This is a genomic window from Sedimentibacter saalensis (genome assembly GCF_007830175.1).
Taxonomy (GTDB): Bacteria; Bacillota; Clostridia; order Tissierellales; family Sedimentibacteraceae; genus Sedimentibacter; species Sedimentibacter saalensis.
Genome location: NZ_VLKH01000001.1, coordinates 403,700 through 519,042 on the forward strand (window position 1 = coordinate 403,700; position 115,343 = coordinate 519,042).

Here is a 115,343-nt window from a genome sequence, read left to right on the forward strand (position 1 = left end):
TTGACATTAGGAGCTCATGTCAACGAATCCTTGTTAATAATGCTAAAATTTACAAGTAATTATTCCCGCTTATCATTAAAATAAAAAAATAACCGCATCAGATTCCGGAGCCCTTTGCAGTCTGACACAGTTATTTAATATTATATCTATCACTTGATGGTTATTCCATCTGCTTTCAGATAGTAATATGTATTTCCTGATTCTTCATAAGAACTAAATACACCTGTTATTTCTATTACAGTATTATCCTTTGGATACTCATCCGGATAAACATGGCTGTTGTCATCCCATATGAATTCTATACCATTTTGGCAGCATGCTGTAGCATCACTGATAACGACAAAATGATAATACTTTTCTGTCCCATATACTAATTGGCCTGCATAATATGGCCCGATAACCTTTATGGTCTTTCCCAAATATACATCTGGATTGACCATCATATTATATACTTCCGAATAAACCATGGTGCTGCTTAACACAGTCAAATCAACGTCAACATCATTTATATCTTTTGTTTCTTCTATATCTGTTTCATTCTTTTCATCATTGTCTTGCAATTTACTTTCCACTTCAGCTGTGCCCTGTATAGTGCCATCTTGTTTATTTGCTATCTCTTCCACCATACTTGTATCTTTTCCGCATGCGGACATAACCATAGTCAAAATCAATATTATGCATGATGCTATTGTTTTTTTCACTATTATTGACATTGTATCATTCCTCCTGCTAACTTTTCTATTGTGCAAAATATAAAAAACACTAAAATATCAATTGCAACAATTGTGGAACCTACGGGTGTAGAAGCTAGAATTGATATAATAATTCCACTACCAGCGGCAATTACAGAAATAACCGCTGAACACAATATGACTGCACTGAAATTTTTAAATACTCTCATGGCGGATAATGCCGGAAAAATAATAAGTGCAGATATTAGCAAGGAACCCACCAGATTCATTGCAAGCACAATGATAATTGCTGTAATAACAGCAATTATGAGATTATAAAAACCTGTATTCGTACCGGTTGCCTGGGAAAATGTCTCATCAAATGTAATTGCTAAAATTTTATTGTAAAACAAAAGGAAGGAAATCACCACAACAATGGACATAATAACACATAGCCATACTTCAGCCATAGTTAAAGTTAGTATGGATGTTGACCCAAAAAGAGTGCTGCAAACATCGCCCGATATGTTAGAAGACTTTGAAAAAAGATTCATGAGTAGGTAACCAATTGCTAATGTACCCACTGATATCATGGCAAGTGAGGCATCTCCATTAATTTTTTTATTCTGTCCGCTTTTTAGCAATAGCACGGCTGATATGATAGTCACAGGCATTACAATAACAGCATCATTTGTAAGTCCGAATACAGAGGCAACAGCCATTCCCCCGAAAGCCACGTGAGAAAGCCCATCTCCAATGAAAGAAAACCTCTTCAATACCAATGTTACTCCAAGCAATGAAGAACAAAGCGCTATCAATACACCTACAATCATCGCATACCTAACAAATGGAAATGTAAAATAATGCAATAAAGTACCTGTAATTCCATTCATTTGCTTATTCCTCCCTGAATATTTGTTTGAAACCCCTTACCGCTTATCACATATTCTTCTTTCTTTCCAAAAAACAGAGGAATATTGCTAACATGCAGAATATGTGTTGCATACTTCACTGTTGCTTCTATATCATGTGATACCATAACAACTGTAATGCCATCCTTTTTATTCAATCTATAGATCAATTCATACATTTCATTGGTTACTTTAGGATCAAGTCCAGCCACTGGCTCATCCAAAAGAAGCATCTTCTTTGTTGCACACAATGCCCTTGCAAGTAAAACTCTTTGCTGCTGACCTCCTGACAGTTCCCTATAACATTTTTTCGACAGATTGCTGATTCCAAGTCTTTCCATATTTTCCACTGCCAACTGTTTCTCTTCTCTGGTATAAAACGGTCTCAGGCCGCATCTGTTCAAGCAGCCTGACAATACAATCTCCCATACAGATGCAGGAAAATCCTTCTGAACCACCGTCTGTTGTGGAAGATATCCTATTTCTGTTGGTTTCAGTCCATCACCTACAGTAATTTGCCCGGAGACAGGCGATTTCAGGTTAAGAAGTGCCTTTATGAGAGTACTTTTTCCTGCACCATTCTCACCAATAATACATAAATAATCTCCCTCATTTATTTCAAAATTCAAATGTTCTGTTACAATACTACCTTCATATCCCAGCGAAACATCATTACAGATAATCTGAGCCATAATAAAACCTCTTTTCTTGTTGTCTATATTAATTATAATGCTTTAAAATCAATAATTCTAATTCAATGCTTCTTTTAGTATCGCTAAATTACTTTCCATAATGGAAATATAATTTGTACCATTTACTACATCTTGTGATGTAACAGATTGCATAGAATTCATAACAAGAATTTTCTGGTTTTTACTCTTTGTATTATTGACAACAGTCTGTGCTATTGATTTGTCTGAACTTTCAATTACGCAAATTGACGAAAGATCAAGTTCATCCATTTTTTCTGATAGAAATAAGATAGTTCCAAAGCTTGCCTCTGTTTCAGCAGAGCAACCTAAAAAAGCAGCATAATAATCAAGTCCGTAATCATCAACCATGTAACGAAATGGGAACCTGTCTCCAAACAATACAGTTGAACGCACTGAATTATCCACTGTTTTTTTGTAGTCCGAATCAAGTGCTGACAGTCTATCTATGTAAGTCTCTAAGTTTTTCTTATAATACTCACTATTATCTGCATCAAGTGTTGAAATAGAAGTACAGATTGAATTACATATCAACTGTGCATTTTTAAGAGAAAGCCATACATGCTCGTCATACTCAATCTCTTCACCATGACCTTCTTCAGCTTCTTCAACTTCCATTCCTTCAGTTACTTCTTCTTCTTTAGCAGAATCCCCAATTACCTCAATTAAGTTAATTACCTGCATTTCTTTGTTCGTTGCTTCTGCCAGAGCATCTTCTACCCACCCATCTGACTCACCGCCAACATAGATGAATACATCACAACCTGCAATTTTTGAAATATCTTCCGCTGTAGGCTGATAGCTGTGAAGATCCATACCATCATCCAATAAAAGTGTAAGATTAATGTGGTCTGCCTTATCTCCAATTATCTCTCTCACCCAGTCATATTGCGGAAAAGTAGTACATACAACACTTAACTTGTCAGAATTGTCACCTTTTGATGAACCACTTCCAGATGCTTTACTGCATCCAAACAAAGTGCACATGCAAACGCAAAGCACCAGTACAATTATTAAATTCTTCTTCATTTTTAATACCTCCTGAATTAACAACATTAAAATATCTAAAACCAATTTTTGAGTACATAAACATCACCAGATATATACCTGGTGTAAACAGTCATTCCTCGTAAGTTAATTCAGAAGTTCTACTTTCAATGATATTAAAGTTATGCCTGAATGGCAAATGACATCCTCAGAGGGACAAATAGATAATGCTGTAACAAAGACTATTAATGCATATAATGCTGCAATAATAAAAATTTTAGAAATGTTTATATTATGAATTGAAAACCCAATTTGTGCGCAAATATGGCAATCCACTCCGATACATTCATGATTCATATGACCTGCTATGTAAAAAAAGGAAGTAACCGGTACGAATAATAAGGCAATACATAAAATAAGTAATAATATTTTTTTACTTCTTTTCATACCACCACTCCTTTCTGCTATATAAGAATATGTCTCATTAAAGAAACATATTACTCTGAAAGATATGAATTTTAAATGCAGATTTACTGTATATTATAATGTTATATTAAATACTTGTCAAACAGTAGATATCATCTTCCCCTGCGTAATGAGCATATGACATATATTAAATATAAAGACTAAGCAAATTAGTTTGCTTTGTCTTTATATTTTGGAGGATTACTTGTTATTTCTTTATATTTTTAATTACTTATAAAAGCTCCACTTCATTTATGACTAGTTTAAATCTCAGTTTTAAATAGTCCGCAGCCTTTCTGCAAAGCAGCATTCTTCCTAAAAATATTTCAAAATAGTCCATAACTGCGCATATTTTTGTATCTATCGTCAAGTTCAGCACTATTTCATTATTTTCTACATTTAATATAAGGTTTGATTTTTCCACAGAATAATTGACTCTGTCATGTATGTCAAAAGTTGAAAAATCTCTGTTCCTTACTCTTGAACGGCGCACATCACTTTTATCTGCCAATATTAATGCTGAGGCAACTTCATTTACAGGAACTGCCGTAGACTCATCATGATTGCCTACAGCTGAAATAATTGTTGCAATTTCAGCCACATCCATACCCATATTATCCAATATTCGAAATGCCATTATTGCTCCTGTCTGAGCATGATCTATTCTGTTCACAACATTGCCAATATCATGCATGTAGCCGGCAATGCTTGCAAGTTCCGTGGTTCTTTCATCATACCCAAGTTTTTCAAGTATGTCCTTTGCCTCACTTGCTGTCTTAGTAACATGAGCTAATGAATGCTCTGTATATCCTAAAGCAGCAAGTGAATCATCCGCTTTTTTAATATATGTGTTTATTTCTTTGCTGTTTTTTATGTCTTCAAAATTAATCATAATTTAATCCTTTCAACTAATATTTTATAAATTTAATATAAAGTTGAATTGTATAAACAAATCCAGCTTATGGTAAAAACAAAGTAAAATTGCTTATTTTCATAGTCTTTCTGCAAAAATCAAAAAAATTCAATTAACATAAGCATCCTTTACCAATAAAAAACATATTTTTTACAGCCATGCCTAAGTCATTTTACAAACTGCCTATATAATTGCATTAATTACAATATTAGGAGGAAATTATGAAGTTAAACAGAATTATAAGCGGGTTGCTGGCAGCGGCAATGACATTTACAATGACAGAAAGCGTACTGGCGGCAGGTATAAATGATGTACATGTTCAAAATGAAGTAAAAAATGTTATTTTGCTCATACCTGACGGAATGAGTACCGGCGCACTGACATTGTCAAGATGGTACAATGGAGGAAATGAACTTAATTTGGACAGTATGGCATCAGGTCTGGTCAGAACTTATTCTTCCGATGCTCCCATAGCAGATTCAGCACCTGCAGGAACAGCAATGGCAACAGGATATAAATCACATACAGGGTTTGTTGGAGTATTGCCTGATGTAAATTCAATGCCCGGTCTTGAGCAACTAAATCCAGATGATAAAAGAAAACCTGTGGCAACAATACTTGAAGCAGCGCAGCTTGACGGGAAGGCAACAGGAATAATAGCAACAAGCGAAATAATGCATGCAACACCTGCTGATTTTACAGCACATGACCCAAGCAGAAAAAACTATGATTCAATTTCTGAACAGCAGGTTTATCAGGAACTTAATGTAGTAATTGGTTCAGGTTCAAAATTTTTCGCTGAAGAAAACAGAAAAGACAATGAAGATCTTATTGCTGAAATAAAGAAAAATTATCAGTACGTTACTTCTCCAGCTGAACTGAGAAATATAACTAAAGGAAATCTTTGGGCAATGTTTGCTCCTTCAGCATTAGCTTATGATTTTGACCGCGACCCAGCAAAAGAACCTTCCATTGAAGAAATGACTAAAAAAGCAATTGAACTTTTGTCTCAGGATGAAGATGGATTCTTTCTGATGGTTGAAGGAAGCAAGGTTGACTGGGCAGCCCATGCAAATGACCCTATAGGCGTAATTTCTGATGTACTGGCATTTGACAAGGCCGTGGGTGCAGCACTGGATTTTGCAAAGGCTGACGGAAATACACTTGTAATTGCAGCAACTGACCATGGAAACAGCGGAATATCAATAGGAAACAGTTCAACTGACAACAGCTATGACAAAACACCTCTCTCAGCATTCATCAATCCTTTAAAACGCGCTTCATTAACCGGTGAAGGAATTGCTTCAAAGCTTAATGCTGATCGTTCAAATGTAGCAGAAGTTATGTCACAATACTACGGAATTAATGATTTGACAGCTGAAGAAATTGAAGCAATAAAAAATACCGAGGACGGAGATATGAATTATTCTGTAGGTCCTATGATCGGCAAAAGAGCAAATATAGGATTTACAACAAAAGGCCATACCGGAGAAGATGTGACTCTTTATGTATATGCACCTGCAAACATAAGCCAACTGACAGGTACAGTTGAGAACACTGATATCGCAGTATATATGGAAAAAGCAATGGGTTTGGACTTAGATCAGGCAACTGACAGGCTCTTTGTGAAAGCAAGAGATGTTTTCGAATCAAAAGGAGCAAAGGTTGAATTTAATAATTCAGATGTTAACAATCCCGTGTTTATAGTTGAAAAAGACAACATTAAAATTGAAATGCCGATAAACAAAAACATAGCATATGTTAATGGAAAAGCAGTTAAACTCGATGGTGTGGTAGTTTTTAACGGAATAAACGTATATGTGCCTCAAAGTGCTGCAGACTTAATAAAATAACAAAATATCTTAGATATCAGCAATTACAATAATAAAATATGGAGGATAATATGGGCATGACACATGATGAATTTAAAACTGCTTTTATGAAAGATCTGGCAGATAGAAAAAAGCAGCAGGACAAGGAGTATGACAACTACTACTCAATTGTGATGTACAGAGTTAAAAAAAGCAAAAATACTTTTAAAAAAACAAGGATTTCAACAATGTACCAGGCCGAAAACTTCTGATAAAATTAAACTCTTTAAATGTTGATACCTCAAATATAAAATCCGCTTTCAGATATGTCTGAAGCGGATTTTTATGTATTTACCATTATTTATCTTCAATAATAAAGTCTTAGCATGTGCATGTTAAAATTTAGTAAAAACATAAACATCCGGTCCATTAAATTCGTATAGTCGGCTGTTTATATAGAAATTATGGTTCAGTTTTAAAAAACCTTTTAAATAGCTTATTATACAAAAACCTTGCTAAATTTTTTATGTAAATACTAGATGTAACTCCATTGGTTATGTGGTTCTTTTTTGAATTTATTTCTATGATGGACTTCAATACAGATTCGTCAATATCTCTAATATTTTCTTCAGGTCTTTGAAAGTAATACCCTTGTCCATATTGAACACCCAAATTTATAATTGTTTCAAGTTCATCGTATGTTTCAATTCCTTCGGCTATAATTGATATGTTTGATACCTTTGAAAATTCAACCATACCCTTGACCAATGAATATTTCAATCTGTCCTTGTTTATTCCCCTGATCAAATTCATATCCAGTTTAATGAAGTGGGGATTTACATCACTTATGAGATTTAATCCTGAATAACCGGATCCGGCATCATCAATAGCTATGCTGTAATCCTGATTTTTGTAATAAGATATAGTTGATTTAAAGCTGCTGATATCTGTTATTACATTCTTTTCTGTTATTTCAAAAATAATACTCTTGGGATCGATGTTGTATTGTCTTAAGAAATCTTTGGTAAATCCCCTTTTAAATGTTTCATCATGCATTATGCTTGGATTTACATTTATAAAAAGCTTCTTGCTGTACGGCGGAATCATGAATATGAACGCAGCTTCCAGTGCTTTAGTCCTGCATAAAAGCTCTAATTGCCACAGGCAGTTATACTTTATTGCAGCGTTAAACAACATATCCGGATTCTTTATTTCGCTTTCGCAAGTTATTCTGCTAAGAGCTTCATGACCATATACGCTTCCATTTCTTAAACATATAATCGGTTGAAAAACGGTCTTTATTTTCTTGTTATCAATTACATAATCCAATGCTTCTTTTATTTTATCTGACATATCTCTTCTCCGTATGCAATAATATTTTAAATTTTATCATACGTAAAATAATTTAATATTCAATAAGATGTAATTTTTTCGTAAATTGCTTGTAAAAGTGCAATTAAAACGCTCCGACTTAAAAAATCATGCTTCTTAAATCAAATAATACACAATTTTTACATTTTTTATCACATGTATTTACCTTTCCTGTTTATATTGAATCAATGAGACAATACAATGCATATTCGAGAGGAGACAAGTATGTACAAAAAAGTTCAACAACTGAAAATAAGAAAAGCAGTCAATTTTAAATCTATAAATACATTCATCAAAAGCCTGAAAATATTACACCATGCTAAAACTAAGACAAAAGATGCTAAAGTTTCAGAAAAAAACATATTCAATGACCTTAAATTAGGTACAAAGCTAACTATTTCATTTGCTGCATTAATATTACTTTTTATTGTTCCTATTTCCATAAGCCTCTACAACTTTAACGAAACCGCTGAGTTACTCAGCAAAACAAATGAAGTAACAATACCTGAAATATATCTGGCCTCTTCAGTGTCAAAAGGCCTGAAAAACATTGAAAAGAATCTGTATGCATCAACATTGACAGACAATATTACAAAAAAGGAAGAATATCGTTCTATAAGCAATGATTTATATAATCAAATGACATATAACATGAAAGAATTAGAAAGGCTCCTTGTGACTGATACAGATAGAGTTAAAGATACTGTACAACTTCTGGAAAAAGAAGCAGCAATCAGGGATGAGGTTATGAATCTCAAGTATAAAAGCGATGCCACAAGACTTATTTTTAATTCCTATGAACCTGTTATAAATGATATCAATAGAAATTTAAATGAAATAACAGACGGCATAAACCTTATATCGCAGGAAGCCGCGAATAAATCAAATGTAAGTGTTAGATTTTCATTTTTATTAACTGTTTTGATGACCCTGGCTGCAGTTTTATTAGGTTTTATTATTACCAAAATGATTTCAGGCAGCATAGTAGCGCCAGTCAGTGAAATTGAGGCTTTGGCTAAAGCCTTGTCAGACGGCAATTTAAATTACAAAATAACATATACATCAAAGAATGAACTGGGAAAATTAGCTGAAAGCATGAAAAAATCCATGAATACATTAACATTATACATAAAGGAAATAGATGAAGTTATGAATGAGTTATCTAAAGGAAATTTGAACATAAAAATACGCCAGAGTTTTACGGGAGACTTTGAAAGAATAGAGTATTCTATTACAGAATCCGTACAGATGCTTTCAAAAACAATAAAAAGCATAAATGAATTATCCTCAGAAGTATCAAAAAGATCGGAAAATATATCATTAAGTTCGCAAAAAATTGCCGAAGGCGCCACTGAACAGGCAGGTTCAATAGAAGAGTCGTCAGCAGCAATAGAAGAAATTTTTGTTCATGTTAGAGATAATGCTAAAAACACTTCCATTGCAAGCAATAAATTAATTACTATGGGCAATGAAATCTCTGATTGCAATAAAAGAATGGAAGAAATGGTTGCTGCAATGACAGAAATCAAAAATAAATCAAATGAAGTAGGAAAAATAGTTAAACTCATTGATGACATAGCCTTTCAAACTAACATTCTTGCATTGAATGCAGCTGTTGAAGCAGCACATGCAGGTACAGCAGGCAAGGGATTTTCCGTAGTTGCAGAAGAAGTTAGAAACCTTGCAGTCAGAAGCTCAGAAGCTGCTAAAAACACCTCCGTTCTTATAGAGGAAACAATAAAAGCTGTAGTAAATGGAAATGAAATTGCTGACAAAACTGCTGCAACCCTTAATAATATTGTAGAAAGTTCAAAACATGTGGCTGATAAAGTAAAAGAAATTTCAAAAGCATCAGAAGAGCAATCTGTCAGCATTGAACAAATTAAAGTTGGAGTAGAACAAATCGCCGCAGTTGTACAAGTAAATTCTGCCGCTGCAGATAAAGCCTCAGAAGCATGTGATGATTTGTTTTCTCAGGCAAATACGCTTAATGATTTGGTGTGCGGGTTTAGCTTTTGACTAAACCCATACTCCCCTACAGAATCTCTGCATAGCCATCTGTTTCATTAACCCTGATTCTCTGTCCATCTTTTATAATTTTTGTTGCATTTTCCAATCCAACAGCTGCCGGAAGACCATATTTCCTTGTAATTACAGCCCCATGAGTCATGAGCCCGCCTATTTCCGTAACCAAGCCCTTACTGAGATAAACAAAGGTGTCCAGCTTTAATTATATTTACTATTTGTTTATAATCTTCTCTTTATATTGCTGCCCCCATAAAAACATGGAATCAAGTATGGGTTTTAAGCTGTTTCCTATTTCCGTCAGCGAATACTCCACCCTTGGAGGTATTTCTGCATATGCTTTTCTGTTAACAAGCCCATCTTCCTCCATATCCCTCAGTTGTTGTGTAAGAACCTTCTGACTTATTGAACCGATGGATTTTTTTAATTCTCCAAAGCGCTTGGTTCCGTCTATTAAGTCTCTCAGTATAAGTATCTTCCACTTATCGCCTATGATGTTCAGGGTTGCTTCAACCGGGCAAAGCGGCATTTCTTTTTTCATTTTTCCTCCATTAGTTACCTTGAGGTACCTACAGCACTTCAAGGTGCTTACTTGCGTTTATATACCAATGGCATTATTATATACAGGTAGCCGCAAATTATCAAACAAAAAATATTATTTATCTGGTTATAATATTGATTGTACAAAGTAAAAAACTTAATAATTGTCAACGTAAAGGAGAAAAGAAATGAACGAAGCAATAAAATTTATTAAAGAAAACCCGGTGATGTACTTTTCCACAGTTGGGCTGGACAGCAATCCAAAGGTTCGACCATTCCAATTTATGCTTGAAAAGGAAGGAAAACCCTACTTCTGCACCAGCAATCAAAAGGATGTATATGCTGAAATAAAAAATCACCCTGTTGTTGAACTGACAACCTGCAATTCAAATTTCGCATGGATCAGATTAAGCGGTAAAGTCGCTTTCGTATCAGATGCCGTAATAAAAAAAGATGTTCTTGAAAGCAGCGAACTGGTAAAATCAATATACAAGACACCTGATAATCCAATTTTCGAAGTATTTTACCTGGAAAGTGCAAAAGCAACAATTGCAGATTTTTCAGGCAATCCTCCCAAGGAATATTCTCTTTAAACATAAAACCTCACTTGCCCTATGTCAAGGGAAAGTGAGGTTTTTGTTTATCTCATTAATTAAAATATCTGACAAAAAAATGCATGTCTTCGGATTTATATCCCAATTTAGTGTAGAAAGCATATGCATCCGGGTTGCTGAACTCTGACTGGAACTGCAATCTTTTATAGCCATTATCCTCAGCAAAATTTTCAATGTATTTTAAAGCTTCCCTGCCCAACCCTTTTCCACGACAACATTCCAAAAGAAACAAGTCATCAAGTACTAAGGCTTTACCGTGAGCCCATACGCTGAATATGGTCATAAGATTGGCAAAACCAACTGTTTCATTGTCCTGTTCTATCATCATCATGGTAATTAATTCAGGATTGTTGAGAGCCTCTTCAAAAACAATTCCAAACTGTTCATCAGAAATCGTGTCAGCATTATTCCAAAACCCTTCATCAGATAACTCATATGCCATAAATGCCCTATTCAGCCTGATCCAATTTTCCTTGTCATTAATGTTGCATAATCTGATTTTCATTTCACTTCTGTTCCTCCCCATTCAACTGCGGCAAAACCGTTTCTCTTAAATGTGCTGAGTCTTTGTTCCGGAACTTCAATATAATCATCCAACGCCTTGTATGCCATAAACACTCTGAGCACGCTGTCAGGTTTAGGTGTAATATATAGTCTTGCATTTTCTTCATAAGCTGCTGTCTGGAAAGTTATGAGATTATATTTATTATCCTTCATCAACGGAAGCCAATACACGATAAACTCATTCAACTCCCTTGCAGTCAAGCCAAGATACTCCAACTTATCCTGTAAAAACCTGGCGGTATCAGATCCCTTAACAACAAAACCCTGTGACATATCCCAATCAGCAGCACCCTTGCCTTCCCAATATAAATAAGAGTATTCACGACCATCTGATTTGTTAATAAGAGTGCCGTCCGGATAAGCCGTTACATTCCATCCGTCATTATATTCTGGATATGAACAAGTCAACATTCCCTTAAGATCAATTTTAACGGATACATCTTCTTGTTTTGTGGGATAAAGGTATATGACCGGTTTTGCATAGTCTCCCAGAAACCTGTACTCAAAATACTGTTTGTTTGCATCATAGGAACCTAAATAATAAGAATCTACCAGGTATGCTACATTGTAGCTTAACATACGTTCAGTCAATTGAAGCTTGTAGGATTTATTGTTTGGATCCGTATGAGAAAGCCAGTCACTGTACAGATTAAATGAAGAATCTTTCATGTCTTCACAATAGCCTTGCTTTATTTTTCCGATTAGCTCCCATGTACCAAATCTTGATTTATAATTCCCCCAACTGTACATAGTGCTGGTGGTTTCCTGGCCATAAATCTCATCAGTAAAAGTACTTTCTTCAAAAACCATGGGTTCTCCAAAGTAATAATAGTTTCCTTCTTTATCTTTGCTGAACACTTCTTGAAACTTCAGTTCATTTCCTTCCAATGTAAAAATGTAGTCCGTGTCAGAAACTTCTCCTGTGTTTCTGTTCCTGTATGACATATTAAACCAGGCTTTGCTGCCATCTTCAAGGGTTTTCAACCCTAAGACGTTACCTAACTCGTATATTACTGTGTGATAATTATAAAGTGTTCCAATGTAAATGAGATTTTCATTTTCAATACGGTAAACATCAACATCTGCAGCTTCAGTATCAGAACCTTTGTATAAAGGGTCAGAAATATCAGAATATCTTGTTGCCAGAACTTCAGGTATATTGTCAAAATCCAAATCCAGCAATGTTATGCCCAAAGTCGATTCCGTGTTCAAAACATCCATATTTGACATGATAGTGTTGTAAACGCGAAGCATTTCAGGGTTCTTACCCTCTGTGTTTTCAAACATGAATGACTTTGTAAGGACCCTTTCTGTATCTGTTGTAATCAATTTATAATCATCAATAGAAGCTGTGATGTTGTAGCCGGATTTAACACCATAGCTGCAGTCAATTTCACCAAATGTAAGCTGAGCATATACATAGGATGAACTTGATCTCATCAGTGTATCTTTCAATGCACCGTCAACATCAGCAACATTCAAAAAAAGTGTGTCTGCTTTAATATTAAGACCATTGACGGTATAATCACAACAAGCAGCATCCGAATGATATACAGGCAAGCCATACATGTAAGCAGGATCTATAATAACATCGAAAGTATCGCTTGTATTCCTTTTTATAAAGCAATTTAACGTTATGTTATCAACACAGTATCCATAAACAATATCCTTAACATTAACTTCTGAACTTTCATCTGTACCTTCTAAAACTAAAACCGTATTTTTCTTGGTTAAATTATAAGGACTTTCAAAGTTTGAAAATGTGTTCGTACCACTGCTGTCAAAGTGCACAAACTTCATGTTCGAAATATTGGTATCTATCATATCATTGTCAAAATCTTCATCAAAACCTTCGCAGTATAATGCCTGACTTGAATTACGTACAGTATCATAATATTCATCTGAAAAAACAGCTTCTGTTTCAGATACTATTTCTGTTGAGGATAAATAATCATCAAATAAGATTCTGTTTCCATCCTCTTCAGTTATCCTAATTTCATTTAACCGGTTTATATCAATTTCTTTTAGAGAAAATGTATTATTTTCTGCCGGCAAAACGTTATCCACATCACTGTTATTAGTTATTTCTTCAACTTCGCTCATATTATCTTTATCAGCAGCATCATGAACTTTTTCTGTATTGCTGCAAGCCGTCAATAAAATCAAAATGCCGATCACAATCATTTTTCTGCTCATATTCATCACCCCTAATAAGCAAAAGTATTATAGAATATTATTGTCCTTTAATTCCTTTATTGCATGTTTTATAGCCAGCTTAATGACAAAATACAAAACAATCGCCGGTACAATTATAAATATTGGAAACATAAAAACACCCAGTAGTCTTGACATGTATCTTCCTCCTCTCACTTTCATGTTGATCTTTTTCTTTCAAACTGCTCTATTTTCTTTTCCAGTTCCTCTACGTCTTCAGTTACATGGTTGTTTAGCCAATTTTAAACGCTGCAAACATAAGAAAAGCTAAGATTGTAGAAGGAACTATAAATACTTTGGTATAATAGACCACATAATCCTTGGCAGAGTATTTATCTCTATTGTCATCCAGGTAATCGCCGATCATTGACAAGCATTCTTTTATTTGTGATGCACTTACCCTTTCAAATATGATATTGTTAGATCCCAGTGATATGTCAGATTTGCCTTGTAGATTATGAAGCTTATATTCCTGTATTATCTTTGATATTTCATCTCTGTTTTTTCTTACGAATTTTTTGTCTATGCCCTTGAAACAATAAAATTTTGACTTAATCACAAATGTGTAAGTTACAATTAAAGCTGCGGGAACAATTAATAAGCTTAAGGACTCATATGCTTTGGGAGAAAAGCCAGTTCCGGCCCACCTAACAGTAAAAATAACAACATACATTGCAATTATGAGAATATTGGAGTATTTCTCCGGTACAAAGTTTTTAAGTTTTAAGTCCATTGTCACCATAATAGCCATGAAAATCAAATAAATGATTAAAATCTCAATAATTATACCTTCCATAATCCCCTCCCGAACTTCTGGCAATAATTAATCTTTTAAAAATGGACAAAATTTAATTGATTTATTTAAACTTCATTGTCTATCAGCTTTCGTGCGAATGACCTGGCGTGTTCAGCTTTATCATCAGACATGAACTCGGTCTTATATCCTAAGTCTCTTTCAGACAACATACCAAGATAATTAAGTTGTGAATGAGCACAATATCTCTTTATGCCTTCCTCAAACAAATCTGCCCCTTTTTCAGTCCTGTATCCGCAGGTTGTAATGACAGCCAGCTTCTTGCCTTTCCATATGGAAGGACCCTTCTCATCTCCATAATACTTATTCATTCCATAAACCAAACGGTCCAGCAAAGACTTCATAGGAGGCGTGCAATACCATGAATAAATTGGTGTTGCCAAAACAATCACATCGCTGTCCAGCACTTTATCAAAAATTTCCTGCATATCATCATTGTAACGACACCCGAAAACAGTCCAGTCCTTTTGACATCTGCGACAGGCAGTGCAAGGCTCAATATGTTTGTCATAAAGCCAAACAAAATCATACTTGACCTGGTTAAGATCAAGTTCTTCAACAAAAGGCGTCAACAGCTGATATGTATTTCCGCTTTTCCTGGGGCTACCCATAAGAATGCAACACTTCATTTTACGTCTCCTTAAGATAAATATTAGATGTACTATTTAAATTAAAATATATCTTCTAAATTGCTATATGTCAATTGAATTGAATTAAATACTAATTAACTATGGTTTTTGGATACTCAAACACTCTATAGTCTGATACTTTCCATTCATTGTCTTCTCGTTCAAGTCTTAATTGGCCTTTAGCGGAATCATCCTGCAACACACTTCCGTCATTGGAAATAAATTGAATTTTAACTTCAAAATTGTAATCTGCCTTATTTTCTTCTGCTCCAGATTCTTTTCCGGACAAATCTACATCCACCACCTGAATTGTACAATTATTTAAGGCACAATGCTGCGTAAACATGAAGTTTTGCCTGTTTTTCAAGAGTACATTGTATGCTCTGTTTGTCATTAAGGATTTGATGACTTCGTCATTTGCTTCTATAGCTTCTGCAAACTCCTTTTCATCTGCAGGTCTTAAATCCAGGAAATTATTATACTTTTCAACTTCTTCTTTATCCACCGTATACATTTCCATAAAAAACTTTTCTGCAACAGCTTGACTGTCATTGTCAACAGATTTGTCACATCCCGCCATAATGAATAGACTTAAACATAAGGTAAATAAAATCACTGTTTTTTTCATAATACCTCCCTAAAATTTGCACAACAATATATGGTAAATTAATCCTATATAATAGGACGAAAATTTTTAATAATTGTTCACTTAAATTTTTAAACAAGCATTGACAAAAATTCTTTTTTGCCATATAATGAACAATGTTCAGTTTGAAAGGAGAAAGTATGAATACAGTAGTTACTTCTAAAGAAGCTATTTTAAAGGCAAGCAAAGAAATTGCAACTGCAAAAGGGCTTCAAGCTCTCAACATGCGTGACGTTGCAAAGCACTGTAATGTTGCAGTAGGTTCGGTTTACAATTACTTTCCTTCTAAGGCAGACCTTGCAGCTGAAACAGTGGAAGATATCTGGAAAGATATATTTCATAAATTAAGCAATACTCATAATGAAAATAACTTTATAGAACGTGTAACATGGTTATTTGAAACTGTAAATAGCGGAGTAAAAGAATATCCGGCTTTCTTTACCATACATTCTGTTAATTTTGCTAATGAAGATAAAGCAAAGGGTCGCAAAGTCATGAATGAGTATTTCACTCATATGAAGAAAGGCCTGCTTCAATCATTGCAAAACGATAATAATGTAAAAAAGAATACATTTAATGAAACATTTACACAGGAGCATTTTATTGATTTTGTATTTTCAAACATAATTACATTGTTGATTAATAACCAACAGTCCTGTTATGTGTTGAATGAAATCATTAAGCGCACAATTTATTAAATAAAGATAAAGATCCCAACGGTTGTTGGGTTTTTATAAAAATCAAAATGAACAACGTTCAATTTAAGGAGGATTTTATGCAAGCTATATTTGAAACAATATTCGATGCTGTGTACCTGATTATGGTTATTACCATAGGCATCACAATAATTTTAAAAAGTAAAGGAAACAAACAATATTTGCTGTTCGGTATCATGGCTGTGACTCTTGGAGCAGGAGATTCGTTCCATCTGATTCCTCGGGCATATGCTCTTAGCACCACTGGCCTTGATAATTTCGTCATCGCCCTTGGTATAGGAAAGTTCATCACTTCAATAACAATGACTGTATTTTATGTATTGTTATATTATGTATGGCGCTTGCGCTACAATGTAAAAGATAAAAACGGACTTACCATAACCATGTATGCACTGGCAGCATTAAGAATTTTTCTTTGCCTTTTCCCTCAGAATGCATGGACAAGTGCCACTGCTCCATTATCATGGGCAATATATCGCAACCTGCCATTTGCTGCAATGGGAATTATTATAATATTCTTGTTCTACAGCAAGTCCAGGAATACATCTGATCATGATTTTAGGTTCATGTGGCTGACAATTGTTCTCAGTTTTGCATTCTATATACCGGTAGTATTGTTTGCAGACATTATTCCGGTTATTGGAATTTTAATGATACCCAAGACATGTGCCTATGTCTGCACTGTGCTCATTGGATATAATGAAATGAAAAAGATGTCTGCAGTTGCAGCATAGTTATTAAATAAGTTGTCATATAGATAGAGTACGCCCCTAATGAGGTGTGCTCCATTTTTTCACAACATATTATTAATATTCCTTCTTAATCACAATCAATCCTATCCACTCTGTATATATTATTACACAAAAACAAAAGACACATAATTTCACCATAGAAAATATTTCACATATAATGTAAGAAATATTGACAATGGAGGTTTATATGAGTACTAATTTTGAAGAACATATTATTCCAGGATGTATTACTATAGGAAGAATTGCTCCGGATTTTACTACTTTATCAACAGAAGGGACAATTACATTATCACAATACAGAGGAAAATGGGTGGTACTTGTTAGTGAACCCGGAGATTTCGCCGCTACATCGACTACATCTCTTTTAGCCTTTACAAACCATTATGAAGAATTCGTTAAAAGAAACGTTCAAGTATTAGCTGTAACAATAGATAACAATTTTGCTAATATTGAATGGAAAAAAAATATTGTTGATACTTATGGAATTATAATTCCATTTCCTTTATTAGAAGATAGAGATGCTGAAATAGCACGTAAATACGGAATGGTTAATCCTGACAAAATTTACGAGGAAAGTGTAAGAGATCTGTTCATAATAAGCCCCGAAGGAAGAATACGTGCAATTTTGACTTATCCATCCTCCTGTGGCAGAAATACTTATGAAGTTTTAAGGATTATAGATTCACTTCAACTAACACAAGCATACAATGTTTATACCCCATCTAATTGGATGCCGGGAGATCCTGTTATGCTCCCAACAACCAATGACTTTAACGAGGCCATGAGAAGACTCCAAGAAGAGGGCTTATATTGTACAAATTGGTATAACTGTTTTGTGGATTATTACTCACTTGGAAACACTACAAGTGATTCCACAATAAATTTATGAACACAAAGCTGAGTTGTAAACAGTAAATTATAAAAAAATTTTCTTATTCCTCTGAATACAATGAACCCGGACGAACAACGTATATGACCTCGTTATTATATAACATCACAACATTGTGACTACGTTTTATATTTAATTCTTTATTTTCAAGTGAAGTCATTTCAACAAATACATCAATGCTGCCTGTTTCATCAACCAGTCTGGCATTCATATATTTATCTTTGTTTGGCTTTAAATAATTGGATTTAACATTGATTAATGGTTCAGGCACTTTTTTATTCTCTTTAATATCTTCTAACCTTCCAGATACAACAAAGTGTTTTGAAAAAGTATCCATATCATTTACAGGAACAGCATATTCTTTTGCTGTTTCATTTATTTCAGCTACAGTGCTTTCGATTATTTCTAAATTTTCGCCGGAAGCTGCTTCTTTCCAAAAATTATCTGATGTCTTTAAATAATTTTCATACTCCTCATCAGGAATTACTAGCAATGATATAACATGATTTTGATAGTTATTGGTACTAATTTTAATTCTTAAATGATCATTACCTACTCTCTTATCCCAATATACACCATTTTCATAATTGTTTTCATTTAGACTGTAACTTAGCACTTCGTTTAGTTCTTTATCTAATTTTCTTTTATTGCCATAAAATATTCCTGGCAGTTCTAAATGTTTCGACAACTCATTACTAAAAAAATCATTCACTTGATCATTTGTCAAATTAGATGGCAAAAACCAAGACATGCTAAAAATTTTATGATTATCTTTAACCCACGCATCAATACCCATGGTTATGTTTTCATTATTTTTTAATGTGTAAATATTTCTTGATTCATCAACAACACCTTTATCTGTAATGTACCATTCAATACTTTGTTCCGTTAATACACTTTCTACATCCTCAGTTTGTAATGGAAACTGGTACTCCTTAACGGGTTCCTGATTGTTGAAAATAAATAATACAATGCAAATTAGAAAAACACATGCAGCAAAAAATATCCAATACGTTTTCTTGTTTAATCTTGATAAATACTTACCCAATTTTAGCCCCCCTGCTTAATTTTATTCACCTCATTATACCACACAAACATTTCACTTTTTTATTCACTCTATAATATAGACAATTTTAGAGTACATTTTGTAACATTATTTTTATATTTTACAAAATTTTACTTATTCATATTTTATGACTCACGCTAATGTTTCTACATCAGCATATACAGTCAATGCAGCTACAGCAATCTGTATTGTATTACCAGCCCCAAATGCGGGAACCTCTAAACCTTGCACTCCTAATCCGCCCTTTACTACTTCTATTTCTCCCTTGCCTACCGGAATTGCCTTCATAACTGTTTCCTTATCCACCATATCTGGATTAGTACATCCTATTTTTACATGAACATGCATCTTCAAGGGATCTATATTTAGAATATCCTCCAATCCGCACAAACAACTTCTGGATGTTGCATCCTTTACAGCTTTAACTGCAGCCTTAGTAACATCACCGCCATGAAGATCTGCTCCCATGCCAAATTCCACAATATATCTCTTTAACATAATAACCCCTTTCTACTATTTTTTATTATCTTAACATAATATCTGTGAATTTTCTAGTATATCACTATAATAACATTTCGGCATAACAATCAATAATTTACAAACAAAAAAGACACCAACCTAGTGCAGTCAGTGTCTCTCTTCATTGTAATCTAAAAACTAGGCATTAGCCTTTTTATTGTTTTTATAATTTCTCAACAATGGCGCTGCCATAGATGCAACCCCTACAGCTATAAAAAAGAAACTTATGGGCCTTGTGAACAATATTAATGGATTGCCGTTTGACATGAGCAGCGACTGTCTCAGGCCTGTTTCTGCCATAGGCCCGAGAATTATTCCCAAAACAGCAGGCGAAGCAGGTATCTTAAGAAGCTTGAACAATAGTCCCGCAAGACCGAATAAAAACATTACACCCACATCAAACATATTGTTGTTTATGGCGAAAGATCCGCTTACACACAACACGAGGATGTATGTTGCCAGGATTGGCTGAGGCAAAAACAACACCTTTGCAAACAATCCTGCTCCCGCCAAACCGAGAATCAGCATTAATACATTTGCTATAAACAATCCAAAGAAAAATACAGTCATAATTTTTTCATTTGCACCTGAGAACAAATCTGGTCCCGGCTTTAGTCCATGTATGAGTAAAGCTCCAATAAACAGTGCAGAAACTGCATTTCCCGGTATTCCTAATGTTAATAGAGGTACAAGGGACCCGCCTACGCATGCGTTGTTTGATGTTTCACTTGCTACGATGCCGTCAACTATGCCTGTTCCGAATTCATGGCTTCTTTTTGACATTCTCTTGGCTTCATTGTACGCCACAAATGAAGCAACGCTTGCTCCTGCCCCAGGCAGAATGCCGACAATTGTTCCGATTATGGAAGATACCGTGAAGTTCCCCATGTTTCTCTTAATTTCTTCCCTGTTAGGAAGCAGCCTGCCTTTTATCTCAGCGAGACTTCCTTTAGATACCTTTGTTGTTCCCAGCATAAATGCTTCACAAATTGAAAACAAACCAATCAGAAGCGGAACCAGTGCAATTCCGGAAATCAGATTAATATTGCCATATGTAAATCTCATGGCCCCCTCAACAGGATCCATGCCTATGGTTGCCAATAGCAGTCCGAACACACCTGAAATAAGTCCTTTGATCATGTTGTTCTCTGACAAACTTACAATGATAGTAAGTCCGAAAAAGGCCAGTGCGAAATATTCGGGCGGTCCGAACCTCAGTGCCTGCTTCGCTAAAAATGGTGCAAACAGTGCCAGCACGATTACGCTGAATATCCCACCAATGGCTGATGATAAGGTAGCCGTTCCAAGGGCAAGCCTGGCTTCACCTTTCTGTGCCATGGGATAACCATCAAATGTAGTAGCTGCAGCCGAAGGCGTCCCCGGAGCATTTATGAGTATAGCCGCTATGGAACCTCCGTAGATGGCTCCTACATAAATTCCTCCCAGCATTATAAGTCCGGTTTCCGGTTCCATTACAAAAGTAAATGGTACTAAAAGGGCAACCCCCATGTTTGCAGAAAGCCCTGGTATGGCGCCGATTATTATTCCGCCGGCAGTACCCAAAAGAGCCATTAACAGATTAGAAGGCGATAAGGCTGCAAGCAGTGCTTGTAATATACTTTCCATTTAAATTCCTCCTAAAAAGATTCCTACCGGCAGCGGAACATTCAGTAAACTGCTGAACGAAAAATAAACAATCAATGTAAATACTGCCGAATTTATAAACAATACAGATTTTTTTCTATATCCCAACAAGTATTGCACTATAACCAAAAATATAAAGCAGGCCGGTGCAAAACCTATAAACGTCAATCCTGCAATAAAAAGTATGTAACCTACAATCAATATTGTAAAATGCTTATGTTCCTTAATGAGTATAGCCAGCGGATTCGGTGAGTTGTCAGTCTTACTTTTTTTATGTGATGTTATAAACAGCAAGACACCTAAAAATGCCAGCAAAATAGATAAAATCATCGGATACAGCCTTGCTCCAAACGATAGTCTTAATCCTGAAGCAATAAATCCGAATGCTATTAAGATGAACACTATGGCAGTAATCTTATTAGCCTTTGACATGTAATCCTCCTTGTATGTTAGCAGCGGGATACGCGCAATGAATTGTTCAATGGTTATCCCGCTTCATTTATTTCTGTTTTAGCTATTTTCCGATAGCTTCCTTGTACATCTCATATGTGTTTATTATTTTGTTGCTGAAATCTTCATTGCTCAGATAATTTACACTGAGCTGAGAATTAGTCATCTGCTCGATGTATTCAGGATCTTCCATTGCTTTTTTAAATGCTTCATGAAGAACCTGCACCACTTCATCAGGAGTATCATCCGGTGCTGCTATGCCTCTCCATGCCCCCGAATAAACATCATATCCAAGTTCCTTGATTGTAGGAACATCTGGAAACATTTGATTTCTCTCTTCTGTAAGAGAAGCTATCGGTATGAGTGTGCCTTCTTTGATATGATTGTCAAATGAAGAAGGTCCTCCGATTATTGCATCCACATGACCTCCAAGAATGGCTGTTATAGCCAAACCAGATCCGTCAAAGGGAATATTGCTGGCGCTTATTCCTGTAGCCTTTATCATTGCTTCATTGGCCAGGTCATCTGTTGTTCCTTTTCCTGAACATCCGAATTTTATGGTGTTCGGATTTTTCTTAGCATATGCAATGAATTCTTCAAAATTTGTGTATTCTTTTCCACTTTGCACTACCAGAAAATCTGTCTCTTCCGTCAGCTGTATAATACCCCTGAAATCCTCCACAGAAAATGGCGCTTCATTCAACAATGGATTGATTGTTACAGAAGTAGTTACTGTAGTCAGTGTGTAGCCATCAGGTTTTGCCTGGGCACCCTTGTTTTGACCAACCATTCCTCCGCCGCCTGGTGCATTTTCAACGATGATAGTCTGTCCCAAATATTCCTCTGCATTGGAAGCCAGTATTCTAGTAGTTAAATCAGCAGAACCACCTGCTGAAAATGGAACGATAATTGTTACAGGTTTCTTTGGAAAATCTACGCTTTTTTGTTCTTTAGCTGTTTCTGTACCGTTTGTACTGCCAGAAGTATTTGAACTTCCTGAACCTGAAGCTGAACATGCTGTAAGTGAAGCAACAGCCATTATTAATGCAAGTATTAGTGATACAACCTTTCTACCTTTGGACATAAACATAATATACCTCCCATAATCTATTATTATAATATCCTAAAAAAGGAATACGTTATTTGAAATAACAAGAACTCTCAATCTCCATGGTACTAACGCGCCAAGTCAGTGGCTGGCATCTCTTATTCCTTGCAGACTGTGAATTACACTATTTCCTTTTTTGACAGCTGTGTTAATTAGCATTCTCCCTTATCTAGCTTAATCTCTCAACTATTATATAGATTGTGCCTTGAAATTTAAATAGTAACTTACAAATTATTTCTAATACTCAAAACATCCGTCAATTATATCGGTATTCTTTGCCTTTAAAGATTCATCAACCCAATTTCTGTTTGCTGTTCCGTTTATAACCGCTTCTAACTTTGCAGCATCTTTTTTGGCATATTCAATTGAAGCTTCTAATATTTCTTTTGCATATTTTTTAGGAATAACTATTACTCCATCAGTATCTCCTAAAATTATATCTCCCGGCATAACAGGTACGTTGCCGATTGAAATGGGTACATTTATTTCTCCGGGTCCTTCCTTAAATGGCCCGCCGGGTGTTGAGCCTGTACCATATATGTAAAAGTCCATCTTTGAAATCTGATCGAAATCTCTGATTGGTCCGTCGAGTACTATACCGGCTACCTTTTTTGTGGATTTTGCATATGTCACCATTATTTCGCCCATAAGGGATTGGGATCTGTCACCCTCATTTGAAACAATTATTACGTCACCTTCCTGCGCCATATTTAAAGCCTTATGCAGCATCAGGTTGTCTCCTGGTCTTACTTTTACAGTTAGTGCCACTCCAACCATCGTAGGGGCAGCAGGAGATCCAATCAGTTTAATCTCTGAACTTAATGCACATAATCTTGACATTGTATCGGCAACATTTGCAGCAGGAAGATTCTTAAAACCTTCAATAACATTGCTTTCAGGTAAATCTCTTTTTAAAAAAACTCTGTTTCCTACACTCATTATGATAACTCCTTAAAAAATCAAATATTTATTAACATTTCTCTCATTTCCGGCACTATATACTTAGGAACTCTACCGTTTAAATAATCATCAATTCCCATAGCGCAAAACAGCGAGGACCTGGAAGAGGCTTCTTCTGTTGCTGCTCCTATATGAGGTGCGGTTAAAACATTGTCCAGCGCAAGCAACGGATTATCCTTATTTACAGGCTCTTCTTTCATAACATCCAAAGCTGCTCCTGCGATTTGTTTATTGATCAATGCTTTATACAAAGCATCTTCATCGACAATTGTCCCTCGTGCTGTATTGATTAAAAAGGAAGTATCTTTCATCAATTCAAATTCCCTGGTGCTCACACTGTTGATAGTATCCTTGGTAGCTGGAACATGCAGCGATAAATAGTCGCTGTCTGTAAATATTTTATCCCTGTCGTCCAGCAGTTTAATATAATCAGGTAAATTATCTCTTTTTGCAAAGGGATCAAAGGCTATTACATTCATTCCGAGTCCCAAGCTTGCCTTTTCCGCAACCAGGGAACCTATATTTCCTATGCCTATTAATCCAAGAGTTTTTCCGTACAACTCATTCTTTTTGGTCTTCAACTTAGCATAAAAATAATCATCAATGTATGTTTTTTGCACCATTTTAAAATTTCTTGAACAATAAAGCATATAAAATATGACAAGTTCGGCAACAGAAACGCTGTTAGCACCAGGCGCATATACAACCAGTACATTATGTTTTCTGGCAGACTCTAAATCTACACCGTCATAACCAGCTCCATGCCTTGCAATAATTTTTAATTTCGGAGCGGCATCAATTATTTTTTCTGTTATCTTAGGCGTCCTTACTATAATTGCATCACAATCATGTATGTCATTTATTATATCCTGTTCAGACATGCCGCGTCCATCGACTATCTCATAACCTTTTGATAAAAGGTAATCTCTCCCTTCTTTCATTATCGGCTGTGGTAATAAAACTTTATACGTCATAGTAACCCTCCTTAGCATCAATAAAGCAATTTATGTGCCAAACAAGAAAATATCTCAGAAAAGAAATAAGTGTTGTAAAAATTCGTTTGTCTGAGTTGATGAAATCGTTGGCAACATTGAGTTCTTATAACTCTAAAACTTTACCCTCATTCAAATAATTATAATTTGACAACATCCTAAAACATATGATATCTTACTGATATGAAATCAGATGAAATGAAATGAATTTCATTTGTGAAATCAAGCGAGGCGATTATGAATGAATTTAAGAATATAATTATTTTTTCTGCATCTGAAGCATTTACTAAAGTTTCAGATAATGTAATTAAAAAGAACAACCTTAGTGAATTAATAGAAACAATTGAAATGACCGGAGAAGGCATTATCGATGTTGCACAAATGGCTGTACAACATGGAACGAAGGCATTCATTGCCAGAGGAAGAAATGTTAATTTGCTCAGGGAAAACATACCGGCACCTGTTATCAATGTTCAATACACATATGAAGATATTTATTACTCCATTCAAAAATCAAAGTATAAATGTGAGAATATAGCTTTGATTGGTTTTGACGAAGCGTTTGAAGCCATGAAAAACTTCAAGGTAGTATCCGGATGTAATGCTCAGATAATTCAGCCCAAAACAGTTGACAGCATGGAAAACGATATATTAAGTGCTTTAAGTTCAGATATAAAATCGTTGATTGGCGGCATATCCGTAAAAAAGGTTGCAGCACTTCATAATCTTGAACATGTCATGCTTGATGTCAATGAAAGCTCCATTGAAATGGCTGTAAACAGCGCTTTGAACATATTAGAATCCCAAGATGAGAAGGATCAGTATCTTCAAACTATATTGACTACAATAAACGGAACTTCCGAAGCAATAATCAACATCAACAAAGACGGGGAAACAATTTTTTTAAACAATAAGGCTAAAAAAATATTTAATAACAGTACAGACAGCGAAACAAACAAAATATTATTTTCAACAATAGACAAGGATATAATTTTCAAAAGCAAAAACCCAATATTTGATAAGGTATTGACTATTAAAAATAAGAACTACATCGCAAATTTCAAACCTGTAATAGTTAACAGCAAGGTGCAGAGCGTAGTAGTTATTATTCTTGATGCAAACTTTATTCAATCAAGCGAAAAGCAATTGAGATTAACTTTTAATACTAAAGGACGTACAGCAAAAAACACATTTGACAATGTTATTGGAAAAAGCAGTGAGTTAGCAAACACCATATACAAGGCGAAAAAGTATTCAAAATCAAATTGTGCAGTATTGATAACCGGTGAAACCGGAACCGGAAAGGAAATATTTGCTCAAAGCATGCACAATTACAGTGACAGAGCCAACGAACCTTTTGTTGCCATCAACTGTGCAGCTTTGCCAAGTTCAATTTTGGAAAGTGAGCTGTTTGGGTATGTCAAAGGTGCCTTTACGGGTGCAAAGGACGAAGGCAAAATAGGAATATTTGAACTGGCACATAACGGTACTGTATTTCTGGACGAAATAGGTGAAATGGATATTAATATACAAGCTAAAATTTTAAGAGTCCTTCAGGAAAAGGAAGTAAGCAGGCTTGGCGATAATAAAATCATTCCAATTGATGTAAGAATAATAAGTGCAACCAACAAAGATTTACACGAACTCATAAAAGAAAAAAAATTCAGGGAAGACTTGTATTACAGGCTTGGGGTTCTTGAACTGACTTTACCTCCTCTAAATGAGAGGTTGGATGATATACCTTACTTGGTTGATTACTATTTAAAGAAGAACAGCTATGATGTTTCTTTTTCAAATAACGCGATCGAACTGTTATGCTCTGGTTCATACCCCGGAAATGTAAGACAGCTGTTTAATATTCTGGAGCGAGCCATTGTATTAGCCGACAGCCGACACATTTCCTCAGAGGACTTTAAGAACATTATCGATATGAACAATTTTGAAGCCATAAACGTTATAAACAATAATTCTTTAAAAAATTCAAATAAGAATCACGAAAGCAGTAAAATTATTAGAACATTGGAAAAATACAACGGAGACAGAAAAAAAACATCCAAGGATTTAAATATAAGCCTAACCACCCTTTGGAGAAAAATGAAAAAATACGATATTATTTACGATAATGAAGTTGAAGATAATTTTGTTGGTTAACAGATTGTTTTTATATGGTCTGTAAGAGTGTCAAGGTGACGGGGTTGTTGTCATCCCTAATGATGACAATAACCCCGTCCCACTGTCATCAGGCAAGACTTGCATTGTTGATGTGATTTACAAATATCTTCACAAGACTTGGATCAAATTGAGAACCTGAATTATCTCTTAGCTCTTGTATAGCCATTTCTTTTGTGAAAATTGGTTTATAAGATCTTTCATGAGTCATCACATCATATGCTTCCACTATGGAAAATAATCTTGCAATAAAAGGTATCTCCTCACCTTTTAAACCTTGTGGGTACCCGCTTCCATCCCAGCGCTCATGATGGGCAAAAATACCTTTACCGATGTAAGAAAGCTTCGTAGATGCACTAACTATCTTAAATCCAAGCTCTGGATGCCTTTTTAATTTTTGCCACTCCTCTGTAGTCAACGCACCCTCTTTAAGGAAAAGTTCTTTTTCGATTCCAACCTTTCCTATGTCATGAAGTTCTGCTAACAAAGCAAGACTTTCAATGTCATTCTTTTCTAAATTTAAAATTTCTCCCATTTGTCTGCACATGTCGACTAGTCTTTTACAATGTTCCTTGCTTTCATTTTTATTTTCATATAGGTTTTTCTTTATAGAATTTATGATCCTATCATAGTTTTTATCGCTTTCAGCCATTTTATTAGCATACATCCTGTCTTCTGCCAACTTAAACAGGCTGCTAAAGCTATTATTTACTTCACCATGAATTGTTGCACATCCCAGAGCTATAAGGGGTTTAATGGGATCCTCTTTTGCAGCAAGGACAGCTTTTTGAATTTTTCCAACAATATCATTAGCCTCTCGTTCATCCGTTGATGGCATAAGCACAACTATTTCATCTCCTCCAATCCTGCAGGCAACATGATTTTCGTTGATATTTTCATTAATTATTTCAGACACCCTAATTAACATCTGATCTCCGGTTTCATGACCAAATGTATCATTTGTAATTTTTAATGCATTTAAATCTGCAACAATTATTGAAAATGGTAAAGAATTTTCTTGTTTTAACTGTTTTAGCATTTCAGCCATATACGCCCTGTTATATAGTCCTGTGAGCTCATCATGATATGTTTTAAACATCAGTTCTTTTTTAGACTCTTCAATGGCTTGAGTCTTTTCTTTTACCGCAGCTTGAAGACTTGAGTTCCATACTAAAATAACAATTATAATAATTATTAACAACAAAACAAAGCTCACTACACCTATCCAAAAATATGTGTTCTCAAATAAACTTTGTTTTTGCAGGGACATCCATTTTTGTTCAATAACTTTTTTCTCACGGTCTGTAATTTGAGCTAATCCTTTGTTGAAAATCTGACTTAATATGGGCCAATCACTTCTGGTTGCTATGGATAAGCTGGATTCATAAGGAGTTTCTATATTTACTATAAGATTTGAAATATTATCCCTTTCAATGGTCTCGGTTGCGCTCATTATTTCTATTATCATTGCATCAGCTTCGCCAAAGGCTACCATTCTAATTCCATCGCTGGGAGATTTCACAGTTCTATATTCCAGCTTAGGGTACTTATCATTAAGAAATTCTATAATATCATAACCTTCTATAACTACTATGTCCATGCTTGCATTTGTTAACTTTTCAAATGTCAAATTCTCGGAAAAGTTTTTTCGAGTAATTATAACATTTGGGTTATCTATGTAGGGTACCGTAAACTCCAGGTACTTACTTCTTTCAGGTGTTTTAGTAGCAGCTGTTATTCCGGTCAATTCTCTTTTTTGAACTTGTTTTATGAGTTCATCAAAATTATCAAACTGTACCATCTGAATTTTAATACCCAGCTTCTGTTCCAGAAGTTTAAAATAATCTGCTGAAATACCAGCATATTGTCCATTACTTAAGAATTCCACCGGAGGATAATCTATTGTATATCCAATTTTAATCTCATTTTTATGCTCATCCAGCCATGTTCTTTCTTCAGCCGTAAGAAAAATTTCCTCAGCTTTAGCACCCTTCAAGTTGAATAAAAAAAATATCGTTATAATACCAATAATAATTAACAAAAACAAAACAATTAAATTAAATTTTTTTAGCTTTAAAATATTTATTCTTTATTCCCCCTTCTAGCAACTCTTATGAAGTAAATGCAAATGTTTTCCAAGCAATTATTCCTGTACAGCATTAGTTGATTTTTAAAATTAGCAATCAAACTAAATTTCATCCAAAATTTTCAATTTCATAGGTATTTTAGCATTTTTAATGTTGCGAGTCAAATTATAAATTGTTGACAAATAGTTGCAAACAATTTATGGTATACTGTATATAAGACAAAAATCAAAAGGAGTGAGATAATGGAAAAACGTAAGTTAGTATTGTTTATTGCTTCAACTTTAGATGGGTATATAGCAACAAAAGATCATAACCTGGATTGGCTCTTTAATGTTGAGGGTGAAGGTGATAACGGAATATCAGAATTTTATAATACTATCGATACAATCATAATGGGCAGAACAACTTATGACTGGATTATGGCATATGAAGATGTTTTTCCATATAAAGATAAGAAATGCTATATATTTTCAAGGACACCAAAAGAAGATACTGAATATGTATCCTTCGTAAATAAAGATGTAGCTTCTTTCACCAAGGAACTAAAATGCAAAAGCGGAAAAAACATTTGGATTATGGGCGGCAGTGAATTAATTTCTTATTTTATCAAAGAAAAATTGATAGATGAAATTATAGTTACTTTAGCTCCGGTTTTATTGGGCAGTGGCATTCCCTTATTTAGACAAAATGATTTTCAAACACTTTTAAAATTAACCAGTACCAATCGATTCAACCAATTTGTGGAACTTCACTATGAAGTTATAAAATAAGCTATACTTCCTTTATTTTAATGACTTCTACTCTCCACACCTCTGGTCCTTGTTCTAAATAGTTCCATTCATATTGACCGGGAAAGTCTTCAGGAAATTTGTATGTAAAAATTGGTTTAAAATCATGGTCATTTAGTAATTCCATTTTTTCTCCAACCTTTAACGACTCAAACGTCCCATGAACAGTTGGGTATTTATCCTGATGAGGCATTATCTCACGTATATCAACTCTTCCTTTATAATCTGACATAATAAAATACTCCTTTACAATTTTTCATTAGTCTTTGTAGGAGTATTTTATTTATACATTTTAATTACACTGCGTGCAAAATACCATTCAGTAAAATTGATTACAAAGTCACTTTAATCTAACTCCATCCTTATTAATAATTTTTAATGCAGGATGATTTTTCCCATTTGTAGAAACAAAAAAAACATAGTCTTTAGTTACAGCCATACCCACTTCATCTAAATAAATTTCGCTGTCAAGAGCTGTAACATTGCTGCCGTCAACATTCATTTTATACAAGCCCTTAAATCTCCAATCCTCATTATCGACGTTTTTTAATGTGTAAAATATATGATTATCATCTTTTATGAATTTAAGTATTTGCTTATTTGAGAGTCGTTCCCTTGATTTATTCTTTAAACTCATTCGATATAATATTTCTTCAACATCGGCCAAATAATAAATATATTCCTCATCAACAATCATATTCCTTGTTCTGATGTTAGATAAAAATTGCTTGTCAGTTCCATCTGTATTCATCACTTCCAAAAATCCATCTTCCTTCGTGTTATAGCTGTAGTATATCTTTCCCTTATAGACAGCCATATCTTCAATGTCTTTATCACTCAACAGCTGCTTATTCTGACCATTTACATCTATTCTGCATATTTTACTGTCATCTTCAATGCTTATGAAATAAATCCAATTTCCAACAACCTGCATCTGCAAAGAATAACCTATAAAAAGTATTTCATTATTTGTTCCATCTGTCTTAATTCTGTTTATTTCCTTACCCTGCCTGAAAAATATCCAATCTTCAACAACATTAATAGTATCCTTGCCTAAATTTTCAAGTTCGTCAAAAATAACCATATCATTTTCAAGATTTATATCTGTTCTGTATATTTTGCCTTCCCTTGCATAATAGATAAAATCTACTGCTTCAGCCACCATACCGTAATTATTAATATTGGATTCTGTATTGCCAACCAAATATTCATTTTTAATATTAATTTTTTCTGAGACTTCAATAGGAGGGCGATAATTCATAAATTTAATAACTACAACTATTGCTGCTAATGTAATTATTGCAGGAATACCAACAGTCTTAGCATAGTAAATCAAGTAGCCTTTTGCAGTGAGTTTTTCACGGTTATCATTTATATAATTTCCGATCAGTTGTAAACATCCTTCTATTTGAGATTGATTTAATTTATGAAATATTATTCTGGTGTTATCAAGTGTTATTGATGATTCATTATCTATATTTAAGTTATTTTCATAATCCTCAATAATCTGCAAAATTGCTTCATTATTTTCCTTGATGAATTTTTTGTCTATGGCTTTAAAATAATAAATTCTTTTCTTTTTTAATACTGTATATGTTCCGACTATAGAAACAGGAATTAAAAGAAAAACAAACGCATCAAATATTTGAGGGATAAGGCCATCGGAGTCCCCAATATCTACGATTATAAAAAAATAAACTCCAACAATAAATATATTATAATATATTTCCGATATAAAGCTTTTAATCTTAAAATCAGCTACTATAGTTACTATAATATAAACTGATATAGCTGCTATGATTATAAATATTTTTTCGTTCATATATTCCCCCTATTAATTTGCCTGTCATAAACCCGTCCCCTTGTCACCTTTGCACTATGAATGATAAATTAGTGTGAACCCCTGGAGGTAATTTATCAGTTATATCCATCTATAAATTGAAGAAACCAGTATTCATCTAATGGATAAATCATAGGATATCCTAAGGATGTGTTATAGAGTGTGCCTTGAGAATCGTAATATAAACCGCCAAATGTTTGTCCACTCTTAATGTTCCAATCAGCGGACCACATTTTTTCATTACTGTTGTTATCTGTCGGTATAGATTCTACTTCGGCGTATAATTCCTCCCGATGTTGTTCAAAATATGCAGTACCCTCAGCTACCATCCGCTTCATTTCAGGGATTCCACAACCAGGAGAATACGCCATGAATCCATAGTAAATAATAGGCGCCAGCGCAACAACGCACAACAATATTACCAATAAGATGCGTAATGGTTTATTCAGTATTGAAGAGCGACAAAATAAATATAGTCGCTTAAATGGCTGATATAGAAGTATCTGAATACCGGCATAGATTGGAATTACCATCATTGGCATTAAAATTGCGCCCAGACCGTATTTACCATATCCAAGTATGATAAAAATGAAAGTCAGTATCATCCATGTCAGATAGATCTGAAAGAATGTTCGCAATGTATCTGATTCTTTTAATGATTCTACGTGATTTAACTGCTCCTTATGAGTTTGTCTTAAATCACCCAATTGTGCACTCCTCCTCATCAATTTAGAATTCATGATATACGTGTATTCTTACCACTCATTAATAGCATATAAAGTCGCAAGCCGAACCTGTTTCAGCAATTCACTTGACAAATCCTCATATTCTTTTTCCAGCCCTTTTTCATGTGCCATATAAGGAGGGCTGTCATTCCAAGAACCCATTGCTCCAAAAACATCTGCAATACTAGCAGCTTCAAAATAATGCAGGTATTTTTCTGGAATTGCGGGGAGCGGCATATGATATACCATATCTGTATAATCAGAAGACCCCAACAGAATATCAAGAGCCTTTTGAAATATCAATGCAAAATCATTGCAATCAATCTTGTGGGCGAATTCTTTTATTTCGGATAATACAAACTTGAAACTGTCAATATTATTTTCAAAATGCAGTTTTTCCGTAGGGGCATCCTTCCATTCATGCTCTGCATAAAGAATATCCCACATATTTTGAGCTGAATTAACTTCCCATTGTGCAGTAAAGTAAGTAACCTTGCCTCCTTCATAAAAGCACACAATCATACTTTGTGTTGTATTGGAAAATCCTAAAATATTGCGATCTTTGACTACGATGGGAACTAGGAACTTTAAATCATACAGTCCTTTTTTTATGCAATAATTATACCATTCTGGTACGTTTTCTGCTTTATATTTATGCGTACTAAAAAGTTTCTTTTCAGGTAGAAACTGAAATTCAATTCTACTTTCATATTTTAATGGAGTATATGATATTGTAGATTTCTCTATTATTGCTTTTTTTGCTGCTGCTGTAATACAACAAATCTGATACATTTGACCATTCAATTATTATCACCTTTCCTACAAAATATAATTAACAATTCATTAGGTTTTTATAAGCAATCATTAGTTCGTAATTATCAAATTGTCGACAAATAGAATATGATATGATTTAGTTGAAATCTTTTATTAGATTATTTGATATTATTCATAACTAAATTTATCTAAAATACTATTATTTATATAAATATTCCTTCCATTCATTTACTAAATCATAAAGTGACTTTCCATATAACTCTTCAATTCTATTATTATCACTATACACACTCATAAGCTTCTCTTTACCATAACAGTTATAAAGATATAACAAAAATGATTCTGCTTTATAATATGAATACATTTCCTTTGACAATGTATCTCCTAAAATATAATCTGAACTATCCGACTGCAGTAAAGGTATTCTTCGTTCTCCGTTTTCAAATTCTAAAATTGCTTGTGATTCTATAGAAGTGCTAATGTTAAATTCATCATCTTTACCTAACTTTAAAATGCGTTCATTATATATTTTGACAAGTTCTCCTACATATTCATCTGGAATGTCAGTAAAAATTTTTTGATATCTTTTATATCGTGATGTTTTATATTCGTTATCGAATAAAGAACTTAATAATGATGCCAAGCCTTCTTTAAAAAATAAAGAAGTGTTTTTTTCTATACCCGACAAATTACAAAGCACATGGGTGACTTCATGGGTAGAAGCTTCAGGTCCAAATTTTAAAACATTCAGCTTTACCTTTATACTATTAGGTGCCCAGCTATATCTATTATCATTAGCAGCTAATGTTATATCTAGTTGTTCATTATAATTGAAATTTATAAAGTTTTTAATAAAAATTATTCCTTCATCCATTTCTTCTGTCCACTTTACAATATCCTCCCAATTCCAATTATATTGCTCATATTTATATATTGCTTCTGGCGAATTAATAGAAAAGTCTTTTCCATAACTGTAATGTACAAATATAGTGAAGTTGCTTCTCCATATGTCTTTTGAAAACAAATTTATCATATCTTGTGATTTGTTAATAAAAGATCTATAATCGTAGTTTGCTAATTTAATGTAGTCTGATAAATAATTCATTTTTGCTAAAAAACATATAAAACTATAAGAATAATCACATAATAAGTCCATGTCTATATCTTCATTAAAATCTCTAATTAGCCATGCATCACCAAAAGGCGGAAGTTTTTGTATCCTATCACTATTGAATATAGTTATTAATTCTTCAGACTTTTTTTCCTGTGCTGTAATCGGAAAATTATAGACTTTTGACCAGTAGTTTTCTAAACCCACGCAAATCCAAGCCGGTAACGTTCCCCCACTGGCGTGATAAAATACCACACCCATAGAAAGTGGATCATCAATACTAATTTTGAATCCTAAAAAATCTCTACCTACTTCATTTGCGTTATCAGAAATATATATTATAGGTGGATTAAACTCCATTGAGTACTCATGTTTTGCTATTTCAAACATTGTTTCTAAACGTGTTATAATGTTTACTTTATCTTCTAATACTTCATCTTTCAATCTATAAAAAGCATTTTCAGTATTACATATCGTATTGTATCCAAGTGACTTCGTATATTTATCTGCTTCCAAGAATACTGGTTTCTCAACTGGTAATAATAGGTACCTGTTTGTTATCGAAAAAAGGACAGTAAGGGATAATATAAATATAATAATTAATAATATATAAATATTTTTTCTATCTTTCACCTGCATATACAAATAACCACCTTTATTATACAGCATCATATTATTTCTGAATATTCTACTGATGCGCGGACTTAAATATTACGACTATAATAAATTTCTATTCTTAATATAGTAAGTGCCTTACTCTCCTTTTCCTTAAAAGGTTTTGGCTATAAAAATGTCATTTAAAACGCTAGATATTTCAGCAAGATAGAACAAATTTACAACCTCTTTACAGACTATTGATACTCATAAATATTTTATGAATTTTTCTTTATATAAATTTTGAGTGCTCTTGTAACCATAAACATGGTATATATAGCCATTACTTTTAAAAATAATTCTATAAACATTATTCCTAAACCCATAAATCCGGCACCTGTAGCTGTAAGATTCATATTTACCTCCTTATATTTGCTATAAAATGCAATTTTATTTAATATTATTTAAAATTAATTTAATTGAAAAAACTATTAGTAATATAAAGCCTAAAAATGACAGTACATTAATCAACAATAAGTATATTTGATAGACTACTGCCCAATTAATTCCATGGAGGCCTTCGAAAATACCAAGACTGGAATGTTCAAATATAGGGTTATTTAATGCAGCAAGTAAAACACTTCCTAAAATGCAATAAAGTAATTTTATATTTTTGTTCATTCAGATTCCCCCTTGTTTAAGATAGTGTCATAGTGACACCTGCCATATGAACAGCACTGTGATATTGGTGTCAATAACCCCGTCCCCTTGTCACTTTTGTTTTAGTTTTTCGCTAAATTTATCTTCCGGCCAAATTTCATTGCTTTCGATATGTCCATTTTCATACTTAATTTCCAGGACAATAGATTCTGTTTTATCCTTAAAGCTGTCAATGTTTGCTGACCATATATTTGTAAATAGGCTTTCACTTTCTAATTGAAATTCTGAAATTTCCTTTTCATTATTTTTATAATTAATTACAAGCTGCAATTTTTCAGGTTTATATAAACCTGAAATTAGATTCCCTTGCTGTGTAACACCAATTGCAAAATTTTGTAAATAGCCATTACTTTCTTCATAACTCATACCAGATATTTCAATTCTGCCAGGTTTATAATAATCTTCTGGAATTTCTTTTTCTTCTGTAGCTTTTATAACACTTCCTTCAGACATAATTTTATATTTATATTCTTTATCCGGAAAAAGTATCAATGATGTTTTATACATACCGCTATCTTGTTTAATTGCTTCTTTCTTCTCATATTTATCGATTTCATCACTATATACCAAGTACACCTTTGCACTCTCTTCTATTTCATTAAATGACCACTGAAAATCTAAATGAACTTCTTTGTTTGTAGTTTTTTCATAATCTATTATGAACTCTTCATTTATAACCCAGCTATTATCATTTACAAACTCATCTAATCGGCTACTTACATATCTGTCTATTTGAGAAATAGAATTATTTAAATTTTCATAACTTGCTGACATATTATTACGCAAGTTTTTTACTTCATTCTCCGTTTTCTGAAGTTTTGTATAAATGAAAAAATTAAGCACTATACTAAAAATAAGCAGTCCCACTATTGCCTTCATTCCTTTATCCATAAATGATTTGTCACCAGTCAGAGGGACTGTTTTGATGTCATACGGTTTATACTTGATTTGTTTTATAATGTACTTAAAAAGATAAATCACTGCTACAATTATCAAAATTGTAATTATTATTCCCGCCCATCCAATTTCTTGAGGCATTATCCTCTCCACCTTCCTGTAATAATGAAACAATACAATAAATAATAATATCTTATATTACCAATTACATAAGATATAATTATCATATACTTATTTTATGTTTGACACGTTGTCATCTACGAAGGACAGTAAAACTTATCTCTGTTTACTATAGTTTTCTACTGCGCACATTACCAACAATCATTGAACAAAAACCTAATGGCGAAAAAATGTAGGTTTTATCTGTAAAGACACCTGTTAGAAAAAATGCTACGGCAATGCTGTACCATATAGTCCTTATTCCTTTATTTCCCATATTAACTTACCTCCATTATCGTTCTGACATTAGCAGAAGTGACTTTTAACCTATTCCTAAAATGTAGCTATCTTTTCATCTTTGAGCTGAATCTACATATATCAATTTTCAAACATTAAATTAAACATAGCTAAACAAATTTATCATATGTCAATAATAATTCTACTTATGCATAATTTGAATGATGCGAAGTACTATTCTTAATCAATGACAACAAGTGTTAATCCAATAGAGATTTATATTCATCTACGTCCTTAAATTCACCAAAACTTTGACGAAAATCATCAGTCCTAATATTCTTCATAATAAATGGGGTTCCATCATTCAACTTGCTAATAACTATCTCAAAAGAATTATCATCATTTAATGTGATTTCAAAGTTTTGCCGATTACCCTTAATTCTATATGATTTGTCATCGAGTTTTTCGTAAGTTCCTCTATCGACTTCTCTATTGTTAATCCATTCAACAAAACTATTATCTTCTTCTCGAACTAACATTTGAACGATATGACTTCCAATCATTTCACTTTGATAAAATCCTTTTAAAAGAGGATTTGTTTTGAGAAAAACACTCCATAATATAAAAATAATTACAATCAATAAAATAATAAGTTTTGACTTTTTCACAGCAATAACCTCCTCTATTTATTACGCATAATTCTACTAATGCAAACCTCAATTATTGTGAACTATAAATTTTATATCTTATAGATTTATACTATTATTCCATATTATGTTAGACTGCACTTTTCTGTAATTTGTTCATTATTTTTTGATTTTTTTTCAGAGTAGCCAGGCTTGCATTACGTAACTTTTAAAAGGACCGAATTTGCATATCCTGTTTTTAATATTTTTAAATAATTATTAAACTTATTTAAAAAACTGTCGATACATATGATTACTGAAGTTAAATGATGTATGCAAAAATCAAAACCATGTTCAATTAAATCTTTTATTCAATAAAAGGGAAAGGGATAAGTCGTGAAAAAAATTCAAATAACTAAAATTAAAATGAACAGTATTAAGACAAAGATAACTTTTATTATCTTATCAGTTGTTATAGTTTTAAGTATTACATTAGGTGCTATCAGCAGTTATCTTAATTACAAAACAACCTATGATGCACTTGAGCAAACTATGACTGAAACAGCTGTAATTGCTGCTGAAAGAGTTATTAAAGAAATAGAATCGTATAAAAATGTAGCCATGGGAGTTGGAGGCATAAAGGATTTGTCAGATTCAAATGTCGCAGTAAGTGAAAAACAAAAAATCATTGATGCCAACGCAAAACAATATGGATTTCAAAGGGGAAATATTCTTGATCTAAACGGCATAAGTATTTTTGATGGTAAGGATTATTCGGACAGAGATTATTTTAAATCTTCAATTAATGGTCAATCCTATGCCAGTGATCCGCTTATAAGCAAAATCACCGGAAAACTTTCAATTATAATTTCTGCACCTCTATGGAAAGATGGAATACCGAATTCAACAGTTGTAGGAGTTGTATATTTTGTACCAGATGAACAATTTTTAAATAATATTGTAAGGTCAATTAATGTAGGAGATACAGGTGATGCTTATATGTTAAATAAGGATGGACTTACTATAGCATATAAAGATGATTCCATTGTTGGAGTAGAAAATACTCAGGAACTTGTTAAAACAGATGAAAGTTTAAAAGAACTTGCAGCAATAGAAAAAAGAATGATTAATGGCGAAACAGGTTTTGGTAGTTACCCATACGATGGTGTTAAAATGTTGGCTGCATTTGCTCCTATTGAAGGTACTAATGGTTGGAGTATAACAATTAATGTTGAGCGAAGTGAATTTTTAGGTGGAGTTTATACTTCTATTTTAGCCATTTGTATAGCAGTTGTAATTTTTATACTTCTTGGAATTATTATAGCTCGTAGAACTGCTAAAAAGATTTCGGACCCAATTAAATCTTGTGCAGACCGCTTAGTTTTATTGTCCCATGGAGATTTAACTTCCGTTGTACCTAAAGCTACATTCAATGATGAAACAGGAATTTTGTTAAATGGTTTGAAAACTACTATTGAAGAAATTAATCATGTTATTGGAAATGTTTCTTATCATCTTGGTGAAATCGAAAAAGGGAATTTAACATCTACAATTGACATGAACTATGAAGGTGATTTTGCAAAATTAAAAATTTCTACTGAAAGCATATTAAATTATTTAAATGAAGATATGACACAGATTAATCAAGCATCTGAACAAGTTGCAAGCGGAGCTGATCAAGTTTCCAGTGGTGCACAAGCATTGTCTCAAGGAGCAACGGAACAAGCAAGTTCTGTAGAAGAATTATCAGCAACATTAAATGAGATATCCGATAATGTAAAAAGTAATGCTCAAAATTCTGAAAATGCAAGAACAAGGGCTGTAAACTTAAGAAACGAAATAGCAAAAAGTAATGTCCAAATGCAAGACATGATAAAAGCCATGGATGAAATTAATGATTCATCAAATCAAATTGGTAAAATAATAAAAGCAATAGAGGATATAGCTTTCCAAACAAATATATTAGCTTTAAATGCAGCTGTTGAAGCAGCCAGGGCCGGTTCTGCCGGAAAAGGCTTTGCAGTTGTTGCTGACGAAGTTAGGAATTTAGCATCTAAGAGTGCAACTGCAGCTATGGATACTACTTCTTTGATCGAGCAATCTATACAGGCAGTAAAAAACGGAAAAAAATTAGCTGATGAAACAGCAAATTCCTTATCAATAGTGGTAGAAGAAGGGGAATATCTTACAGATGTTATTGAGGAAATATCAAGAGCATCTGAAGCCCAAGCTGCTTCAATAGGTGAAGTAACTTTGGGAGTTGAGCAAGTATCTGCAGTTGTTCAAAACAATTCAGCTACTGCTGAAGAAAGCGCTGCAGCAAGTGAAGAATTATCAGGACAAGCACAGATTTTAAAAGATTTAGTGAGCAAGTATACGCTTAAATCTAATAAAGCAAAAATTTCAAAACTAACGGAAAAAGATAATGATAGAATAGAAAATAGAAATATTATATGTGGATGTTCTAATCTTACTGAAAAAGATTTAATAAATGCAGTAAATAATGGCGCAAAAACATTTGAAGAAGTTCAGCAAATAACTAAAGTTAGTACAGGTTGCGGTAAGTGTAAAGGTAGTAATGAAAAATTAGTTAATAATTTATTACTTAAGAAAAAAATAGATGAAAATCAAGTAGTATGCGGGTGTTACAATGTAAAAGTTCGAGATATGATTCAAGCGATTAAAAAAGGAGCAAGATCATTTGAAGAAGTTCAAAAAGTTACAAAAGCTGGTACTGGATGCGGTGGATGTGTTGAAAGCAATAAAGTATTAGTTGATGAACTTTTAGCAAAATATTAATTTGATTATATAATTTAAAAAGTCATAGGTATGCACCTACACCTATCTATAGCTTTATTTCTACAGCTATAGCAGATGTAGAAACTGAAAAGAGATAGTAGGCTCATGCAAATACTGATAATTTTTTTCAAATATTTCACCCCATATTTAATAATAATTAGGCGTTTGCTAAACGCCAAAACCCGTGAAATCACGGGTTTTTTTTGTGCAAAAAAGTGTAACCCCTCACTAATTTATGGTAAAATTGAATTGACTCTTTCCCTATTGGAAAACACCATTAATCTCTATAAGTTTATAGAATATTTTCTAATTTAGAATAATTTCTTATTTAATAGATTTTACACGTATTTTATAATAAAGGCAATCTTTGCATAAATAAAAACTGATCATGGTTTATAACACTATGACCAGTTCTATATAATACTAACATCAACCTAAAAAACTAAATTCGCTAAATAAACTACTACTAACAATCACTTTTTTCGCTAACACAATTTTTTATATCTTCATTTCTTAATTCTTTTCCCAAATCTTAATTACTACCAACTGTACTTCTTTCAGAGTCAATTTTAACATAATCTATCATATTATCCTTTATATTAAGCTGATAATAATCAGCCATTTCGTACTCTTTATTATTACTATCTATATAGTTATAGGAAATCTTGTACTTTTTAAAATATGTTTCACCATCTGTTGATTCCTCAATCAATTCAACAAATAAATTCCTATAACTCTTTATATTGTGTTTTTCAATAAAGTTATAATTATATTTAATCTCCCTATTTGACATTACTACATTTAAACCACGTTCATTACAATACAATCTAAAGTTATCCGCTAGCTCCTCATAATTGCCGTCTTTCAACAATTTGTAATTTTCTACAGAAATCATTTGCTTAAAAAATTCAATATAATTATCTTCTACAGAAGATTTACTATTACAATTAACAAAAAAATATACCATACATAAAACAGCTACAATGACAATAACTATTACCTTTAATTTTGCTTCTCTTTTCAAAAAATCACCTCGGTTTTTAAGTATAATAGGTACAAAGTAAAACTTGACCTATTATTCGGCTTTATGCTTACCCTCAGTTTCCTCATCCAATAACAAATTACTTAGACTATACATCACAGTTAAAGTTTACTACAAGCCACTTATCATCAAGCTTCTTAAAAATAAATTCATGAAAAATTACCGTTTTAAAGGGATACTCTTGTATCTCAGTAGTAACAATTACCTCTTCTTCAATTTCATCAAAAGAACTTACATTTACTTGTTCAAGCTTTATTTTACTATTTAAGTTTTTTTCTTTTTTTTCTAAAAGTCTTTTTTGTGCTTCTCCTATAGAGTATCTTTTTATTGAATTATCTCCACTATCATAAGTTTCCCTGCTTATTTCTAATGAAATTTTTTTTATATTATTAATTATATTGTTTTGCCTATAATTAGCAATTAATAGGTAAACTACTAAAACCAAAATTGTTATTAATATAATGGCAGTAAGTATTCGATTTCTTTTATGCATATCAACGTTTATACCTTTCTCAAATTAATAACTTAAACTTCGCATATAATAATGTATAACAATATTGTATTCAATACTTAATAAACTTAACATAGCTTATTTTAGTGTAAACATATATTTAATTCAAATCTTTGGTAAGATAGAACATTGAAATCCCTCTTGTGGTATGAGGCTCTATTTTGCGTTTTACCTCTCTTAATTCAACTACACCCAATATTAAATAATCCAATAATGTAACTTACTACTGCGAAGTTAAGTTAGACGGTCTTACTAAATTAGTTTTTTATATTGACTTTATTAATTTCCCCACCACCATTGTCTTATTCCAATATATATATTATTAGCAATGTTCGATTGCTCTGTCGGGCTTTTTAATAAAGCTAAATCTTGACTATTTGACATAAATGCAGTTTCAACTAATACTGCAGGGGACTTAGTATATAATAATAATCCTATTCCATCATGAGTTGTAGGCGATCCAAACTTTGGAATACTAGTAAAAGCAAGCCTAGAATTAATTTTTGTAGCCAGCGCTGTACTGATACTAACATCATGTGTTGAAGGATAAAATACTTGATAACCTCTAGCTGATGTATTAGTTGATGAATTGCAATGTATTGTTACAATAAAATCAATGTTAGAATTATTTGCTTCTGCTACTCGGGTATCCATATCTTTTGTTATATCACTAGTTCTACTCATTATAACTGTACCACTGTAAACATAGTAGTATGCTTTAAACATGGAAATTTCAACAGTAAATAATAACTTCTTTTTTAGAAGTTTGCCCAGAAATGATAAAAACGTATATTAGTTATAAAATAATTATTATACCTATCTTTCCCGAATGATACAAAAAACCATTGGTTTTTCAACGGTTTTTCTGTTTTTTTCGTAATTTTTTTCTGACTTTGTCAGTAACCTGGGGCGTGATTAATCACGCCTTTTTAAAAACTCATTATAATCAAGTGGAGTAGCATCGGCTAAATGAATACGGTCTTTTATTCAGCGTTTCTTTTCATCAAGCATTTTCTTTTCAATAATTTCTCTTATTTCATCTTTAGGAACTAAATTAAACCATACCTTTCTGATAATATTATTATCATATATATGTACTTCAATTGGTATTTGAACATACACATTATTTGCCTTATCATAATATAGATATAAATCATCATATTTAATAATTTCATAATTATTTTCTGCTTGTTGCCTTGACAAATCATAATAATTACTAATTTCCTCAGTTTCTAAAAAAGTAAAATATCTAATTTGTGATACCATTACTGTATCAAAAAATGTTATGAAAGAGAACTTTTGTAATGGCAAAATTACTTGATAGCTATTAACCTTATAACTAATAGATTTATCTATTGTATTTGGTAAATAACTAATAAATACTAATTCCCTTTCAAATTTAACTATTAACAGTAAAGCAAGTACGACTATTATAAATAATACAATAAGTTTTTTGCTTTTTAACATAAATATACTCCCTTAATTATAGGTAAGATAAATTATACTAACACTAATATATAGTTTAATATAGTATTAATACATTGCATAGAACTTTATTTTATATGTAGCATAATCTGGATCCCCTAATGCGGTTGTTAAGTTTGCATCTGCTCTATCTATTGAGTGTGCAGAATATTTAAAGTCACTGCCTGATATTCTGGTAAGTATCATTGTATAACCCTTGCTAACATAGCTTGTACTGGTTAATGTTAATCTGTAATTTTCATCAGATTTTGACCAATTATCAGTATCTACCCAATTGATGCCATCATATCTTTGCAAATATAGGTACATATTAATTTTTGTTGTTTTACCTTGATATCCTGTTACACTACCTGTTGCTGTTGCTAACCCATTTGGTGATATGTAAAGATCTGTTTTGGTTGTATTTGTGTAATCATAAAATGGAGTTATGACACCATTTATATTTGCTGCAAATGCTTCAGGTACTAAACTTAAGCTAAATAATAAAGTTAATAATAGACACATAGCTTTTTTCATTCTAATCACCATTCCTATTTTATATTTTTATCTCTATACTATATAAACAATTTAAATATCAATTTGAGGACAAGATTTTTAAAATATTTTAAAATTAATTTTAGATATATTTATTTTATCGATTCAGCCATTTTTTCAGTGTGCTTTCGTGTTCGTTTCCACTAATGCAATAAGCGTAAATGCCGTCACTAAAAATGATGATTGTGTTAAAATAACAACTTGAAAATTCAAGGGGTACTACTCACATCGTTTTTAGCGACATATTCACAAAATCAAAAGCACTATAATGAATACAACATGCAATTTTCGACATCTATTTAAAGATACTTTTTTGAAAATTGCCCAGAAGGGATAAAAACATATATTATTTATAAAAAATTAATTGTATTTTACTTATATTTTGCAGCAAAATCAAAAAACTAAAAAGACACCAACATATTGCAGTCAGTGCCTTTCCTCAATTGGTTAATTACATATTGCTTACTTCTTCGTGCACATGTGCTTCTTTATATTTTAAGCGAGTAGCTTTACCTCCCCGAATCTTAAGGGGTAGAACGGTATTAATACTATGTGTAAATTTCAGCGTTTTCATGGAGTTCTCTACATTTTTATTAATACCGTTTTATATTGTTTATTATGAAGATTTGCCCAGGATTTGCCCGAAAAATTTTTTAAATTTATACTAATATTATGTTTTTTATTCACTTCTTATTAGATTATTATGTTTTTTAAAATGTAGCTTATTTATAATAATGGTTTAAATCATCATAATACGGTTTTAAAAGTGCATTAAGTGAATTTAGGGTTTCATAAAGTTCTTTTATTTTATTTTTATCTAACTCTAAACGACTTCCGTTTAAATTTATTGATTTTGTTATCAATTCTGAAGAAGAAAGAAGTTCCCTATTTACTGTGTCAACTACTTCTGCCCCTTCATAAGGTGATATATCCTTCTCAATCAAGCCCTTCTTATAACAGTCTCTCATGCTTTTATAAAGCGAAGTCAAAGTGCTAGACATTACTCCCATTCTAAATTGTATTTCACTATAGTTTTCGACAGTAGGCATCTCAACAAAAGTATCTAATGAAATCATAAGTCTTTGATAATTTTCTTCAAATCTATTAACATCATAGCTGTATTTCTCATATGTGTTTTTGTTTATACTTTCTATAACGCTCCACCCGACCAAAAGTATACCTATTGTTAATAATATTATAATTAAATTTTTATTATTTATTTTCATAAAAACTCCTACTTATCTTTTTAATATATCTCTCAATTCAAGACACACTTATTGCTTTTTGCAATAAGTGTGTCTATATCAGTTATTATATTTAATAACCATATACAACGTGTGGATAACTTGCATATCCAGTAGTAGCGCTTGACGTTCTATCAGTATTTAAATATAGCCTATATGTAATCCTTGCTCTTGCTTCCACAACTGCAGAATCTCCAGCATCAGGTCTTTGATTATAATCTATTTCAACAGATGCCCCTCTGTTAGTATTTGTATGAGCACTTGAATATAATGTACTAGATGGAAGATCCATATAATCATATCCTGTAGTTATATTTGATTTTACTACAGCCTTGTTATAATGTCCATCACCTAAAGCATCAGATAATGTTGAACTACTGCTGCTTAATGAACTCAATGCTAAGTTAACATATGCTAAGACAGGACCAAGTTCTGGAAATAAATATTCTAAAATAGGAAAACTTATATTCATAGAATTGTTACCACTACGTGGCGTTGTTTGATATATATCGAGAAAGTCAAGTGTTTTAGATAGAAAAATAGCTTCAAAAGAAGTTGGTTGCGCTAATAAGACACCAGTCATTGCTGAAGAAACATTATAAGATCGACTGAAAATCCTTATCATTTCGTTACCTAAGTCCGATTGCCTATCTCTAAAATCTGCCTTGCTTACACTCATTACCACCATCTCTTTAGTGTAACTAGTTCCGCCTATAGATTTATTCATGGCATTGCCTACATGATCATATCCATTAGCAGACATAATCCCTATTTCGTTTATTTCATTAACTGGATTTATCTCTTCATTATAAACTTGATTTTTGTTATTCAAGTTAAAGACTTCTTGTTGTTCTGGGAATAAGTCTCCCCAAAATAACATTGCCAAACCGCTATTTCCATCAAGTTCGCCCATAGTTAGACTTATTGTTCCTTTAGCAAAATCATCTAGAATAGTAATATCTAAAATACTTTGAGTATCTTCAGAAAATTCTTTGTCTATATTAATTTCCACTGAACCATCATAGACAGTTCTTCCATTTGATGTTTTAATAACGTTTAGGGAAGCATTATCAAATGTAAATTCATATTTTTCATTGCCTAATTTGAATTGACCTGTTCCAGTCATTATTGCTGCATTTTCTACAATTTTGATATCCCTAACATTCAACGTTATATTGCTACTACCATTATATTTTGTTTTATCGTTTATTGACAACTTAAAGAAATTTTCATTTCCCTTTTTTATTACTGGATCACTGAGCACCTTACTATCTTCTTCTGATATACTAAGCGGCAATACAATTGTTCTCTCTACCTTGTTAGTATCAACACTCGCATAAGTCATAATTGGAAAAGTCAGCACAAAAGCAAAAATCAAAATACTACTTACAAATTTTTTCATATGTTTTTACATTATAATATAAAACTTAATATATATATATTATATTCCCCTTTCTCTAATTTTACTAATTTAACTATTTTGTATATTTTGATAGTTTACAGATAAATGTGGTAACTACTATTTAACCATTATAATTTTTTCTTTATACGTTCCCATTATCCAAAACTTTTTAGGTTATACGTGTAGTGTTATATAAAATAAGCATATAATTCCAATGGAACCCCCTCCTTTTATTAAATGCTCATCATGTCAGGCCGGTTGCAGAAAATTAACACCATATCTTCTCTTTAATGTCTTGCTACAATACTTTTATTTGTATGTTACTATCTATGATAACTTCTGAATTTGTTTTCTATATGAATTCACATTGAATTATAATTTGCTAATAAGAAACGTTATTGCTATACCTGATTATACTTTCATAATCAGTACCACTGTAAACATAGTAATATGCTTTAACCCTATAAGTATAGCCTTTACTTACATAGCTAGTACTGCTTAGTGTTAATCTGTAACTTTCATCAGATTTTGACCAACTATCAATATCTACCCAATTGCTACCCTCATATCTTTGCAAATATAAGTACATATTTACTTTTGTTGTTTTATCTTGATATCCTACTACGTTACCCGTTGCAGTTGCTAAACCACTTGATGATATGTAAAGGTCTGTTTTTGTTGTATTTGTGTAACTATAATATGGCGTTATTACACCACTTAAGTTTACTGCAAATGCTTCAGGTACTAAGTTAAAACTAAATAATAAAATTAATAATAAGAGACACATTGCTTTTTTCATTCTAATCACCTTTTCCTTTTCATATTTTTTATCTCTTTACCATATAAACAATTTAAATATGAATTTGGGGACAAGATTTTTGAAATATTCTTAAAATTTTTAGAAATTTATTTTATTGATTCAGCCATTTGTTTTAAAATGCTTTCGTCTTCGTATCCACTAATAGAATAAGCGTAAATACCGTCACTAAAAATAACTGTAGTTAAACCATTTTGACTATAAGTTATACCAGTAGCTCCATTAATAAATATTTCTTTTGTATTTATTTCTTCGGTATTTATTGTTACATCATAATTTAAAGTAAATTGTTCATATATTAATTCATTCTTTTCAGCATTAGAATAAATTATTTGATAATATGTTTCATAATTCGTTTCTTCTAATTTGCTGTAACCTTCAGGTATAAAATTAGGTTCATGTTTGTCTTCTATCTTTTCTGGTGAATTTTCTTCTTTATCATTAAAGATCAATTCTGAAAATTCTTCATATATTTTTTCTATGAAATTAATAACCGGCAGCCTGATTGCTTCTACTGTCATTGATGCTGAGATTATAATAATTATGGAAGCTGCAGCTGCTATACTTCTTCTAATTTTATATCCGGCTAGAGTTACATATTTAATTTTAGATATTTTAATGAGCTTTTCCATTTTCTTTTCAAATTCATAGGAAAACTTATGATATTTTTTTAATTCCTGATTTGGTGGGAGTGAATCCAGTTCACTTTCCATTGAAATGACTAATGCCTTTTTCATTAATTCAGCAGACATTACTTATCCCTCTTTCTAATATTTTCTAACAATATTTTTCTGCCTCTTTGAAGCCTTTTCTTTACTGCTTCATTTTCAACATTTATTAACCTTGCTATTTCTTTTGTGCTTAATCCTTCAACGTAGGTTAAATACAGCACGTCCTTGTAAGTTACAGTTAAATTTGAAATTTCTTCTACAATTAAGTTAAATGAATACTTTGACAGTACTTCATCTTCTAAACTGTAATCATCAGAAATAATTTCACTGTAGTTATCAATATCTAAATATGATTTTTGTTTTTTTAAAATGTTTAAAGAAATGTTTCTCACTATAATAACAATATAACTTTTAGTCTGGGGACATATAGCTTCTGAAATATTGCTAATATTTTCTGCTATCTTGATAAATGTTTCATGAACCGCATCTTCCGAAAGATATTCATCATTTAAGATTTTGTTAGCCACATAAAACAATAGTTGTTTATATTGATAATATATTTTTTCAAATTTACTTTTTTCTTCTTCTGTATCTATTAGGTTTAAATATATTAGCATTTCTACCTCTTGTTCGAATTAATTTTGAATCAGAGATTCCAAATTCATGATGTTTAAAGTATAATTTGTCTTATAACTTATTTTTGCTATTAATTTAAAAGCAGATTTCATAATTCCTTTTCACTTCTAGTATTTCTAAGTTTACTTTCCACTTTTATCCTTAACTTAATAATATTATTTTCTTTTAAAAATAACAACTTAAAAATTTCAAAGGGTACTACTGGCATCATTTTTTAGCGACATATTCACAAAATCAAAAGCACTATAATGAATACAACATGCAATTTTCGACATCTATTTAAAGATACTTTTTTGAAAATTGCCCAGAAGGGATAAAAACATATATTATTTATAAAAAATTAATTGTATTTTACTTATATTTTGCAGCAAAATCAAAAAACTAAAAAGACACCAACCTATTGCAGTCAGTGCCTTTCCTCAATTGGTTAATTACATATTGCTTACTTCTTCGTGCTCATGTGCTTCTTTATATTTTAAGCGAGTAGCTTTACCTCCCCTAATGTGGCGTTCAGACTTATTTTTTAGCAAAACTCTTTTAACTTCGCTTGCAGCTGGAGGGTTCAATTTGGGAAGACGTTCTGTAACATCCTTATGGACTGTGCTTTTGCTGACACCGAATTTTTTTGCTGTCTGTCTTACAGTAGATTCAGTACTTATTATAAATTCCGCAATTTCCATGGCTCTCCGTTCTATGTAATCTTTCATGTTTAACCCCCTTTGGCTATACCGTCTTATTACATTTTTATGCGTTAATGTCTTTGTTAGAACATTATTTTGTTATTGAACAGTAATATAGTCCATGGGGTTAACATTTTTACCGTCAACAATCAATTCGAAATGCAGATGAGCTCCGTCAGCTGATTCTACACTTACGGTTTTTCCTACATTTCCTATTGTTTGTCCTTGTTTAACAGAATCACCAACAGCCACGGTTGAAGAAACCAAGTTGTTGTATAATGTTTTAACATTGTTTCCATGGTCAATAATAACTTCTGTGCCTGTAATCTCTGAGTTATTTACAGCTTCAACAGTTCCTGCAAATGCAGATTCAATCATCAACGTGTCCTTTGGCTTGATATCAACGCCGTTATGTACTCTCCATTCTCCAATTGCTTCATAATATACAAGGTCATTCAAAGTAAATTCCCTGATTATTTCACCTGCCAATGGCAATTTCATTGTTTTTAAGTCAAGGCTTTTTGCTTCCTGCTCATCATCTTTATCATTGCCGGCATTTTCATAATCTTCAATCACACCTTCAATATAATCCTCATATGGGTCTACATTGGCACCTATGTTTTCGTCTTCCGTTTCATTTTCTGCCAAATCATTTCCTTTATCTGAATTTGGATTCGATGTATATCTCCAAATTATTGCAGTTGATAAAAGTACAATACAAAGTGCAATTATAAAGAAACTTGTATCCCTGTTCTTGAGTCTAATAAAGAAATTTTTCATTTTCGCCTGAGCGTTTTTAAATCTGTTGTTCTTCATGTAAACCTCCTGTTTATCTTCTTTATTATCTTCACATAGTGTGTCCCATTTTTTTTATTTAATACATAATTGTTCTATTTTTTTTTATTGCTCATAAAATATTATGAAACTTATGATAAAAGGGGTTGATATTATGTTAAACCGAATGATTTATGCTGCTGTAATATTTGCAATGCTTCTGACAATTCCTAACATTTCTCTGGCTGTATTGGAGAATAAATTTGATACTAAAGGTGAAGTTGCAACTGCAGATACCAAAAGCAGCAATGAAGGCAATGAAACAAAAGAGTCACAAGAGGGTAATGATGAAGAGATACTTGAAACTTACAGCATTGAAGAACCTGAGCTCATTAAGGTGTACAACGTAAAAACAAATGATGTTATGGTTATTGATTTTGAGGATTACCTCAAGGGAGTTGTGGCTTCAGAAATGCCTGCCGAATTCAATATTGAAGCGCTGAAGGCACAGGTAATTACAGCAAGAACATATCTTTTGTACAGAATGAAGAAATATCCTGAAGGACAGCCTGAACACACGGATGCTCCCATATGCTCGGGAACCCACTGCCAGGTGTGGACTTCAAAGGAGGATCTCATTGCCTCCCACGATGACGGATGGTACGATGCATATTGGGGTAAAATTGAAGAATCTGTAAATTCAACAAGAGGACAGATTTTAACTTACGAAGGCAAAATCATTGAGCCTTTGTTTCATTCTGCCAGCGGAGGAAGAACTGAAAATTCAGAGGATGTTTTTTCTGCTTCTGTTCCATACTTAAGAAGTGTTGAAAGTCCTTATGAAAGTGAAGCTCCAAAACTTCATGCTTCTGTCAAGGTGACAGTCAGTGACTTTATAAACAAAATTGAATCCGTTTATGGAGACTTAGGGCTCACAAAAGACAACCTTGATGATATGATAGTGCTTGGAGAGGTCAGTGAAGGTGGAAAAATAAAGACATTGTTGGTTAATGGTGCTGAAATCACAGGACGTGAAATGCGTTCAATTTTTGGTCTCAATTCTACAAACTTCAGTTTCATTCAGACGGGAAATGAAATAGAAATTGTAACAACAGGTTACGGACACGGCGTAGGAATGAGCCAGTGGGGTGCTGATGGAATGGCCGAAGAAGGTTATAATTACAAGGAAATCTTGAAACATTACTACACAGGAGTTGAAATTGTAAGCATGAAGTAAAGCAATTAAGAATTAAGAGTTAAGAGTTAAAAATTTTATGTATATCAGGTCAGTTTGTTTTGCATATGTGTACGAGAATTAAAATCGCATGATTATTTAATATAATTTATTATGTACAACACAATTTTAATATGATATCATGATGTGTAACAAAAATGATTAACCAGAAAGGATTATACCATGATATTTATAAATGATACAGCATACGATGAATTCAAGGCATTGCTTGATGAGGCAAATGTTGATTCATACAACATAAGAATAGGAATTGACAACTATGCATGCAGCGGCCCTGTATTTGGAATATCAGTGAGCGAAGCTACTGATGGTGATGATGTTGAAACAATCAAAGAAGTCACTTTCATTGCAGAAAAATCACTGATTGAACAATTTGGAGGATTCATAATTGTTTCAAGCGAAGAAAACAACGGATACGGTGTAGGTCTTAAACCGGTTGTTCAGCCTCAGTCAGGCTGCAGCGGATGCGGCGGCGGATGCCACTAAACAATTAAGAGTTAAGAGTTAAAAATTATTTAAGCTAACGGATACCGTTAGCTTTTTTTATTATATGAATTATGAGATGTACAGCAACAATCCGGGCGGACACGAGGTCCTCCCCTACACATGGAAATTCAAGTTCACCAGAAAATGCTGATATCATCAGTCTGTAACCCTTCATTACAAAAACCGGCAACAAAAAAGACTTGTGCGAGCACAAATCTTCATTTTATTGTTTATTAGTCTGCTACGTATGGCATTAAAGCAATAGTTCTTGCTCTTTTAATTGCTCTTGTTACCATTCTCTGGTGTTTAGCACAAGCACCTGTGATTCTTCTTGGTAATATTTTACCTCTTTCAGTTGTATATTTCTTTAACTTTCCAAGGTCTTTATAATCTATATGTGTAGCTTTTTCCTGGCAGAACTGGCACACTTTCTTGCGTGGTCTTCTTTTGTTGCCCATTCTGTCATTTCTGTCGCCTCTATCTTCTCTAGAGTTGTTTCCGCCTTGTCTTGAACTCATTTATATTTCCTCCTTCCGTAATATTCTATTCATTAAAATGGGATATCTTCATCATCTACTGGCTGGAAAATGTCATTGTCTTCATCTGGGAATCCATCGAAAAAGCTGCTATCTGGCTGAACCGGTCTTCCCTGTTGCGGTGACGATGATTGGCCTTTTCCTGCGCCAACAAATTCTATTCTATCTGCTACGATATCGGTTGTATATCTTTTTTCGCCTGACTGTGTAGTGTAACTGCCTGTTGAAATTCTGCCGTGAACTGCACATTGGCTTCCTTTTGCAAGGTAGTTTGCACAATTTTCAGCTTGTTTTCCGAATACAGTTATACCTATAAAATCCGCGGTCTGTTTTCCTTGAGATGTCGCTTCTTGTTTCTTATCTCTTGACATTTCTCTGTCTACAGCTAAAGTGAATTTTGCTACAGCCATACCTGTTGAAGGTATGAATCTCAGTTCCGGATCTCTGGCTAGTCTTCCAATTAATACAACACTATTCATATTTTATCCTCTTTTATATAGTTTCTATTCTTCTACTGTTATCATGTGTCTAACAAAGTTATCGCTGATTTTACAAATTCTGTCTATTTCATTAACAGCATCTGCTTCTGATGTAAAGTCAACGAATACATAATAACCTTCTCTTTTTTTGTCGATTTCATAAGCAAGTCTTCTCTGACCCCACTCATTAACCTTTTCGATTGTTCCTTGTCTTTCAGTTATTATGTTTTTTACTTTTTCGATTTCAGCGTTTCTTACATCTTCTTCTAAATTAGCAAGCAGAATGAATGCGCCTTCATATTTTCTCATCATTTGAGTCACCTCCCTTTGGACTTTGGCCCCTGTACTCCCAGGAGCAAGGATAGCGAATATATTATAGCATTGCACAAAATTTTATACAAGCATTTTTTTGATTTTTTCCAAATTTATTTTAATTACATAAATCATTGACTAGTTTACACTTAAGTGCTAAGATTAATACAATTAAATATTTCGGGAGCTTTTGAAGGCTGAGAGGAAACATTGGTTTCGACCGTACCTGATTTGGATAATGCCAACGTAGGGAACATTGCAATGATACTATTGTATTAGCATATAGCGCACTTCACAAGCAGGTGCGCTTTTTATTTTACATTTTTGTCAGATGCAGCAGGTAATACTCTGAGACCAAAATATTTAAAATAAAATTTGGAGGTTTTTATGTCAAATTCAAAGAAATTAGCCCAGGCAGGAATTTTAATTGCCGTGGGTGTGGTGTGTTCAACATTTTCAATACCCATTGGAGCAGCAAAAGTTTTTCCAGTGCAGCATTTCATCAACGTTCTTGCAGGTGTTACTCTTGGACCTTTTTACGGCGTCAGCATGGCTTTTGTAACATCTCTGCTCCGTGTAATGATTGGTACAGGAAGTCTTCTGGCTTTCCCTGGAAGCATGTGCGGAGCATTCTTATGCGGCACGCTTTACAAGCATACTGAAAAAACGTCCCTTGCTTTTCTCGGTGAAATAGTGGGAACAGGAATAATAGGAGCATTGCTGGCTTATCCTGTGGCATCTATTGTAATGGGGCGTGAGGCTGCATTATTTGGTTTTATTGTTCCCTTTGGAATAAGTTCTGTTGCAGGTGCAGGAATTTCTTTAGTTTTTATAACAGCTTTGAAAAAAACCGGATTACAAATAATTGGAGGTATTAAATGAAAAATTACAGCACACAAATGGAAGCAGCAAAAAATGGAATCATAACTTCTGAAATGGAAGTAGTGGCAGAAAAGGAAAATATGAATGCCGAGAAAATAAGAGAACTTGTAGCCCTTGGAAGGGTTGCTATACCTGCTAACATAAATCACAAATCCCTGAGTCCCGAGGGTATAGGCGAAGGTCTTAAAACAAAAATAAATGTAAATCTTGGTGTTTCAGGTGACTGCGCGAATTATGAAAAAGAATTCGAAAAGGTTAAAATGTCCATTGAATTTGGTGCAGAAGCAATAATGGACCTGAGTAACTACGGCAAGACAAACACATTCAGAAAGCAGCTCATAGATTATTCTCCTGCGATGATTGGAACTGTACCCATGTATGATGCCATCGGATATCTGGAAAAAGATCTTCTGGAAATAAAGGCAGAAGACTTTCTGAGAGTTATTGAAGCTCATGCTGCTGAAGGTGTTGATTTCATGACTATTCATGCGGGATTAAACAAGAGGTCAATTGAAAGCTTCAAGCGTTCAAAACGACTTACAAACATTGTTTCAAGAGGAGGTTCACTGATTTTCGCTTGGATGGAAATGACGGGAAATGAAAATCCATTCTACGAACACTACGATGAGCTGCTGGACATATTGTACAAATATGATGTAACCATAAGCCTTGGGGATGCACTGAGGCCGGGAAGCATTAACGATTCAACAGATGCAGGACAAATTTCAGAACTAATTGAAATTGGACACCTGACAAAAAGAGCGTGGGACAAAAATGTGCAGGTACTGGTTGAAGGGCCTGGACACATGGCATTAAATGAAATTGCAGCAAACATGCAGCTTCAGAAAAGACTTTGTCACGGTGCTCCATTTTACGTTCTTGGGCCAATTGTTACAGACATTGCTCCCGGTTATGATCACATAACATCAGCCATTGGCGGAGCTGTTGCTGCTGCAAACGGAGCAGACTTTCTGTGCTATGTCACTCCTGCAGAACACTTGAGACTTCCCGATGTTAATGATGTAAAAGAAGGAATAATAGCCTCAAAAATTGCTGCCCATGCTGCAGATATAGCAAAAGGAATTCCTAATGCCAGAGACATAGACAACAAAATGAGCGATGCGAGAAGAAGAATCGACTGGGAAGAGATGTTTTCTTACGCCATAGACAAAAAAAAGGCAAGGGAATATTTTGAAAGTACACCTCCTGCTGACAAACACAGCTGTTCAATGTGCGGAAAAATGTGCGCCATGAGGACAACAAACAAAATATTAAACGGCGAGAAAGTCGAATTTTCAAACTAATATTTCAAAGGAGGCGACATCTTGTTTTCTAACGCTCTAAAAAAAATAAAAGAAACATGTCCGCTGGTTCACAACATAACAAACTACGTTACGGTTAATGACTGTGCTAATGTTCTCTTGTCTCTTGGTGCTTCACCCATAATGGCAGATGATGAACTGGAGGTTGAAGAAATAACATCCATGAGCAGCGCACTTGTCATAAACATAGGAACCTTGAACTCACGCACTGTACAGTCAATGATACTTGCAGGAAAAAAGGCAAATGAAATGAACATCCCTGTTGTACTTGATCCTGTTGGTGCCGGAGCCTCAAGACTAAGAACAGAAACTACGTTTAGACTCCTCAATGAAATAAAATTTACAGCAATTAGGGGAAATATCTCAGAAATAAAAACTATTGGGAGTTTAAGCAGTACAACAAGGGGCGTCGATGCTGACAATTCTGACAGCATTACACATGAAAAAATTTCTGATACTGCTGAATTTGCCAAAAAGCTTTCCATTGCAACAGGAGCAGTCATATCCATAACAGGAGCAATTGACATAGTATCAGACAGAGAAAAATCATACATAATTAAAAACGGGCATCCCATGATGAGTAAAATTTCAGGAACAGGATGTATGCTTTCTTCCATAACAGGCGCATTTGCTGCATCAGGTGATAATATTCTGGATTCCTGCGCTGCTGCTGTGTGTACCATGGGCATATGCGGTGAGGAAGCTTATGAAAAAATCATGAAATCTGGCAGCGGAACATCTTCATTTAAAACACATCTAATTGATTATATGGGAATCATGGATGACAATGTGCTCGAAGGGAGGGCCAAAATTGAAATTAGATAGAAATTCAATGGTTCTTTATGCAATAACTGGACGCACATGGCTTGGAGACAAAAAACTTTCTGAAGTTGTGGAACAAGCCATACTTGGCGGAGCGACATTTGTACAGCTCAGGGAAAAAAATGTGAGTTTTGATGAATTTGTTCAGCTGGCAAGAGAAGTAAAATCTGTAACTGACAAGTACAATGTTCCTTTTGTAATAAACGACAATGTTGAAGTTGCCCTAAGAGTTGATGCCGACGGTGTTCACATAGGACAGGGCGATGTCTCTGTTAAATCAGCAAGAGACATGCTTGGCAGACATAAAATTATAGGCGTTTCTGCAAAAAATGCCCATGCAGCAGTTTCAGCCCAGCTTGAAGGAGCTGATTACATAGGTGCAGGTTCTGTTTTTTCAACTTCAACCAAACTTGATGCGGAAAACATCAATCTTGATATATTGAAAGAAATAACCTCTTCCGTGAGCATTCCTGTTGTAGCAATAGGCGGAATCAACAAGGACAATGTGCTAAATCTTTCTGGATGCGGTATTGATGGAATTTGTGCAATATCAGCAATCTTTGGACAGGCAGATGTAAGGAAAGCTGCTTCAGAACTATTTAAGCTGTCTGAACAAACAGTTGGAGGATACTGATGAGAAAAATACTTGCCATTGCCGGATCTGACTGCAGCGGCGGCGCAGGAATACAGGCTGACCTCAAGACAATAACAAGCCATAAAATGTACGGCATGAGTGTTATAACAGCTCTTACTGCTCAAAACACAACAGGGGTATTCGGAGTCATGGAGTCCACCCCTGATTTTGCAGCAAAACAGCTTGATGCCGTATTTTCTGACATTTATCCGGATGCTGTTAAAATTGGAATGGTTTCAAGCAAGACACTTATTGAGGTAATAGCTGAAAAGCTCGCTGAATATAAAGCAAAAAATATTGTTCTTGATCCGGTTATGATTTCAACCAGCGGAAGCAAACTTTTAAATGATGATGCAATTGAAACTCTCAAATATAAACTCATGCCTCTGGCAGACATAATAACACCAAATATTCCGGAAGCCGAATGTCTTTCAGGAATTAAAATTAAAAACAAGCAGGACATGGAAGAGGCAGCACTTAAAATTTCAAAAAATTTCCCGGGACATATCTTAATCAAAGGCGGCCACCTTGAAGACTCAAGCGACGACCTTCTATTCCATGACGGAATGTTTTCCTGGTACAATCATGAAAAAATAAAAAACACCAATACCCATGGAACAGGTTGTACACTGTCATCAGCCATAGCCTGCAGCCTGGCTGACGGTTTCACAGTTGCTGAAAGCATCTTCAATGCAAAGAATTACCTGACAGGAGCCCTCAACTACAATCTTAACCTCGGAAAGGGAAGAGGTCCTCTAAATCATTGCTGGAACATATAAAAAAGTTGCTCCGCAACTCCGCTAGGGGGACCTATGTCCCCCTTCGGCGTTAAAACGCATACGCGTTTTAACGCCGCACCCCCCTTAACGGCAAGGACGTCCCGTCCTTTGCAATCCTCGTTTTATATATGATAGGAAAGAGAACTTTCCTATCATATATAAAAGAGATGAATTAATTCATCTCAGTTTAATGACAAATATATATGGACGTTGTCATTCTGAGGCGTAGCCGAAGAATCTCATGTTTTCAACAAAGATGAGATCCTTCACTACCGTTCAGGATGACAGCGTCGGGGTTTGTCAATAGTCTAAGATGATATTCATCTCTTTTTTATGCTTCGATTTTATATTCTGCAGCTTTTTCGCAGTAGCTGCATTTTTTTTCTTCTTCTATTTTTTCCAGCTGGGGAGCCTTTTCTTCATTGTTTACAAAATCATCCAAAGCAAGCTCTGCATGCTCCAAACATGAGTAAATTATATTTTCTTCATTCATTTTATCACCTATATTTCATATACTCGGCTCGATCTGTCCCTGTATGTCATGTCTAAACAGATTCCCGGGTTAACTTCTATGCAGTTTTCCTTCAGTATATTTTCAACTGTCTTATAAGCCAGTTGAGGAAAATTATTTTCTTTGCTGAGATGCCCCAAAAGAACAATCTCTGTCCCTCTTTTAACCACCTTGCTGATAAGGTGTCCGGCAGTGTCGTTGGACATATGTCCAAACTCACCCAAAACCCTTCGTTTTAGCGGCCATGGGTACGGCCCTATGAGAACCATGTCTTCGTCATGATTTGACTCAACCAACAGCAAATCTGAATCCATGATGCTGTTTGTTATGTTGTCATTCACACAGCCTGTGTCTGTAACAAGGCTGATTTTTTTATTGTTGTAGAATATGTTGTATCCCACAGGATGAGCTGCATCATGAGATATATCAAATGCCCTCACCGCAAGATCTCCCACCTCAACTATGTCATCCATGATTCTAATATTGTGTGACTTAATTTCTCCAATGGCTGAGCTCATTGCTTCCCATGTCTTTGCATTTGCATAAATGGGAACATCAAAGCGCCTTGATATTATTCCCGCTCCCTGTATGTGGTCTGAATGCTCGTGGGTTATAAACAAGGCATCTATTTTTTTGGGGTCTTCCCCTATATTCATAATTTCCTGCTGGATTTTTTTGCCGCTTAAGCCTGCATCCACAAGAATTGTTGTGTTTTCAGTTTTAATATATTGGCAGTTGCCGCTGCTCCCGCTGTACAACGAACAAAATTTTAACTTCAATTTGTCCTCCCGGTGTTACCATTTAATCAGATTTATATTAACATATAAATCAAATTATTACAATTAAATCTTCTCGTTATAATTCAATGTTCAATTCGTTCTAATGACACTTTTGTATGCATAAAATTTATTATATTATAATTCAGGGGTACGCGATGATTATAAAAATAAAATCTAAGTTTCTGGTAATTTTCACAGCAATAATATTATGTTCAGCACTGGCCGCAACAGTGTTTCTCAATTCCTCCAGGTCTGTGTCTGTCAATGAAGAAAAAACATTCATCAAGTGGGTCGATTTCAGGGTATGCTATGAGGCTATGGACAAGGCGCTTAAAGCTGACATTAACAGTGTGGATGAAGAAGTAAAATTAAACTGGATTGAAATTCTTTCATACTTGGGAACCAGGTATGGCGGAAATTTTTCCAGATACAAATCAAAGGATATGGATGCACTGATTGCAAAGCTTAAAAGCGGCGAAAGCATCGAGAGCCTTACAAAGGATCTGAAACACTACGATTATTATTTCGAAGCATATACAGCAGTACTTGGAGGATTCGTAGGTCCTTACGAAATTCAGATTGATGATGAAAACAATCCCGGCAAGAAAATATGGGTGCAGAAATATGGTCTCAAGGCATTTTCTCCAATTGCGGGAGGATATTACTACAATCATTACGATGACTTTGGAAATTCCAGAAGCTATGGCTTCACCCGTTCCCACTTGGGAAATGATCTCATGGGTTCCGTGGGCACACCTATTGTAGCTGTTGAAACAGGAAGAATTGAAGCACTCGGCTGGAATCAGTACGGAGGTTGGCGAATAGGCATCAGAAGTCTGGACAGCAAAAGATATTACTACTATGCACATTTGAAGAAAGACCATCCATATGTAAAATCCCTCAAGGAAGGTGACATTGTCCATGCAGGAGATGTTATTGGTTATCTTGGAATGACAGGATACAGCCGCAAGGAAAATGTGAATAACATCAATGTCCCGCATCTTCATTTTGGAATGCAGCTTGTTTTTGACGAATCGCAAAAGGAAACACTGGCTGAAATATGGATTGATGTTTACAAAATCGTAAATCTCTTAAACAGGAATAAGTCTCCTGTAACATTCAATAAAGATACAAAAGAATTTGAAAGGATTTATGACATCAGATTCCACAATGTACAGCAATAAACAACACAAACAAGAGCCGCGTATTTTCGCGGCTCTCATTACGATTTACTTAATTATTTTTTTCTTCTAGTTTGTCTGAGATTTTTACCATTAAGGCAGCTGCCTCAGCTCTTGAAAGGTAATCATTTGGACAGAATGATCCTGAATACTTGCCTGAAATCAATCCATTAGTGTATGCGTTTTTGACAGCTTTCTTTTCGTTATTGCTTAAGTTTCCCAAATCCGAAAAGATTGTGTTAATATCAAGGTTGTCATAATTATGGTCTTCTTCAAAAAGTCCATCCATCATGAGGGTTGCTTCTTTTCTTGTAAGTTTCTCCAAAGGTTTAAGTTCTTCTCTGTAGGAGTCAAGAAGACCTAGGTCATAAATTTCTTCCACATATTCAACGGCCCAAGGGTTGATTTTTGAGGCATCACTGAAAGGCAATTCTTCACCTGGAATTAAATCTTCAGCACCTGCAGCCGGTATACCTGATTCAGCTATTATTTCTTCTGTTCCATTTTCAGCCAGTGCAATTGATTTTTCCTTCTGTTCTTCTTCGCTTATATCAATTGCTTTTCCTAGGAATATACAGAATTCTTCCTTTGTGGCAATTCTGTTTGGATTGAATGACTTTGATTCGCTTATGATGCCCTTGTTATAAAGGTCCATTATGTCTTTCCTTGCCCAGTGGAAAGCTATGTCATCATAGACGTATCTTCCGTGTTCAATGTCTCCGGTTCTTAAGAGCCAATTTCTTTCAATCCAGCCCTCAGTATTTTCATTGACATATACCTTGTACCAGTAGTATCCGTTTTTCAGAACCGGTCCTTCAGTTATTGTACCAAGCTGATTTTCTCCTAACTGATGAATATATGCACCTGCAGGCTGGTCTCTCAGCTCATATGTTTCTCTTACTCCGTCGGTTCTTACATAATCACCCTTTTCATACAGTACAATATTGCCGCTGTTTGTGTAGGCTGGTGTTGGAACAACCAATGACCTGCTCGGCTTCCCTGAATATGGAAGATATGAGAAGTCAATGTTGTTTATCTTCTTTCCGTATTCCTTTTCAATTACATTGTAAATCGTCTGCTGATATGTATATTTTTTTGCATAGGAAGTAACCTCGTTTGGATTGTTGCTTTGAGCCCATCCATTGTATGCCCATAGAGCAAAGTACCAATTTTCCAAAATGTTTGGATCCATGTTTCCCACGCTTGACACAGATTGATAAGAACTCATGCTCCATTTGTTCAACAGAACATCAGCTCCTGCCTCTATGTTGTATTTAATATCATATTTCAGTCTTTCTGAGTCGTATCCGCCGTTTCTGTTGCTCACCTGCATAAGCCCTATGCTGCTGCCGCTTATCTTTGGCGTTCCGTCTGTGTTGTAATGTTCATAAACAGATTCAACTCTTGCTATAGCCTTCAGCAATACTGAAGGAATAGCTCTTTTTTGTGCAACATCCTCTATCATGGATTCAATTTCCGCTCTAGAAGGATTGGTTCCTGCAAAAGCCAGTGTGTTAAATGTAAATACAAAAACGAAAATTAATAGAATTATTTTTCGGGTTGTGGTTTTAAATATTTTCATATTTACAGCCTCCCTATCTTTTTATTTTAACTGCATTAGTTATTTATCTGAATGCGGTCAATTATGCTTAATATTTCTTTCTTGGTATTTTCCAAAACTTGCGTGGATTTGCTCTCATTTTCTTCATTAATTGAAAAATATACTTTTAGTTTAGGTTCTGTGCCTGAAGGTCTGAGCACCAGCCATGACCCATTCTCAAAACAGAATTTAAGCACATCCGACTTTGGATAGCTCAAATGTTCTGTCTTGCCTGTTAACAGGTTTAATTCAATTCCCATTTTGTAATCATAAATATATGGTATGTTCTTGCCTGCAATTGAAGAAAGTTTGTTTTCTCTGAAGTTCTCCATGATTGATTTCATTTTGCTTTGTCCAGAGGCTCCGGCAAATGTAAGAGAAATTGTTTCTTCAATATAATAACCATGTTCCCTGTAAATATCCTTAAGAACTTCTAATAGTGTTTTCCCGTTTCTCTTATAATATGCAGCCATTTCGCAAATGAGCATACTTGCAATCACTGCATCCTTGTCTCTGACAAATGTTCCTGCCAGATACCCGTAGCTTTCCTCATATCCAAAAATAAAGTTGTTGGATTTTGTATCTTCAAATTTCTGCATCAATTCAGCAATATATTTAAATCCTGTCAATGTGTCAAAGCTTGCCACATTGTACTTAGATGCTATGGCTCTTCCTATTTCACTTGTGACAATTGTTTTTACAACTGCTGCATTTTCCGGAATCATACCCTTTTCATCAAGAGAACTGAGCACATAGTTCAACAGCAATGCTCCTGTCTGATTACCGTTCAGAGGTACATATCCACCATCACTGCTTCTTACAACCAGACCTACTCTGTCACAGTCAGGATCTGTTCCAATGATTATTTCGCCATTTAATTCCCCTGCCCTTTTGATTGCAATTTCAAAGGCACTGATTTCTTCCGGATTCGGTGACTTAACTGTAGAAAACATGGGATCAGGCATTTCCTGTTCCTTTACAACACGAACATTCTTGTACCCAAGTTCATCCAGCACTCTTCTTACAGGCATGTTTCCTGTTCCATGAAGCGGAGTGTAAATTATGTTTAAATTTTTGTCCACATCATCTCTGATGCTTAATTTCTTAACCTCATTTATGTAAGTTGTATCAAGTTCATTTCCAATTGTTACGATTTTGTCATTATCTTCAGTGGTTAATTTAACATCCTTAAGATTAACCTTATTGATCATACTTATAATTTCATCTGCGTCCTCAACAACTTGCCCACCATACTGGTCATAAACCTTGTAGCCATTGTATTCAGGCGGGTTATGGCTTGCGGTTATAACAACGCCGGCCTTGCAGCCGTAGTGTCTCACTGCAAATGAAAGTTCAGGCGTGGGTCTTAAGCTTTCAAACAAATATACCTTTATATTGTTTGCTGCAAAAACAGCTGCTGTTTTGCCGGCAAACTCCTTTGACATGTTTCTTGAGTCATAAGCAATAGCAGCACTTAGCTGCTCACCGCTATATTTTTTGTTCAGAAAATCAGCAATACCTTGTGTCGCCTTAGCTACAGTAACAAAGTTCATGCGGTTTGTACCTGCACCTATTTTCCCCCGCATGCCTCCTGTGCCGAATTCCAACTCTCTGTAGAATCTGTCCTCAACTTCGCTTTCGATTTTTTCGATTTTTTTCAGCTCTTCTTTCAAGGATTCATCTACATATGGACTTTCCAGCCATATATCCAATTTTTCTCTGTACATGACAACACCTCTTAATTTAAATTTATTTTGCTTAAATATGATTTAAAACTGTCCCTTAAATCATCTCTTTTAAGCGCAAAGTCAACCGTTGCTTCAAGAAAACCTATCTTGCTTCCAACGTCGTATCTCCTGCCTTCAAAAATATATGCAAAAACATCTTCAATATTACAAAGGTCTTTTAAACCGTCTGTGAGCTGAATTTCTCCGCCCACGCCTTTTTTTGTATTTTCAAGTATTTCAAATATTTTAGGTGTGATGATGTATCTTCCCAATATTGCAATGTTTGTGGGAGCATTATCTACCGATGGCTTTTCAACCAGGTCCTTTACTGAATACATCTTATCATTTAATTTTGTGCCTGAAACAATTCCGTACTTGTTAACATTTTCCCACCCCACCGGCTGCACTCCGAGAATTGTGGAGTTATATTCTTCAAACATTTCAATCATTTGTTTTAAACATGGCTTTTGGGAATCAACTATGTCATCTCCCAGAAGAACTGCAAATGGTTCATTGCCAACAAATGATTTTGCGCAATAAACAGCATGGCCAAGTCCTAGTGGGTCTTTTTGTCTAACTGTATGTATGTTTATCATCTTGGAAATTTTTCTCACTTCTTCAAGCATTTCTTCTTTGCGAGTTTTTTCCAGATTGTCTTCAAGTTCATAAGCTCTGTCAAAATGGTCTTCTATTGAGCCTTTGTTTCTTCCGGTAATGATTAATACATCTTCTATGCCAGAAGCAATTACTTCCTCTACTATGTACTGTATTGTGGGTTTGTCGACTATGGGGAGCATTTCTTTTGGAATTGCTTTTGTTGCCGGCAAAAACCTTGTTCCTAGTCCAGCTGCAGGTATAACTGCTTTTTTAATTTTCATATTCAACCTCGTTTTATGTTGTTAGCCGTTATTTAAAACAAATCAATAGATTAAGCTAACTTAACCTATTGATTTTGACTATCATTAAGAACCGCTGTAGTTTGTTTTAATGTTTTCTGTAATCAATGAATCCTTAAGAACATCCATGTGCTCCAGTGACTGACCTGTACCTTTTGCTACGCATGATATAGCATCATCTGCAATTGCAACATTAAGTCCTGTTCTTTTGCCTATTAACTTGTCAAGGCCTCTTATGAGGCATCCGCCGCCTGTCATAATTATTCCTTTTTCGCTTATGTCGGCAGCCAGTTCAGGAGGAGTTTTTTCAAGAACTGAGTGAATAGCATCTGCAATGGAAGTAATTGTTTCTTCCAATGCTTCCAGCATATCTGATGAAGAAATAGTCAAATTAACAGGAAGTCCTGTAACAAGGTTTCTGCCTCTTACTTCCATGTATTTTTCCTCTTCTTCAGGAAATGCAGTTCCAATGTTTATTTTAAGCTCTTCTGCACTTCTTAAGCCTATCATCACATTGTATTTCTTTCTTACATATCTCACTATTGCGTCGTCGCACTTATCTCCGGCAATTTTTATTGATTTGCTCACAACTATTCCTCCCAGAGAAATAACTGCAATGTCTGTAGTACCGCCGCCCATGTCTATTATCATGTGTCCTGAAGGTTTTGTTATGTCAAGGCCCGCTCCTATGGCAGCAGCAACAGGTTCTTCTATTAAGTATGTTTTCTTTGCTCCTGCATTGTTGCTTGCTTCCAGGACAGCTCTTTTTTCAACTTCTGTAACTCCGCTTGGAACGCATATTATAACCCTTGGTTTTATAATTGAATTTCCTACTGCCTTCTTAATGAAGTATTTCAGCATCTTTTCTGTTATGTCAAAATCTGAAATTACGCCGTCCCTCAAAGGTCTTATGGCAACTATGTTGCCTGGTGTACGACCTAGCATTTTTCTTGCTTCTTCACCAACCTCGAGTATTTTATTAGTATTTATATCTATTGCAACAACAGAAGGTTCGTTTATTACTATTCCTTTGCCTTTGATATATACTAATACGCTGGCAGTACCAAGGTCGATTCCAATGTCCATTCTGAAACTCATTTTTATCCTCCTGAATTTCCTTTTCATATATTTTACTTATTTTTATTCAAATTATACAAATTATACCATAATGATACAATGATAAAAATTATACCACATTATTCGTATTATTTCAATTTTTTTGTTTTTGCTAAAATAATACTTTGTAAAGCTTTTAAATTATTATTAAAAAGTTGCTCCGCAACTCCGCTAGGGGGACCTATGTCCCCCTTCGGCGTAAAAATACTAACGTATTTTTGACTCCGCACCCCCCTTGACGGCAAGGGCGCCCCGCCCTTTGCAATCCCCGTTTTATATATACTAGGAAATATAACTTTCCTAGTATATATAAAATTAAAATGTCTGCTTTTAAACAGACATTTTAGTAATTATTTAAGCAGTTTTTTAATTTTTTGAACAGGATCCAAAAGCTCGCTCAAAGATCTGTCATAGTTCAATGTGTCTATTATGTTTGCTATATATTTTGACATGTCCACTTCGGTGTACCAAGGTTTTTGAAGAAGTTCAGGTTTTCTGTATATCATATTTGATGTAAATATCCTTGTTATTGTTCCTTCTTCAAATGCTTTGTCAAACTTGTCAAATCCTTCTGTAAACAAGCCGAATGACGAGAAAACATATACGTTTCTTGCTTTTCTTTCCTTCAGCTTCTTTGCTACATCAATCATTGAGTCGCCGGAAGCAATCATGTCGTCTACCACTATTACATCCTTACCTTCCACATTGTCCCCAAGGAACTCATGGCTTATAACAGGGTTCTTGCCGTTTACAATCACAGAATAATCTCTTCTCTTGTAGAACATTCCAAGATCCAGTCCCATAACAGAAGCATAGTACATGCATCTTGTCATTCCGCCTTCATCAGGAGATATAACCATAAGGTGATTTCTGTCTATTGTTGCATCTGTAACAGTTCTTACAAATGCCTTTATCATTTGATAATGAGGATGGAAATCTTCAAACCCATGAAGAGGAATTGCATTTTGAACTCTTGGGTCGTGAATATCAAATGAAATTATATTTTCAACTCCCATATTTGTAAGTTCTTGCAGAGCAAGTGCACAGTCCAGTGATTCTCTGGAAGCCCTTTTGTGCTGTCTTCCTTCATAAAGCATTGGCATGATGACCGTAATTCTTTTGGCCTTGCCGTTCATGGCTGCTATAACCCTTTTCAGGTCCTGATAATGATCATCTGGACTCATGGGAACATCCATGCCATACATCTTGAATTTTACTCCATAATTAAAAACATCAGATATTATAAATATGTCATGGCCTCTTACTGTTTCATTGATAACACCCTTTGCTTCACCTGATCCAAATCTAGGACAAACAGCATCCAGCAAATATGTTCTTACAGGATTTGAACCTTCTGAATATATAACACCATTGTTATCCTGTCTCCATTCTTTCAAATAGTAATCTATCTTTGCGGCTATTTCTTCACAGCCTTTCATTGCAACAATTGACAAGTCTCCAAATGGTTTAGGTTCATTGTACACATAATCATTTATATTCATTTTTTCCTCCTGTTTTAAAACAATGCTTTCATTTCTTTTTACATTCTATCAAAAATTTATCAATTGTCAAAAGAAAGTGCCCGAAATATTGTTAAGTTATCTTAACAATACCGAACAAAATAGGTTTTTTTATAACAATTGAAAAAAAGCGGCCAGAAAAGTATAACTTCCCATTGCCGCTTCGTATACATTACATGTAAATTTTAGCTATTTGTGTAGATAAATCCTCATATGTAAAAGGTTTCTCTATTATAACCGCTCCTTTTCTTGTAAGCTCTTCATAATCTGTCTGCCTTGCATAGCCTGTTATAAAAATTGCAGCAGCATCCTTCTTTTTTATCTGCATGCGTTCGTATAGTTGTCTTCCTGTCATTACAGGCATAGATATGTCAATTACGGAAAAAGCAATGTTGTTGCAGTTTGAATTGTAAAACTCCAGAGCTTTGGCTGGTTCGCTGAACTTTACAACATCATAGCCCAAATCTTCAAGTATTTCCGTTTCCACATCAAGAACATTTATGTCATCATCCACAAGCATTATTATGTTGCTGTTGAGATCCCTCTCAGTTTCACTTTTTGTTTTTTCCTTCTTTACATAGACAGGCAGGAATATTTCAAAAAGTGTACCTATGTCATGCCTGCTCTGAACATTGATATAGCCTGAATGGGATTTTACTGTTCCAAAAACAACAGACAGACCAAGCCCTGTTCCCTTTGTTTTGTTTTTGGTTGTGAAATAGGGCTCAAAAATGCGGTTGAGCACTTCCTCTTTAATTCCCTTGCCGTTGTCTTCCACATATACTTTGATATAATTTCCCGGCTTTATCATTTCTCCGTGGCTAAGAACCGTTTCAGAAAATATGACTGTATCTTCTGCTCCGATTTTAATTTTTCCAACAGAATCATCAAGAGCATCCTTTGAATTCAGTATGAGGTTTACAATCATGCTCTCAACCTGAGCCTCATCGCCGAGAATAACCTTGTTAGATGCCTGGTAGCTGTAGCTCAGTTCGATTTTCTTGTTCAATATTGATTCAACCATGTTGTATGTGTTATCCATGATGCTTTTTAAATTAACAGGCTTGTTTATACTGCTTTCTCTCTTTGAAAACATCAAAATCTTTTTCGTGAGATTTGCAGTACTTTGAGATATGTGAATTATTCTTTCCGCATATTCTCTTATTCTTTCAATATCGTCCGTCTTTTGAATCATTGTTGCATTTCCGATAATGCTCATGAGCTGATTGTTGAAATCATGAGCAATTCCTCCTGCAAGCTGGCCAAGTGCAGCCATCTTTTCGCTTTGATTTTTTGAATTCTGCTCACTGCATATCCTTGTTGTCTCGTCTTTTATGTCATTAATTAAAGAGTCATGTTCGTCGCTTACACTTGGTGATCCATTTTTAACATTTTTGTTCTTTGTTTCCTGATCGTTGCATCCCCTTGTTGATCCGTTCTTTTCGTTATTAATTCTTTCATCTTTAAGTAACATTTGTTCCCCTTCGCTTCGCTAAATTAAATTATTTTTACTCACTTATAAGAATATACAGTTTTTATAAAGCAGATTTTGTAGAAAAATGTTGAAAACAAAAATAAAAAAGAAAAAAATTTAGAAAAAAAAAGCAACATTCAACGTCGCTAAGATCGTCAAATGTTGTTTGTAATGGTGATCCATCGGCGATTCGAACGCCGGACACCTTGATTAAAAGTCAAGTGCTCTGCCTGCTGAGCTAATGGATCAAATTAATTTTTTTTGAGAACTTTTATATAATAACAATATTGTTCTTTCTTGTCAACTACTTTTTCATATTTTTTTAATAAATTATATTATGCAATTTTAGTATTTTAGCTTTTAAAGTAATTAAAAGCTTCTATTTTGCTTAATCATTATCATTGACTTATATTTTTTATAATGTTAGAATTAACAAAATAATAATTAATGAGGTGATGTTATGTCATTTAAAATGGTTGCTGATCATGCTGTATGGCCGCTGGAAAATGATGCTATCTTTGGACTGGCTGCTAAAGCAAAAGAAGCAATTGAAAAATACGGCAAAGACAATGTTATCGATTCTACTCTCGGAGCATTGGTTGACGACGATGGAAATCTTATATGTCTCGAAACAGTATATAGTGAATTAAAATCTTTACCAAATGCAGACATAGCTGCCTATGCACAAGTTGCTGGTCAGCCCGACTTCCTTGAAGCTGTTCAGGATGCATGCTTTAAGGGATACAAACCTGACGCTTACATAAAAGCAGTGGCAACACCGGGAGGAACAGGCTCTGTAAGACACGCTATCTGGAATTACACTAATCCTGGAGATTCCATATTGGTATGCGACTGGTTCTGGGGTCCTTATGTTACAATCTCTGAAGAATTCGGAAGAACTGTGACAAATTATGAGCTGTTCAATGATAAGGGCGAATTTAACATAATATCATTTAAAGAAAAATTCGAAGAATTGCTGAAGAAGCAAAAAAGACTTGTTACAATAATCAACACTCCGGCAAACAATCCTACAGGATACAGCCTTTCTGATGAGGAATGGGATGAAGTTTTAAACATTGCCAAAGAAAATGCAAAGGATCCTGAAAACAAAATAATAATAGTTGTAGACTCAGCTTACATCGACTATGCGGGAATTGGAAATGAAAGAAGAAAGTTCTTCACAAAATTCAGCCATCTTCCGGAAAACATATTTGTAATGGTGGCATACAGCATGTCAAAGGGATACACAATGTATGGAATGAGATCAGGTGCTGCAATAGGAATATCTTCAAGCGAAGATGTTGCAAATGAATTCTACTATTCAGCAATGCATGCAAACAGAGCAAACTGGTCAAACGGAACAAGAGCGGCAATGTCAGTAATGACAAACATCGCAAAGGATCCTGCAAAGACTAAGGCATATGAAGACGAAGTAAATTCTACAAAGACAATGCTCAGAAAACGTGCTGATGCATTTGTGGAAGGAGCAAAGGAAGCCGGTCTTGAAATACTTCCTTACAGAGACGGATTTTTCGTAAGCATACCTTGCAGCAACGCAAAGAAAGCTTCAGAAGAATTGATTAAAGAAAACTTGTTTGTTGTAGCCTTGAAAAAAGGACTGCGTTTTGCAGTATGTGCTGTTTCAGAAGAAAAGTGCAGAGTTTCACCGGCAAAGATAAAAAGAGTGCTTGACAATCTTAAATAAATGAAATGGGCTGTTACATTAAGTATATTCATGTCATCCTGAGCGAGCGAAGGATCTCATCTTTTGAATTTCTGAGATTCTTCGGGCTAAAGCCCTCAGAATGACACGATAATAATCACTGATGCAACAGTCCATTTTTTATTGTTATTCTTTTATAAGTTTTTGAGATTTTGTTTTCCACTTTCCTGAAAAATAATAAGGCCCGGATATTAAAATATACATGAGCCATCCTACTCCGTAGCTTAAAAACATGTACTCTTTTCCGTAGTTTGAAGCTATGAAATATGCAGCAGGAATTCTTCCAAGCCACAGAGATGTTATTGCGCCAACCATGGGAATAACAGATTCCCCTGCTCCCCTCATAACAGCATTAACTACAAACACTACTGCAAGCAATATGTAAAGAGGCATTACATTGTTCAAATAAATCATTCCTGCCGATATGACAGCAGGGTCCGAATTAAACATTCTCAATATAAACGGTCCTAAAGGAATTATGACAAGTGCAGCCAAACATACCAGAGCTGACATGCCCAATGTGGCAGTAAGACCCTTGTGCACTCTGTCCATCCTTCCGGCTCCTATATTTTGACCGGTATAAGTTGTAACAGCATTGCTGAAGCTCTGTATGGGCATGAATGCAAATGTGTCTATTTTGTTCGCAGCGTTAAATCCAGCCATAAAGTCTGAACCATAACTGTTTACAAGAGACTGAAGACTCATTATACCCATAGAAAACAACATTTGTTGAATTCCTGTGGGAAGACCAAGCTTTAGAATTTTTTTGAAAATCTCCTTATCAAAATAAAATTTCAATATCGAAAAGTTAAGCACTTCATATTTTTTTCTCATATATCGCAGGCCATACAGCCACGAAAATGCCTGAGCTATGATTGTAGCTATGGCAACCCCTGCAACTCCCCACTGAAACACAACTACAAATGCCAAATCCAGCACAATGTTCATTACAGTAGCTATTACAAGAAACAGCAGTGATGATTTGCTGTCTCCAAATCCCTGAAGAATACCTGAATTTATATTAAATCCAATGCTTCCTATAATACCGCCGAAAATAATCATCATGTATTGCTTAGCCAGTGGCAGAGTGTCAGCCGGTGTGTTTATCAAATTAAGTATGGGTTCGCACATTATAATTCCTATTATAGAAATTGGAATTGCTCCAACTATCATTGCAGTATAAATAGTCTGTGATGTTTTTCTTACATTCTCCATGTCCCCTGCGCCAACATACTGGGAAATAAGTATTGTGGCTCCAATACCAAGCCCTATGAACATGGCTGCCATCATGAATATTATGGGAAAGCCCGTCCCTACTGCTGCAAGTGCAACTTTGCCAACATAATTTCCTACCACTATGCTGTCAACCATGTTGTAAAGCTGTTGAAAAACATTTCCTATGAGCATTGGAAATGCAAAAGCCAGTATGAGTTTCACTGGATTTCCTTCAGTCATTGTTTTCATTGAAACTTCTTTAGAATTTTCACCTTTATTTTTTAACTCCACCCAATCACCTCCGTAATCAGTATAGTATACCACAATTTAATATAAATACAAATTACTAATATCCAAATTTTACAGATTTTTTCCATAAAAAAAGAGACTTCTCTCAGTATAACGACACCGTTAATTAATTCAACTATGTAGGGGAGGACCTCGTGTCCTCCCGTGGCTAGCCTCAATAGTTTGTGAAAAACCGGTTTGTCAATAATCCAAGAAAAATTCTCTCTCATTAATTAAATCTATTTATTTTGTTATTATTCTTTAAACGTGTAAACAACTTCTGTCGAACCATTCTTGCTGTTGTTCATTTCATTCAATGCCTGAATTTTGTATGGCAGACTGTACAAGTGGATGAATCCTGTAGCATCCTTCTGGTCATACAAATCACCAGTGCTGAAAGAAGAAATTGATTCGTTGTACAAAGCATATTTTGATGTCATTCCTGCAAACTTAATTGTGCCCTTGTAAAGTTTAAGTTTAACAGTTCCTGTCACATTTTTCTGAGTTATGTCAATGAATGCATCAAAAGCATCCTTAAGTCCGCTGAACCACATTGCATTGTATACAAGCTCTGCATACTTGCTGCTGATTGTTTCTTTAAAGTGGGCTGCTTCTTTTTCAAGCACGAAGCTTTCAAGGTATTTGTGAGCTTCAATAAGCAATGTTCCCCCCGGTGTTTCATAAATTCCTCTTGATTTCATACCAACAAGTCTGTTTTCAAGAAGGTCAATGACCCCTATGCCATGAGTTCCGCCTACTTTATTCAATGCCTTAAGCATATCTTCCCCGTTTAATTTTTCGCCGTTTAATTTGACAGGAATTCCCTCTTTAAATTCTATATCAACATATTCAGCCTTGTCAGGAGCCTTTTCAACTGTGTTTGTCATCATAAGCAATTCGTCAAAGTCTGGCTCATTAGCAGGATTTTCAAGCATTCCGCCTTCATGGCTGATGTGAAGTATGTTCTGGTCGCGAGAATAAATTCTCTTCTTTGTTATTCCGTTCAAATCAATTCCCTTAGCTTCTGCATAGTCAATTGCATCTTCTCTTGATGAAATATCCCAAATACGCCATGGAGCGATGATTTTTATGAAAGGATCCAGACTTGCAATGGCAGTTTCAATACGAACCTGGTCATTTCCCTTTCCTGTACAGCCGTGGGCAATGTACTTAGCGCCTTCCTTGTGAGCCACTTCAACAAGTTTTTTTGCTATCAATGGTCTTGCATAGGCAGTTCCCAGAAGATACTTGCCTTCATAAACAGCATTTGCCTTAATTCCCTTGTAAACATATTCTTCTACAAATTCATTTACCACATTTTGAATATAAACCTTGCTTGCACCTGAAGACAAAGCCTTGTTCTTTACAAATTCCATGTCGTCTTCCTGGCCTACATTTACACAGCATGCTATGATATCTAAATTATCGTAATTTTCTTTTAGCCAAGGTATAATAATTGATGTGTCCAATCCGCCTGAATATGCCAATACTACTTTTTCTTTTTCCATTTCTTCCATCCTCCGATTTTTAAATCTAAAATTTTTAATATTTGATGAAGCATAATTATTCGTTAGTTGATTTTTAATAAATATTAATTTCTTTTGTTGAGCGCCGTGTTCTCATTGTGTTTGACCTACCGCCATTCTTTCAGAAAACCGCTGAAACAATGGGGTTAGGGCATAAAAAAATCTGCTAATAAAGAGGCAGTGTTGTCACCGCGGTACCACTCTTTTTTAGACAGAATCGCTCTTTCATTTTAACGGTATTGAACCGTATTCTCATACTGCTACTTCTGAGAATCTTTTCATGGATTCTTTTCAATTAAATTTCACTGCCGAACTCACACTCTGTTCCGACTCGCTGATAGCTTTATTTAATTTACTCTTCCAATCATTAAATTATACATAATTGATGATTTTTATACGATTATATGATGCCGAATATGTTTTGTCAACCCTTATTTTAAAAATATTTTCAAAATTTATTATATTTATTCTACATTAAACATTTTACATAAAAAAAAGACGCTACGCGTCAGACTGTTGACAAACTCTGACGCTGTCATCCTGAACGATAGTGAAGGATCTCATCTTTACTGAAAACATGAGATTCTTCGGGCTACGCCCTCAGAATGACAACGTCAAAGGTTACTTTGTCATCAACCTAACGCTACGCGTCCATTTTAACTGTTAACCAATCTTTATATACATTTACTCTGCTTATTGCATCTTCAATAAGTTTTTCTTCCTTAACAATGGCTTTTTCTAATATACCGCTGCAGAATTCACCCTTGCAGTCATATCCTGTAAACGACATGCTCACTCGATTGTTTTCAATGCTTTCAACAGTCATTTTAAACATCACCTTTTCTCCTACCATTGTTGGATGCATGTGATTTGACTGAAAGTTAGTGACTACAGTCAAATAGTCAGAAGGAATAAATTTCTTCAGCATGATGCAAGATATTTCTATTACAGTTGCCAGCAATGAAGGCGTAGACATCAGGTTTTCTATTTTTACGGATTTTGTTATATACGAGTCTGCAGGGGTGACAACTTTTTCATATGTTGTAGACAATCCTACATTAATTTTATTTGTAATCATAAAACCTCCGAATGCAATAATTACTTTAATTTAATACTAGCAGATTCATAAATAAAATACAACAAATTTATTTTGATATTCAAATTATTTGTTGCATGAACCTTTTTTTCCTGAGGTTTTGTCATTACTTGCTGATACAAAAAATAAAAAAAGATGTTTTAAAAACATCTTTGAATGGGAACTATAGGGCTCGAACCTATGACCCCCTGCTTGTAAGGCAGATGCTCTCCCAACTGAGCTAAGCTCCCACGACAATGACAATGTTACCATACTTTTATTAAGTTGTCAATTAAATTTATGAAAATTTTTATTTTGCAATTTATGAAAATTTTTATTTTGCAGTAAAAGCATCGTTTGAAAATGTAAATTAAACCCCTTGTTTATAAAGAAATGCATTGCAGTTTGCAGCAATAAAATCTAAAAATATAAATAAAAATTTCAAAATTATGATAATTATCTTTAATACTGTAAAAAGTGCTAGGAATTACAATTAAAAATAGTATAATATAAATATATCATTTTTGGGGGAAGCAATGAAGACAGTAGCAAAAGAGAACAGACCTTCAGGTCTCATGAAGAGCAGTTACATACGCTCATTTTTCAAAAAGTATTTATTAAATTATATATTCGGAATAATAGCGCTGGTGATTGTGGATGTTGTACAGACAAGGGTTCCCATAATTGTCGGCGAAGTAATCGACGGTGTAGATCTTGGCAGCTTTGATGCTGCGTTTATTAAAAGCTCTATATTAAAACTATTTGCAATAGCAGGAACAATCTATGCAGGAAGAATTTTGTGGAGATACTTCATATTTGGAACATCCAGGAGCATTGAAAGAGACATCAGAAATGACATGTTCAGTCATCTTGAAAAAATGTCTGCCAGGTTTTATCATCAGCACGGCACAGGAGAAATCATGGCACACATGACAAACGACCTTGAGGCTGTAAGAATGGCCTTGGGCCCAGGCATACTTACTTTGTTTGACGTTGTTGCGCTTGGTTCAATCACAATTTACAACATGGTGACTGAAATCGATCCCCTGCTTACAGTTGCAGCTGTTATTCCGCTGTTGCTTATTGCAATTTCTGTCAGATTTATGGGAAGAGAGCTGCAAATCCGTTTCACAAAAAAACAGGAGTCATTTGCCGACTTATCCAATTATGTTCAGGAAAATCTGTCCGGTATTAAAGTCATCAAATCATTTGTACAAGAAAACAAATCCATCAGTTCCTTTGAAAAGTGGAACAAAAATTCATATGACAAAAATATAAAATTAAGTGTCATTCAAACACTCATGCATCCTTTCATGCAGATGATATCAGGCATTGCATTGGCTGTGGCCATTGGATACGGCGGCTATATCACCATAAAGGGCAGAATAACCATAGGAGAATTTTCTGCATTCATTCAGTACCTGGGCATGCTCGTATGGCCAATGATGGCAACAGGTATGACAATAAATCTTTTCAACACAGGAGCTGCTTCACTTGAGAGGGTTGAAAGAATCCTCAACGAGCCTGTGGAAATCAAAGATTCCATAACAACTTCAGCTTTAGACAATTTAACCGGAAACATATATGTAAAAAACCTCAGTTACAAGTATCCAGACACAGATAAAAATGTATTAAGCAATATCAGTTTCAGTGTTCAAAAAGGACAGACCCTTGGAATTATAGGAAGAACAGGAAGCGGCAAAACAACTCTTGTAAACCTCATGCTCAGAATTTTTGAGCCTGACAGAGGAACAATGTTCATAGGAAATAGTGACATCCTGGATATACCTCTTAATGTTCTTAGAAAAAACATAGGATATGTTCCTCAGGACAATTTCTTGTTTTCAGATACTATTGCCAACAACATTGACTTTGGAGCAAGAACCGGCAATATGGACAATATCATAGAAGCTGCAAAAAGTGCCGTTGTCCATGACAACATAATTGAGTTTAAGCACGGCTATGAAACACTTGTTGGCGAGAAGGGAGTTTCAGTTTCCGGAGGCCAGAAGCAAAGAATATCAATAGCCAGAGCATTGATAAAAAATCCTGAAATTCTTATACTTGATGATTCAGTGTCCGCCGTTGACACTGACACGGAAGAAAAAATACTCAAGCACATCAATGAAAACAGAAAGGGCAGCACAAACATCATAATTGCCCACAGAATTTCAACTATTCAGAATGCTGATGTCATCATTGTGCTTGACGAAGGTAAAATTGTTGAAACAGGAACTCACCAGCAGCTAATTCAGCAAGCGGGTCTTTATAATTCAATTTACGAAAAACAGCTTTTGGAAAAAATGCTGGAAGAACAAGAGTAGGGGTTATGATGAAAAACGACGATTTTGAAAAACCAAAAAAAATAGATAAAAATATTGCCAAGAGGCTTCTTAAGTACGCAAAGCCTTACATCTGGCAATTCGTGCTGGCTATTGCAATAATATTTGTAATAGTTGCAGTTGAACTTTACCAGCCGGTGCTCATTGGAGATGTGGTGGATAAATTTCTTTCCCGTTATTCAGGCACCCAGGCAAACACCGTGGATGCAGGAATAACTCAGCAGTCAAACATACAGGGAGTTATTAAAATAAGTTTAGCGTATTTGTCCACAGTGGCAGTTGTTTTTGTACTTGGTTATGCACAGGCAATGATACTTGCACGTGCAGGTCAAAAAATAATTTACAACATAAGAATGGAAATATTCACTCATTTAAACGATCTTTCCATAAGTTTCTTCAACAAAAACCCAATAGGAAGGCTTGTGACAAGAGTTACCAACGACACAGAAGCATTAAATGAAATGTATACCAGCGTAATTGTCAACATTTTAAAAAGCCTGTTTGTATTAATAGGCGTGGTAATTACCATGTTTAATTACAACGTAAAACTTTCATTGCTGACTTTCACCGTCATTCCTTTTATTGCAGTGTTCACATTTGCTTTTGAAAGTGCTTCAAAGAAAATATACAGGGAAATAAGAAGCAAAATATCAGCATTAAATGCCTTCATATCAGAACATGTTTCCGGCATGAAAATAGTACAGATATTTGCTGTTGAAAATGAAATATTTCACAAGTTCAAATCTGAAAATGAGAAATTAAGAAAAGAAAACATAAAACAACTTTTTGCATTCAGCATATACAATCCAACAAACTACCTCATGAACATAACAGCCATTTCAATTCTTTTGTGGTTTGGAGGAAAAATGGTAATGGAAGGCGTTGTATCCATAGGAACCATAGTTGTTTTCCAGAGATACATAAGCAAGTTTTTCGAGCCAATACAGGAACTGGCCGAACAGCTTAACATAGTCCAGTCAGCAATGGCTGCTTCTGAAAGAATTTTTGGACTCATGGACGAAGTTCCCGAAGTAATGGACAGCGAAAATGCAGTTGAAGTTGAGAGCTTCAAAGGAAGCATTGAGTTCAGGAATGTTTGGTTCTCCTACAAGGAAGACGAGTGGATATTAAAAGATGTGTCCTTTAAGGTAAATCCAGGTGAAAGTGTTGCATTTGTAGGTGCTACCGGAGCAGGCAAAACAACAATTCAAAACCTGATCTGCAGATATTATGACATTCAAAAGGGAGATATTTTCATAGACGGAATAAATATTAAGGATATTAAGGTTTCAGATCTGAGGAAAAACATAGGACAAATGCTGCAGGATGTATTCCTGTTTTCAGGAGACATAAAAAGCAACATAAGGCTGCAGAATGATACTATCACAGATGAAGAAATAATTGAAGCTTCAAAATACGTAAATGCTCACAGCTTCATCTCAAAGCTTCCCAACCAATACGACGAGCATGTAATAGAAAACGGCGCAGCATTTTCAGCCGGTCAAAGACAGCTGATTTCATTTGCAAGGACTCTTGCCTTCAAGCCTGACATATTGATACTTGATGAAGCAACAGCAAACATAGACACAGAAACTGAGGTTCTCATACAGGATGCTTTGAAAAAGCTCATGAAAGGAAGAACAACCCTAATAGTTGCACACAGACTTTCCACTGTTCAAAACTCAAGCAAAATAATAGTGATGCACAAGGGTGAAATAAGAGAAGAAGGAACGCATCAGGAACTGCTGTCCAACAAGGGAATTTACTACAAGCTATACAAGCTCCAATATGAGCATGCATAAAATAAATATTATGGAGGTTATTATGATTAAAGTAGTGGCAAAAGGTGTTTATCTGGAAGGAAAAACAGACGAAGCAATTGCATTGTACGATGAAATGGTGAAAGAAACAAGAAACGAACAAGGATGCATAGCTTACAATTTGTTCAGAGACAAGGACAACAAGGATATTTTAACCATGATAGAAGAGTGGGAAAGTGTTGAAGCCTTGGAAGCACACAAAAATTCAGAACATTTCACAAGAATAATCCCAAAGATAGCAAGACTTCGAAAAAGTGCCGAGCTCAATGTATACGAGCTGATTTATTAATAATCTAGTAAAAATAAAAATGACATCTGTAAAAGATGTCATCATACTATTGACAAACTTGAAATTAACCAACTGTAGGGGCGGACCTCGTGTCCGTCCGTATTGATAATTCAATAATTTTGGTATTTTCGGGAGGGCACGAGACCCTCCCCTACATACTGGAATGAAAAAATAACCGAATCATTGCAAAGTGGTTTAATTTATCAAGATGTAGGGGCGGACCTCGTGTCCACCCGAGTTATTAATTCAATAACTTTGTTGTCTTAGGAAGGACTAGACCTACCCCACATCATTGAAACAAATTTGATAACACCTAAAGACGTCATTTTTTATTCCTGCTTATACTTTTCAAAAAACTGCCTTACTTGTGGAATCAGCAAAATTGCAACTGTTGCAACAGCTTCTGGCAGCATGTATGTCATGTTGTAAAAAAATGACCATGACACAGCACTGAATCCTTCGGCAGCATACATTCCCCAGAATATGATTCCAGAAACAACAGTTACAAGGTATCTTCCAAGAACTCCAACCAGGTATCCTGTTATCATTCCTTGTTTTGTCTCTCTCAGTATTGCTCCAATTCCAATGGCTCCAAAAGCCAATGGGTAATCCATGAATATTTGTATAGGGTGAATAACGTAAGGATTGATAACCAGATCCAAAAGGCCATAAGCCATTCCTGCAAGAATTCCCTGCCTTGGTCCAAACAAGTAACCTACCAAAAACAGTGCAAACATGCTGAACGCAGTTATTGAACCTCCCTGAGGCATTCTGAACAATGTCACTTGATTTAACACAAATGCTACTCCCATCAATATTGCTGACTTAACCAGTACAGACACGTCGTTCTTTTTCTTGCTTGATCTCATTATTAAAACCAACAGCAAAAATATTGTTGCTACTGTCAGAACCTGTCCCGGAACAGATTCAAAAAATGATTGTAATGCTTCTTCTGACATAAAAAAACCTCCCTTTTTCGCGGGGAGGGGGCTAAACTATGCTTTACGGTCGTCTTCCTTTCGCCGGTACTAACCGGATCAAGTTTTGAGGGTAAATTCTCAGCATTTAAGCTCCCCTAGCGAATTACTTTTATTTGTATCATATTATACCACGTTAAACTCAAATTTCAATAGTTAAATTACTTAGCCTTTTTACAACATAAATTACTTAGCCTTTTTACAATAAAATAAAAAGTAGGTTGTTGTCCTGACAAACAACAACCTACCTTGTGTTAAAAGAAAAATCGCCAGAAAAAAAACCATAATGGAAAGTCAAAGTCAAAATCAAAATCACGTCTTCTTCTGTCATATCTTCTTCTATCAAAGTCAAAGTCACGTCTTCTTCTGTCATAGTCATAGTAACGTCTTCTATCATAGTCATAGTCACGTCTCATATCAAATCTGTTCATGCTCACATCATTATCATTGATATCCATGTTGTATATAGGATAATCATTATTAAAATCATTATTCAAATTATATGCTCCTTTCATTCAAAATTTACATAACAAATATTTATGAACTACTTTTATAAGTTTAATACAGTAATATATGTAAAAGTATATATTTTGACACAAATTACAAAATAAATGTAAAATTATATAAAATATTGTGGCATAGATATATATATTATCAAATCATGAGAGTATTTTTAATTTAATTTATTGGAAATGATGATTTGATGATCACTTTAAATGTACAAATAAATTGCTTGAATATCTTTCGGAGAAAACAATAACCAGTAATATTCCACCGATATTATGTAGACAAAAAATACATTTACCCCATTAAATTCATATAAAGTACTAATAATAAGACATGTTTATCACATTTTTTTGGTTATAGAATATTTTAAAAATGAGCTTACCTAAAAAGGTGGTGATATTTATGAGTTATAGAAATTATGGTAATGTTGCTGGTACAACTGGCAGAAGATGTGATTGCGAATGCGTTTTTGAATGTTTACTAGAATTGCTCGAAGACGCACTTGAAGAAAATAATCATCATTGTCATCATAGAAATAATGATGTAGCTGGTACCGGTAGAAATCGAAATCGTCATCATAACTGCGACTGTGTTTTCGAGTGTTTAATAGAATTACTTGAAGACGCTTTAGAAGAAGACAACAACCACCATTGTCATAGATAGTTTTATATAAATTGGTCTACCATGGACGGGAATTCATCCCGTCCTATAATTATTTCTTGGACAATAAAAAAACTCTGGATTACCCAGAGCTCCTACTTACTATTATTCACCAATAGGGTCTTCAATTAAGGTAGTTACTCTAAATTCATATTCAACCCTTTTATTTGATTATTGATATATAAATGTGTATATACAATTTCAGCAAACAAGTCACTTATCGCTTCTTAATGAATAATATAATTATAGCTATCTATCGATAGAAGATATTCTTTAGAAAGGAATGAAGATTTTGATTAGAAAAGATTATGACAACTATATACCAATGGTGCCATATATGCCAGAAAACCCAATGGTAGGGTATGGTTATGTGCCTTATCAGATCAACCCAAGATATTTTAACAATATAAACGAAGCATTTGTTCAAGGAACAGTCTATCCGGACCTGGTGACTCCGTATTTAGAATTCATTCACGAAGGGGTGTAGAGTATGATGAATTATGAATCACATAAAGGAATGTCCCGCCAGCAGCAAGCAATGCTCTTGGATATTCAGAAATTAAATTTTGCTGTAACTGACCTTGCCTTATATCTAGCTACTCATCCTAACGATCCTGTTGCCCTCTACAGACATCATGAGTATGCTACACATCTTAAGCAGTATCGTGAAGCATATGAAGCTGAATACGGCCCGCTGTGCAACATGAATCCAGAAATGGGCGACACATGGCGTTATATAAACAGCCCATGGCCCTGGGAAATGTAAAAATTCAATAGAAAGGAATGAATAGAGATTATGTTTGTTTATGATAAAAAGCTACAATACCCTGTAAGGGTTTCCAACAAAGATGTAAGAATGGCCAAGGCTGTTTTAAATCAATACGGCGGAGCTGACGGTGAAATGAGCGCAAGTATGAATTACCTCACTCAAAGATTCAGCATGCCTCTGAATGAAACAAAAGCTGTATTGACCGATATAGGCACTGAAGAGCTGGGCCATATGGAGATGGTGGCTACACTGTTTAAAAAATTAATACATGGTGCTACAAAAGACGAATTAATAGCAGCTGGCATGGGAGGATACTTTGCAAACCATGAAACATGTCCGTTCCTGGTAGATGCAGCTGAAGTTCCATGGGAAGCAAAATACACCCAGGCAAAGGGGGATCCTATAGCTGATTTGTACAATGACATGGCTGCAGAGCAAAAAGCAAGAGCAACATATGAAAACCTGATTCTTTTAACAGATGACCCTCTTGTAAAAGACACACTGAGATGGCTGAGAGAAAGAGAAATAGTTCACTTCCAAAGATTCGGCGAAGGCCTGAGACTCGTTGAAGAATACACCGCAAGCAAGAGATACTTCTAAGCACAAAAGTGTATTGACATCTGCAGATAAACTTGCAGGTGTCATTTATTTAAGTGAATACCTTTTTGATTTTAATTATTGCACAAAACCATTAAAAATTAATGGTTTTGTGCTAAGTTATATCGAAATTTATTGAGCGTTTTTCGCAGTCTGCCGTCCCCACTGTCTTAATACCTACATTTTTAACAGTATAGCTGATATCAATCTCGAGAGTTCATTTTAATATAAAGAAAAAAGTAAAAGAGCATACTAAGACTACCTACTAAATACCATCTCAGTCCTATAAAAAAACCGACAATACATAATACTAGCTGGATTACCAATAAACAAGTTTCATCCTTTAAAATTATTTGGTCTTTTTTATGGCTAATGTTAAAATGTTTTATAAACCATCGTATAATAATTTTATTCTCCGCAACAACCTCATTTAAGTTGAATTGTATATGAAACTCCATTAGCTTGACCGCCAAAATAAATATAAACGAAGCAGGAAATGCAGCTAAAAAAATATTATAGCTTTTCATATTATAAAATATATGGGAAAATTTATTTGTATCAGGGTTAATGATTATACGCGTAATATTTAATAATTGAAAAGCCATAGCCCAAAATGAAAATGCCCCACCTATAATTTTACGTATTTTTTCATTTTTAATTATATGTTTTCTTTCTCTTTTCACAATAAACTCTCTTTCTTTTCAGAGAAGTCAATTATAAATTTACAGACTTTTTCATAAAGACCCATTTAAAATACAAAGTTAGATCCATAAGCAGAGATTTAATTGCCAATTATATACCATTTTAATATACTTTTTCATAAAAATATGTCGAACTTTGTCTCGTAAGAGACAGCCTGAGATGTATGAAAAAGAAACAGTTCACTTCAAATGATTCGAGAAGGCTTGAGATTTATGTAAAAGTATTTAAAATATGAGATTCTTCGGCTGTGCCTCGAACGACGTCTTATCACCTGATAATACCTTGACAAGTGTTCAGTTTTTCACTTCAAATTATATAATATATTTTTCTACACCAACATATAAACAACAATATCAGATATTATTGCACCTACAACTACTAACATAATTGGCATTTTCAACCAGCTTAATATTACTGCTACGAAAGCACCAACAAGCCCGATTGCCATATTTCCTTCATCAACTGACAAAACCCCCGGGAAAATCAATGCGGCCATTGCCGTATAAGGAATAAGGCTCAAAAACTTCTCCATCTTTTTATTAAATCTAATTTTTTCAACCAGGACTGCAGGAAGCATTCGAGGTAAATATGTTACAATTCCCATTCCAATGATTAAAATTAATATCCTCATTCCATGCTCCTTTCCTCATCCTTTATTATGACCATCCCTATGCATGCACCTATTAAAATTGAAAAGATAAGTGCTGTGCTGGATGAAAAAAACATTCCAAACATGCTGTTAATGATTCCTGTAATAATTACAACTAAAAACAACTGCATATTTTTTCTAATATTAGGCATAAGTATTGCTATAAATGAAGCATAAAATGCTATTCCAAGGCTTTTAGAAATTGTATCAGGCAATACGCTAAGTGCGATACAGCCAATGGCCGTGGAGGTAATCCATGAAATACCGAGGACCACATTGATTCCAAATAAAAATATATCATCGTCCTCCCCTTCTTCACTCATGGAAAACAAGGCAAAAGATTCATCACACAACACATAAGCCAGGGCCATTTTTTTAAGCAGCCCCTTTTCTTTTAATCTGTTCATAACATATGTACTCATTATAAGGTGCCTGAGGTTAATTAAAAATGTTGCAAATATAATAGCCGGAACGGATGCTCCCTGAACAAGCATGCCTATGGACATAATCTGGCTTGCTCCGGCAAATACTATAATTGACATGAGTATTGCCTGCCATGATTCCAATCCTCCCTGCCTTGCTATAATTCCAAAAGAAATTCCAACCGGAATGACTCCCATACATATGGGCAGTCCTGTTTTTACTCCAGAAATAAATCGCTTCATGCTGTAAACTTCCCCTTTATCTTTAAATACATCTATTCTACTACACAAAAATTTACAACGCAATTTATATTTATCCGTTTTGTGATATAATGTTATTAAAAAATATAAGAAAAAGTCAATATTGTACAAGAGCCGTAAAACCCCTTGTGATATTCTTGTGTTAAAGAAAGGAGCATGTCATGGGACTTGATGAACGCACAGTTTGTTTTGACAGGGATTTGGAAGTTGAAGCCTACCGTTTTAAGGGTGTTATGCAGAAATTCCCAAATCATTTTCACGAATATTATGTAATAGGCTACATTGAAAGCGGCAAGCGCCGCTTGTCATGCAAGAATAATGAATACACCATAGGCGCAGGTGATTTGGTGTTGTTTAATCCTATGGAAAATCACACCTGCGAGCAAATAGACCAGAACACATTGGATTACAGATGTATCAACATAAAGCCTGAAATAATGAAAAGGGCTGTGCATGAAATTACAGGCAGGGAATATCTCCCTCAATTCTCGCAGCCTGTGGCATTTGACAGCGAACAGTCTTCTCTTCTTTGTGAACTTCATCAAAACATAATGGAAGAACAGGACGATTTCAAAAAAGAAGAAACATTCCTTTTTTTAATAGAACAGCTACTGGATGAATACACGCTTCCTTACTCTGAATCAATAGAATCATATCTTAATACGGAAATAAAGGAAGTATGCACATACATAGAAGAGCATTATGCAGAACATATCACCCTTGATGATCTAAGCAAAATCGCAAAAATGAACAAATACTCCCTGCTCAGATCATTCACCAGAATCATGGGTATCACTCCATACCGCTACTTGGAAACGGTGCGTATAAATGTCGCAAAAAAGCTGCTTGAAAATGGAACTGAACCAATAGAGGCTGCAATGGAAACAGGCTTCGTGGACCAAAGCCACTTTTCAAACTTCTTCAAGGAATTTATCGGACTTACTCCAAGACAATATAAAAATATTTTTACAAATAACAAAGATAGACATTAGAGAGGTAATTATGGAAAATCAAAATCAAAAATGCGTCATGGTAATAGATGAAGCACTACCCCTTGGGATTATATCAAATACAGCAGCAATAATGGGGATAACTTTAGGCAAGCAAATTCCTGATGCTGTTGGTTCAGATGTAATAGACAAGACAGGTAACTCTCACATGGGAATTATTGAAATTCCAGTTCCCATATTAAAAGGAAATCATTCAATGCTCAAGGACCTTCGAAGAAGGCTGTATGAGCCGGAATTTTCAGACTTAACTGTTGTTGACTTTTCAGATGTGGCTCAAGGCTGCAACACATATGATGATTTCACCAGAAAAATTTCAGGAGTTCCTGAAAGTGAGCTGAAATATTACGGAGTTGCTATTTGCGGAAACAAAAAGCTGGTTAACAAGCTAACAGGCAGCATGCCGCTGCTAAGATAACTGTCAGGATTCTCCCGACAGTTTTTTTATTTTTTTCAGGAAAAAATTATTAATTTTTACAAATATTATGTATTTTAAAACATTCCTGTGGTAATATAAATATATACTTAATTTCAGGAGGTTTTTATGAAATTTAACGACTATGAATATGTGCGCCCGGAAGTAGACTCAGTCAGGGCAAAGTTTTCATCACTTATAGAAAAATTCAACAATTCAGACAGCGCAGATGAGCAATATAACATAATAAATGAACTGAACGAAATATCAAAAAATGTGGACACCATGTTCAACTTGGCTTCAATAAGGCATTCCATCAACACTGCAGATGAATTTTACGACAAGGAAAATGAATATATGGATGAAGTTTCACCCATATTCAAAGGTTTGACCGTTGAATACTACAAGGCCCTTATAAATTCCAGATTCAAAGAAGAACTAAAGAAAAGAATTCCTCCTCAGTATTTCACCATGGCTGAACTTGAAATCAAATCATTTTCTGATGATGTAATTGCAGAGCTGCAGGAAGAAAACAGGCTACAGAGTGAATACGACAAGCTTGTTTCCTCAGCAAAGATAAATTATGACGGCAAGGTTTTGAACCTGTCTCAAATGCAGCCATACATGCAATCGGCAGACAGAAACATCAGAAAAGAATCATATGAAAAATACAGCGGATTCTTCAAGGACAACTTAGATAAGTTTGATGAAATTTATGACAAGCTTGTTAAAGTGAGAAACAAAATTGCTGTGAAGCTTGGATACAAGAACTTTGTGGAGCTGGGATACATCAGGCTTCACCGCTCAGAATACAATTCCAAAGATGTTGAAGGTTACAGAAACCAGGTACTTAAATACATAGTTCCGCTGACTGTAAATCTTAGAGAGCGCCAGGCAAAGAGACTTGGAATTGAAAACTTAAAATACTATGACAAGGATTTAATCTTTACAACAGGCAATGCCACCCCTAAAGGAAATACACAGTGGATGCTTGACAATGCTCAAAAAATGTATTCAGAGCTCTCAAAGGAAACCGGCGAATTTTTCAACTACATGGTTGAAAGCGACTTGTTTGACCTTGAGACAAAACCAAACAAACAATCCGGAGGATATTGCACATTCATTCAAAATTACAAATCTCCTTTTATTTTTGCAAACTCCAATGGAACATCCGATGATGTGGATACACTCACTCATGAGGCAGGTCATGCATTCCAGGTTTATGAAAGCAGGAACATAGAGTTCCCTGAACTCATATTCCCAACGCTTGAAGCATGCGAAATTCACTCAATGAGCATGGAATTCATAACATGGCCGTGGATGAAGCTGTTCTTTAAAGAAGATGAACTGAAATACAAATTTTCACATCTGTCAAAATCAATGCTGTTCATACCTTACGGCGTAACCGTGGATGAATTCCAGCACAAGGTTTATGAAAATCCGGAGCTGACTCCGGCTGAAAGAAGAGCTCTTTGGAGAGAAACAGAAAAGAAATATCTTCCATGGATTGACTATGAAGACAACCAGTTCTATGAAGAAGGCGGATACTGGTTCAGACAAGGTCACATATTTGATGATCCGTTTTACTACATTGACTACACGTTGGCTCAAGTCTGCGCTTTTCAGTACTGGATTAAATTCACATTTGAAGACAAAAAGAAGGCATGGGCAGATTATCACCACCTTTGCCAAATCGGAGGAAGCAAGCCGTTTCTTGAGCTTCTAAAAGAAGGAAACTTAAACAGTCCATTTGAAGATTCAACCATAGAGTCAGTAATTGAACCAATCAACAACTGGCTGGATTCTGTGGATGATTCTCTGCTGTAACAATATCCTTATAATTAATCAACATATGAACATAAAATAATCAGCCATGCGACTAAGTATGGCTGATTATTTTAGAGTAATATTTGCCTTTCAAAAATGCATCATAATAATTCTTTATATTATATAAAGCTATTAACTATTGCCAGCAAAACAGATCCAATTATCGGTATGATGATAGTTGCCACAGACCATGTTTTCAAACTTGTGTTTACATCTAGTCCACTGAAGTTTGTAACAACCCAGAAGTAACTGTCATTCATGTATGATGGACACATTGAAGTAATGCAAATCGCTAGACCTGCAATTATAGGATTCAATCCTAGAACAGGTACCATAGGTGCTATGATAGCACTTCCTGTAATCATTGCAGTTGTTCCAGAACCTTGAGGGAACCTCATCAATGTTCCTATCAATAGGGGAACCAATATTACAGGCATGTGCATATTCAATATTCCTTCAGCCATTATTTGTCCAATATTAGTTACCTTGATAACATTGCCAAGAGCACCACCAGCACCTGTTACAAATACAACCAACCCAGCATCTGCAAGTGCGCATTCCATGACTTTTCTCGCTGTCTTAGTATCCAAGTTTCTAGACAAAGCATAAACGGATATTAATATCGATATAAACAATGCAACAACAGGACTTCCAATCAAGCTGATTATTTGTTGAGCCGATCCTTCGATACCTGCAATTTTTGCAAAGGTATTCATAAGTATCAATAATATAGGTATAATTATAGTCAAGAAAGAAACAGTTGCATTCGGCAGCTTTTCAGTTGCTATTAGCTCTTCAAAATCTTTAGAAACCAACTCTTCTCCGGATTTTGTCTTTTGTGATATTCTATCCAATACCTTCAATTGCTCTTCTGTGTATTTAGTCTTATCAACAGTATCTTCCATTACAAAATCAGGATATTTTTTCCCAAACCACCTAAATATAAATATTGCAACTATGAATAAAGGAATTGCCATAAGCAAACCGGCTATAATAAATATTCCAACATCTATCCCTAAAGTTCCTGCTACAGCTAAAGGCCCTGGAGTCGGAGGTACAAGGAAATGTGTAAGATAAAGTCCCATACCTAAAATACCACCTAGTCCGACCATGGATTTTTTAGTAATACGTGAGAATTCCTTTGCAAGCTGTGACAAAATTATGAAGCCCGAATCACAAAATACAGGAATGGATACAAGAAAGCCCGAAAGTCCAAGCACAACATCTGCTCTTTTTACACCAACCAGCTTCAAAATGGTTAGAGCCATTTTTTTAGCTGCTCCGCTCCTTTCAAGAAAAGTTCCCATTATACATCCAAATCCAATTACTATACCAATGCTTGCAAGTGTATTACCGAATCCTGTTGTAGTAGCACTGATTGTATCGGCAGGTGTCAACCCGGACAATAAACCAATTGTTATAGCAGTTACGATAAGTGCAGGAAATGCGTGAATTTTTGTTTTGATGATTAAAAAAAGTAAAACAGCTATTCCTATCAATAATGCAATTATACCGTTCATAAAGAACCTCCATTTTATTTGTTGTTTTTAATATATTTTCAACAAAGAATGTTTGCTATTATACTTTTAATATTATACAACAGAATCATTCTTTGTTAAAAGAACAATTAGATTACTGGTCCTAACGTATAAATGTCAACTGCGCTGAAGTATTTGATTGTTTCATTCTTAGTTGTTTCTCCCGAAAGAATTTTAAGATATTTTGCAAAAGCTTCTTCTCCAACTTCTTCAATGCTTTTTTCGCCTAAAATTATCCTTCCGGCATTAATATCCATATCATTTTGCATATGGTTATAAGTTATAGGATTTCCGCATATTTTTAACACTGGCATTGTAGGAAATCCTTGTGGAGCTCCTCTCCCTGTTGAAAACAACATACACTGTGATCCTGTTATTGCCATACCCGTCAATATTTCTATTTCTCTGCCTGGAGTATCTTTTATCCATAATCCCTTGTGATTTGTTACCATGTCAGTATATTCAAGAACACCCTCAATTGGTCTTTTGCCTGACTTTACAATTGCTCCTAAAGACTTGTCTTCTATTGAGCTCAACCCGCCTTCAATATTTCCAGGTGTCGGTTGTCCCTTTCTCATGTCGCATCCCATTGATTTTGAACGTTCTTCCATTCTATTTACTATTTCAAAAATCTTTTCTCCAACTTCAGGAGTCCTTCCTCTCCTGGCAAGAATGTGCTCTGCTCCTATAAATTCAGTTGTTTCTCCAAAAATTACAGTACCGCCAAGATCAACAACCTTATCCGCAACATATCCTATGACACAGTTAGAAGCCAATCCAGATGTAGCATCAGAAGCACCACATTTAATGCTCATTATGGCATTTGAAATATCAACAGGTTCTCTTTGAAGACCAGAAATTTGTATTGCCAGTTTCTGTGCTGCATCAATTCCTGCAGCAATAGCCTTGCTTGTACCGCCTAGCTTTTGAATTTCTATTACTTCTACCGGTTTACCTGTTTTTGATATTTCCTTTACTAGTCTGTTTACATCTGTACCTTCACAGCCTAAGCTGACAATCAATACTGCGCCAGCATTAGGATGACATCCAATACCAATTAAAGAATCCGTAACCCTTTCAAGGTCTGGAGGTAGCTGGCAACATCCTTGATGATGATAAATACCTCTTGTATTGTCTGTATGTTGATTTATTGCCATAGCAACATCATTGGCACATACAACACTTGGAATTATGGCAACGTAATTTCTAGAGCCTACCTTGCCATTTTCCCTAACATATCCCATAAAATTCATATTTCTCACCTCTCTTAATTTTTATCTCCTCTGCTGCGTTGGCTGTCCAAATTGTGTATATGAACATGTTCTCCTACTACTATATCCATAGTAGCAACACCTATTTCTTCACCATATTTTGTGATAGGGGTACCTTTTTTTATTGGAACAATAGCAACCTTATGACCAAATGGAATATCTGATTTCAAAGTCAGCATTTCTGAATTTCCTTTATGGTCTCTTATTTCAATATCAGTGTTTTTCTCTAAGTTTTCAGAAAAAACCACAGCCACATTATCCTTTTCATTCACCTTTAATCCAATAACATTTTTCATATTGTCACCTCCTTTATTTTTTTACAGCAATTACAGACACTCCATCAGGAATCACAACTACTTTCGCATCATTTCCCTTAATAGAATATGCAATTGCTAATGCTTCATCTGGAGTAGAAGCTGGAATCATATTCAAACGTCTTACAAGATCAGGTTTCAAATAATCCGTTACCAAAATGATTTTATGTTTTAACATCATCTGCGAAAAAATTTGTGCACACCATTGCTCCGGAATTGTTTCTTTAGGTGGTATACTCATTAATCTCTCAAAAATCTCTTCTGAAGTTCCAGACAACATTAAATTTTCAAAATGAGTTCCTCCTATTCCATCTATGCATGAAGCTACTAAAATAATAACGCCGGAATCACCTGCACATACTTCAGCAGTAGAAGCAGCTTTTGGACTTTGGTATAAATTTTGATCCAACGGATATCCCCCTACAGAAGTAATTACAATATCTCCTGTCAATGCTGGAGCTTTGGATAAATCAGTAACAAATTCACATCCTTCTTCATGAGCCTTTTCTAAGTCGCCGGCAAATGAAGCAATTATTTCTTTTTTGCTGTTTAATGCAACATTCAAAATAAAATCTACCTCTATTTTTTTTGCAGCAGTCAGCATATCTTCATGAATTATATTACCCTTAATAATTCCACTTCTGGAATTTACTTCGGCAATTGCCCTTGATGAATGGTTTTCATTTACTGTCACAGCAGAACTGATTCCAGGCAATATACTCTTTCTGCCTCCTGAAAAACCTGCAAAGAAATGAGGCTCAATAAAGCCTTCTGTTACAAGCAGATCACATTCCAAAGCCAACTTGTTCACCGAGAAAGAAGCACCGGAAGGAAGTTGACAAACATATTGAAGCTGTGCATCATCAAACGCATTGTGAACTACTATTTTTTCACTATCAACTATTTCATCTCCAAACATGTTTCTCTGCTCTTCATCTGTTGTGGCTCTATGCAACCCCGTTGCAATTATTATTGTTATGTCCGCCTCAGGATTACCCTTCCTCACTTCACTCAGTAAAATTGGCAACGTAATCCTACTGGGCACACTTCTTGTGTGATCGCTTGTTACAATCAACACTTTTTTCTTACCTACAGATAGTTCTGAAAGTTTTCTTGATCCAATTGGATTTTCAAGTGACTCTAGAACAATTTCCTGCTGACTTTTATCAGTTTTAAATTCATGCATTTTATTTTCCAGAATACCTTTTAAGTTCTTGTCTTCAACCATAACATCTAGGTATCCTTTATAGTAAGGCAATTTAAATTTTATCAACTCTTTCCTCCTTGACAATTAATTAATGCTAAAAATCTTAATTATATAATTTACAAACGATCCAAACTTATTAAATTTTCAGCACTTTTCTTGATTGAATTTATTATGTATGGTGTATGATGTATACAATCTACACTTTAATAATAATACTAATAAAAACATATGTCAACATTATTTTTTTCATTTTTGCAAAAAAAACAGCCCCTTGTACAGGCGCTGTTCATTCGTTCTTACTGATTGCTTATGTTTAACGAATCTAGATATTCAATTATTACATCTCTTGCCAACTTAAGATGAATGTTATTATATTTCCAAGCTTTTTCGAAATTTCTTTCTTTGATTCCTTCAACTAATCCTCTATGTTCCTCAAGCGACTCCTTGAATCTGCCATCTCTGCTTAATGATATTGTTCTAAACGGTTGAAGCAAGGGATTAACATTATTTACCATGTTTGAAATTATTTCATTTCTGCTGATGGTAAAGAGCATGTTATGTAATTCTGCATCTAACTTGCAGTATTCCTTAACATCATTTTTATCATATTTCTTTTTCAACTTTGCATATATTTTATCCAACATTTCGAAATCTTCTTCTGTTGCAACTTCCACAGATTTCTCTATGGCGAACTTTTCCATAACCTCTCTAAATTCAAAAATATTGTATATGTCCTTTTTGCTTAATATTTTAACAAATACACCTTTATTTGGAATGTTTTCCAAAAGGCCTTCACCCACTAATTCTTTTAATGCTTCACGGACTGGTGATCTGCTGACATTTAAAATCTTTGCCAGCTTACTTTCCTGCAGCCATTCTCCCGGCTTTATTTCACCTGCTATTATTTTGTCTTTTATAATTTTATAAACTTGCTCTTTAATAGTTGGTAGTTTTATAACTTCATTATCCATTTTAAACTTCCCTTTTTCTTATGTAATATATCCCAATCATAACGACATTAAGCTTCATAATAAATCGAAAAAAGATAAACATTTTACTATAGTTTACCAATGATTACAAACATATGTTAATTTTAATATATCATAAATCAAAAAATTTTCAATATTATTTTCAACCTTATTCAAATTATTGTCTACTTTTAGCTCTATTATTAATATTTACTAAGACATACACAATAGACGGTACAAATAGCAGTTGAATGATTATTCCTGGAATACCTGCTATTACTGCTCCCTTTATGTAAAGAACAGGATTCATCTTTACACCGAACAGTGCAACCAGCGCCGCTACAGTAATACCTGCTGCTATTCTTCCGGCGGCCATTGCACCTATCAGGGAAGGTATAATCTTCATTTTCATTTTTCCTGACAAAAGTGAAGCTGTCAGTGCATATGTGCCAAGCTCAACCATCATAATAACTGCCATGGGAAATAAAACAGGCATACCTGTTAATACGCTGCTTACAAGGGGTGTAATGATTCCCAAGCTCAGGGCTAACGAGGGTGAAAGCAAGAATCCCCCAATTAAAACAGGTATATGCATAGGCAAAGCTATTTGACCTGTAAGCCCAAACAAATGAAATATCATTGGTAGTATTAATCCTGTTGCTAGCAAAAGCCCACCCAAAACAATTTCTTTTGTTGTAATTTTATTATTCATAATATATCTCCTGATTTCTATTATTTTTATATTTGTTTTACAAAAAAACCATGAAAATTAACGTGTTAACCTTCATGGTTTTTTTCATTCAATATTTTTTTCATTGTAGAAGTAAGTTCGTTGAAAATTGTTTTAAACTGCATGTCTTCCAGACCAACAACATCTATGTTGCACTTGCTTACAGGAAGGAGAAGTTTTCTCGCCGGGCTGCTTGCTATTGCCTCAGACATCTTAGGGCTTATTTCACCCATCATGGAATTGGCGGCTATTATGGCCAGCGGTCCTATAATAATGTCAACTTTCATACAGTTCCATGCTATTGCATTTTCTCCCGTTGCTCCTTCATGGGCTCCGGATTTCAACATGTTGGAAGTGGCTTGAGAGTTAGTACCCAGGGCGATGATTTCAATTTCGCTGTTGTTCAAAGACTTCAGTCTTTCAACTACCTGGCTTCCGATTCCTCCACCCATTCCATCTATAACGGCTATTTTCATAATAAACCTATGCTTTCTAAAAAATTCTTTATTCCTGACTTTAGTTCGTCTATGTCATTTGTCTTAAGTGACAGAGTTTCAACAGGACACATTCCTGTTTTATCTCGGTTTATTATATATGGAGCTGATTCATCATACTCCAAAATCATCGGTGATTCCTTTAAGACTGCTAAGGCATTTTCTGAAATGAGATGCGTATGCAGTTCTTTGATTTTAGCATATTTACAAAGCATTGCAGCAGCCTTGCCTGTAACCTTGTCTGCAACGCTTGAACCTTCAAGTTCATCTTTAAGCTGTTCAACAGCGGTAAATAATGGTTTGATTCCTATTCCTGTGCTTGAGAAGACAAGTTTCCCATTCTTGACTATTGCCAAAGAAAGTTTTTCATTGTCCAAAAACTCTTTAGCCATGTCAATGTCTTTCATTTAATCAGCTCCTTAAAAATAATGACCAATTAATTTGATTAATTGATCCTGCGATTATTTTGTAAATGTCATTCATTGCGTTTGACCTACCAGCAATAATCCCTCACTATCGGTCGGACATATTTGTTAGGTAAAGCGGAAGAGGTGGGATTTGAACCCACGTGCCCCGGAAGGCAACCGCATTTCGAGTGCGGCTCGTTATGACCACTTCGATACTCTTCCATAATATTGCAGAAGCTAAGATTAAATAACAGTATAAGTTTATCCAAAACAAACTTTTTTGTCAACACATTTGAGATAAAAATTAAAAAGGAGGGTTTCCCCTCCGGATTATTCCCCGAATATTTCTTTTTTCAGCCTTTGGCCTGTTGGTGTTATTGCAATTCCTCCCATTGCAGTTTCTCTAAGCTCTGAAGGAAGTGCCTTTCCTACCTTGTGCATCGCCCATACTACTTCATCAAATGGGATTTTACTTTCTACGCCGCTCATGGCCAAATCTGCAGTTGTAAGTGCGCTCACTGTTCCTGCAATGTTTCTCTTGGCGCATGGAACCTCTACAAGTCCTGCAACAGGGTCACAAACCAGACCCATGACATTCTTGAACACTATGGCTGCAGCATTCAATGCCTGCTCGGGAGATCCTCCCATCATTTCAACAACTGCTGCTGATGCCATGGCAGCTGCAGAACCGCATTCAGCCTGACAGCCTCCTTCGGCTCCTGCCAGTGTTGCATTTTTGGCAATTATTATTCCCACCCCTGAAGCCGTAAACAAAGCATTTATTAAATCTTCTTCTGTTTTATTAAGCTTTTCTCCTGCTGAAATAACAACTGCAGGCACAATCCCGCAGGAACCTGCAGTAGGGCATGCAACTATTTTTCCCATGGCAGCATTCACTTCTGACGAAGATATGGCTCTTGCCATGGCCCTGTTCATGAAATCTCCTGTCAGTGTTTTTTCGCCGTCTGCATACTGCCTTATTTTATATGCATCTCCACCTATCAGGCCGCTCACTGATTTTATTTCATTTTCCTGTGCGTAGGAAGCGGAGTTCATCATTACATGTAGGGTTCCTTTCATTTTTTCAATGACTTTTTCACGGCTTAGACCGCTTTTTTCTGCTTCTTCTCTTATTGTGTATTCATATATGGTCAAGTTTTCTTCTCTGCAAATTTCTGTTAATTCTCTTCCGCTGGAAACAAACATTTATGCTCCTCCCTCCAAAATAGGATTTATAAACTCTACATTTTCAACTTCTTCCATTTCCTTGATTTTGTTTATTATTTCATCAGGTATCATACTGTCTGTTTCCAGAGCCATGGTTGCTTTTCCTTTTCCGCTTCTATATACTTTCATTGTTCCAATGTTCATGTTTTCATCATAAAAAAGCGAAGATATTTTTGAAATCACCCCCGGCATGTCTTTGTGCTGAGTGAGAAGGGTCGGTTTTTCTCCTGTGAACTCCACACTTTGTCCGTCAATATCGAAAATAAAAATATTTCCTCCACCTATTGATGAACCTGTAACTTCAGTTACTCGTCCGTCTTCATTTGTTATTATGAACTTCACTGTATTTGGATGAACATCTCCCATGTCTTCCACTGTAAAAATTACTTCAATTCCCTTTTCCTCTGCAATTTCAAACGAGCGTTTCAAATTTTCGTCCCATGGGTCCATGTTCAATATTCCGGCAATCAACGCCTTGTCTGTTCCATGTCCTTTGTATGTTTGCCCAAATGAACCATGCAGCATAAATTCAACTCTTTTTATGTTGCTTCCTGCAATATTTCCGGCCACTTTCGCAAGTCTTGCTGCTCCGGCAGTATGGGAGCTTGACGGTCCAATCATCACAGGTCCCAGAATATCAAAAACTCCATAGTCTCGCATAATTTTCTCCTTTTTAATTGGTGATTATATTTTATACATAATTTTGTAAATTTACAATAATTTTGTACAAATTATTTCATGAATCAGCCATGTCTTCCTGCTGGGACAGACATGGCTGATTTTTATTCCTTGCTGATTGTATCAACTATCATGGCAACCGCCTGGTCACCTGATACATTACATGCTGTTCCGAAGCTGTCCTGTGCAATATACAAGGCAATCATCAACGCCAGCATCGGTTCCGTGAATCCCAATATTAGTTCCAAAAGCCCCAGGGATGCCATAACTGCTCCTCCGGGGACACCAGGAGCTGCCACTATGGTAATTCCAAGCATAGCTATGAATCCAGCAAAAAGATTCAATTCAATGGGATATCCATTAAGAAGCATAACTGACATGGCACAAGTTGTTAATGTAATTGTACTGCCGGACATGTGAGTTGTTGCACAAAGCGGTATAACAAACTCTCTTATTCCCTTTGATATGTTCATTCTTTCTGAGCACTGCAGATTTACCGGTATTGTCGCTGCTGAAGATTGTGTTCCCAGTGCAGTCATATACCCTGTTACCTGAATTCTAAGAGATTTGAACAAGTTTTTTTTGCTTATTGAGCAACCCACTGCAAACTGAAATACTATTATTACCAGGTGCATTGCTATAACTATTAAGAATACTTTCCAGAAAACAGAAAATACCGTTGCAACCTGCCCTGTGTATGTCATGTTCACAAAAACTCCTACAATATAGTAAGGAAGAAGAGGAATAACTATGCTTTCTATTACCTTTGTAATTATTTTTTGAAAACCATCTGCTGCTTTTCTGAGAGGTTCGTTATTGATTGCTGAAATTCCAAGTCCCAGTATAAAAGCAAGAATAAGAGCTGAAACAACTTGCATAATAGCCGGCATTTGAACCGTAAAGTATGGTTCCAATGCTGCCTTTGCTTCCGTTATTCCGCTTGCAGTGTCAGGTGTTATTATTGTCGGCAGCAATGTCGAAGCCACAAAATATGCGGCAAATCCTGAAATAAGAGTGAAGCCGTATGCTATACCAACTGTTATTCCCAGAAGTTTTCCTGCCCCTGTTCCCAGCTCAGCAATACCTGCAGTTACAAATCCCAATATGAGCAACGGAATTATAAAGCCAAGGAAATTGCCGAATATGGAACTGAATGTGACAAATATTCGGTTTATCCAGCTTGGAGCGACGCTTCCCAATATAAGACCTACTATTATACCAATTATAATCTTGGAAATAAGGCCTAATTTAAATTTTTTTTCTGCCATAAATTTCTCCTTAATATTTTTTAATCAATAAGTTATGTAATATTAATTAATGATTATACATGAAATAACTTATTATTTTGCAATACCATTAATATAACCACAGAAAAATCTATTATGCAAAAAAGCAAAAAACCCAATCCTTGGATTGAGTCTGGAATAATGACAAAACTTATATATGGACGTTGTCATTCTGAGAGCTTGCTCGATGAATCTCATATTTACAACAAAGATGAGATCCTTCACTAACGTTCAGGATGACAGCGTCGGGTTTTGTCTATAGTCTAACTTCAATCCTTGGATTGAGTCTTTGTATGTACGTTACATTTATTATTCTAAATTTTTAAATGTTTCTACGGCATGTTTAAGTTTATCCACAATATGCAGATTGTATGGACATTTTCTTTCACATTTTCTGCATCTCACACATGCATCTGCTTTTACCGGCATTCCGTCATACTTCAGCTTTCCGTATTCAGGCAGATTATATCTTATGGCATATCCTTCATATACAAACACATTAGGTATGTCTATTCCTTCAGGACATGGCTTGCAGTATCCGCATCGTCTGCAGAAATCATTTCCTAAGGATTCAACTTCTTTTTTAATTTCTTCCATTTCTTCTTGTGTCAAAGGTTCACCATCTATACCAATGGCAGCATTTTCTGCAACCTGGCTTACTGAATCCATACCGGGAATAGCCACTGTAATTAAATTGCTGTTCATTATGTATTTAAGAGACAATTTTCCTTTGCCAAAGGCCCCTCCTGCAATAGGCTTCATTGCTATTGTTCCCATTCCTTTTTCAAGAGCTTTTGTAAACAGTTCCGTTCCTTGAGATTCAACAGGATTAAATGGAAATTGAACAGTTTCAAATTCGTCATTTTCAATTGCCTTAAGTAATATTTCTCTTATGTGTCCGGTGATTCCTATGTGTTTAATGAGTCCCTTTTCTTTTGCTTCCACCAGTGCCTTTAATGCACCGTTTTCTGAAAGAACAGTATCAAGCTGTTCCATTTTGCTTACGTTGTGAACTTGGTACAGATCAATATAATCAAGCTGCATTGTTTTTAAGCTTTCTTCTATGAAATTTTTCATTGATTCATAGTCATATCCCATTGCCTTTGTTGCAATATAAAAGTTTTCACGTCCTGCTTTTTTAAGTGCATTTCCAATATATTCTTCGCTTACTGTGTATCCTCTTGCAGTATCGATAAAGTTTATTCCTCTGTCTCTGCACTCCAACACTATTTTTGTCGCTTCTTCCTGATTTACCCTTTGTATAGGTATTCCGCCAAATCCTATGACAGAAACCTCCATCCCTGTGTTCCCTAACATTCTCTTTTTCATATTCATACCTCTGTCGATTATTCGTATCATTATATAATAGATGTTTTTTTTAGTCAAACACAAGTGAAATGAATCTGAAGCATTTAATCCTTCATAATCCGTAAAAATCACGGTATTACGGTGATTCTGACTAAAATAATATTGCTTGTTCACAAATTTTATATATTCTGATTCTGCGCATAAAAATATCCAGCAACAATTGCCGGATATTTTTATGATTTGGAAGAAGATAAAAAAAGTATTATCTGATATAGTTATTAACTTATTAGCAATTATTATTCATGTTTTATTTAAAAATATAATTCGACAAGTTTTTCAAAAAATATGAAATAAGATTATGTGCACATTTTCACCTTTTTAATCTAAAATGTGCACATTTGTGGATAAATCTGTTGACAAGTACCAAAAAAAGCATTAAATTTGTGTATAACTTCTCTAAACATTTTAGAGAGCCTGTGTATAACTTATAGAAATGTGCGGTGAATAATATGTGGAACGACAAAAATTATCATACTTTGGATTATGAAATGAAAGATTTTTTTGGAGAAAAAGCAATTAAATTGTCGATTGACGGCGGATTTACGTGTCCAAACAGAGACGGCACAATTGGGGTCAGAGGCTGTATTTTCTGCAGTGAAAGGGGCTCCGGTGATTTTAACTCCGAATCTTGCAAGTCAATTTCAGAACAAATTAATGAGCAAAGAGAAATAATGTCAAGAAAATGGAAAAGCAGCACATACATCGCTTATTTTCAAAGTTATACAAACACATATGACACTGTTGAAAACCTGAGGAAAAAATTCAACGAAGCATTAATCTGTGAAAATATTAAAGGAATTGCCATAGCTACAAGACCTGACTGCATCAGCGAAGAAGTTCTTGAACTTCTTGCTGAACTAAATGAAAAGACATTCTTATGGGTTGAGCTGGGCCTTCAGACAATAAACAATTCTACTGCAAATTTAATAAGAAGAGGCTATAGTCTTGATGTGTTTGAAAAGACTGCAAAAATGCTTAAAACCAAGAACATAAGGACTGTAATCCACCTGATAATGGGGCTTCCCGGAGAAGACAGAGAACAAATGCTTAAAAATATATCCTATGTTTCAGCATTAAGACCCTGGGGGGTAAAAATTCACATGCTGCACATACTTCAAAACACGGATCTGGCAAAGTTTTACCTCAACACTCATTTCAATGTCATGTCTCATGATGAATATGTGGAGTTAATCTGTGATTCTTTGGAACTTCTTAATGAGGACATAGTTATCCACAGGCTGACAGGTGACGGAAAGAAATCTGATTTAATTGAACCAAGGTGGACACTCAATAAGCTTAAGGTTTTATCCGACATAGACAAAGAACTTAAGAAAAGAAACAGCCTACAGGGAAAATACGCACCATTGTAATGTTAATGTAATACTATAATGGGTTTTATATACTATAATTGTTATAAGAAATACTATACATTTATAGTATTTTTTTATTGCTGAACAGCAATTTCTGGCAGGAGTTCATGCCAAGATTATTATAAATATTGTTAGACAGGTGCAAATAAAATGAAAAAATTATCGTTAATAACATTGATTGCAATACTAGCCCTCAGTGTTTCTAATGTCTCATATGCATCAAGCTTTCCTGATATAAGCAAAGATTCTGTTCTGGAAGAATCCGTAGGCTTGTTGTCAAGCTACGGAATTATTCAGGGGTATCCTGACGGCACATTCAAGCCTGACAAGTCTGTTACGCGAGCTGAAATGGCTAAAATGATGACTGTGGCTGCAGGTTATTATGAGTATTCCAAGAACATGACCTCTGTATATGAGGATATGCACGGGCATTGGGCAGAAAGCTATGTTGAACTGGCAAATGTACTGAACATAGTTAAAGGAATTTCTCCAACTACATATGGTCCGGATAACCTTATTAAATTTGAAGAAGCATACACAATGATTGTAAGGCTTCTGGGATACAGCGATGAATCGCTTTCAGGACAGTGGCCCAGCAACTATTATAAAAAAGCACTGGAACTGAACTTGTTTCAGGATGTGGACACTTCTAAAGTATTTGCATCCAGAAGAGACATAACAGTAATGCTTGATAACGCCCTTGACTGTATGATTGTAAAATCAAAGGGTACAGGTGGTGTAACTCTTACTGACAAAACTCTGATGTCACTGCTAGGTAAAAAAGAAACAAGGGTAATTACATTAAGTGATTTAAAAATCGAAAGCTTTGATTATACTGATTATTTGTTCAACAAGTGGGATGTTTATTACAACAACTCAGGCAAGACCGTGTATGTAAACAATCCAAGATACAACGAATTTACAGGAACGGTAACAAGCCTGCTCTCAAACAGAGTAATATTTGTAACAGATGATTATGGAAATGTGAGAGCATTTCAACTTCCTGAAATACCAATAGTAATAAACGGCAAGAAGGGAAACTTCAACAATCTTGAAAAAAGCCGCATTAAAGTAGTTTATGAAGATGACTCTTTCAACGGGGATGTAATAGGAATAATTGCCTACAAGCAAACGGCAGTTAAAGTAATTGGAAGAACAGACCTGTACAACACAGGAAGCAAGTACTTTGCCGGGAAACAACTGCCTGTAACAAGCAGCAATGAAATAAACCAGGCTAAGCTTCACATAAACGGTGCTGCCTCTTCACTGGAAGATATAAAGACCAATGACGTTGTATATTTTTATGAAACAAATGAATCAGACAAAGTAACTAATCTTACTCTTGATGTAGTCAGATCCCAGACAAGCGGAATTGTAACTGATGTTCAGACTTCCGGCAATGCAACATATTACACAGTTAACAGCATAAGCTACAAGACTGGTGATAATTTTATATTTACTGAAAAAGCATCTGTAAATGACAATGTAAATCTAATACTGGACAAAAACAACAATATCATTAAACTTGAAATACTTAATTACGGCAAATATCCATCAACATTTGGAATTGTCATAAGTTCTGCCAACAGCACTAACGGAAATGTGTCAGCTAAAATACTGGACGAATACGGAGCGCTTAAAACTTATTCACTGGCTGACAATTCAAGCGTAGTAACAGTGACTGAGTCCGGAACGGGACTCTTTAAGTACACTAACTTGAAAGAAAGAGACTTTGTGGCATTTGACCCTGTTTCAAGCGGCAATGTGAAAATAATAAACTACATGCCTGCAAAGTATATTGCCAACAACTACAACCAACAGACACACACATTATCAAACGGATACTGGATGTCTCCTGACACTTATATTGTATATGAACAAAACGGCAAGTACCAGCTCCTTGAGTTAAGCCAGCTGGACACTTATCTGGAGGGAAAGGCAGTAATTGGTTACAAAGGAGAAGTTGAAGCTCTTTACCTTACAAAAGGAATTAAGCCGACAAGCTATGTGACTGTTACCCCGGAAACTCCGCAAAGCTACAACGGAACAATTTATGGAGTCATAAAGGGCATTACAAAAATAGATTCAAGCACAAGCCACGTGCAGTTTTACAACAGCAGCAACGTGTTCTCAGTTTCAAACTCATCAGCTGCAGGCACAAAGGTTTCAACAGTGCTCAATTCATACGTTAAGGCTGTAATAGTGAACGGAGTTATAACAAGCGTTGAAAAAGTTACTTCCGAAACAGATAAAATAAAAATCACACAGGTTTACTCAAACCAGCTGTTGATAGACGGCATCACATACATGGAATATTCATCATCAGTTACAGTCTACAACCTGACAACGGACGGCTCCGGCAATGTAACAAGCTTCAAGGCCGGTTCGAAATCAGACATAAAATCAGGCTCCACAGCTCAGCTGTATGACCTATACGGCGGTTTTGACGGGATAATAGATGTAATACTGATATTTAATTAAACAATAAAAAACTAGGCTGCTAGTTCAGACTTGATAATATGTTTATTCGGATTGTAGGGGTGGATCTTGTATCCGCCCGCGGGAGGGCACGAGACCCTCCCCTACATAATTGAAATAAACTTGTCATCTAACTGAACAAGGCATTGCCTAGTTTTTTCATTTAATATTTAATTCTTCACTCTTAACTCTTAATTTATTATACGATTTTTGTTGTGAAGTCTTCGATGTTCCATACATCTGTCACAAAGCTTTCATAGAAATAAGGCTCATGGCTTACAAGAAGAATTGTTCCCTTGAATTCCCTCAGTGCCTTTTCCAGCTCATCCTTAGCTTCAGGGTCAAGATGGTTTGTAGGCTCATCCAGAATTAAAAAGTTAAGTTCCTTCAAAAGTATTTTGCACAGCCTTACCTTGGCATTTTCTCCGCCGGACAAGACCTTCATCATGCTTGTGATGTTTTCTGTGGTTAGTCCGCATCTGGCCAGCTCAAGCCTCACCTCATGATTTGTAAGAGAAGGATATTCTCCCCACACCTCATCGAGGGCTGTCTTTGTGTTGTTTCTTGAATCTTCCTGCTCAAAGTAGCCATAAGCAACATTCTCCCCGAATGTCACAGAACCGCTGATGGGAGGTATAATTCCAAGCATTGTCTTGAGCAGCGTTGACTTTCCAAGACCGTTTACTCCCACAAGGGCAATCTTTTTGTTTCTCTCAACCTGGAAGTTAAGAGGTTTTGTAAGTGGATGGTCATAACCTATTACAAGGTCTTTGGCATCTATTAGGAAGCGGCTTGGAGCTTTTGTTTCCTTGAACTTGAATGTTGGTTTCGGCTTGTCTCTCGGACGCTCCAGTATATCCATCTTTTCAAGCTGCTTCATACGGCTGTTTGCCATTCCTCTTGTAGCAACGCGGGCTTTGTTTCTTGCTATGAAATCTTCCAGCTTTCCTATTTCTTTTTGCTGCTTTTCATATTCTCTTTCTTCCTTGGCCTTGTTCAATTCATAAATTCTTGTAAATTCCTCGTAGTTTCCAACATACCTTGTCAGAGCACAGTTCTCAACGTGGTAAATTATGTTGCACACATTGTTTATGAAAGGAATGTCGTGTGATATAAGGATAAATGCATTTTCATAATTCTGCAGGTAATTTGTAAGCCACTGAATGTGGTTTTCATCCAGGTAGTTTGTAGGCTCATCCAGCAGAAGTATTGTTGGGTTTTGAAGCAATAGCTTTGTCAACAGAACCTTGGTTCTCTGTCCTCCGCTAAGCTCATCAACAGGCTTGTCAAGGCCTATGTCTCCAAGTCCTAAACCGTTGGCTACTTCTTCAATTTTTGAATCTATAATGTAAAATCCGCTGCTGTCAAGAATAGTCTGTATATCCGCTGCATCTTCCATCATCTTGTTCACTTCATCATCATCGGCTGTTGCCATGTTTTCATACAATGATAAAAGTTCCTGTTCCATTTTGAACAAGTCATCAAATGCAAGCCTTAAATTTTGTCTGATCGTTGTACCTGCCTTCAGGGCTGAGTGCTGGTCAAGGTAGCCAACTGTCACTCTTTTTGACCATTCAACAGTACCTTCATCAGGCATGAGTTTTCCAGTTATAATATTTAAAAATGTAGACTTACCTTCGCCGTTTGCTCCGATGAGAGCAACATGCTCGCCTTTTAGAAGTCTGAATGACACATTTTCCAATATTGCGCGGGCTCCGAAGCCATGGGTTACATTTCTTACGTCTAATACGCTCATACTATCTCCTTTTTCAATTACTTCCCATATAATAATAAAATTTGACGCTGTTGTAAACATATTTTTCATAAATATGTGGTTTTTAAATACAATTTTTTTACTATTCATTGATTTAATCACCACGTTTTGATATAATTAGCTAATAAGTAATTTATTAGGAGGAATCAATATAAATGAACGTAAAATTAAGGCCTGCCTGGGTCGAAATTAACAGAGAAAAAGCTATTCATAACTTTCTGGAAGTGAGAAGAGCTGTTGGTCCCAACGTAAAAGTATGCGCTGTTGTAAAAGCCGACTGCTACGGTTTGGGTGCAATTGAAATGTCAAAAATGTATCTTGAAAACGGCGCAGACATGTTTGCTGTTGCTGTAATAGGAGAAGCTTTTGAACTTCGCCAGGAAATTAAGGGTAAAGATATTTTGGTTCTTGGATATACAAATGAGGAATTCTACGAAGATGCTATAAACGAAGACATCACTCTTACAATTTACAATTACGAACATGCTGTTAAATTGAACAAGACAGCTGAAAAATTGAACAAGACAGCAAAAATTCACATTAAGGTAGAAACAGGAATGAACAGGCTTGGTTTCCTCCCAACTGAAGAAAATGCCGACAAAGTTGCTGAAATTTCAAAACTTAAAAATATAAAAGTAATAGGAGCTTTTTCACATCAGGCTAAGGCCGATGAAAAAGACAAAACTACTGCACACATGCAGGCAGGAAGATTCATTGATTTCATGAAGATGCTCGAAGAAAGAAACGTTGAAATACCTGTAAAACACATTGCAAACAGCGCAACAATCATTGAGATGCCCGAGTATTACTTCAACATGGTGCGACCGGGCATAATCCTTTACGGATTTTATCCTTCTGATGAAGTAAGCAAGGAAGAATACAAATTCGAAATTTGTGCAACATTAAAAGCAAGAGTTGCCAATGTAAAAACATTGGAAGCAGGTGAAGGAATAGGCTACGGACACCTGTTCAAAACTGAAAAGCCAACAGTTGTTGGAACTATTCCGCTAGGATATGCAGATGGATACTCAAGACTTTTGTCTAACAAGGGTTATGTTGTAATCAAGGGAGTTAAGTGCAGAATCCTGGGCAAAGTATGCATGGATCAGTTCATGGTTGACTTATCAGAAGTTGAAAATCCACAAATAGATGATGTAGCAATTGTGTACGGAGATGGAACTGACGGTGCAATGACAGCTGAAGATGTGGCAAACATGAGAGGTACCATTTCATATGAAGTTTTGACCAACCTGGGAAAAAGACTCCCAAGAATATACATTTAGGAGGAATTCATGAATTTTGATTTAGTTGAAAAATACGACATTGATCTTTACAATGCAATGATGGAAGAAAAAGAAAGACAAAACATAAACATCGAGCTTATTGCTTCAGAGAACTTTGTTTCAGAAGCAGTTCTGCAGGCAATGGGAAGCCATCTTACAAACAAGTATGCTGAAGGATATCCGGGCAAAAGATACTACGGAGGATGCGAATTTGTAGATAAGGTTGAAAATCTGGCAAGAGACAGAGCAAAGAAAATATTCGGTGCAGATCATGCCAACGTACAGCCTCATTCAGGATCCAATGCAAACTTCGGAGTTTATTTTTCAGTATTAAAACCCGGAGATAAAATCCTGGGAATGGACTTGTCACACGGAGGACACCTTACACACGGCAGCCCTGTAAACATGTCAGGCTCATACTTCAACGTTGTTTTTTACGGTGTAAACAAAGAAACTGAAACCATTGACTACGATCAGGTCAGAGAAATTGCAAAACGTGAAAAGCCTAAAATGATAGTTGCAGGTGCCAGCGCATACTCAAGATTCATAGACTTCAAGGCTTTCAGAGAAATTGCAGATGAAGTGGGAGCTTACTTCATGGTTGACATGGCTCACATTGCAGGACTTGTTGCTGCAAAACTTCATCCAAATCCTGTTGAATATGCAGATTTTGTAACTACAACTACTCACAAGACACTGAGAGGCCCAAGAGGCGGTATGATTTTGTGCAAGAGCGAATTTGCCCAGAAGATTGACAAGGCAATTTTCCCTGGAATACAAGGTGGCCCGCTGATGCATGTTATTGCAGCCAAAGCTGTTTGCTTCAAGGAAGCCATGGAACAAGACTTCAATGTATACCAGCAGCAGATCGTCAACAATGCAAAGACACTGTCTACAGAGTTGATGAACAAAGGATTCAGAATCGTGTCCGGCGGAACAGATAACCACCTTATGCTCCTTGATTTGCAAAACAAAGGCCTCACTGGCAAGGAAGCAGAAAAGATGCTTGATGAAATTCACATAACAACAAATAAAAACACAATTCCATTTGATCCTCAAAGCCCGTTTGTAACAAGCGGATTGAGAATAGGAACTCCAGCAGTTACAACAAAGGGAATGAAAGAGGCTGAAATGGCTGAACTTGCAGATATAATCGACTGCTCACTCTCTAAAAAACAGACTGAAGATGAATTGAGGAAGAGAGTTTTAAGTTTAACATCAAAATTTAAATAAGTATGACATACAGAGGACATGCCGGCATATAATATACAAGGTATGTCCTCTTTTTACCGCATGCATTGTATTTACGGAAAACGTAAACCCTTAGAGATTGCAACAGCTTAAAAATTACATTTTACAAGTATAAAAAGCATGTACAATATGTAATCATTGTACGCAATTTAAAGAAAGTTGTGTCTGTAATGCGGAAAATTTGCTTGCAAAAAGGCGACACCGGTGTTATAATCATAGAAATTTAATAAATAGCGAGGAGAAGAGTTATGAAAAGATTATTATCTTTATTTTTGTGCGTGATTATGGTAATTTCACTGTTCACAGGATGTACTAAAAAAGAAGAAACTTCCGGTGATGCTGCTGGCAGTTCTGACGTTATAAAAATCGGTGTTTTCGAACCTCTTACAGGTGAAAACGGCGGCGGTGGACTTCAGGAACTGGACGGCATCAAGTATGCAAACAAAATGTATCCGGAAGTTTTAGGAAAGAAAATTGAATTAGTAATAGTTGACAACAAGAGCGACAAGGGTGAAGCAACAACTGCTGTAACCAGACTAATTGAAAAAGATAAAGTAGTAGCAATAATAGGTTCATATGGTTCAGGTGTTTCAATTGCAGCAGGAGACATCATAAAGAACGCAAAGATTCCTGCAATGGGTGCTTCTTGTACAAATCCTATGGTTACTCAGGGAAATGAATTTTATTTCCGCGCATGCTTCCTTGATCCATTCCAGGGAAGAGTAATGGCTAACTATGCATTGCAGCAGGGTGCTAAGACTGCAGCTGTAATCATGCAAAACGGAGATGATTACTCAGTAGGTCTTGGAAACTTCTTTATTGATGCTTTCAAGGAATTGACAGGAGATGAAAAGAGCATAGTTGACGTTTCTGAATTCCAGGTTAACGACACAGACTTCAATGCAATACTTACAAACATCAAAGCTAAAAACCCTGATGTTATATTTGCTCCAAGTTCTGCAACAACAGCTCCTCTTATTATTAAACAAGCAAGAGCACTTGGAATTGAATGTCCTATTATGGGCGGCGACACTTGGGAAAACCCTGCAGTTATAGATGTTGCCGGTGATGATGCTGAAGGCATTGTTTTGTCTACATTCTTTGATGAAAACGACCCAGCTACTGAAGAAGCTAAAACATTTGTTACAGGCTACAAGGCTGAACTTGCAGGCAAAGAACCTATAATCCCTGCTGTTGCAGCATTGGGCTATGATGCTTACCTTTTAGTAAGAAATGCTATTGAACAAGCCGGTTCAACTGATGGTGTTAAAATTCGTGATGCTATAGCAGCAACAAAAGACTTTGAAGGCGTTACAGGTATTATCAACTTCACAGCAGAAGGCGATGCAGATAAAAATATAGCTGTTATCAAGACTGTTAAAGACGGACAGTTTGTATACATTGACACAGTTGAAGTAAAATAATCTTTATTGATCTTGTAAGGGCGAACTAGTCGTTCGCCCTTTTGCAATTATTCAACTAGTAATTGGAGGAATAAATATGACTTTTGAAGTATTTATGCAACAGCTGGCCAATGGTATATCAATAGGTAGTCTTTATGCCCTGTTAGCCATTGGTTATACAATGGTTTATGGAATTTTAAGACTTATAAACTTTGCTCACGGCGATATATTCATGATGTCAGCATACTTTATGGTTTTCGGAATGGTCACATTCGGACTTCCCTGGTATGTTTCTGCTGCAATAGTAATAGTGGCTGCAGTAGCACTGGGTGTCCTCATTGAAAAGGCAGCTTACAAATCTCTCAGGGATGCACCACGTATGTCCATAATGATTTCTGCCATAGGCGTATCCTTTTTGTTGGAGAATCTGGCAACTTATTTGTTTACAGGAGTTCCGAAAGGATTCCCGGACATAGATATTTTGACCCGAGCTATAAGCTTCGGCAATGTATCCCTGTCTGTGGCAACAGTTGTTACTCCCGTTGTTACAATCATTTTGCTATTTGTTGTGCTTTTCATAACAAACAAAACAAAAATAGGAATGGCCATGAGAGCTGTTTCCAAGGATTTTGAAACTGCCAGACTCATGGGAATTAACATCAACAGAGTAATTTCAACAACATTTGTAATAGGTTCAGCCCTTGCGGCTGTAGGGGCAATACTATGGGGCTCTAAATACCCTTCAGTAATCCCACTCATGGGTGTTATGCCCGGACTTAAGTGCTTCATAGCTGCTGTTTTAGGCGGTATAGGCAACACTACCGGAGCTGTGCTGGGCGGATTTATTTTGGGAATGTCTGAAATAATGCTTGTTTCATTTTTACCGTCTTTGACTGGTTACCGAGATGCAATTGCATTCATAATATTAATAATAGTATTGATAGTTAAGCCGACTGGACTTCTAGGAGAGAAGGTGACTGATAAGGTATGATGAAAATAGAGAAAAAAGAAAACAATTTAGTTAAAAATGCTGTGCTCATAATAATTTTTGCAGCTATTATAGTTCTTTTGGACTTGGATATTATCGGAGACAACTATGTAAGGCGTGTTTTAAATCTTGCAGCTATTTATGCCATAGTGAGCGTTTCAATGAACCTCGTAAACGGCTTTACCGGATTGTTCTCATTGGGACAGGCAGGCTTCATGGCCATAGGCGCTTACACTGTTGCAGTATTCACAGTGCCTGTGGAAGCACGCAAGGCCATATTTTACATTGTTCCTCAGAGTCCCTTGGTTGCAAATATAGAACTTCCGTTTTTCGTAGCTCTTATACTTGGAGGACTGTTAGCAGCACTGGTTGCCATACTCATAGGAATGCCTGTTCTTCGTTTGAAAAGCGACTATTTGGCAATAGCAACACTGGGATTTTCTGAAATCATCCGTATTGTGTTTACAAACACAAAGACAATAACAAACGGTGCTCTCGGCATCAAGAGTATACCTCAAATGCCTACTATGTGGGTCTTCTTCGGAGCAATGATAATATCTGTAATATTAATTGTTCTACTGATTAATTCAAGCTATGGAAGGGCATTTAAGGCAATAAGGGAAGATGATATTGCTGCTGAAGCCATGGGAATCAACCTTTTCAAACACAAAGTATTATCATTTGCAATTGGAGCATTCTTTGCAGGAATAGGCGGAGGCCTTCTGGCATCACTGCTTGGAACCGTTGATCCTAAACAGTTTTATTTCACAATGACATACAACTTCCTTCTCATTATAGTCCTTGGAGGAATGGGAAGCATATCAGGAACTGTAATAGCATCATTTGTAGTAACCGTTGGACTTGAAGTTCTTCGTTTCTTCGATGACAGCCTCGTTTTGTTCGGATATGAAGTACCCATATTCAGAGCAGGTTTCAGAATGGTTATATTCTCCATATTATTGATGATATTGGTTCTGTTCTTCAGAAACGGCTTAATGGGGCAGAAAGAACTTTCCTGGAAAATGGTAGGTGACTTCATCAAAGGGAAAAAATCTCCCAAGAAGAACCGTAAAGGAGGTGCCGCATAATGAGCGTTTTAAAAGTTGACAGCGTTGTAATGCAGTTTGGCGGTGTTGTTGCAGTAAACAACCTTAACATAGAAGTTGAAAAAGGTCACATTCAGGCACTCATAGGTCCTAACGGCGCCGGAAAGACAACTGCATTCAATGTTATAACTGGCGTCTACACGCCCACTAAAGGCAACGTATATTTGAACAATGAAAAAATTACCGGCCTAACACCGGACAAAATAGCAATGAAGGGCATTGCAAGAACATTCCAGAACATACGTCTTTTTAAAAATCTGACGGTTCTTGACAACATACTGATTGCAAACCACCTTCATGTAAAAAGCAACTTTATTTCCAGCACACTGCGCTTGCCATGGTCAAAGGCCGAAGAAAGACACATGAGAGAAAAATCTGAAATGCTGTTGAACAAGCTGGGTCTTTTGCACCTTAAAAATGAAATTGCTAACTCTCTTCCTTATGGAGAGCAAAGAAAGCTTGAAATAGCAAGGGCCCTTGCAACAGATGCAAAGCTTCTATTGCTGGATGAACCGGCTGCAGGCATGAACCCTCATGAAACAATGGCACTTAGTAACTTCATCCACACCATAAGGGATGAGTTTGAACTTACGATTTTCATGATTGAACACCATATGGACCTTGTAATGGAAATATCAGACAAAATATATGTGCTTGACTTCGGACAGCTTATAGCAGAAGGCACTGCAGATGAAGTCAAGAACAATCCAAGAGTAATAGAAGCGTATCTGGGGGTGGAAGAAGATGCTGAAAATTAATGATCTGCAGGTAAATTACGGCGGAATATCCGCAGTAAAAGGCATTAACATCCATGTTCCTGAAAAATCTATTGTTACTCTCATAGGAGCCAACGGAGCTGGAAAAAGCACCACATTAAGAGCAATAGCCGGACTTGTTAAAGCAAAAAGCGGAGAAATAGCCTTCCAGGGTGAAAACATACTGGGCATGGACACAATAGACATAGTTGCAAAAGGAATCACACTGGTTCCTGAAGGAAGAAGGGTTTTTGCAAACCTATCAGTTCTTGAAAACCTTAAAATCGGTGCTTATCTTCAAAAAGACGGAATTGAAGAACAAATCCTTAAAGTTTATGATTTGTTTCCAAGGCTGAAGGAAAGGTCATGGCAGCTTGCAGGAACACTTTCAGGAGGAGAACAGCAGATGCTGGCTGTAGGAAGAGCATTGATGGCAAAGCCTAAGCTCATAATGATGGATGAACCTTCACTGGGGCTGGCACCACTTATAGTTAACGGTATATTTGACATCATAAAAGAAATCAACAAACTTGGTACCACTATACTTCTCATAGAGCAAAATGCCAACAAGGCTCTAAAGGTTGCAGATTACGGTTATGTGCTTGAAACAGGAAACATAACAATGGAAGGAAAAGGTCTTGACCTTCTCCAGGACGAGAGAGTCAAAGAAGCATATCTGGGAACTTCTAAAGCAAAATAAATAAGACAAGACCAGGGAACTTGTTGTATGCATAATAAAAAAACGGAGGATATCATGGATATCTTCCGTTTTTGTTACATGAACAATTGTATCAGTACTCCTGCAATTACGCTTGAAACGTAGATGTACAGAAGAATTTTGAAATTTTCCTTCATATTTTCATTGACTCTGAACAAAACAACAAGCCCTATTCCTGCTCCTGTTGACAGACCTGCTATTACTGAGCCGAAACTTAGGCTGCCCTCAACGAAGAGCTGTGTAAGTATAACTGAAGCTGCACAATTGGGTATAAAGCCTATTAATGCTGCCAGTGCCGGCTGAAATATGCTGTTGGTTAAAAGAAACTTGGATAGATTTTCTTCTCCTATTAAGGCAATGATAATATTCAGCACCAAAGTTGTCAAAGTCATGAATATGAATATGTTAAATGTATGCTTTGCTGCCGGAATTAAAATGCCCTGGTTTTCACATCCGCAGTGCTCATGTGAACACATGTGGTGGAGGGCCTCTGATCTTTCATTATTTTTGTTTTTGCTTCCTTTGGAGAATCTATTTAAAATGAAATCTGCAAACAGTCCTGCTGCCAAAGCAACAATAATCTTTACAGATATTAGTTTCAAAAGTATTCCTGCGTTGTTTGGATTGGCCAACATAACAGGTATTGCTTCGTCAGAAGTTGAAATAAATACTGCTATTAATGTTCCTGTTGTAATGATCTTTCCTGCAAATAAGTTTGATGCTGCTACTGAAAACCCGCACTGAGGCACCGTTCCCAGCAATGCTCCGCCAAAAACCCCGAACTTTCTAAGTCCTTTTACGAGTTTTTCCGAAGATTTGTGTTCTATATATTCGATTGCTAAATATGCTGCAAATAAAAAGGGTAATATTTTCAAAGAATCTACAATAGTATCCTCAAGAATTTCCCACATGTTGCCTCCTGTTAGAAATATTTGTAAATTTATTATACTTTTTTATTTCTATGTTTGTCAACTTATTAAAAATATTAAAAAGTTGCTCCGCAACTCCGCTATGGGGACCTATGTCCCCCTTCGGCGTTAAAACGCATACGCGTTTTAACTGAGCACCCCCCTTGACGGCAAGGACGTCCGACATGCACTCCTCGTTTTTAATATGGTAGGAAAGTAAACTTTCCAACCATATTAAAAAGCCGTATAAACGGCTTTTAGATATGTGTAAATATTTAATTGGTCTTAATTAGTTTACAGCTTCTTTCAAAGATTTTCCTGCTTTGAATACTGGAGCTTTTGATGCTGGTATATCTATTGTTTCGCCAGGATTTCTAGGATTTCTTCCTTGTCTTTCTTTTCTGTCTCTAACTTCAAAAGTTCCAAACCCTACTAATTGAACTTTGCCGCCTGCTACTAGTTCGTCTTTTATTGTTTCCATGAAACCATTTAATGCTTTTTCTGCATCTTTCTTAGTAAATCCAGTTTTTTCTGCAACGCTAGCAATTAAATCAGCTTTATTCATAAAAAACCCTCCTTAATAAAAATGTAGTTTGTTTTTTTTATCTAAATTCCTATTGGAACTTTGATTTTTCCCACAGCTCATCCATTTCTGTCAGAGTCATATGCTTTAAGTCTTTGGTTGAATTATTTTCAATATATTCAAATCTGTCGATAAATTTGTTAATTGTCCTGTTCAATGCAACGTCAGGATTAATTTTCAAAAATCTTGCCATATTGACCAGTGCAAACAACAAATCCCCAAATTCTGCTTCCATTTTGTCCGCGTCATTGTTGTCGTATTCTTCAGTAAATTCCAGAAGTTCTTCCTTAATCTTAAGAATGGCTCCTTCTACATCAGGCCAGTCAAAGCCAACTTCTGCAGCACGCTTTTGTATTTTGTAGCTCCTGCTTAAAGGTGACAATGCCTTTGGTACATTCTTTAGATTGTCGGTATATGTATTAAGATTTTTTTCTTTCTGCTTTGAAGATTCCCAGCTTTCAAGCGCCTCATCAGCATTGTTGGCCTTTACATCTCCGAAAACGTGCGGATGTCTTGAATACATTTTTTTACAAACATTTGTAAGGACATCGTTTATGTTAAAATATCCTTCCTCGCTGCCAAGTTCCGCGTGGAAAACCACTTGGAAAAGCAAATCACCGAGTTCCTCCACAAGATTATCAATGTCATCGTTGTCAATTGCATCAACAACTTCATATGCTTCTTCTATAACGTGCTGCCTGATGGAGTTATGTGTCTGTTTCTTATCCCACGGGCATCCGTCAGGTCCTCTTAAGACTTTGACAATCCTTAACAGATTATTTACATTATACACTGTATTTTTTGAAATTTCAATAGGCAGAATGCAAATATATGTTGAAAATCCGTATTTTTTTTCTTGATCCAGCAAAAATAGGGGTATTTTTTTAACATTTTCTTCCAAAACGTCGACTATGAGCACCTCAGAAGTGTCAGGATACAATTCCATAAGTTTCAATTTAAGCCCTGAAGCAATGTCCTCGTCATATACCTGAGTCACAATGTTAAAGGAATTTATGTCAAAAGAGAACTCGTCTGCTTCCAGACAATCCAGAACAGCTATGCTCTTATAGTCCGTATGGCCGGATAACTTAATGCATTTGTCAAGAAAACTCATTCCATCAATTATTATTATATTTATTTCGTCTTTATATTCATCAATTAATTTTTTTGTCACTATATCGCCATAATATGGGCTTCCTGCAGTGCAATAGTTGATCTTGCCGTGCTCTTTCGCAAGTTCTGCAACGGTATGTGTTATTTTTTCATAAACCGCATCAAAGGATTCATATTTTTCAAAATAGTCATCAAAACTCTTTATATTGATTTCTTTTCTTAGCTCTCCAACAATGGGGTGTCTGTCTGTTCGGGCAAAAGCGGGAATATTTTCCTTCAGTGCATTGTATGCCTTAACAGTGAGATCTTCAACTTTCCCTGCTCCCAATCCTATTATTTGAACTGTATTCATTTTATTTCCTCACAAATCTCCTTAGTTTTTCCCCTTTTGGTATTAACTCCAAATCTTCCTTTGTTATTGCTCCTGTAAGGAATAAGAA

General features: G+C 35.2%; 118 protein-coding genes, 3 tRNA genes, 1 pseudogene, 2 riboswitches and 1 other annotated feature (1 of these 125 cut by a window edge). Of the genes and pseudogenes, 38 read left to right on the top strand and 84 right to left on the bottom strand.

Annotation, left to right across the window (positions count from 1 at the left end):
• Positions 1-149: 149 nt before the first annotated feature.
• The 6 genes from LY60_RS01755 to LY60_RS01780 all read right to left on the bottom strand — a co-directional run bounded on the left by LY60_RS01755 (position 150) and on the right by LY60_RS01780 (position 4,636).
• The gene (locus LY60_RS01755) at positions 150-713 is read right to left on the bottom strand and encodes a hypothetical protein (RefSeq protein ID WP_145079155.1); all 564 of its coding nucleotides are present in this window, start codon (positions 711-713) and stop codon (positions 150-152) included.
• Complete coding sequence (locus tag LY60_RS01760; RefSeq protein WP_145079158.1) at positions 704-1,564, bottom strand: metal ABC transporter permease; 861 nt, start codon at positions 1,562-1,564, stop codon at positions 704-706. The genes LY60_RS01755 and LY60_RS01760 overlap by 10 nt, the downstream gene beginning before the upstream one ends.
• Positions 1,561-2,274, bottom strand: a complete 714-nt coding sequence (locus tag LY60_RS01765; RefSeq protein ID WP_145079161.1) for a metal ABC transporter ATP-binding protein — start codon at positions 2,272-2,274, stop codon at positions 1,561-1,563. The genes LY60_RS01760 and LY60_RS01765 overlap by 4 nt, the downstream gene beginning before the upstream one ends.
• 57 nt (positions 2,275-2,331) lie before the next feature.
• On the bottom strand, positions 2,332-3,321 hold the full coding sequence (locus LY60_RS01770) for a metal ABC transporter substrate-binding protein (protein ID WP_145079164.1): 990 nt from the start codon (positions 3,319-3,321) through the stop codon (positions 2,332-2,334).
• A 105-nt stretch (positions 3,322-3,426) separates the two neighbouring features.
• On the bottom strand, positions 3,427-3,726 hold the full coding sequence (locus LY60_RS01775; RefSeq protein ID WP_145079167.1) for a hypothetical protein: 300 nt from the start codon (positions 3,724-3,726) through the stop codon (positions 3,427-3,429).
• Positions 3,727-3,976: 250 nt separating this feature from the next.
• Complete coding sequence (locus LY60_RS01780) at positions 3,977-4,636, bottom strand: HD domain-containing protein (RefSeq protein WP_425474214.1); 660 nt, start codon at positions 4,634-4,636, stop codon at positions 3,977-3,979.
• Between the two features lie 242 nt (positions 4,637-4,878).
• Here LY60_RS01780 and LY60_RS01785 point away from each other — a divergent pair, with 242 nt between their 5' ends.
• Positions 4,879-6,510 (top strand): alkaline phosphatase, encoded by a 1,632-nt coding sequence (locus LY60_RS01785; protein ID WP_145079173.1) that lies wholly within the window; start codon positions 4,879-4,881, stop codon positions 6,508-6,510.
• Between the two features lie 50 nt (positions 6,511-6,560).
• The gene (locus LY60_RS01790; RefSeq protein WP_019227942.1) at positions 6,561-6,740 is read left to right on the top strand and encodes a hypothetical protein; all 180 of its coding nucleotides are present in this window, start codon (positions 6,561-6,563) and stop codon (positions 6,738-6,740) included.
• Positions 6,741-6,930: 190 nt separating this feature from the next.
• On the opposite strand, the gene LY60_RS01795 is transcribed toward LY60_RS01790, so the two are convergent.
• Entirely contained in the window at positions 6,931-7,821 is an 891-nt protein-coding gene (locus LY60_RS01795) for an EAL domain-containing protein (protein WP_145079176.1), read from the bottom strand.
• Between the two features lie 243 nt (positions 7,822-8,064).
• Between LY60_RS01795 and LY60_RS01800 the strand changes: the two genes are divergently transcribed.
• Complete coding sequence (locus tag LY60_RS01800) at positions 8,065-9,858, top strand: methyl-accepting chemotaxis protein (RefSeq protein ID WP_170226073.1); 1,794 nt, start codon at positions 8,065-8,067, stop codon at positions 9,856-9,858.
• Between the two features lie 16 nt (positions 9,859-9,874).
• On the opposite strand, the pseudogene LY60_RS01805 reads toward LY60_RS01800, so the two are convergent.
• Positions 9,875-10,065 (bottom strand): annotated as a pseudogene (locus LY60_RS01805) (PEP-utilizing enzyme); the annotation flags it as partial.
• Between the two features lie 13 nt (positions 10,066-10,078).
• On the bottom strand, positions 10,079-10,405 hold the full coding sequence (locus tag LY60_RS01810; protein ID WP_145079181.1) for a winged helix-turn-helix transcriptional regulator: 327 nt from the start codon (positions 10,403-10,405) through the stop codon (positions 10,079-10,081).
• Between the two features lie 187 nt (positions 10,406-10,592).
• Here LY60_RS01810 and LY60_RS01815 point away from each other — a divergent pair, with 187 nt between their 5' ends.
• Positions 10,593-10,997 carry a pyridoxamine 5'-phosphate oxidase family protein gene (locus LY60_RS01815; protein ID WP_145079184.1) on the top strand — a complete coding sequence of 135 codons (405 nt, stop codon included), beginning with the start codon at positions 10,593-10,595 and terminating at the stop codon, positions 10,995-10,997.
• Between the two features lie 55 nt (positions 10,998-11,052).
• Here LY60_RS01815 and LY60_RS01820 read toward each other — a convergent pair whose 3' ends face one another.
• From LY60_RS01820 to LY60_RS01840, 6 genes are all read right to left on the bottom strand, one after another.
• Positions 11,053-11,523, bottom strand: coding sequence for a GNAT family N-acetyltransferase (locus LY60_RS01820; protein WP_170226074.1), 471 nt, complete (start codon positions 11,521-11,523; stop codon positions 11,053-11,055).
• On the bottom strand, positions 11,520-13,778 hold the full coding sequence (locus LY60_RS18130) for a hypothetical protein (RefSeq protein ID WP_246145341.1): 2,259 nt from the start codon (positions 13,776-13,778) through the stop codon (positions 11,520-11,522). Before LY60_RS18130 ends, LY60_RS01820 begins: the two co-directional genes overlap by 4 nt.
• A 27-nt stretch (positions 13,779-13,805) precedes the next feature.
• Positions 13,806-13,934, bottom strand: a complete 129-nt coding sequence (locus tag LY60_RS18285; protein WP_019227953.1) for a hypothetical protein — start codon at positions 13,932-13,934, stop codon at positions 13,806-13,808.
• Positions 13,935-14,028: 94 nt separating this feature from the next.
• Entirely contained in the window at positions 14,029-14,592 is a 564-nt protein-coding gene (locus tag LY60_RS01830) for a hypothetical protein (RefSeq protein ID WP_145079189.1), read from the bottom strand.
• A 65-nt stretch (positions 14,593-14,657) separates the two neighbouring features.
• A complete protein-coding gene (locus tag LY60_RS01835; protein ID WP_145079192.1) occupies positions 14,658-15,239 on the bottom strand; it encodes a flavodoxin family protein in 582 nt (193 codons plus the stop codon).
• A gap of 91 nt (positions 15,240-15,330) precedes the next feature.
• Positions 15,331-15,867 (bottom strand): hypothetical protein, encoded by a 537-nt coding sequence (locus LY60_RS01840; protein WP_145079195.1) that lies wholly within the window; start codon positions 15,865-15,867, stop codon positions 15,331-15,333.
• A gap of 158 nt (positions 15,868-16,025) precedes the next feature.
• On the opposite strand from LY60_RS01840, the gene LY60_RS01845 reads away from it, so the two are divergent.
• From LY60_RS01845 to LY60_RS01855, 3 genes are all read left to right on the top strand, one after another.
• Positions 16,026-16,583 carry a TetR/AcrR family transcriptional regulator gene (locus tag LY60_RS01845; RefSeq protein WP_145079197.1) on the top strand — a complete coding sequence of 186 codons (558 nt, stop codon included), beginning with the start codon at positions 16,026-16,028 and terminating at the stop codon, positions 16,581-16,583.
• 77 nt (positions 16,584-16,660) lie between these two features.
• Positions 16,661-17,335, top strand: coding sequence for a hypothetical protein (locus LY60_RS01850; protein WP_145079200.1), 675 nt, complete (start codon positions 16,661-16,663; stop codon positions 17,333-17,335).
• Between the two features lie 205 nt (positions 17,336-17,540).
• Positions 17,541-18,242 carry a redoxin domain-containing protein gene (locus LY60_RS01855; protein WP_170226075.1) on the top strand — a complete coding sequence of 234 codons (702 nt, stop codon included), beginning with the start codon at positions 17,541-17,543 and terminating at the stop codon, positions 18,240-18,242.
• Positions 18,243-18,285: 43 nt separating this feature from the next.
• Here the strand turns inward: LY60_RS01855 and LY60_RS01860 are convergent, their stop codons facing one another.
• From LY60_RS01860 to LY60_RS01890, 7 genes are all read right to left on the bottom strand, one after another.
• Positions 18,286-19,290, bottom strand: coding sequence for a hypothetical protein (locus tag LY60_RS01860; RefSeq protein ID WP_145079206.1), 1,005 nt, complete (start codon positions 19,288-19,290; stop codon positions 18,286-18,288).
• A 150-nt stretch (positions 19,291-19,440) separates the two neighbouring features.
• Positions 19,441-19,806, bottom strand: coding sequence for a Lin0512 family protein (locus tag LY60_RS01865; RefSeq protein WP_246145342.1), 366 nt, complete (start codon positions 19,804-19,806; stop codon positions 19,441-19,443).
• Positions 19,807-19,965: 159 nt separating this feature from the next.
• The gene (locus tag LY60_RS01870; RefSeq protein ID WP_145079212.1) at positions 19,966-21,453 is read right to left on the bottom strand and encodes a tripartite tricarboxylate transporter permease; all 1,488 of its coding nucleotides are present in this window, start codon (positions 21,451-21,453) and stop codon (positions 19,966-19,968) included.
• Positions 21,454-21,903, bottom strand: coding sequence for a tripartite tricarboxylate transporter TctB family protein (locus LY60_RS01875; protein ID WP_145079215.1), 450 nt, complete (start codon positions 21,901-21,903; stop codon positions 21,454-21,456).
• 82 nt (positions 21,904-21,985) lie between these two features.
• Positions 21,986-23,011 carry a tripartite tricarboxylate transporter substrate binding protein gene (locus tag LY60_RS01880; protein ID WP_145079219.1) on the bottom strand — a complete coding sequence of 342 codons (1,026 nt, stop codon included), beginning with the start codon at positions 23,009-23,011 and terminating at the stop codon, positions 21,986-21,988.
• Between the two features lie 255 nt (positions 23,012-23,266).
• On the bottom strand, positions 23,267-23,968 hold the full coding sequence (locus LY60_RS01885; protein ID WP_145079222.1) for an RraA family protein: 702 nt from the start codon (positions 23,966-23,968) through the stop codon (positions 23,267-23,269).
• Positions 23,969-23,988: 20 nt separating this feature from the next.
• A complete protein-coding gene (locus tag LY60_RS01890; RefSeq protein ID WP_145079225.1) occupies positions 23,989-24,963 on the bottom strand; it encodes a hydroxyacid dehydrogenase in 975 nt (324 codons plus the stop codon).
• 255 nt (positions 24,964-25,218) lie between these two features.
• On the opposite strand from LY60_RS01890, the gene LY60_RS01895 reads away from it, so the two are divergent.
• Positions 25,219-27,132 (top strand): sigma 54-interacting transcriptional regulator, encoded by a 1,914-nt coding sequence (locus LY60_RS01895; protein WP_145079227.1) that lies wholly within the window; start codon positions 25,219-25,221, stop codon positions 27,130-27,132.
• A gap of 88 nt (positions 27,133-27,220) precedes the next feature.
• On the opposite strand, the gene LY60_RS01900 is transcribed toward LY60_RS01895, so the two are convergent.
• Positions 27,221-29,146 carry a diguanylate cyclase gene (locus LY60_RS01900; RefSeq protein ID WP_145079229.1) on the bottom strand — a complete coding sequence of 642 codons (1,926 nt, stop codon included), beginning with the start codon at positions 29,144-29,146 and terminating at the stop codon, positions 27,221-27,223.
• A 333-nt stretch (positions 29,147-29,479) separates the two neighbouring features.
• On the opposite strand from LY60_RS01900, the gene LY60_RS01905 reads away from it, so the two are divergent.
• Positions 29,480-30,007, top strand: coding sequence for a dihydrofolate reductase family protein (locus tag LY60_RS01905; protein WP_145079232.1), 528 nt, complete (start codon positions 29,480-29,482; stop codon positions 30,005-30,007).
• A 1-nt stretch (position 30,008) separates the two neighbouring features.
• Here the strand turns inward: LY60_RS01905 and LY60_RS01910 are convergent, their stop codons facing one another.
• The 10 genes from LY60_RS01910 to LY60_RS01945 all read right to left on the bottom strand — a co-directional run bounded on the left by LY60_RS01910 (position 30,009) and on the right by LY60_RS01945 (position 37,750).
• Positions 30,009-30,257: a DUF2249 domain-containing protein gene (locus tag LY60_RS01910; protein ID WP_145079235.1), complete on the bottom strand. Its 249-nt coding sequence runs from the start codon at positions 30,255-30,257 to the stop codon at positions 30,009-30,011.
• Positions 30,258-30,365: 108 nt separating this feature from the next.
• Positions 30,366-31,847 (bottom strand): DUF5050 domain-containing protein, encoded by a 1,482-nt coding sequence (locus tag LY60_RS01915; protein WP_145079238.1) that lies wholly within the window; start codon positions 31,845-31,847, stop codon positions 30,366-30,368.
• Positions 31,848-31,942: 95 nt separating this feature from the next.
• The gene (locus LY60_RS01920; protein ID WP_145079241.1) at positions 31,943-32,572 is read right to left on the bottom strand and encodes a 6TM ABC transporter family protein; all 630 of its coding nucleotides are present in this window, start codon (positions 32,570-32,572) and stop codon (positions 31,943-31,945) included.
• A gap of 48 nt (positions 32,573-32,620) precedes the next feature.
• Entirely contained in the window at positions 32,621-33,394 is a 774-nt protein-coding gene (locus LY60_RS01925) for a hypothetical protein (RefSeq protein WP_145079244.1), read from the bottom strand.
• A gap of 169 nt (positions 33,395-33,563) precedes the next feature.
• Positions 33,564-35,114: a hypothetical protein gene (locus tag LY60_RS01930; RefSeq protein ID WP_145079247.1), complete on the bottom strand. Its 1,551-nt coding sequence runs from the start codon at positions 35,112-35,114 to the stop codon at positions 33,564-33,566.
• Positions 35,115-35,347: 233 nt separating this feature from the next.
• On the bottom strand, positions 35,348-35,485 hold the full coding sequence (locus LY60_RS17925) for a hypothetical protein (RefSeq protein WP_170226076.1): 138 nt from the start codon (positions 35,483-35,485) through the stop codon (positions 35,348-35,350).
• A 34-nt stretch (positions 35,486-35,519) separates the two neighbouring features.
• A complete protein-coding gene (locus tag LY60_RS01935) occupies positions 35,520-35,750 on the bottom strand; it encodes a hypothetical protein (RefSeq protein ID WP_145079250.1) in 231 nt (76 codons plus the stop codon).
• Positions 35,751-35,840: 90 nt separating this feature from the next.
• Positions 35,841-36,827 (bottom strand): hypothetical protein, encoded by a 987-nt coding sequence (locus LY60_RS01940; protein WP_145079252.1) that lies wholly within the window; start codon positions 36,825-36,827, stop codon positions 35,841-35,843.
• A 148-nt stretch (positions 36,828-36,975) separates the two neighbouring features.
• The gene (locus tag LY60_RS18095) at positions 36,976-37,122 is read right to left on the bottom strand and encodes a hypothetical protein (protein WP_212633436.1); all 147 of its coding nucleotides are present in this window, start codon (positions 37,120-37,122) and stop codon (positions 36,976-36,978) included.
• A gap of 220 nt (positions 37,123-37,342) precedes the next feature.
• A complete protein-coding gene (locus tag LY60_RS01945) occupies positions 37,343-37,750 on the bottom strand; it encodes a hypothetical protein (RefSeq protein ID WP_145079254.1) in 408 nt (135 codons plus the stop codon).
• 384 nt (positions 37,751-38,134) lie between these two features.
• Between LY60_RS01945 and LY60_RS01950 the strand changes: the two genes are divergently transcribed.
• Positions 38,135-40,507 carry a methyl-accepting chemotaxis protein gene (locus LY60_RS01950; RefSeq protein ID WP_145079256.1) on the top strand — a complete coding sequence of 791 codons (2,373 nt, stop codon included), beginning with the start codon at positions 38,135-38,137 and terminating at the stop codon, positions 40,505-40,507.
• Between the two features lie 532 nt (positions 40,508-41,039).
• Here the strand turns inward: LY60_RS01950 and LY60_RS01955 are convergent.
• The 12 genes from LY60_RS01955 to LY60_RS02010 form a co-directional block, all read right to left on the bottom strand.
• Positions 41,040-41,531 (bottom strand): hypothetical protein, encoded by a 492-nt coding sequence (locus LY60_RS01955; RefSeq protein WP_145079258.1) that lies wholly within the window; start codon positions 41,529-41,531, stop codon positions 41,040-41,042.
• 106 nt (positions 41,532-41,637) lie between these two features.
• Positions 41,638-41,994: a hypothetical protein gene (locus LY60_RS01960; protein WP_145079260.1), complete on the bottom strand. Its 357-nt coding sequence runs from the start codon at positions 41,992-41,994 to the stop codon at positions 41,638-41,640.
• 345 nt (positions 41,995-42,339) lie between these two features.
• Positions 42,340-42,786, bottom strand: a complete 447-nt coding sequence (locus LY60_RS01965; RefSeq protein WP_145079262.1) for an N-acetylmuramoyl-L-alanine amidase family protein — start codon at positions 42,784-42,786, stop codon at positions 42,340-42,342.
• A 261-nt stretch (positions 42,787-43,047) separates the two neighbouring features.
• The gene (locus tag LY60_RS01970) at positions 43,048-43,527 is read right to left on the bottom strand and encodes a hypothetical protein (RefSeq protein ID WP_145079265.1); all 480 of its coding nucleotides are present in this window, start codon (positions 43,525-43,527) and stop codon (positions 43,048-43,050) included.
• Between the two features lie 66 nt (positions 43,528-43,593).
• On the bottom strand, positions 43,594-44,061 hold the full coding sequence (locus LY60_RS01975) for a hypothetical protein (RefSeq protein ID WP_145079269.1): 468 nt from the start codon (positions 44,059-44,061) through the stop codon (positions 43,594-43,596).
• Between the two features lie 740 nt (positions 44,062-44,801).
• Positions 44,802-45,305 carry a hypothetical protein gene (locus LY60_RS01980; RefSeq protein ID WP_145079272.1) on the bottom strand — a complete coding sequence of 168 codons (504 nt, stop codon included), beginning with the start codon at positions 45,303-45,305 and terminating at the stop codon, positions 44,802-44,804.
• 91 nt (positions 45,306-45,396) lie between these two features.
• Positions 45,397-46,725: a hypothetical protein gene (locus tag LY60_RS01985; protein ID WP_145079275.1), complete on the bottom strand. Its 1,329-nt coding sequence runs from the start codon at positions 46,723-46,725 to the stop codon at positions 45,397-45,399.
• Positions 46,726-47,107: 382 nt separating this feature from the next.
• Positions 47,108-47,524 (bottom strand): hypothetical protein, encoded by a 417-nt coding sequence (locus LY60_RS01990; protein WP_145079278.1) that lies wholly within the window; start codon positions 47,522-47,524, stop codon positions 47,108-47,110.
• A 107-nt stretch (positions 47,525-47,631) separates the two neighbouring features.
• Positions 47,632-48,294 (bottom strand): DUF4367 domain-containing protein, encoded by a 663-nt coding sequence (locus tag LY60_RS01995; protein WP_145079281.1) that lies wholly within the window; start codon positions 48,292-48,294, stop codon positions 47,632-47,634.
• Positions 48,294-48,830 carry an RNA polymerase sigma factor gene (locus LY60_RS02000; RefSeq protein ID WP_145079285.1) on the bottom strand — a complete coding sequence of 179 codons (537 nt, stop codon included), beginning with the start codon at positions 48,828-48,830 and terminating at the stop codon, positions 48,294-48,296. Before LY60_RS02000 ends, LY60_RS01995 begins: the two co-directional genes overlap by 1 nt.
• 450 nt (positions 48,831-49,280) lie before the next feature.
• On the bottom strand, positions 49,281-49,556 hold the full coding sequence (spoIIID, locus tag LY60_RS02005) for a sporulation transcriptional regulator SpoIIID (protein ID WP_019227998.1): 276 nt from the start codon (positions 49,554-49,556) through the stop codon (positions 49,281-49,283).
• A gap of 72 nt (positions 49,557-49,628) precedes the next feature.
• A complete protein-coding gene (locus LY60_RS02010) occupies positions 49,629-50,345 on the bottom strand; it encodes a M23 family metallopeptidase (RefSeq protein ID WP_145079288.1) in 717 nt (238 codons plus the stop codon).
• 133 nt (positions 50,346-50,478) lie between these two features.
• Here LY60_RS02010 and spoIID point away from each other — a divergent pair, with 133 nt between their 5' ends.
• Both spoIID and LY60_RS02020 read left to right on the top strand, forming a co-directional pair.
• Positions 50,479-51,540, top strand: coding sequence for a stage II sporulation protein D (gene spoIID / locus LY60_RS02015; RefSeq protein WP_212633437.1), 1,062 nt, complete (start codon positions 50,479-50,481; stop codon positions 51,538-51,540).
• A gap of 180 nt (positions 51,541-51,720) precedes the next feature.
• Positions 51,721-52,044 carry a HesB-like protein gene (locus LY60_RS02020; protein ID WP_019228001.1) on the top strand — a complete coding sequence of 108 codons (324 nt, stop codon included), beginning with the start codon at positions 51,721-51,723 and terminating at the stop codon, positions 52,042-52,044.
• Between the two features lie 233 nt (positions 52,045-52,277).
• Here LY60_RS02020 and rpsR read toward each other — a convergent pair whose 3' ends face one another.
• The 3 genes from rpsR to rpsF are packed head-to-tail and all read right to left on the bottom strand — an operon-like array spanning position 52,278 to position 53,371.
• The gene (rpsR, locus tag LY60_RS02025) at positions 52,278-52,562 is read right to left on the bottom strand and encodes a 30S ribosomal protein S18 (RefSeq protein WP_019228002.1); all 285 of its coding nucleotides are present in this window, start codon (positions 52,560-52,562) and stop codon (positions 52,278-52,280) included.
• A gap of 32 nt (positions 52,563-52,594) precedes the next feature.
• A complete protein-coding gene (locus LY60_RS02030; RefSeq protein ID WP_019228003.1) occupies positions 52,595-53,059 on the bottom strand; it encodes a single-stranded DNA-binding protein in 465 nt (154 codons plus the stop codon).
• Between the two features lie 24 nt (positions 53,060-53,083).
• Positions 53,084-53,371, bottom strand: a complete 288-nt coding sequence (rpsF, locus tag LY60_RS02035) for a 30S ribosomal protein S6 (protein WP_019228004.1) — start codon at positions 53,369-53,371, stop codon at positions 53,084-53,086.
• 170 nt (positions 53,372-53,541) lie between these two features.
• Positions 53,542-53,641: riboswitch (TPP riboswitch) on the top strand.
• 117 nt (positions 53,642-53,758) lie between these two features.
• On the opposite strand from rpsF, the gene thiW reads away from it, so the two are divergent.
• Genes thiW through thiD form a run of 5 tightly spaced genes read left to right on the top strand, consistent with a single transcriptional unit; the run spans position 53,759 to position 57,810 of the window.
• Positions 53,759-54,253: an energy coupling factor transporter S component ThiW gene (gene thiW, locus LY60_RS02040; RefSeq protein ID WP_145079294.1), complete on the top strand. Its 495-nt coding sequence runs from the start codon at positions 53,759-53,761 to the stop codon at positions 54,251-54,253.
• A complete protein-coding gene (gene thiC / locus LY60_RS02045; RefSeq protein ID WP_145079296.1) occupies positions 54,250-55,557 on the top strand; it encodes a phosphomethylpyrimidine synthase ThiC in 1,308 nt (435 codons plus the stop codon). Before thiW ends, thiC begins: the two co-directional genes overlap by 4 nt.
• Positions 55,558-55,578: 21 nt before the next feature.
• Complete coding sequence (thiM, locus tag LY60_RS02050) at positions 55,579-56,400, top strand: hydroxyethylthiazole kinase (RefSeq protein ID WP_145079299.1); 822 nt, start codon at positions 55,579-55,581, stop codon at positions 56,398-56,400.
• Entirely contained in the window at positions 56,387-57,031 is a 645-nt protein-coding gene (gene thiE / locus LY60_RS02055) for a thiamine phosphate synthase (protein WP_170226078.1), read from the top strand. Before thiM ends, thiE begins: the two co-directional genes overlap by 14 nt.
• Positions 57,031-57,810: a bifunctional hydroxymethylpyrimidine kinase/phosphomethylpyrimidine kinase gene (gene thiD / locus LY60_RS02060; protein ID WP_145079302.1), complete on the top strand. Its 780-nt coding sequence runs from the start codon at positions 57,031-57,033 to the stop codon at positions 57,808-57,810. The genes thiE and thiD overlap by 1 nt, the downstream gene beginning before the upstream one ends.
• 331 nt (positions 57,811-58,141) lie before the next feature.
• Here the strand turns inward: thiD and LY60_RS02065 are convergent, their stop codons facing one another.
• Together LY60_RS02065 and LY60_RS02070 are read right to left on the bottom strand one after the other, a co-directional pair.
• Positions 58,142-58,303, bottom strand: coding sequence for a CxxH/CxxC protein (locus tag LY60_RS02065; protein ID WP_145079305.1), 162 nt, complete (start codon positions 58,301-58,303; stop codon positions 58,142-58,144).
• Positions 58,304-58,311: 8 nt separating this feature from the next.
• Positions 58,312-59,100 (bottom strand): MBL fold metallo-hydrolase, encoded by a 789-nt coding sequence (locus tag LY60_RS02070; protein WP_145079308.1) that lies wholly within the window; start codon positions 59,098-59,100, stop codon positions 58,312-58,314.
• A gap of 155 nt (positions 59,101-59,255) precedes the next feature.
• On the opposite strand from LY60_RS02070, the gene LY60_RS02075 reads away from it, so the two are divergent.
• Entirely contained in the window at positions 59,256-60,284 is a 1,029-nt protein-coding gene (locus LY60_RS02075) for a M23 family metallopeptidase (RefSeq protein ID WP_212633438.1), read from the top strand.
• 49 nt (positions 60,285-60,333) lie between these two features.
• Here LY60_RS02075 and LY60_RS02080 read toward each other — a convergent pair whose 3' ends face one another.
• The 7 genes from LY60_RS02080 to LY60_RS02110 all read right to left on the bottom strand — a co-directional run bounded on the left by LY60_RS02080 (position 60,334) and on the right by LY60_RS02110 (position 68,862).
• Complete coding sequence (locus LY60_RS02080; protein ID WP_145079313.1) at positions 60,334-61,863, bottom strand: S-layer homology domain-containing protein; 1,530 nt, start codon at positions 61,861-61,863, stop codon at positions 60,334-60,336.
• Between the two features lie 35 nt (positions 61,864-61,898).
• A complete protein-coding gene (locus LY60_RS02085; protein WP_145079316.1) occupies positions 61,899-63,608 on the bottom strand; it encodes a phospho-sugar mutase in 1,710 nt (569 codons plus the stop codon).
• A gap of 11 nt (positions 63,609-63,619) precedes the next feature.
• A complete protein-coding gene (galU, locus tag LY60_RS02090; RefSeq protein ID WP_145079319.1) occupies positions 63,620-64,486 on the bottom strand; it encodes a UTP--glucose-1-phosphate uridylyltransferase GalU in 867 nt (288 codons plus the stop codon).
• A gap of 84 nt (positions 64,487-64,570) precedes the next feature.
• The gene (gene mreB, locus LY60_RS02095) at positions 64,571-65,602 is read right to left on the bottom strand and encodes a rod shape-determining protein (RefSeq protein WP_145079322.1); all 1,032 of its coding nucleotides are present in this window, start codon (positions 65,600-65,602) and stop codon (positions 64,571-64,573) included.
• Between the two features lie 368 nt (positions 65,603-65,970).
• Positions 65,971-67,122 carry a ribose-phosphate pyrophosphokinase gene (locus tag LY60_RS02100; RefSeq protein WP_145079325.1) on the bottom strand — a complete coding sequence of 384 codons (1,152 nt, stop codon included), beginning with the start codon at positions 67,120-67,122 and terminating at the stop codon, positions 65,971-65,973.
• Between the two features lie 190 nt (positions 67,123-67,312).
• Complete coding sequence (locus LY60_RS02105) at positions 67,313-68,614, bottom strand: hybrid sensor histidine kinase/response regulator (protein WP_145079328.1); 1,302 nt, start codon at positions 68,612-68,614, stop codon at positions 67,313-67,315.
• A 172-nt stretch (positions 68,615-68,786) separates the two neighbouring features.
• Positions 68,787-68,862: transfer RNA gene (locus LY60_RS02110), tRNA-Lys, on the bottom strand.
• Between the two features lie 212 nt (positions 68,863-69,074).
• Between LY60_RS02110 and LY60_RS02115 the strand changes: the two genes are divergently transcribed.
• Positions 69,075-70,319, top strand: coding sequence for a pyridoxal phosphate-dependent aminotransferase (locus LY60_RS02115; RefSeq protein ID WP_145079331.1), 1,245 nt, complete (start codon positions 69,075-69,077; stop codon positions 70,317-70,319).
• Between the two features lie 144 nt (positions 70,320-70,463).
• Here the strand turns inward: LY60_RS02115 and LY60_RS02120 are convergent, their stop codons facing one another.
• The 4 genes from LY60_RS02120 to LY60_RS02135 all read right to left on the bottom strand — a co-directional run bounded on the left by LY60_RS02120 (position 70,464) and on the right by LY60_RS02135 (position 74,692).
• A complete protein-coding gene (locus tag LY60_RS02120; protein ID WP_246145343.1) occupies positions 70,464-71,843 on the bottom strand; it encodes an MATE family efflux transporter in 1,380 nt (459 codons plus the stop codon).
• A gap of 251 nt (positions 71,844-72,094) precedes the next feature.
• A complete protein-coding gene (locus LY60_RS02125; protein WP_145079334.1) occupies positions 72,095-73,348 on the bottom strand; it encodes an argininosuccinate synthase in 1,254 nt (417 codons plus the stop codon).
• Positions 73,349-73,536: 188 nt separating this feature from the next.
• Positions 73,537-73,743 (bottom strand) — a binding site (T-box leader).
• Between the two features lie 266 nt (positions 73,744-74,009).
• Complete coding sequence (locus tag LY60_RS02130) at positions 74,010-74,444, bottom strand: thioesterase family protein (protein WP_145079337.1); 435 nt, start codon at positions 74,442-74,444, stop codon at positions 74,010-74,012.
• Positions 74,445-74,619: 175 nt separating this feature from the next.
• A tRNA-Val gene (locus tag LY60_RS02135) sits at positions 74,620-74,692 on the bottom strand.
• A 285-nt stretch (positions 74,693-74,977) separates the two neighbouring features.
• Here LY60_RS02135 and LY60_RS02140 point away from each other — a divergent pair.
• From LY60_RS02140 to LY60_RS02150, 3 genes are read left to right on the top strand one after another with little or no spacing between them, the layout of a single operon-like run.
• Entirely contained in the window at positions 74,978-76,765 is a 1,788-nt protein-coding gene (locus LY60_RS02140) for an ABC transporter ATP-binding protein (protein ID WP_145079341.1), read from the top strand.
• Between the two features lie 8 nt (positions 76,766-76,773).
• Entirely contained in the window at positions 76,774-78,585 is a 1,812-nt protein-coding gene (locus tag LY60_RS02145) for an ABC transporter ATP-binding protein (RefSeq protein ID WP_246145344.1), read from the top strand.
• Between the two features lie 22 nt (positions 78,586-78,607).
• Positions 78,608-78,892 carry a putative quinol monooxygenase gene (locus tag LY60_RS02150; protein WP_145079347.1) on the top strand — a complete coding sequence of 95 codons (285 nt, stop codon included), beginning with the start codon at positions 78,608-78,610 and terminating at the stop codon, positions 78,890-78,892.
• A gap of 329 nt (positions 78,893-79,221) precedes the next feature.
• Here LY60_RS02150 and thiT read toward each other — a convergent pair whose 3' ends face one another.
• Positions 79,222-79,851 (bottom strand): energy-coupled thiamine transporter ThiT, encoded by a 630-nt coding sequence (thiT, locus tag LY60_RS02155; RefSeq protein ID WP_019230256.1) that lies wholly within the window; start codon positions 79,849-79,851, stop codon positions 79,222-79,224.
• A 37-nt stretch (positions 79,852-79,888) separates the two neighbouring features.
• Positions 79,889-79,979, bottom strand: a riboswitch (TPP riboswitch).
• Positions 79,980-80,123: 144 nt separating this feature from the next.
• Positions 80,124-80,366 carry a hypothetical protein gene (locus LY60_RS02160; RefSeq protein WP_145079350.1) on the bottom strand — a complete coding sequence of 81 codons (243 nt, stop codon included), beginning with the start codon at positions 80,364-80,366 and terminating at the stop codon, positions 80,124-80,126.
• Between the two features lie 412 nt (positions 80,367-80,778).
• Between LY60_RS02160 and LY60_RS02165 the strand changes: the two genes are divergently transcribed.
• The 4 genes from LY60_RS02165 (at position 80,779) to LY60_RS02180 (ending at position 82,405) form a co-directional block, all read left to right on the top strand.
• Positions 80,779-81,039: a hypothetical protein gene (locus tag LY60_RS02165; RefSeq protein ID WP_145079353.1), complete on the top strand. Its 261-nt coding sequence runs from the start codon at positions 80,779-80,781 to the stop codon at positions 81,037-81,039.
• A gap of 289 nt (positions 81,040-81,328) precedes the next feature.
• The gene (locus LY60_RS02170) at positions 81,329-81,523 is read left to right on the top strand and encodes a spore coat associated protein CotJA (RefSeq protein WP_198018525.1); all 195 of its coding nucleotides are present in this window, start codon (positions 81,329-81,331) and stop codon (positions 81,521-81,523) included.
• Between the two features lie 3 nt (positions 81,524-81,526).
• On the top strand, positions 81,527-81,802 hold the full coding sequence (locus LY60_RS02175) for a spore coat protein CotJB (protein WP_145079359.1): 276 nt from the start codon (positions 81,527-81,529) through the stop codon (positions 81,800-81,802).
• A 30-nt stretch (positions 81,803-81,832) separates the two neighbouring features.
• Complete coding sequence (locus tag LY60_RS02180) at positions 81,833-82,405, top strand: manganese catalase family protein (RefSeq protein WP_145079362.1); 573 nt, start codon at positions 81,833-81,835, stop codon at positions 82,403-82,405.
• A gap of 200 nt (positions 82,406-82,605) precedes the next feature.
• Here LY60_RS02180 and LY60_RS02185 read toward each other — a convergent pair whose 3' ends face one another.
• The 3 genes from LY60_RS02185 to LY60_RS02195 all read right to left on the bottom strand — a co-directional run bounded on the left by LY60_RS02185 (position 82,606) and on the right by LY60_RS02195 (position 84,418).
• On the bottom strand, positions 82,606-83,085 hold the full coding sequence (locus tag LY60_RS02185; protein WP_145079365.1) for a hypothetical protein: 480 nt from the start codon (positions 83,083-83,085) through the stop codon (positions 82,606-82,608).
• A 347-nt stretch (positions 83,086-83,432) separates the two neighbouring features.
• Positions 83,433-83,735, bottom strand: coding sequence for an AzlD domain-containing protein (locus LY60_RS02190; RefSeq protein WP_019230578.1), 303 nt, complete (start codon positions 83,733-83,735; stop codon positions 83,433-83,435).
• Positions 83,732-84,418, bottom strand: coding sequence for an AzlC family ABC transporter permease (locus tag LY60_RS02195; RefSeq protein WP_019230577.1), 687 nt, complete (start codon positions 84,416-84,418; stop codon positions 83,732-83,734). The genes LY60_RS02190 and LY60_RS02195 overlap by 4 nt, the downstream gene beginning before the upstream one ends.
• A gap of 179 nt (positions 84,419-84,597) precedes the next feature.
• On the opposite strand from LY60_RS02195, the gene LY60_RS02200 reads away from it, so the two are divergent.
• From LY60_RS02200 to LY60_RS02210, 3 genes are all read left to right on the top strand, one after another.
• Entirely contained in the window at positions 84,598-85,428 is an 831-nt protein-coding gene (locus tag LY60_RS02200; protein WP_145079368.1) for an AraC family ligand binding domain-containing protein, read from the top strand.
• Positions 85,429-85,438: 10 nt separating this feature from the next.
• Positions 85,439-85,861, top strand: a complete 423-nt coding sequence (locus LY60_RS02205; protein WP_145079370.1) for a DUF2000 domain-containing protein — start codon at positions 85,439-85,441, stop codon at positions 85,859-85,861.
• A 126-nt stretch (positions 85,862-85,987) separates the two neighbouring features.
• The gene (locus LY60_RS02210; protein ID WP_145079373.1) at positions 85,988-87,685 is read left to right on the top strand and encodes a M3 family oligoendopeptidase; all 1,698 of its coding nucleotides are present in this window, start codon (positions 85,988-85,990) and stop codon (positions 87,683-87,685) included.
• 119 nt (positions 87,686-87,804) lie between these two features.
• Here the strand turns inward: LY60_RS02210 and LY60_RS02215 are convergent, their stop codons facing one another.
• The 13 genes from LY60_RS02215 to LY60_RS02275 form a co-directional block, all read right to left on the bottom strand.
• Positions 87,805-89,205 (bottom strand): GntP family permease, encoded by a 1,401-nt coding sequence (locus LY60_RS02215; RefSeq protein ID WP_145079376.1) that lies wholly within the window; start codon positions 89,203-89,205, stop codon positions 87,805-87,807.
• Positions 89,206-89,312: 107 nt separating this feature from the next.
• Positions 89,313-90,476, bottom strand: a complete 1,164-nt coding sequence (locus tag LY60_RS02220; protein WP_145079378.1) for a UxaA family hydrolase — start codon at positions 90,474-90,476, stop codon at positions 89,313-89,315.
• Between the two features lie 14 nt (positions 90,477-90,490).
• Positions 90,491-90,790 carry a UxaA family hydrolase gene (locus LY60_RS02225; RefSeq protein WP_145079380.1) on the bottom strand — a complete coding sequence of 100 codons (300 nt, stop codon included), beginning with the start codon at positions 90,788-90,790 and terminating at the stop codon, positions 90,491-90,493.
• Between the two features lie 13 nt (positions 90,791-90,803).
• Entirely contained in the window at positions 90,804-92,081 is a 1,278-nt protein-coding gene (gene larA / locus LY60_RS02230; RefSeq protein WP_145079383.1) for a nickel-dependent lactate racemase, read from the bottom strand.
• Positions 92,082-92,311: 230 nt separating this feature from the next.
• Positions 92,312-92,986, bottom strand: a complete 675-nt coding sequence (locus LY60_RS02235) for a GntR family transcriptional regulator (protein WP_145079386.1) — start codon at positions 92,984-92,986, stop codon at positions 92,312-92,314.
• A 175-nt stretch (positions 92,987-93,161) separates the two neighbouring features.
• The gene (locus tag LY60_RS02240) at positions 93,162-93,695 is read right to left on the bottom strand and encodes an ECF transporter S component (protein ID WP_145079389.1); all 534 of its coding nucleotides are present in this window, start codon (positions 93,693-93,695) and stop codon (positions 93,162-93,164) included.
• 65 nt (positions 93,696-93,760) lie between these two features.
• Complete coding sequence (locus tag LY60_RS02245) at positions 93,761-94,189, bottom strand: DUF3842 family protein (protein WP_145079392.1); 429 nt, start codon at positions 94,187-94,189, stop codon at positions 93,761-93,763.
• The gene (locus tag LY60_RS02250) at positions 94,186-94,614 is read right to left on the bottom strand and encodes a DUF1893 domain-containing protein (protein ID WP_145079394.1); all 429 of its coding nucleotides are present in this window, start codon (positions 94,612-94,614) and stop codon (positions 94,186-94,188) included. Before LY60_RS02250 ends, LY60_RS02245 begins: the two co-directional genes overlap by 4 nt.
• A gap of 136 nt (positions 94,615-94,750) precedes the next feature.
• Positions 94,751-94,836, bottom strand: a tRNA-Ser gene (locus LY60_RS02255).
• A 108-nt stretch (positions 94,837-94,944) separates the two neighbouring features.
• Positions 94,945-95,820 (bottom strand): L-serine ammonia-lyase, iron-sulfur-dependent, subunit alpha, encoded by an 876-nt coding sequence (sdaAA, locus tag LY60_RS02260; protein WP_145079397.1) that lies wholly within the window; start codon positions 95,818-95,820, stop codon positions 94,945-94,947.
• Entirely contained in the window at positions 95,821-96,501 is a 681-nt protein-coding gene (gene sdaAB / locus LY60_RS02265) for an L-serine ammonia-lyase, iron-sulfur-dependent subunit beta (protein ID WP_019229514.1), read from the bottom strand.
• 122 nt (positions 96,502-96,623) lie between these two features.
• The gene (locus tag LY60_RS02270) at positions 96,624-97,787 is read right to left on the bottom strand and encodes a dicarboxylate/amino acid:cation symporter (protein ID WP_145079400.1); all 1,164 of its coding nucleotides are present in this window, start codon (positions 97,785-97,787) and stop codon (positions 96,624-96,626) included.
• A 327-nt stretch (positions 97,788-98,114) separates the two neighbouring features.
• Complete coding sequence (locus LY60_RS02275; protein ID WP_145079403.1) at positions 98,115-99,134, bottom strand: aldo/keto reductase; 1,020 nt, start codon at positions 99,132-99,134, stop codon at positions 98,115-98,117.
• A gap of 488 nt (positions 99,135-99,622) precedes the next feature.
• Here LY60_RS02275 and mnmL point away from each other — a divergent pair, with 488 nt between their 5' ends.
• A complete protein-coding gene (gene mnmL / locus LY60_RS02280) occupies positions 99,623-100,543 on the top strand; it encodes a tRNA modification radical SAM protein MnmL/YtqA (RefSeq protein WP_212633439.1) in 921 nt (306 codons plus the stop codon).
• Between the two features lie 150 nt (positions 100,544-100,693).
• Complete coding sequence (locus LY60_RS02285) at positions 100,694-103,024, top strand: S-layer homology domain-containing protein (protein WP_145079409.1); 2,331 nt, start codon at positions 100,694-100,696, stop codon at positions 103,022-103,024.
• A gap of 196 nt (positions 103,025-103,220) precedes the next feature.
• Here the strand turns inward: LY60_RS02285 and LY60_RS02290 are convergent, their stop codons facing one another.
• Positions 103,221-104,777, bottom strand: a complete 1,557-nt coding sequence (locus tag LY60_RS02290; protein WP_145079412.1) for an ABC-F family ATP-binding cassette domain-containing protein — start codon at positions 104,775-104,777, stop codon at positions 103,221-103,223.
• A gap of 173 nt (positions 104,778-104,950) precedes the next feature.
• On the opposite strand from LY60_RS02290, the gene alr reads away from it, so the two are divergent.
• The 7 genes from alr (at position 104,951) to LY60_RS02325 (ending at position 112,281) form a co-directional block, all read left to right on the top strand.
• Positions 104,951-106,078 carry an alanine racemase gene (gene alr, locus LY60_RS02295; protein ID WP_145079415.1) on the top strand — a complete coding sequence of 376 codons (1,128 nt, stop codon included), beginning with the start codon at positions 104,951-104,953 and terminating at the stop codon, positions 106,076-106,078.
• Positions 106,079-106,135: 57 nt separating this feature from the next.
• On the top strand, positions 106,136-107,311 hold the full coding sequence (locus LY60_RS02300) for a serine hydroxymethyltransferase (RefSeq protein ID WP_246145351.1): 1,176 nt from the start codon (positions 106,136-106,138) through the stop codon (positions 107,309-107,311).
• Between the two features lie 266 nt (positions 107,312-107,577).
• Positions 107,578-108,753 (top strand): ABC transporter substrate-binding protein, encoded by a 1,176-nt coding sequence (locus tag LY60_RS02305; protein WP_145079422.1) that lies wholly within the window; start codon positions 107,578-107,580, stop codon positions 108,751-108,753.
• A gap of 76 nt (positions 108,754-108,829) precedes the next feature.
• Complete coding sequence (locus LY60_RS02310) at positions 108,830-109,723, top strand: branched-chain amino acid ABC transporter permease (RefSeq protein WP_145079423.1); 894 nt, start codon at positions 108,830-108,832, stop codon at positions 109,721-109,723.
• Positions 109,723-110,808 (top strand): branched-chain amino acid ABC transporter permease, encoded by a 1,086-nt coding sequence (locus LY60_RS02315; protein WP_145079779.1) that lies wholly within the window; start codon positions 109,723-109,725, stop codon positions 110,806-110,808. The genes LY60_RS02310 and LY60_RS02315 overlap by 1 nt, the downstream gene beginning before the upstream one ends.
• On the top strand, positions 110,808-111,584 hold the full coding sequence (locus LY60_RS02320) for an ABC transporter ATP-binding protein (protein ID WP_145079424.1): 777 nt from the start codon (positions 110,808-110,810) through the stop codon (positions 111,582-111,584). Before LY60_RS02315 ends, LY60_RS02320 begins: the two co-directional genes overlap by 1 nt.
• Complete coding sequence (locus LY60_RS02325; RefSeq protein ID WP_145079425.1) at positions 111,571-112,281, top strand: ABC transporter ATP-binding protein; 711 nt, start codon at positions 111,571-111,573, stop codon at positions 112,279-112,281. The genes LY60_RS02320 and LY60_RS02325 overlap by 14 nt, the downstream gene beginning before the upstream one ends.
• Before the next feature lie 74 nt (positions 112,282-112,355).
• On the opposite strand, the gene LY60_RS02330 is transcribed toward LY60_RS02325, so the two are convergent.
• The 4 genes from LY60_RS02330 to LY60_RS02345 form a co-directional block, all read right to left on the bottom strand.
• Entirely contained in the window at positions 112,356-113,210 is an 855-nt protein-coding gene (locus LY60_RS02330) for a putative manganese transporter (RefSeq protein WP_145079426.1), read from the bottom strand.
• A 286-nt stretch (positions 113,211-113,496) separates the two neighbouring features.
• On the bottom strand, positions 113,497-113,772 hold the full coding sequence (locus tag LY60_RS02335; protein ID WP_019229238.1) for an HU family DNA-binding protein: 276 nt from the start codon (positions 113,770-113,772) through the stop codon (positions 113,497-113,499).
• A gap of 49 nt (positions 113,773-113,821) precedes the next feature.
• Positions 113,822-115,255 carry a bifunctional methyltransferase/pyrophosphohydrolase YabN gene (gene yabN / locus LY60_RS02340; RefSeq protein ID WP_145079430.1) on the bottom strand — a complete coding sequence of 478 codons (1,434 nt, stop codon included), beginning with the start codon at positions 115,253-115,255 and terminating at the stop codon, positions 113,822-113,824.
• Between the two features lies 1 nt (position 115,256).
• Positions 115,257-115,343 carry the end of a putative polysaccharide biosynthesis protein gene (locus LY60_RS02345; RefSeq protein WP_145079433.1) on the bottom strand. The gene runs 1,509 nt beyond the window's last position, so only the last 87 of its 1,596 coding nucleotides appear in the window; its start codon lies off the right edge, out of view; it ends in the stop codon at positions 115,257-115,259.

Bases quoted from the DNA above. Each gene is read 5' to 3' on its own strand.
- LY60_RS01755 (WP_145079155.1), bottom strand. From the start codon at position 713: ATGTCAATAATAGTGAAAAAAACAATAGCATCATGCATAATATTGATT.
- LY60_RS01760 (WP_145079158.1), bottom strand. From the start codon at position 1,564: ATGAATGGAATTACAGGTACTTTATTGCATTATTTTACATTTCCATTT.
- LY60_RS01765 (WP_145079161.1), bottom strand. From the start codon at position 2,274: ATGGCTCAGATTATCTGTAATGATGTTTCGCTGGGATATGAAGGTAGT.
- LY60_RS01770 (WP_145079164.1), bottom strand. From the start codon at position 3,321: ATGAAGAAGAATTTAATAATTGTACTGGTGCTTTGCGTTTGCATGTGC.
- LY60_RS01775 (WP_145079167.1), bottom strand. From the start codon at position 3,726: ATGAAAAGAAGTAAAAAAATATTATTACTTATTTTATGTATTGCCTTA.
- LY60_RS01780 (WP_425474214.1), bottom strand. From the start codon at position 4,636: ATGATTAATTTTGAAGACATAAAAAACAGCAAAGAAATAAACACATAT.
- LY60_RS01785 (WP_145079173.1), top strand. From the start codon at position 4,879: ATGAAGTTAAACAGAATTATAAGCGGGTTGCTGGCAGCGGCAATGACA.
- LY60_RS01790 (WP_019227942.1), top strand. From the start codon at position 6,561: ATGGGCATGACACATGATGAATTTAAAACTGCTTTTATGAAAGATCTG.
- LY60_RS01795 (WP_145079176.1), bottom strand. From the start codon at position 7,821: ATGTCAGATAAAATAAAAGAAGCATTGGATTATGTAATTGATAACAAG.
- LY60_RS01800 (WP_170226073.1), top strand. From the start codon at position 8,065: ATGTACAAAAAAGTTCAACAACTGAAAATAAGAAAAGCAGTCAATTTT.
- LY60_RS01810 (WP_145079181.1), bottom strand. From the start codon at position 10,405: ATGAAAAAAGAAATGCCGCTTTGCCCGGTTGAAGCAACCCTGAACATC.
- LY60_RS01815 (WP_145079184.1), top strand. From the start codon at position 10,593: ATGAACGAAGCAATAAAATTTATTAAAGAAAACCCGGTGATGTACTTT.
- LY60_RS01820 (WP_170226074.1), bottom strand. From the start codon at position 11,523: ATGAAAATCAGATTATGCAACATTAATGACAAGGAAAATTGGATCAGG.
- LY60_RS18130 (WP_246145341.1), bottom strand. From the start codon at position 13,778: ATGAGCAGAAAAATGATTGTGATCGGCATTTTGATTTTATTGACGGCT.
- LY60_RS18285 (WP_019227953.1), bottom strand. From the start codon at position 13,934: ATGTCAAGACTACTGGGTGTTTTTATGTTTCCAATATTTATAATTGTA.
- LY60_RS01830 (WP_145079189.1), bottom strand. From the start codon at position 14,592: ATGGAAGGTATAATTATTGAGATTTTAATCATTTATTTGATTTTCATG.
- LY60_RS01835 (WP_145079192.1), bottom strand. From the start codon at position 15,239: ATGAAGTGTTGCATTCTTATGGGTAGCCCCAGGAAAAGCGGAAATACA.
- LY60_RS01840 (WP_145079195.1), bottom strand. From the start codon at position 15,867: ATGAAAAAAACAGTGATTTTATTTACCTTATGTTTAAGTCTATTCATT.
- LY60_RS01845 (WP_145079197.1), top strand. From the start codon at position 16,026: ATGAATACAGTAGTTACTTCTAAAGAAGCTATTTTAAAGGCAAGCAAA.
- LY60_RS01850 (WP_145079200.1), top strand. From the start codon at position 16,661: ATGCAAGCTATATTTGAAACAATATTCGATGCTGTGTACCTGATTATG.
- LY60_RS01855 (WP_170226075.1), top strand. From the start codon at position 17,541: ATGAGTACTAATTTTGAAGAACATATTATTCCAGGATGTATTACTATA.
- LY60_RS01865 (WP_246145342.1), bottom strand. From the start codon at position 19,806: ATGTTAAAGAGATATATTGTGGAATTTGGCATGGGAGCAGATCTTCAT.
- LY60_RS01870 (WP_145079212.1), bottom strand. From the start codon at position 21,453: ATGGAAAGTATATTACAAGCACTGCTTGCAGCCTTATCGCCTTCTAAT.
- LY60_RS01875 (WP_145079215.1), bottom strand. From the start codon at position 21,903: ATGTCAAAGGCTAATAAGATTACTGCCATAGTGTTCATCTTAATAGCA.
- LY60_RS01880 (WP_145079219.1), bottom strand. From the start codon at position 23,011: ATGTTTATGTCCAAAGGTAGAAAGGTTGTATCACTAATACTTGCATTA.
- LY60_RS01885 (WP_145079222.1), bottom strand. From the start codon at position 23,968: ATGAGTGTAGGAAACAGAGTTTTTTTAAAAAGAGATTTACCTGAAAGC.
- LY60_RS01890 (WP_145079225.1), bottom strand. From the start codon at position 24,963: ATGACGTATAAAGTTTTATTACCACAGCCGATAATGAAAGAAGGGAGA.
- LY60_RS01895 (WP_145079227.1), top strand. From the start codon at position 25,219: ATGAATGAATTTAAGAATATAATTATTTTTTCTGCATCTGAAGCATTT.
- LY60_RS01905 (WP_145079232.1), top strand. From the start codon at position 29,480: ATGGAAAAACGTAAGTTAGTATTGTTTATTGCTTCAACTTTAGATGGG.
- LY60_RS01910 (WP_145079235.1), bottom strand. From the start codon at position 30,257: ATGTCAGATTATAAAGGAAGAGTTGATATACGTGAGATAATGCCTCAT.
- LY60_RS01915 (WP_145079238.1), bottom strand. From the start codon at position 31,847: ATGAACGAAAAAATATTTATAATCATAGCAGCTATATCAGTTTATATT.
- LY60_RS01930 (WP_145079247.1), bottom strand. From the start codon at position 35,114: ATGCAGGTGAAAGATAGAAAAAATATTTATATATTATTAATTATTATA.
- LY60_RS17925 (WP_170226076.1), bottom strand. From the start codon at position 35,485: ATGAATCTTACAGCTACAGGTGCCGGATTTATGGGTTTAGGAATAATG.
- LY60_RS01935 (WP_145079250.1), bottom strand. From the start codon at position 35,750: ATGAACAAAAATATAAAATTACTTTATTGCATTTTAGGAAGTGTTTTA.
- LY60_RS01940 (WP_145079252.1), bottom strand. From the start codon at position 36,827: ATGCCTCAAGAAATTGGATGGGCGGGAATAATAATTACAATTTTGATA.
- LY60_RS18095 (WP_212633436.1), bottom strand. From the start codon at position 37,122: ATGGGAAATAAAGGAATAAGGACTATATGGTACAGCATTGCCGTAGCA.
- LY60_RS01950 (WP_145079256.1), top strand. From the start codon at position 38,135: ATGAACAGTATTAAGACAAAGATAACTTTTATTATCTTATCAGTTGTT.
- LY60_RS01965 (WP_145079262.1), bottom strand. From the start codon at position 42,786: ATGTTTAAAGCATACTACTATGTTTACAGTGGTACAGTTATAATGAGT.
- LY60_RS01970 (WP_145079265.1), bottom strand. From the start codon at position 43,527: ATGTTAAAAAGCAAAAAACTTATTGTATTATTTATAATAGTCGTACTT.
- LY60_RS01975 (WP_145079269.1), bottom strand. From the start codon at position 44,061: ATGAAAAAAGCTATGTGTCTATTATTAACTTTATTATTTAGCTTAAGT.
- LY60_RS01980 (WP_145079272.1), bottom strand. From the start codon at position 45,305: ATGAAAATAAATAATAAAAATTTAATTATAATATTATTAACAATAGGT.
- LY60_RS01985 (WP_145079275.1), bottom strand. From the start codon at position 46,725: ATGAAAAAATTTGTAAGTAGTATTTTGATTTTTGCTTTTGTGCTGACT.
- LY60_RS01990 (WP_145079278.1), bottom strand. From the start codon at position 47,524: ATGAAAAAAGCAATGTGTCTCTTATTATTAATTTTATTATTTAGTTTT.
- LY60_RS01995 (WP_145079281.1), bottom strand. From the start codon at position 48,294: ATGTCTGCTGAATTAATGAAAAAGGCATTAGTCATTTCAATGGAAAGT.
- LY60_RS02000 (WP_145079285.1), bottom strand. From the start codon at position 48,830: ATGCTAATATATTTAAACCTAATAGATACAGAAGAAGAAAAAAGTAAA.
- spoIIID (WP_019227998.1), bottom strand. From the start codon at position 49,556: ATGAAAGATTACATAGAACGGAGAGCCATGGAAATTGCGGAATTTATA.
- LY60_RS02010 (WP_145079288.1), bottom strand. From the start codon at position 50,345: ATGAAGAACAACAGATTTAAAAACGCTCAGGCGAAAATGAAAAATTTC.
- spoIID (WP_212633437.1), top strand. From the start codon at position 50,479: ATGTTAAACCGAATGATTTATGCTGCTGTAATATTTGCAATGCTTCTG.
- LY60_RS02020 (WP_019228001.1), top strand. From the start codon at position 51,721: ATGATATTTATAAATGATACAGCATACGATGAATTCAAGGCATTGCTT.
- rpsR (WP_019228002.1), bottom strand. From the start codon at position 52,562: ATGAGTTCAAGACAAGGCGGAAACAACTCTAGAGAAGATAGAGGCGAC.
- LY60_RS02030 (WP_019228003.1), bottom strand. From the start codon at position 53,059: ATGAATAGTGTTGTATTAATTGGAAGACTAGCCAGAGATCCGGAACTG.
- rpsF (WP_019228004.1), bottom strand. From the start codon at position 53,371: ATGATGAGAAAATATGAAGGCGCATTCATTCTGCTTGCTAATTTAGAA.
- thiW (WP_145079294.1), top strand. From the start codon at position 53,759: ATGTCAAATTCAAAGAAATTAGCCCAGGCAGGAATTTTAATTGCCGTG.
- thiC (WP_145079296.1), top strand. From the start codon at position 54,250: ATGAAAAATTACAGCACACAAATGGAAGCAGCAAAAAATGGAATCATA.
- thiD (WP_145079302.1), top strand. From the start codon at position 57,031: ATGAGAAAAATACTTGCCATTGCCGGATCTGACTGCAGCGGCGGCGCA.
- LY60_RS02065 (WP_145079305.1), bottom strand. From the start codon at position 58,303: ATGAATGAAGAAAATATAATTTACTCATGTTTGGAGCATGCAGAGCTT.
- LY60_RS02075 (WP_212633438.1), top strand. From the start codon at position 59,256: ATGATTATAAAAATAAAATCTAAGTTTCTGGTAATTTTCACAGCAATA.
- LY60_RS02080 (WP_145079313.1), bottom strand. From the start codon at position 61,863: ATGAAAATATTTAAAACCACAACCCGAAAAATAATTCTATTAATTTTC.
- LY60_RS02085 (WP_145079316.1), bottom strand. From the start codon at position 63,608: ATGTACAGAGAAAAATTGGATATATGGCTGGAAAGTCCATATGTAGAT.
- galU (WP_145079319.1), bottom strand. From the start codon at position 64,486: ATGAAAATTAAAAAAGCAGTTATACCTGCAGCTGGACTAGGAACAAGG.
- mreB (WP_145079322.1), bottom strand. From the start codon at position 65,602: ATGAGTTTCAGAATGGACATTGGAATCGACCTTGGTACTGCCAGCGTA.
- LY60_RS02100 (WP_145079325.1), bottom strand. From the start codon at position 67,122: ATGAATATAAATGATTATGTGTACAATGAACCTAAACCATTTGGAGAC.
- LY60_RS02105 (WP_145079328.1), bottom strand. From the start codon at position 68,614: ATGTTACTTAAAGATGAAAGAATTAATAACGAAAAGAACGGATCAACA.
- LY60_RS02115 (WP_145079331.1), top strand. From the start codon at position 69,075: ATGTCATTTAAAATGGTTGCTGATCATGCTGTATGGCCGCTGGAAAAT.
- LY60_RS02125 (WP_145079334.1), bottom strand. From the start codon at position 73,348: ATGGAAAAAGAAAAAGTAGTATTGGCATATTCAGGCGGATTGGACACA.
- LY60_RS02130 (WP_145079337.1), bottom strand. From the start codon at position 74,444: ATGATTACAAATAAAATTAATGTAGGATTGTCTACAACATATGAAAAA.
- LY60_RS02140 (WP_145079341.1), top strand. From the start codon at position 74,978: ATGAAGACAGTAGCAAAAGAGAACAGACCTTCAGGTCTCATGAAGAGC.
- LY60_RS02145 (WP_246145344.1), top strand. From the start codon at position 76,774: ATGAAAAACGACGATTTTGAAAAACCAAAAAAAATAGATAAAAATATT.
- LY60_RS02150 (WP_145079347.1), top strand. From the start codon at position 78,608: ATGATTAAAGTAGTGGCAAAAGGTGTTTATCTGGAAGGAAAAACAGAC.
- thiT (WP_019230256.1), bottom strand. From the start codon at position 79,851: ATGTCAGAAGAAGCATTACAATCATTTTTTGAATCTGTTCCGGGACAG.
- LY60_RS02165 (WP_145079353.1), top strand. From the start codon at position 80,779: ATGAGTTATAGAAATTATGGTAATGTTGCTGGTACAACTGGCAGAAGA.
- LY60_RS02175 (WP_145079359.1), top strand. From the start codon at position 81,527: ATGATGAATTATGAATCACATAAAGGAATGTCCCGCCAGCAGCAAGCA.
- LY60_RS02180 (WP_145079362.1), top strand. From the start codon at position 81,833: ATGTTTGTTTATGATAAAAAGCTACAATACCCTGTAAGGGTTTCCAAC.
- LY60_RS02190 (WP_019230578.1), bottom strand. From the start codon at position 83,735: ATGAGGATATTAATTTTAATCATTGGAATGGGAATTGTAACATATTTA.
- LY60_RS02195 (WP_019230577.1), bottom strand. From the start codon at position 84,418: ATGAAGCGATTTATTTCTGGAGTAAAAACAGGACTGCCCATATGTATG.
- LY60_RS02200 (WP_145079368.1), top strand. From the start codon at position 84,598: ATGGGACTTGATGAACGCACAGTTTGTTTTGACAGGGATTTGGAAGTT.
- LY60_RS02205 (WP_145079370.1), top strand. From the start codon at position 85,439: ATGGAAAATCAAAATCAAAAATGCGTCATGGTAATAGATGAAGCACTA.
- LY60_RS02210 (WP_145079373.1), top strand. From the start codon at position 85,988: ATGAAATTTAACGACTATGAATATGTGCGCCCGGAAGTAGACTCAGTC.
- LY60_RS02215 (WP_145079376.1), bottom strand. From the start codon at position 89,205: ATGAACGGTATAATTGCATTATTGATAGGAATAGCTGTTTTACTTTTT.
- LY60_RS02220 (WP_145079378.1), bottom strand. From the start codon at position 90,476: ATGAATTTTATGGGATATGTTAGGGAAAATGGCAAGGTAGGCTCTAGA.
- LY60_RS02225 (WP_145079380.1), bottom strand. From the start codon at position 90,790: ATGAAAAATGTTATTGGATTAAAGGTGAATGAAAAGGATAATGTGGCT.
- LY60_RS02235 (WP_145079386.1), bottom strand. From the start codon at position 92,986: ATGGATAATGAAGTTATAAAACTACCAACTATTAAAGAGCAAGTTTAT.
- LY60_RS02240 (WP_145079389.1), bottom strand. From the start codon at position 93,695: ATGAATAATAAAATTACAACAAAAGAAATTGTTTTGGGTGGGCTTTTG.
- LY60_RS02245 (WP_145079392.1), bottom strand. From the start codon at position 94,189: ATGAAAATAGCCGTTATAGATGGAATGGGTGGAGGAATCGGAAGCCAG.
- LY60_RS02250 (WP_145079394.1), bottom strand. From the start codon at position 94,614: ATGAAAGACATTGACATGGCTAAAGAGTTTTTGGACAATGAAAAACTT.
- sdaAA (WP_145079397.1), bottom strand. From the start codon at position 95,820: ATGTTTGTTTCCAGCGGAAGAGAATTAACAGAAATTTGCAGAGAAGAA.
- sdaAB (WP_019229514.1), bottom strand. From the start codon at position 96,501: ATGCGAGACTATGGAGTTTTTGATATTCTGGGACCTGTGATGATTGGA.
- LY60_RS02270 (WP_145079400.1), bottom strand. From the start codon at position 97,787: ATGGCAGAAAAAAAATTTAAATTAGGCCTTATTTCCAAGATTATAATT.
- LY60_RS02275 (WP_145079403.1), bottom strand. From the start codon at position 99,134: ATGAAAAAGAGAATGTTAGGGAACACAGGGATGGAGGTTTCTGTCATA.
- mnmL (WP_212633439.1), top strand. From the start codon at position 99,623: ATGTGGAACGACAAAAATTATCATACTTTGGATTATGAAATGAAAGAT.
- LY60_RS02285 (WP_145079409.1), top strand. From the start codon at position 100,694: ATGAAAAAATTATCGTTAATAACATTGATTGCAATACTAGCCCTCAGT.
- LY60_RS02290 (WP_145079412.1), bottom strand. From the start codon at position 104,777: ATGAGCGTATTAGACGTAAGAAATGTAACCCATGGCTTCGGAGCCCGC.
- alr (WP_145079415.1), top strand. From the start codon at position 104,951: ATGAACGTAAAATTAAGGCCTGCCTGGGTCGAAATTAACAGAGAAAAA.
- LY60_RS02300 (WP_246145351.1), top strand. From the start codon at position 106,136: ATGATGGAAGAAAAAGAAAGACAAAACATAAACATCGAGCTTATTGCT.
- LY60_RS02305 (WP_145079422.1), top strand. From the start codon at position 107,578: ATGAAAAGATTATTATCTTTATTTTTGTGCGTGATTATGGTAATTTCA.
- LY60_RS02310 (WP_145079423.1), top strand. From the start codon at position 108,830: ATGACTTTTGAAGTATTTATGCAACAGCTGGCCAATGGTATATCAATA.
- LY60_RS02315 (WP_145079779.1), top strand. From the start codon at position 109,723: ATGAAAATAGAGAAAAAAGAAAACAATTTAGTTAAAAATGCTGTGCTC.
- LY60_RS02320 (WP_145079424.1), top strand. From the start codon at position 110,808: ATGAGCGTTTTAAAAGTTGACAGCGTTGTAATGCAGTTTGGCGGTGTT.
- LY60_RS02325 (WP_145079425.1), top strand. From the start codon at position 111,571: ATGCTGAAAATTAATGATCTGCAGGTAAATTACGGCGGAATATCCGCA.
- LY60_RS02330 (WP_145079426.1), bottom strand. From the start codon at position 113,210: ATGTGGGAAATTCTTGAGGATACTATTGTAGATTCTTTGAAAATATTA.
- LY60_RS02335 (WP_019229238.1), bottom strand. From the start codon at position 113,772: ATGAATAAAGCTGATTTAATTGCTAGCGTTGCAGAAAAAACTGGATTT.
- yabN (WP_145079430.1), bottom strand. From the start codon at position 115,255: ATGAATACAGTTCAAATAATAGGATTGGGAGCAGGGAAAGTTGAAGAT.